We start from the raw sequence: 82,670 nt of genomic DNA, 5'->3' as shown, positions 1-82,670 counted from the left end.
CCTGCGACGTAGAGGCGGTTTCGCGCCGTGCTGTGCCAACACTACCCTGCAAGGCTTCCAGGCGTTCCGACAGCCGCGCAACCGCCTCAGCGGTTTCCACCCATGCTATTTCTCGTGCAGTAATGGGCAGCAGTTGATTTTCGATAGCACTGAGGTGAGCCGCCACTTCATCCCAAACATGTGACCGGTCAGACAGTACCTTTACCGCTTCGCACAAGGACCGCGCGGTGTCATCGGCCGCTTCGGCGGCCTCGCCGGCTCGCTTAGCGTTCTCTTCCAATGCTTGGACGGTCGATGCCAACTGCTCATCCCCGGTAAGCAGGCGTTCTGCTAGTGCGCGAAGCTCCACAAGGTCGCTTGTCAACTGCGTGGCGCGCTCACTGACGCCCCCCAACTCTTCAGCCAGGTTGGTGGCCTTCGACTGCAGTGCGTTGAGTTGCTCGGTAACAGCATCCGTCGCCGCTTCCAGGGTTTCGACGCTGCTCTCGATGGTACCGACGCGATCCGGCAAGGCGTCGAGCAGTCGATCGCGTGCCACCATGGACGCGGGGCGAAATTTGCTTAGCGCTGCCTGAGCATCGGCGTGGTCAGCAAACCCACTAAATGCGATCAAGCGTTCTACCGTTTCCCGCGGGGCCTCCGGGAAACGTTCAGCGAGTTGCATCAGAAAAAGCGGGCCAGCGTCACTAGCAGGCGGCAATTTGTCACCGGCGGGGAAATCGCTATGCAGATGATTTTTCGCCCACGCAACCCAAAAGTTGGCGAAGGTCTTCCAATCGGCTTCACTTTTCTGACCGCCTGGCGGATGCAAAAGATGACTGATGAGTCGCTTTTGCTTCGCTTTGAAATCCATGGGTGAGCCGCTGCGAAAACCGTCAATGGCGGATAGACGGTCATAACAGGACTTCCGATAGCTATGCGGTACTTCCTCAATAAACTCAGTAAGGTACTGCTGCTCGAACGCCGAGATCCGAACTCTAGCCTCCTGGCTGTAATAGTAACTCATGGTGAGACACTTTTCCCTGTAGGTTTGACCTCAAAACCGCAGGCGATAACCTCCCTGATCAGGGCACGGTAATGCGGAATGAGCGGAGGTTGTGGTTGGAGAGTGCTGAGCGCATAAACCAGCTGATCATCGTCGGCGTCAACGTGGATCAGCGCAGAGCCCTGTAGTTGTGTCATAAAACTGCGCAGTCTCAAGCGCATCGCCGGCTTGAGACTCGGCACAGCAATGCCCGAGTCCGATGAGCGTAGTGCGTTACCGTGCAAACGCAGCCGGCCGAAGCCGCCGAAATCAAGGTCGACATGACATGCAGCATCAGTCAAACCGTCGATCACAATCGCTTGTAACTCCGGTGCAAGCAGGCGTTGGTGCGAACTGTAGGGCGCTCTCAGGTCACTGGCTGCCAGTTCGTACCTGAGGCCAGTCGCGGCGCGTTCTAGGTAAACCGAGCCCGACGCCCCAGGAGGAATGGTCAGGTATTCCAGCCTCATCTGGTTGATTCTGGCCAGTGCGATACACTCCTTGCATCGAGCTTTTCCGAAAGGCACGACCAGGCGCACACCTGCAGGGTTGGTAAAAGCCACTTCAACCCCAGGCAAATCTGCCGTAGCGTCGACCTGGAGCGTCGTTGATAGATATTTCTCGATCTCGGACGTACCAGCATTGGCCACGTGAAACTGCTGACGGCTGTCAGGTATCAGGGCAAACAGTGCCGGATCTCGTTCCACGCCGGTTGACGATAACCGATTTTGCTCGCTCAGCAGCAGCATGGTGGGTCCGCTAGCGGTCTGTCCCACCGGCATTCCTCGGGCAACGACAATGATTGCGGCGGACACAATACATTCGGCGGAATTCAAACTGGAACTGCGGGCCATAAAAGGCCAGGCGATTGAAATACTTGGTGCTGACCCATTGATGGTCAAGCCCGTCAGGGATTCCAGCCATTCTGCACAGGCTGTGGAGGGTGACGTGGGGACCGTGACGAGGGCAAGATTCCAGCCTTGACGGCTATCGAATCTGTCAGGTACCAGTTCCTCTGGAAATTTCAGGTTGTCCGGAGCCTTCCACAGCAATGCGTAGCTACTCTCCTTTTTGAGCTCCTTCGCTCTGGGAAAGCCCGGTGTGCCGTTACTACCTGAGGCCGTGAACACGGCGGCCCCGAAGGTGGGTAGCCCCTCACAGGCACGCTCCACGCCATCGGCAAAATGCCGATCGGGGGAGCCCCGAAACGACACGATGCGGAAACTCTCCTGCGCCAACTCCACTGTCACGCGGCGGCCGTTCGGCATTCCGCGCATGTCGATCTCCTGAAGGACCCCATTGCCTACGTCAAGGGTGAAACTCGCCTCGCAAGGCCGACAGGGCGGTAGCGTCAGTTCCAGATACCAGGCAGCGCGGTTTTTCCCTCTTTCGATTTTTAGTCGTAACTCCATGCTGCGCATGGGCCGCGATGACAATGCAAGTCCGACTCCGTGTTGACCGTAAAGCCCGGGCACAAAATTATCGCACTGTGCCGAACCGAAGCCCGGCCAATGGGCAAAACACTTCTTCTTCTTGACCCCAGCGCGACGCAATACCTTCTCACGACAGATAGGGCACACATAACGGCCCTTGCGTGTGGCCTGCTCTGCTGACTCAACCTTATTGGTTAACGTATTGACGGCATAATCCAAGGCCTGTCCCCTCTGCGTCCCTAGTTTCCGAAAGCGTTCGCCATTGCGTTGTCTAGGTGGATCTCGGGGCGCAGCAATTGTGCTTGGCTACCAAACAAAGCAATTAGGTCCGACGACCGCCACCGCCGGTAATCGGGGACGTTGGCGCCACGCGGGATTACCCAGCGATCCAGTGCCAAACCAGCGATTTGCTTAACCGTTTGGAGGGAACGAATATCCGGCTTACCCTTTCCGGTTTGCAGGATCTTCGTCGCATTGGCTGCCAGTTGGCAGATAAAAACTTCCCGTTGGATGCCGTGACGCATCAAGTCATCCTTGAAACCTAAAGCTTTGAGGGCCGCGCGGGTAGTGCGCAGTCGCCAATTCGGTCCTTGGCCGTACCCATGATGATCTGCATAGGTGTGATCAATGTGGCGGAGATAGTCACGCAACTCCAGAAATAACCAGTCAGGGATATGGAAGTGTCCCCAGCCGCCGGTGTAGCCGATCGACTTGAGGTACTCCGTCCCATCGAGTTTCAAGCGGTTGTACACCGAGGAACGGCCCATTGAAGACGTGGTAATGACGGCCATGAGGCGTGCCTGCTTCTCCTCCTGAGAGATAATGCCTGTGGTGGCGCCGTAGGCAGTGGCAAAGTCGTTATACAGATCGCGACTGCGGAGCAAGCACGCGATCAGTTTGCCGCAGAGCAAGGTGTTGTAAGGCGGGAGCGCACCAAGGACATAAGCATCCATAATGTTGACCAGACGCGCACCTCGATCGTGCGAGTTCCAGCCGATGAACTTGTCACGTACGCCGAGGTTGAACACCGGATCACCCACGGCAATGATGCCCATCAGCTTGCCATTGGACTGGTCCCACACCAGGTAGCGCAATCGTCTGCCGAAGCCGCTGGACACCGGAACTGACCAAGAAAGCGATGCTAGCCGGAACAAGTCGCTCTGCCACGTGCCAGACGAAACCCGCTCCAATGCAGGAGAAATCTTCTTGGGAATCACCTCGGTGCCTGAGGCGAAATATTGCATCAGTTTCACACCCGCGCGGGCAACGAAGTTGCCGCTGGCGATGAGACGCTCTTCCCGTTGAGCCCCATGCAACACTCGGATTGCATCCTTGTCATTGCTAGGCGCGCGCAACGCCCCCTCATCGGTTCTGGTAAAGCCCAGCGTATGCAGGTGTTCGCGAAGTTTTCGCTTGAGGTTGGCTTCCCTCGGGTTGACACCTGAGATAATGATGTTGCCTTGTGACATCTACGGCTTCCTGCTCACTGTCATACTGCATTCAATTTCCAAAATTCATTCATTGACGCATGCGACGGCTCATACGCTATGCACCTGGAACGGGATGGCAGTGCACGCTTGGGAAAATTGGGGAAATCAGCATGTCGTGCGGGCTGAGATCCGTAATGATATGTGCAATCGTCAGCGAACCCAGACGCTGCGACGCCTGTAACCCGTGGCGAAGCGGATGAAGCTTTCACTGGGAGTACCCAGTTTCTCCACTAACCGCTGCAACATTACTTTATCTCGCGGGTATTTCCCGCAACCCTGCTCCACTACGAGGTTTTCCGGCTATTAGCGCTGCCGATGAGTCTTGGTACAGCCTATATCAACCTTTTCTTCCCTAGCATTCGTCTAGGCACTAGCCTAAAGCCTGGGGCTGGCATCGCGCCATCTTTTTGCACCTAAGCAACGCGCTTCCTGCCCAGTGGCGCACTGTCAGCTCCTACATCGATAATGCGGGATCGCTCATAGCCCTGTCCCTAGGCACAAAGCGTCGAACAGCGACCTGCTCAGTCCTCTCGGGCGGCTTACAAGGCTTCCTGTAAGCGATTGGTGTTCTTCTCCGCCTCACTGGCCCATTGCTGGGCCTTCGCCAAACTGCGCGCCGAACGATTGCCATGGCTACGTACGCCTGCAATTGCTCACGGTCTCTCCCAGCGCAAGTGGATGCTCCTCTACGCCGGCTGGACCACAATGAGCCGACCCCTAGGCATCCTTGATTTACTAGGCAGGGTTTGAGCCGTGACACCTCAATTGGGCGTGATCGTCACCACCTCCACATACCGAAAGCGTTTCCGAGCCGCCTTCACCGCCTCCTGCTCCGCCAGCAGCGTGCTCAGCGTATCGGCCTCATGCACGAGTTCTTCCGTTTTGCCTTCAAAGACATTCCCCACCCTGAGCGTGACCTTGAGCCTCGGCGTAAACGCCTTGTCGACCTTCCGTTTTTTCGCCACAGCCGCCGGCGGGACGATGATCACGTCCGGAATAGCCTCCATGGGATCGGGGATGTGCACATGCGTGGGTGCAGGCGCCTCCGCGGCGCCAAACAGGGCGCGGCGCATTTCTTCTTCAGTCAGGTCGGTCATGGCGGTCTCAATGTGTTGAATCTTCAGCGTGGCGCAGCGCCGGCGTACCTGTAGCGCCGGATAATAGACCACCTGCTTCAGGTTCGGTTGAACGGTGCTTCAGCGAGCTGCTTCCCTATTTCTTCGGTATCCAGCTTCATGCCCAATCCGCCATTTCACCCCTGCCCTTCCGCTTTCGCTGCCAGCAGCGCCTCGTGCCGGGCCTCGAGCCGCTCGTGGGCTTTCTGCAGCGGCTGCAGCTGCGCGGCCAGACTGTCGACCTGCGCCCGATACCCGGCAGCTTCCTCCTTGGCGTCCGAGCGCTGCACCCGCAGCCGCTCGACCAGGTCGCGGCTGTGGCTCAGTTCGCGGGTCAACCGCTCGGTTTCCACCCTGACGGCATCCCGCACGCGGCTGGTTTCCTGCATCAGGTGGTTGGCCGTGCCTTCGAAGATATCGGCCTGCCGGCTGACCTCGGCGCGCAGCGCGGCGTTTTCTGCCTGATGCACGGCCTGCAGGCGGGCCAGCTCGGCGGCATGGGTTTCGGCCAGCCGCTCCTGCTCGGCCCCGTGCGTGGTGTCGATCCTGGCCAGCTCGTCGCGGTGACGCTGGTCCAGCGATCGATGCTGCGCCGTCAATTCGCCCAGCTCCTGCCTTAGGGCTTCGCTCCCCGCTTGTGCGCGGTCCAGCTGCGCATGGAGGCGCTGCACCTGCTCGGTGAGCAACGCGATCTGCCGTTCCTGGTCCGCAAAGCGCCCCGTCGCCTGCTCGGCTTCTACCTGCGCCTCTGCGGCCTCGCGCTGCGCCCGCTCGGCCTGCTCCTGGTAGTGCGAGCGCTCGATCGCATAGGCGGCGGTGGCCTCGTTCAGCGCCACGTCCCACACCGCGTCCAGCGCCTGGCCCACCGCTTCGGGGATGCCTGGTCGTTTCAACCTTGCATTCAGCAGCGGCCCGGTGCGCGCCCAGAACTGCTTCACCTCGTCCCCCACCACGTTCGGTGAAGCGCTCACCCCGTGCTCCTCGAGGATTCGCGCGCGGATCGCCGTGACCGATACCTCGGCGCCGGCCTCGAGCAGCTGCCCGGCGTAGTGGCGCACCAGGTCGCGGGTTTTCGGCAGGCCGCTGCGGGCGGTGGCGGGTGTAGTCACTAAAAGTGCTCCGGGGTGAGGGGTTGAAGGGCTTTTTGAGGCGGCCGATTTTGCAGGGCCTAGCCCTTCTTTTAGGGCCAAAACGGCCCGGAATCGCAAAAATCCGGTCGATTCGGTATGATTATATCCATACTGCAAGTGATATGAAAAATATCGTAGATTTAAAAAATTCGTGATTACTTCCTATTATCACGAATTTTTTGCCCGTGACTGGTCCAGCGGGTAAGCTTGGCGGTAGCCAGGCTCGCCGCTATCCAGCGATTGGCTCTGTCCTATTTCTATGAATTCAATCGGTTAACAAGGACAAACTTGCGCTGTGGATCAAGTCGCCAATGGCCTCGCATTGCTCCGTCCACCCCGGTTGAGCCCGTCGGAGTTCAAGGCGCTGATTCGCCAGCGGGGCTGGCGCATGGCAGACGCGGCCGTGCGCTGGAACGTGCGACCTGAAACGCTGAGCCGGGTGGCGGCCGACCCTGCCCGGGAAACGCGGTGGGATGACCTGGTGCGCGCCTTGCCCCAGTTGACCCGCCGCGAGCGGGCTGCGGCTACGGCGGCGCGTCTGGCGCTCCATCCGCCGCGGCCACGGACTTGTGTCGGAGTTGCGGAGGCGGCCAGTCCGGTCATGAACTCGTCCCCGGCTGCATCGCCACCGACACCGCTGCCTTGGGCCGATGACGAAGAAGAAGATCTGGACGACTCGGCCTATGGGACCAATGGTTTCCGTTACCGGGGGTATGTAGGGGTGCGTTCGGAGCTGATTGTGGTCCGGGAGATCGGCAGCTTTGCGTCGGAGGGGGCGGTATTGGTCGTCAGCGATACCCGGCTGGGGGTGAACGCGCACGCGGAGCCCCAGGAGGAGTACTGCTGCGAATCGCCCAGCGGCCTCCTGCAGTGGCTCACCCCTGATGAAATGGATGAGTGGGTGGTCTCCACCGGCAAAACGCGGAGTACGTTCGGATGACCCAGGTGCTGACCGTGGCCGGTACCGAGCCGATCGATTTTCAGCAGACCGTTGCGCTCGAGCAGGTACAGGTACCCGAGGCGCACCGCGGCGCGAATGCCCTTCCCGACCTCATCCAGGCGCGGTCCGACATCGAGGCTGCCGCCATCTGGCTCGAGGCGACAACCGACAATCCCAAGACCCGCCGCGCCATGCGCAAGGAAGTCGAGCGTTTTATCCTCTGGGCACTGCATGTCCGCGGTAAGCAGCTCTCCCAGGTGGGTGTGATGGACGTGCGCGCGTATGTGCGCTTCCTGCAGGACCCGCAGCCGGCCGACGTGTGGGTGTCCACCGTCAAGCGGCCGCGGCAGCACCCGGAATGGCGACCCTTTGCCGGACCGTTGAGCCCCGCCTCGCAGCGGTACGCGCTGGTACAGCTGGGCAGTCTGTACAGCTGGATGGTCAAGGGCGGGTGGCTCAAGGGCAATCCGGTCGCGCTGGTGAAGAAGCCGGCGGCGCCGATCGATCCCGGCATTCAGCGCCTGTTGCCGCCCGAAGGGATTGCGCTGGCGTTCGAGGCCATCGCGGCGACCAAAAGCCCGCTCAAGCGCGCACGCGATCATTTCATGCTGAGCCTGTTCTACCTCACCGGGCTGCGAACCTTCGAGGCAACTGGGGCCGACATGCGCGCGCTGCGCCGTTCCGCCAGCGGCCAGTTATGGTTGCCCGTCCATGGCAAACGCAGCAAGCGGCGGGAGGTACCTATTCCGGAAGCGCTCTATGAGGAGCTCGGGCGGTACCGGGCCGTCTTTGGTTTGCCGACGGCAATTGCTGCAGACGAGGACACACCGCTGCTGATGGCCGCCAACAGCAAGCGCAAGCGGGCCAGCAACAGCACCGTACTGAAAGCCATGATCGACCTGATGATGCGGGCTGCGGACCTGGCCCGCGCGGGCGAGCAGCTTGAGCTGGCCGAGCGGCTGGCGGAAGCCACCACCCACTGGCTGCGGCATTCCTGTTTCAGTCACCTGGCTCAGGCCACGGGCGATCTTGTCATGGTGCGCTCCCTGGCCGGGCACGCGCGCCTGGACACGACGAGCCGCTATCTCCATGCCGAGGCAGATGAGCTCCACATGCGGGTGAGCCAAGCTTTAACGGCGCCCGCCAGTGTTTCATTGATCATCGCTGTTGCTGGCTTGCCTGAATAGATAACCCACTGGCAGTAAAGCGTGTGAATGCGGCTTTTTTCAAATCGTCATGGCCTACTGCCCCACCGCTCGCCTTCCAAAGGCATACCAAGCCCGTTCGCCTGCTTTCTGCGTGTCGGAGCGGAACACTTTTCTGGGTCAGGTAAAACCCGGTTCAGTCTTGCCCCAGCCCGCCGGGGCACAAATAAGCTGAGGTATCCACGTCCGGTAGTGGACCCGCTTATTCCGGATAAAACGTTCAAATTCTGATCATCAGATGGGGCCATAGGTGCGTCACACTTGGGCATGAACCTAATGTGTGCACCGATTTGTAACTGAAAGAAACGAGGGCTTGTAACAGGCCTATCGCCGCAGCCCCCTAATACGAGCACCACGACCGACTGGCACGCTCCATGCTTTATTAATTTACTAGTTGATTAATTATTGCCGTTGGGGTGTTACCTGCTTTTAGCAATCCCAAAATTTGCAGTTCTAGCGGGACGGCCAAGCCGTGGACAGCCTTCGTACACACCTGCAATTGGCGGCTAGATAAGCCGAATCAAGCGGTTCTCGGGAGAAAGACGATGCGTGCTTTGAGATGTGCTCAAGTGATTGCAATTTCGGTTCTCGGCACCGCGCCGATGCTAGCGCTGGCTGCCGAGACGGTGAAGATAGGGGTAATCCAGCCCCTGACCGGATCGGTGGCCTACAACGGTAAAGCCGACGTCAACGGCGCCAAGCTGGCCATGGAAAGGCGCAATGCAAAAGGCGGCGTGCTGGGTCGCCCTGTGGAGCTGGTGATCGAGGACGGTCAATGCAGCCCAGCCAACTCGGTAAACGCTGCGGAGAAACTGATCCAGAAAGACAAGGTAGCGGTACTCTCCGGTGCCTTCTGCAGTTCGGCCACTGCCGCCGTCATGCCGGTCGCGGAGAAATACAAGCTCCCTTTCCTCACAGGGGTCTCCTCCAAGGCCGACCTGACGGAAAAAGGCAACGCCTATTTCTTCCGCTCGGCCGAGACCGACGCGCTATTGGCCAATGCCTTTGCAAAGATCCTGGCCGACAACCTGAAGCTCAAGAAGGTCGCGTATATCGGGGTCAACGACGATTGGGGCCGCGGTGGTGTCGAGGAATTTTCCAAGGACCTGGCCGCTCGCGGCGTGGAAAACGTGCTTACGGAATATTTTGACCATGGCACCACGGACTTCTATACGTTGCTGGCCAAGCTTCGCACTTCCGGTGCCGATGGTGTGTTCGTCGCGGCCGAAACCCAGGATGGCGCGGTACTGGTCAAGCAGTTCAAGGAATTTGGCATTGACATGAAGGTCTTCGGCGTCGGCTCCTGGGCAACGTCGGACTTCGTCAACCTGGTGGGCGAAGCCTCCGAGGGCATCTATGCCGCCGTCCCCTATGTGGCCAGCTTGCCAGGCGAGGCAAACACGGACTTCGTCAAAACCTATCAAGCGCAATACGGACAAGCGCCCGACAAATATGCGGCCGCGGGCTACAACGCTACCAATATCCTGATGGACGCCATCGAGCGCGCCGGCTCCACGGATGCCGCCAGCATTCGAGACGCCCTCAAGGCCACCGATTACCAGGCGCCAAACGGGCGCTACCGCTTCACCGCCAACGGGCAAGCCTACGGCTTCAACGCAGCCTTGGTGCAAATCGAGGGCAAGCAGCCCAGGGTCGTGGAAATGACCGAGGTCCAGCCCCCGTCCACCCTCACCGCCCGGGGGGAATGAGCCATGGATCTGTTCCTGCAGTTTCTAGCCAACGGATTGGTGACCGGGAGCTTCTATGCACTCTCCGCCCTTGGGCTGACCCTGATCTTCGGGTTGATGCGCGTCGTGAACTTCGCTCACGGCGAGTTCTACATGCTAGGCGGGGTGCTGGGCTGGTTCGTCACGGCACGCCTGGGCCTGGATTTCTTCTCGGGCCTGTTAGTGGTAGCGGCCGTCATGGCGGCCTTTGGCTGGATGGTGGACCGCTTCCTCATTGAGCGCGTCCGCGGCCAGGGCGAGGAGCCAGGCATTCTGCTGACCATTGGCCTGTCGATCTTCCTGGCCAACTCGGCCCTGCTGCTGGCAGGGACGGCTCCCTTGAAGATCGACGGCCCCCTGTCCAACGCGCCGGTATTCCTGGGGCCCGTGGTGCTCACCAAGATGCGTATCTTTGCCGTGGCGGTCTGCGCGGCGCTGATCTTGGCGGCTCACTTGCTGATCAAGAAGACCAAGCTGGGCCGAGCCATGCGCGCCACCTTCCAGGATCCGATGGCGGCGCAACTGGCGGGCATCAAGACAGCCCATGTCTACGCGAGCACCTTCGCCCTTGGCGCGGTGCTGGCCGCCTCGGCCGGGATGCTGCTGGGTTCGATCTACTCGGCCCAGGTCGCCGTCGGTGGCGTGGTAAGCCTCAAGGCATTCGTCGTGGTGATCCTGGGCGGCATGGGGAGCTTTGCCGGCGCCATTGTCGGCGGCTTGGTGCTGGGCGTGGCCGAGGCCATGTGGGGCGGCTACGTCTCCACCGGGATGGTGGACATCATCGGCTTCGTCATCGTGATCCTGACCTTGATCTTCAAACCCTACGGCCTGTTTTCGGCCCGCGCGGAGAGAGCGTGACATGGCACTGGAACGCAATACCTTACTGATACTGGCGGCCTTGGCCGCGCTCTTCCCCCTGGTGGTCAACGATCTGTACCTCCTCCATATTGGCATCATGGTGCTGTTCTACTGCGTGCTGGCCAGCAGCCTGAACCTGACCCTTGGCTATGTGGGCGAGTTCTCCCTGGGGCACACGGCTTTTCTCGGGCTGGGGGCCTATACTGCGGCCATCCTCTCGACCACCTTCGGCTTACCCCTATGGCTTACGGTGCCGTTGGCAGGTGCGGTGGCCGCGCTCTTCGGCCTGTTGATCGGCGCGATCACCTTGCGCCTGCAAGGCCCGTATTTCGTGATCATTACCCTGGCCTTCGCCGAGGTGTTGCGCATCGTGGCCAATAACTGGGTAGGGCTGACCAATGGCCCCATGGGCATTGCCGGCATCCCGCAACCGGACCTGTTGGCGGCGGGCTCTACCCTCTTGGCCAAGCGTGTGTATTTCTACATCGCCCTGGCCATCGCTGCCCTAGCGCTCTACCTCTCCTACAGGTTCGTGTACTCCAGCGCCGGGCGCGCGGCAGTGACCGTACGCGAGAATCGCTATGTGGCGCAGTCAGTGGGCATCCGGCCCTTTGCCCATGCCCTGCGGTCCTTCGTCCTCGGCGCCTTCCTCGCCGGCCTGGCCGGCGGGTTCTATGCCCACTACATCTCCTTCGTAGGCGTCGATGTGTTCCGCTTCAGCTTCATGGCCACCATGATCATCATGGTGCTGATCGGCGGAAAAGGCACCCTCCTGGGGCCCTTGGTGGGCGCATTGGTGGTGACCCTGGCAGAAGAGTACCTGCGCGAGTTCCAGGAGCTTCGCTTGTCGATCTTCGGCCTGATCGTGATGCTGGTGGTTCTGTTTCTTCCCAAGGGGCTGATGGGCTTCCTGACCCTTCGCCGGGAGCGTCGTGTGGCTACCACCGTACCCCCACTCCCTCGCCTTTCCAAAGGAGGTGCGGCATGAGCGTGCAACCTTTCCCTGCGCCCTTGCTCTCGGTCCATGGCCTGGAAAAGACCTTCGGTGGCCTCAAGGCTGTACAGGACATCAATTTCGAGGTCAGGCCAGGCGAGATATTCGGCCTGATCGGCCCCAACGGCGCGGGCAAGACCACCTGCTTCAACCTGGTTACCGGCTTCTACACGCCCTCGGCCGGCCGGGTAATGTTCCGTGGCCACGATATCACCGGGCACAAGCCTTACGCCATCGCCCAGCGTGGCCTGGTACGCAGCTTCCAGAAGACCAGTGTGCTCAAGTCGCTGACCGTGTTCGAGAACATACTGGCCGGCCACTACCTCAGCACCCGGCAATCGCTGGCCAGCACCTTTTTCCCCGGCGCCAAGGTGCGCCAGGCCGAGCAGGCGGCGCGCGATAGCGCCGCACACATCGCCGAGACCATGGGCCTAGCCAGGCGCCTCAATACCCCGGCTAACCAATTGTCCTGCGGGGAGCTGCGGCTGCTGGAGGTGGGTGTTGCGCTGGCGGCAAAGCCGACCCTGTTGATGCTGGACGAACCGGCTGCTGGATTGAACAGCCAGGAAGCCATGACCTTTGGCGAAACCCTCAGGCAACTGCGTCAGACCCAGGTGCAGTCGATCATCATCGTCGAGCACAACATGGGGCTGGTCATGGGTATCTGCGACCGCCTGGTGGTGATGAACTTCGGGCAGAAGCTTGCCGAAGGCACGCCTGCCCAGGTGCAGGGCAATCCACAGGTCGTCGAGGCTTATCTCGGGAAGGCACGCGCATGAACCACACCACAACCCCCTTGCTACAGATCCGTGGCCTGCATGTGGCCTACGGCAAAGCCGCCGCGCTGCACGGTATCAACCTGGATGTTGCCAAAGGCGAGATCGTCGCCTTGATCGGCGCCAACGGCGCGGGCAAGAGCACGACCCTGCGCGCCATTTCCGGCCTGCTCAAGCCAACCGCGGGTTCGATCATCTGGGATGGTAAACCTGTCACTGGCTGGAGCGCGGACCGCATAGTGGGCCAGGGGATTGCCCACTGCCCTGAAGAGCGCCACATCTGGCCGGCCATGACGGTCAGGGAGAACCTGATGCTCGGCGGTTTCCTGTGCCGCTCCAACAGCGAGGTGGAGGCGCGCGTGGACAAGGCGTTCCACCGCTTCCCTCGCCTGCGCGAACGCCAGAAGCAGCTCGCCGGGACGCTCAGTGGCGGTGAACAGCAGATGCTGGCCATTGCTCGGGCGCTCATGTCCGAGCCGCGCCTGCTGTTGCTGGACGAACCCAGCCTGGGCCTGTCACCGAAGATGGCCGACGACGTGTTCGACGTGGTGCGTGAGATCAATGCCCATGGCGTGACCGTGATGGTGGTCGAGCAAAACATCTACAACGCCCTGTCAGTCGCCTCCCGGGCCTATGTGGTGGAAACCGGGCGTATCACGGCCAGTGACGAGGCCGCCAACCTGCTCAAGGACCCAGACGTGTTGAATGCCTACCTAGGCGCCTGACGGCGGGTGCTCACGTTCGACAGTTAGGCTTATGCGCGAAATTAATTAAACACGCAGTTAATAAGGAAACAGTTCATGACTCGCAAGCTTCGTATCGGTGTGATTGGCGGCGGAATCGGCGGTGTGGCCCTGGCTCGAGCATTGCACCGCCTAGGCATCGAGTTTCATCTGTTCGAGCGCGCGCAAGGGTTCGGTGAAATCGGCGCCGGCGTGCAGATGACCCCCAACGCAGTCAAGGTACTCAAGGCGCTGGGCGTGGAAGAGGGGCTGCGGCGCATTGGGTTCTTGCCCGAGGCAATGGTGGGGCGTAACTGGGAAACCGCCAGCGAGCTGTTCCGTACCCCGCTCAAGGACACCAGCATCAAGGCCTTCGGCGCCGAGTTCTTCCATGTCCACCGTGCCGACCTCCACGCGATCCTGTGTGAAGGCTTGCCGCCTGCGCAGGTAACCTTCGGCGTGCAGTGCACCGGTGTCCAGCAAGGGGAAGGTTCGGCCACCGCGACCTTCAGCGACGGCAGCACCTTCGAAGCCGACCTGATCATCGGCGCCGATGGCATCCATTCGGCCGTGCGCGGGGCGCTTTGGGGGAGCCACAAGCCCAAGTTCACCGGCCACATGTGCTGGCGCGCGCTGGTGCCGGTCGAGCAGCACCCCCTCCCCTTCGTAGGCCCGGACGCCGCCTTCTGGATGGGCCCCAAGGCGCATGTGGTGACCTACTACGTGAAAGGCGGCAAGGCGGTCAACATCGTCGCGGTCGCCGAGTCGGACGAATGGGTCAAGGAATCCTGGACCGAGCCTAGCTCCACCCAGGAGCTGGTCGACGCCTATACGGGCTGGCACAGCGATCTTATCCAGCTGTTCGAGCGAACCGACCCCTCCCAGACCTACAAGTGGGGCCTGTTCGATCATGATCCCATGGCCCGGTGGTCCAGCCCCAACGTAACCCTGCTGGGCGACGCGGCTCACCCCATGTTGCCGTTCCTGTCCCAAGGGGCGGCCATGGCCCTGGAAGACAGCTATGTGCTGGCCCAGGCCCTGGCTCACTTCAATGGCGACGTCCCCGCCGCGCTGGAAGCCTACGAGCAGGAGCGGCGCCCGCGCACCTCGCAGGTGCAGCTGCAGGCGCGCGAGCGCGGAAAGACCTACCACCTCTCTACCCCCGAAGAGCTGCGCCAGCGTGACCTGGCCTACCAGAAAGCACAGGCCCAGAACCCCAATGCCGTGGGCATCCGTGCCGAATGGATCTACGAATACGACGCCACCACCTGCCGCGAGCGCTTCGCCGCCGAGCCCGCGCTGGCCTGAGCAAGGCCTGCCGGGTCGCGGGCCCGCAACGCTCCGGCCGCCGAGACCGCTGCCGGATTACTGAACACAAGGAGAACAGCATGCAACGCCTCTACCGTATCGGCCAGATTGTGCCGAGTTCTAACACCACCATGGAAACCGAGATTCCGGCCATGCTTGGCGCACGCCAGCTGATCCGGCCCGAGCGCTTTACCTTCCATTCGAGCCGCATGCGGATGAAGCATGTGAAGAAGGAAGAGCTTGCCGCCATGGACGCGCAATCGGACCGCTGCGCCGCCGAGCTGTCCGATGCCCGCGTCGACGTGCTCGGCTACGCCTGCCTGGTGGCAATCATGAGCATGGGCCGTGGTTATCATCGAGAATCCCAGGCCCGGCTGACCCAGGTCACGCGTGACAACGATGCTGAAGCGGCGGTCATCACCAGTGCGGGCGCCCTGGTGGATGGGCTGAAGGTACTGGGCGCCAAGCGTATCGCCCTGGTGGCCCCCTACATGAAGCCGCTCACCGAACTGGTGGTCGACTACATCGAGCACGAAGGCATCGAGGTCAAGGTCTGGCACGCGCTGGAGATCGCCGACAACCTGGCCGTGGCCCGTCACGACCCGGCGAACCTGCCCGGCATCGTCGCCGAACTGGACCTGGCCGGCATCGACGTCATCGTACTGTCGGCCTGCGTGCAGATGCCTTCGCTCAGCGCGGTGGCCAAGGTGGAAGCCCAGACCGGCAAGCCCGTGGTCACTGCCGCCATCGCCACCACCTACGCCATGCTCAAGGCGCTGAACCTGGAGCCCATCGTGCCCGGCGCCGGCGCGCTGCTGTCCGGCGCCTACTGAGGAGGTACCCCATGAGTCAGTACCTGTACGGTGCCAATGTCCAAGCCAATGGGATCCGCCAGCACTACCTGCGCTACGGCGGACGCGGCCTGCCGGTCATCCTCATCCCAGGCATCACCAGCCCGGCGGTGACCTGGGGCTTCGTCGCCGAGCGCCTCGGCCGCCACTTCGATGTCTATGTGCTGGACGTGCGCGGCCGCGGCCTGTCCCAGGCGTCTCCGGAGCTGGACTATAGCCTCGACGCGCAAGCGGCAGACGTGGCCGCGCTGGCCGCGGCGCTCAAGCTGCCGCGCTTTGCCGTGGTCGGCCATTCGATGGGTGGGCGCATCGCCATCCGCATGGCCCGGCAGTTCAACCCCGACGGGCTGGACCGCCTGGTCATCGTTGACCCACCTGTCTCTGGCCCAGGCCGTCGGCCCTACCCTAGCGGGCTGGCCTGGTACACCGATTCCATCCGGCAAGCGCAAGCAGGCATGAGCGCCGACGACATGCGTGCCTTTTGCCCGACCTGGACGGAGCAGCAACTGCAGCTGCGCGCCCAGTGGCTGCATACCTGCGACCCGCGCGCCATCGAGGCGAGCTACTACGGCTTCCATGAGGACGACATCCACCAGGACCTGCCCCATCTGAGGGTACCCACCCTGTTCATGCTGGCCGGGCGCGGCGGTGTGGTACAGCCGCAGGACGTCAGGGAAATCGCCGAGCTGGCGCCCAACGCCTCGTTCGTGACCGTGGAAAACGCCGGCCACATGATCCCGTGGGACGACGAAGAGGGTTTCTACCAAGCCTTCGGCAGTTTCCTCGGCACACCTGTCTGAAAGGAGCACCACCATGGCTATCAGCGATATCGACTTGATCAACGCCTGGAAGCAGGTGCTGACGCTCTCCAGGCTCCAGGCCGGCGACATTGTCACGGTATTGACCAGCGACACCACCCATCCGCAGACCTTGCGCACCGCGATCATCGCCGCGAGCGGGCTTGGCGCACGGGTCAATCGCCTGGACCTGCCGCCGGTCAACGGAGAGAAGGCCCACAGCCGGGACAGCCTCGCCTACCTGGGCACTACTCCGCTCACCGGTAACCGCGCCGCCATCGCCGCGCTCAAGGAGAGCGACCTGGTGCTGGACCTGATGACCCTGCTGTTCTCCCCTGAACAGCACGAGGTGCTCAAGTCAGGCACCAAGATCCTCCTGGCGGTGGAACCGCCGGAAGTGCTGGCGCGCCTGGTGCCGACCGAGGCGGACCGTGCCCGGGTAGGCCGGGCCGCCGCCCAGCTCGAAGGTGCCCGGGAGATGCATGTTACCTCCAGGGTCGGTACCGACCTGCGCTGCCCCTTGGGTGAGTATCCGGCGATCAAGGAATATGGCTTCGTGGACGAGCCAGGCCGCTGGGATCACTGGCCCAGCGGCTTCATCCTCACCTGGCCCAATGAGCGGCAAGCCAACGGCCGGATCGTGCTGGACCGGGGCGACATACTGCTGCCGCAAAAATGCTATGTGAACGAGCCCATCACCTTGACCGTGGCCGATGGCTTCGTCACGTCCATCGAAGGCGGCCTGGACGCTGACTTACTCAAGGACTACATGGGTGAGTTTAACGACCCCGAAGCTTACGCCCTGTCCCATATTGGCTGGGGCCTGCAACAGCGTGCGCGTTGGTCGACGCTGTCGCTGCTGGATCGCGAGGCCACCATCGGCATGGACGCACGTGCCTTCGAAGGTAATTTCCTGTTTTCCATGGGCCCGAACAACGAGGCGGGAGGCGACCGGGTCACGGCGTGCCATATCGATATTCCCATGCGCAACTGCACCGTAGCCCTGGATGGGCAGGTGGTCGTGCAAGACGGCAAGGTGATCGGCAACCCGGCCTGATATCACCATTTACGCGGGCGGGCCTGGCGATAACGCCCACCCTGCCCGCGTCATCAACCAGAGGACACTCAGCATGCAAGCAGACCAAGCAGTGTACGAACGCCAGGGCTTTGGGGCGCGGATGGGCATCGAGGGGCAGATCGGCCTGCTTATCGTCGATTTCGTCAACGGTTTCGCGGACCCGGCGGTATTCGGCGGCGGCAATATTCCACAGGCCATCGCGGCTACGGTTCCCCTGCTGGCCGAGGCCCGTGCCCGCGGCTGGCCGGTGGCTCACAGCCGCATCGTGTTCGCCGACAACGGCAGCGACAGCAACATATTTTCCCTCAAGGTGCCCAGCATGCTTACCCTCAAGGAGCATGACCACAACAGCGCAATCGTGGCGCAACTGGAACCCGCGGAGGGTGAACTAGTGGTGCGCAAGACCGTTCCTTCGGCATTTTTCGGCACAGGGCTGGCCGCTTGGCTGACCCAGCGCGGCGTCCGCACCTTGGTGGTCGCCGGTGCGGTGACAAGCGGATGTGTGCGCGCCAGCGTAGTGGATGCCATGTCCCATGGGTTCCGCCCCGTGGTATTGAGAGACTGCGTAGGTGACCGAGCGCTGGCACCACATGAAGCAAACCTTTTCGACATGGGGCAGAAGAATGCTGAGGTTATGGATTCCGATGCCTTTATGCTCGCAATAAGCTCGTTACCGCGGCCACATTATTAGCCTGCAAAGGACCGGTTCGCCGCGATTCGAGCATCTATACGATCCTCGTCGTGGATCATTTCTTTATGTAGAAAGGCACATTAAACGTGCTGATTCCTATGAGGCAGGCTTGCCGTTATTCAATGCAAGGATGGGGTGTCTGGCATGACGGCGTCCCGGCTCAATACGGATGCTCTCATCCAAGCGCAAGGTCGGGCGGACCCTATGGCTGCACGTGCGGGTATTGGGCGTGTAGTAAGCATGTTTGATTCAGCCGCTTTTCCCCGACGCCACGTTAGCAGCGGCGAGCAAATCCAAGACACCCGGCAGGCGCATGTGAATAGAGCTGACACAGGTTTTACCCGAGTCGGTTAATATAATGTGGCATTCCTAGTAACTAACGGAACCCAATGGATAATCAAACCTTGAACGGCCGCCGGCGGGTGCCTCCGCCGCGGGTAAAACCTGTCCCAAAAAACAAGCCGGGGCGGCCCGAAGGTTCGAGCAATGTCCGCGAACAGATCATAGATGCGGCAGAGCTGATTTTCGCCGACCATGGTTACGCCGGCACCACGCTACGTGAGGTGGCGGCGTTCGCTGAGGTGACGCAGGCCCTCATCAACTATTATTTCGGTTCCAAATATGGCCTGTTTGAAGAAGTGTTTCTGCGCCGTGGCCGGATCATTTCCGAAGAGCGAGCCAGTCGACTGCAGGCGCTTAAGCAATCGGGCCCTCTGGATGCCAAGCATATTGTACATGCCTTCCTAAGCCCCACCTTAGCGCTGCGACAGACCCCAGGGGGTCGTGCCTTTATTCGCCTGCAGGCTCGCCTACACACTGAACCTCCAGAGATATCGTACAGACTGCGCAACGAGGCCTATGACACCTCTACCAAAGCTTACGTGGCGGCCTTTCTTGAAGCCCAGCCCTACCTGACCGAGCGTGAAGCCTATTGGCGGGTGACGTTCATGATCGGGGCCTATATGTATGCTTTTTCCGATACACATCGCTTGGAGCAACTTGCTGCTGGGGTATGCAACCCGGCCGATTCTGAGGAACTGCTGTCGCAAATCACCGCATTCGTTGCAGCCGGGCTACAGGCACCCAGCCCAGAGTGAGCTGTAAAAGGTGGTAAGCGTAGCTATGGCCAGTTATGGCAATGATCCACAGCATACGTAACAACCGGCGGGGGCTGATTAAGGAAGCGTTATATGAGGCGGTGGGCGTTGTAGGGTCGCATTTTGCTATTTCGGCAGTCATCTGTAGAGAGCATCCCTGCGACCAATGGCGGGACAGATGGCAAGCACAAGCGGGCAGCGACAGCACCGTACTGAAGCCGTCATCGGCTTAATGGCGTGGGCCAGGTACCGGCTTTTGCCGTGATCAGGCTGATCCGGTCATCGGCTGACAAAAGCGACTATCTGCTGGCTGCGCTATTCCCAGCATTGCCGGAGCGGATGCATTTACGTGCGAGTGAACGAAGGGTTGGCGAGCACATGCTCGCCAGATCCTACCTTGACCCTAATGCCTGAGGTCATTCCCCCCTTCATGTCTTAACCCCGCTCAACTTCGAGCTGCCCCGCCAGTAATAGGCACTATCAAACCCAATGATTTCTGCTCGCGCGTCTGCAGGCTTAGCCTAAATGCATTCTTAAAACGCAATGCGCTGCAGCTGGAGGGACCCATGAAACGCCTGACGATACTGGCTTCATTGATAGTAACCGCTACGCTGGCAGGGTGCGCGTCAAATGCGCCCGAGACCCGACCATACACGCCAGAGGAAAGTTTTCAGCTTTCCATGGAAGCTCTCAACCGGCAGGGCCTGCCAGTTGATCAGTACGTCCAGGCCCGGAACAAACTGATCCGTGCGCATAACGAGAATGCTGGCATCGCTCAGCGCGGCGGCGCCGTCTCCGTCGGTCGTGAAAGCTGAGCATCAATGCTGAGGCCATCACCGGCTGGGTTGAAGCTATAGATAAAGGTATAGCTCCAGGTGTTCCTGGCAGCAGGCAGCCGATTGAAGCATCCAGGCATCGCACTTAATAGACTCTTGATTGCCCTACCCTTCTAACCGAAGGTGCAGGAGGTTTGTCCTCCTGGCCTGGCACGCAAAGCATCAGCTGGGCCAGGAAAAAGGCGCAATCGTCCCGATGCAGCATATCCAGAAAAACCGCTTCTACCAGCAGCTGCCAACAGCAATCGTGCCATTCCTCCCGATGATGAATCGCCAAGGTCAAAATCATATCCAAGCGGCGAGCCATCTCTGGGCTAGCGCTTCCGGCCAGGCATTCCCTGCACGAATAGAAGAAGAACCTGACTCGCTGCGCATAGCGCACGCAGGGGTCATTCATCGTTGCTGAGATTCCGGCTTCTTCCTCAGCCGAGATTGCTTTCATTACTTTGTCCAGCATTGGTCTCTTCCCTGGTTACCAAATATTAGCCGGTGACAGCTGGCACATAATCTTGAGCCGACAGCCCACCCTGCACGCTTGTCAAAGCTACCCCAAAGTAATTCATAATTATTAACTGACAATTAATAACTCAGATTTGGCCGTGGATATCTGTAGTAACCGCCTAGGATTCGAAGATGATCGAAAGGAGTCGTTCCACCCGCGGCTTTCATCGTCTCTGCTTTTGGCCTCGCCATCGAGGCCTATCATAGCTAACCGGTCAAGTCGTGTGGCTTTAAGGGTCTAAGCGGTACCCCCCGTCCAGTTTGGATGCAAGGTGTTGCTTGATACTGTTGGGTTGGGATAGGGACGCGGCCACGTAAAGCGTAAAAATACCATACGGTATTAGTAATTAACAATTAATAACTAACAATTTGCTACCCTTGTTTCTCGCCTTGATGTATTCCTCAATGGATCTACTGCGGGATTTTGTGGGTGTACCTAACCCTCCCCCCTTCAACGGCAAAGCATCGACTCGCGCTTGGACGGTACAACACGCTACATCTCAGCGGATGTCCGGCGCTCCTCGGAAAGTCCATGAGGCTCTATGGGGTAATGAATAAACCTCGCCTCATTTCGACTGGCTGAGCTGCGATACGCGTTGCGAATGTTCATGCAAGCAAGCAAAGCTGAAATTAATAATTATTAAATCGTAATTACTAGGTTGCTACTGAAAGCCAGGATGCTAACCTGGCTCAAGCAGTAGGTGGGCCTTAGGTAAGTATCCTAGTAGGGCTTCGCCTAGCTGCAGGCGGCACGGTCGTAGGTGCGTGACTAGGGAGCATGCAGCGCAGAAGCCCAGATTAATAATTGTTAAAAAGCAATTAATAACAATAAATCAGACGTCTTTAGTAAAATCCTATATTGCTAATTAATAATTAGTAATGACCAACCTATAGGTGGGAGGCGGGCTAAACGCTAGGCGGGAAGGGCGTGTAAGCGGCAACGGCGTGGCTTGTCGGCAATCTCTTATGGTCAGGATTGAACGACCTAAGCGCATTCCTCTAGCTGAGTAGCGAACACCAAAAGTGGGTCCTATGGTTGGTAGGTAATTTTGCGGAAATGGCGCTCCGCTTGGCATCGGAGAGCAGGGTAAATGCAGCGTGTAGGTGAGCATGAAGCGCCGCAAAGCATTAGGCGAGACCCCGGAAGGACAGGCAGCAACCATGGCCCTCAGTCCGTCAATAGCCCCCATTGCAGGTATCTACTTGCGCCGTTGCAATCCAGACCACAGCGCCCCGAATGGTGCCTGGTGTGAAAATCTAGACGGTAGGGAAGCCCCCATACAGCCGGGCATCAACTAGATAAATCAGTGCGCTAGGAGAACGCTTGGACCGTAGACGGAGAAAAGCTTGACTTTAAATTCACAATTGTTAAATATGAATTACTAATTGTGAAGGATCCGGCTATGGGCAAGATTGTGATCGTAGGCTGCAACAAGGGCGGGGCGGGTAAGACGACCACTGCGATTAACCTGTCAGTCGCCCTTGCTTTGAAAGGGCAAGATGTATGCTTGCTTGACGCTGATCCGCAACGAAGCGCTTCAAGATGGTATGCAGAACGCGAAGCGGCAGATCTCAACCCAAAAATTACCCTTATTGAGAAAAGGGATAATATCAGTTCGACATTGCGTACCTTGGGCGAAAAATTTGACTATGTAGTCGTTGACGTCGCAGGACGAAATTCGCGAGAGCTGATTACAGGGGCTACCGTAGCCGACTTGATCATTGCCCCGCATCAATGTAGCCAGCTCGACTTGGATACTCTTGGGGAGCTACAAGAACAGGTAATCCGGGTAAGAGATCTCAATCCTGGGCTACAGGCCTATGCGTACCATTCAATGGCATCGACGAATCCTTCCGTGCGTGACACAGAAAGGAGCGAGTTTCTCGAATTCGTATCGGAGTTTCCGGAAATCAAGCCTTTGGACGCGGTGGGCTTCTACCGCAAAGCGTACAAGGATTCCATTCCTTCCGGAAAATCTGTTCTTGAGGGAGACAACGCGCAAGCAGCCAGTGAAATAAACGATCTGATGAAGGAGATCTGCCGTGGTGCTTAAGAAGCCAAGTCAGGCGGTTGCTGCGAGAAGCGCAGCAACCGCCGAAGAGGCTGATGCTTTGGCACGGTTGCTCGCTGATAAACCTTATGGTGAGAAAAAGTCAGCTTCGGAAGGGGCAAGGAAGGCGAAGCCGCTTTCAATTAGCTTACCCCCTGACCTGATCGAGCAGCTTGAGGATGCGGTGCGCAACAACAAACGCTCGGGTTCAGGCTCTCGAACGGTCAGCGCTTTAATACGGGAAGCACTGGAGCGAGCCGGCTACAAAGCTAATTAGTAATTAGTAATTATGAATTATCAATTACCAATTGAAAAGAATACGCTCCAAGGACCAGTATCCAGAGTCGTTGGAGATCAAATCAGCGGCCTACGCGCCTAAGTACCTTAGGCGTATGCCATGTCTGATTGCAGCCATGGCTGCTTTCCATCGATGCCTCGGGGCCTGAAAACGGTAAAGAAGCTGCCCTAGCGCAGCCTGGAGGTTTTCAGGTCTAGTCCACCGGCAGGGTTGCGGAAGGTCGTTGCAGTAACCGTTGCGGCGACCACCTGTTCGAACCTGCCAAGCTTAAGCCCGGTATCGCACCTTCAAGATCGACCCCGCCTACTAAGCGCTAAATACGGCATTTGTCTTACCCAAGTGTTTGCTCCGTGCGGTAGCGCTCAGGGTAAAGGATGTGTAATTCAGAGATATCACCCTCGAAAACACGGCAAAGGTTCTCCGCTAATGTCGCAGACGCACGTTGCTCACATCGCTCGATTCGAGAGAGATTGCCTGTATCGGTCCGGTCCGCCCCAACGGCAGCTAAACGATCGGAGACTTCTGTAAGGGTCCAACCCCTAGCAATTCTTGCTTTTTTTAGCGGTGTCATAGCTACAGCCTGAATGAAGGTGAGGCCGATTCTGCGATTGGCGCATAGCCAATTCAAGCAAAATTTGCGTAGATAAATTTGCGCGGAGCGCATCGGGGCCGGAAAATTCGTGCCTATGGACATAGGACAGATCATAAGAAACGCACGCAAGGCGAAAAAGCTCTCGCTAGAAGAGCTCGCCTACCGTATTGGCTCTGATTCAGGAAACCTATCAAGACTTGAACGCGGTTTGCAGGGCACCACGCCTGAAAAGCTGAAGCTCATCATGGCTGCGCTCGACATCCAGCTCACCGCGCAGCAGCAAATGGAAACAGTACTTTACTCAGACCCCAACAACGTATCAGGCGCGCGCCAGCCTGGGCGTGAGCCTCGCGAATTCCCCTTGATAAGCTGGGTTGAAGCAGGAGCGTTTACTGATACGCCTGGGAACATCGGAGAAGATCATAGGATGATTGAATCAACAGAAAATGCTGGTCGGGGAGCATACTGGCTGACCGTAAATGGCCACTCCATGACCTGCACAGGGAATCCGAGTTTTCCTGAAGGATGCCTGATTCTGGTGAAACCTGACGCAGACGTAATCAACGGCAAATACTACGTAGTCGAAATGCTGGATTCAGGCGACAAGACGTTTAAGCAATACGTGGAGGACGCGGGTTATCGATACCTGCGACCACTTAATGACAAATACAGAACCATTGAGATTGACGGTAACTGCCGCTTCATCGGGCGTGTGGTAGACGCGAAAATGTCTGGTTTGTAGCCTTTGCCTGGCTAGCAGCCAGCCTCCCCATCCCCTCATTCAACACTAAGCCCGCCTAGCGGGCTTTTTTTGGCTCCAATTTGCACTTGACGCAGAATATACTCTGCGCATAATGCAGCCTTGGTTCTGCGGATAACGCAGAATCCTGCCGGATAGACACCGGCCTTTCCAAGGCAGCGATGAGTCGGCCTCGACGGCTCAGAGGGTTGGCAACTGGCCCAGGGTGCGCAGCGTAAAGCCCCAAACGAGTTATTCGGCGGACAGACGGTCGCGGTCGAAGTCAATTATGTAGCTCCTCTCGATTCCCAGTTCTTCTGGATTGAGAGGGGTTTCCCAAATGTCCTCTAATAGGCCATTTGGGAAATCTCTCCCTCCTCGCAGCAAAGGAAAAAACCACAATGCTCACCACCAGTGCCTTTCTGGCCCTGGCTATGCAATGCGCCCCCTCGATACACCCCGCCACGCTTACCCCCATCGTCAAAACAGAATCCTCCTTCAATCCCTGGGCTATTGGAGTCGTGGGCGGAGCCTTGCCGCGTCAGCCGCAAAGCCTGGATGAAGCGGTGTTGACGGTGAAAAAGCTGGTAGGGGAGGGCGCCAACTTCAGCATCGGCCTGGGCCAGATCAACCGGCAGCATTTCGATGTCAGCCACCCCGAAACCATGTTCGAGCCTTGCACCAACCTGCGCATGACCGCGCAGCTTCTGCAGGACTGCTACACCGCCGCCGCTGAAGCCGACCCTGACCCGCAAGGGGCCTTGCGCAAGGCCATCTCCTGCTACTACAGCGGCAACCTAACACGCGGCTTCCAGGCCGAAGCCGACTTCGGCGGCAGTAGTCACGTTCAACGTGTGCTGGCCAACGCAGACATCACCGTGCCGGCCCTGGAAGGGGGTACAGCCGAGCTAGCGCCGCGCCAAAGACAGCGCGCAACCGCCGAACCCGTTACCGCCGTGCAGCCGGTGTACGAAAGCTGGGACGTGCTTCGACAGTACCCACGCTATCCGCCGCCCGCCCCGGTTTCTGCTCCACCCGCTGTTTCCGCTGTTCCCGCATCAACCCCGCAAGAAACCTCCCCGACCGTTAAGGAAGATCAATGATGACCAAGCGAAGCCTTGTCCCCAACAAAACCGAGCTGTGCATTCTGCTGGTAGCCGTGGCCTGTATGCCGGGCTTTGCCTCGGCTGACTGGCAAGAGACGTTGCAGACCTGGGGCACCAATATCCGGCTGGCCCTGTACGCCCTGGGCGGCACCCTGGGCCTGGGTTGCCTGATGTGGTCCGGCATCCAGTGGATGATTGCCCGCTCCACAGGTGACCGGTCCCACACCTTCATGGACTACCTGCAACAAGTCGGTGTCCTGGTCGTCGTCGGCGGCACCATGGTGCTGGGCGCTGCGGCCTGGCAGGTCTTCGGCACCGGCGAGCCGGCCTGACCAGGAGCGCTTATGGCCGGTAACGAAGCACTCAAGCAACTGACCTTCGAAAGCTACAACGGGATGAGCCGGCCCGCGATGTTCTGGAGCATTCCCATCATGCCGATGGTGGGGCTCCTGATGGGGGGACTGGTGTGCGGCATTGCCGCGACCACCCTGCTGTCCTGGGTGTGGGGGCTGATCGCCGCCGCGCCCTTTCTCATCGCCCTCATCGCCTTGAGGGTTGTCGGCCTCATTGATCCCCAGTACCTGCGCCGTATCCGGTTTGGGCTACGGCGCCTGAAGCTGGGCCTGAACTACGGCAAGCCGTTGTTGCTGACCCCGTTCAACCCGCAATGGAGTGAATTCTATGGCGCGCGATTTTCACAGAAGCGTTATGCCCCCCGAGGTGAAAGTGCCGCTGCTGCGGTACCCGGTTCACGAACACATGGTGACGCTGCCCGGTAATCGCCTGGTCAGCCTGATCCGGCTCAAGGGCGTGTCACACGAAACGCGCAGCAATGACGAACTCATTGGGCTGTTTCACAAGCTCAACCGCTTCTTTCTGGCCATGGGCAAGAAGGAAGGCAAAAACCTGATGCTGCAGACCTACATCACCAAGACCGGCATCGAACTGGATTCGCAGTACACGCTACCGCTGCCGGCCTTGCAGGATTTTGTGGACACCTACACCGCCCCGTTTCGGGACGGCACCTTCTACCAGGTCGGCTACAGCATCGCGCTGATTCTCAAATACCGCGAGGTAGACGAGGGCATTCAGCGCATGAGCGAGCTCCTGACGCTCAGCGAAACCATGCTGGCCGACTATGACCCGGCCATCATGGGGATCGAGGAGAACGCGCACGGCGCGCTATTTTCGCAGATGGGCCGCTACTACAGCCTGCTGTTCAACGGCCATGAAAAAGACATCCTGGTCAGCGACACCCGACTGGGTGACGCGGTGATCGACAGCGTGACTAGCTTTGCGCAGTACGACTTTATCGAGAACCGGCCCAACCGGGGCGGCCAGCGCTTCGCCACGACCTACGACCTGCGCGACTACCCCGGTTCCAGCTATCCGGGCATGTGGGACGAGGCCATCGAGCAGCAATTCGAGTTCACCCTGGTGCAGTCGTTTCTGTTCGAGGACCGCAACGCAGCCAAGGGCAAATTCAAGCGGCACATTGCGGACCTGGGCTCCGTGGAAAAGGAGTCCAAGCAATCGCTGGAGCTGGAAAACGCCATCGAGGCGATCACCCTCGGGGATAAGGCGTTCGGACGCTATTACGCCTCCCTGATCGTGTTCGGCAAGACACCGGACGCGGCTATAGAGAACGGCTCGAAAATGGCGTCGGTGTTTGCAGTTCATGACGCCACGTTCGTGCGCTCCACCATGAGCAACATCGACACCTGGTACACGCAGTTTCCCGGTGCGACCGAGGCGCTGTACCCCATGATCAAGTCCACCGAGAACCTGGCCTGCGGCTTTTCCTTGCACGCCACGCCGACCGGCAAGGCCAAGGGCAATCCTATCGGCGACGGCACCGGCCTGATGCCGTTGCTGACCGTGAACAAGGCGCTGTACCTGCTGAACCTGCACGACAGCCCGCCCGGCCAGAACAACCTGGGCGAGTTGCTGCCCGGTCACGCGGCCTTCACCGGGCAAACCGGCGTCGGCAAAACCACGGCAGAGGCCACGGTGCTGACGTTCCTCAGCCGCTTCAATCCGATGATTTTCTGCATCGACTACAACGAGTCGCTGAAAAACCTGCTGGGTGCGCTGGATACCCAGTACTACACCTTGCAGCCTGGGCACTTCACCGGCGTGAACCCGTTCCAGTTCCGCGACAGCGCAGGGCTTCGCCAGATGCTGCTCGACTTGGTGCTGGCCTGCGCCGGCGGCAAAGACAAGACCAGCGACGAGGAACAGGACGAAATCAAGGATTCGGTCGAGGCCGTCATGCAGCACAGCAACGTGGGTTACCGCGGCATGTCGCTGCTGCTGCAAAACATCACGCACCGAGGCGGCAACTGCCTGCACACGCGCCTTTCGAAGTGGTGCCGCCTGGCCGGGAGCCGGGAAGGGCAATACGCCTGGGTGCTGGACTCGCCCACCAATCGCTTCGACGCGCACAGCTACCGGCGCCTGGCCTTCGATTGCACGCAGCTGCTGAAAAAGGAGTACGCCGAGAAGCACCCCGAGGTGCTGGAGGTGTTGTTGAACGTGCTGTTCTACATGAAGCGCGAGATGCACCAGGCGCGGCCTGGCTCGTTGCTGGTCAACGTGATGGCCGAGTACTGGGTGCCGCTGTCGTTCAAAAGCACGGCGGACGCCATTCAGGAAGTGCTCCAGAGCGGCCGGATGCGCGGTGAAATCCTGATGATGGATACCCAGTACCCCGAGCAGGCCCTGAACACGCCGTATGCGCCGGCGATCATTCAGCAAGTGGTCACCCCGGTATGGCTACCCAACCAGAAAGCCCAGGCAGAGAGCTACGAGAAATTCGGCGTCACCGGCAAGGTGTTCGAGGCCGTCAAGGACATGCAGCCGCTGAGCCGGGAAATGGTAGTGCAGCAAGGCCACCAGACGGTGAAGCTGAAAATGGAGCTGACCGGCGCGCTCAAATACTGGTTGCCGCTGCTGTCCGCCACCCAAAAGAACCTGGCCGTGGCCGAGCGCGTGCGCAAGCACCTGAACACCACCGACCCCAAGGTATGGGTAGCGCCGTTCCTGGTGGCCGAGGCGGTGCGCCAGTGGCTCAACACCGAAGACCCCGCCGAGTGGATACCGGCCTTCGAGCAGGCCGAGCGGCTGTGCAAGAGCCTGAACACGCGGGACGCCGAATGCTGGATGCCCGCCTTCCAGACGGCGTGGAAAGCCGCCCAGGAACACCAACACACCGAGGCCCTGTCATGAAGAAGCATGCGATTGCCTGCGCGTTGAGCGCGGTTCTGCTGGCCAACGTAGTACCCGCCCAAGCGGTCACTGGCGTTCCCACCCTGGATGCGGTTACCGCCGCGATCCTTGAAAGTAACGCCGTGGCCCAGGCCAAGCAGGCTCTGGATGCCCTCAGCACCGCCAAGGACGGTATCCGTCAGGTCGAGCAGCAATACAACAACTACAAGAGCATCGTCACTGGCAACGACAAGCTAGGGGCCTTCCTGGATAACCCCTCCGTGAACAAGGTGTTGCCCTTGGGCGAATGGTCCGATGTTTACGACACGGCGCAGAATATTGCGAGTTTGCGTGACCGATACGGCCTGACCTCTGATAATGCCAGCGTTCAGGCCAAGTTTGATCGGATGTTGTCAGCAATGGATGCACTGGAGCGCAATTATAAGGCCACTACGGAGCGGGTCAGCAACGCCGAGCAGCTGCGCGCCAAGCTCAATGAAGTCCAAACCCCGCAGCAGAAAGAAGACCTCCAGTTGCGCTACCAGCAAGAACTGCTGGAACAGCAAAATCAGCAAATGCGATTGGCGAACATGCAAATGCTTCAACAGCAACAAGAAAAGCTTGATAGCCAAAAGCGGGCTCAGGATTTTCAAGACTATATGTTAGGTAAAACAACCGTGATACCTAATCAGGAATAGATATAGATCAGGAGTGATTATGAAAGTTAGTAAATTTATCTTGCCTTGCGTGATTGCTTTTGTATCCGGCTGCAGCGGGCCCTCCGGGAATGGATTTGAAGGTGAGTGGGTTCAGAAAAACAGCGAGAAACCATCAAAACTGTTGCTTAAAAAAGATGGTGATATCTACCACGTAGATTTTACTTATAATAGCCCTCAGCTCAATGAGTACCACACTAAAAAGATAGAAGCAAAAATTGAGTCAGATAGCGTGCTGACAATCGTAGGAGGAGGGCCATTAAGTTTCAGGCTGCAAGATGGACATATTTACTTTAAAGATGGCGACTATATCAGGGTCAACTAGATGGGTGATTAAATGGAATTCGACGTAACGCAAACTCTTTACGATGCGATTGATTCCAGCCTGCAAAGTACACTGCTATCAGATATGACAAACGTCATGCTTGGGGTGTCGGCATTGTTCGGCACCTTTTGGCTACTTCATTTCACCCTGAAAAGCATTTTTTGGCTATATCAGGGAATGACAGTAGCCTTTCAAGAGGTAGTCATTGAAATCGCCAAGGTGGCGGTCATTGCAGGGCTGGCCTGGAATGTATCCTGGTATGTTCAAACGATCGTGCCCTTTGTTACTGGTTTTCCGTCTTGGATGGGCGGTGTGTTAAGCGGCCATGAAGGAGAGCAAATAAATCAGGTTGATGCACTAGTCGGAGACTATGTTGATTCCCTTGTCAAACTAACCAAAGCTATGGATTTCGATTTGTTTTCCACTAGCTTTTCGGATGTCTATCTTGGAATCCAAGCTGTTGTAATATTCCTTGTGGCCGGTATCCCGTTTATATTGGTGGCAGTGGGAAGCCTGATTACGTTAAAGATCGTAACGACTGTCTTTCTGGCTTTGGGTCCACTATTTATAGCCTTTGCGCTTTTTAACCAGACCAGACAATGGTTTTGGGGGTGGATCTCAATATTGTCTGGTTTTATGTTAACTCAGGTTCTTTTTTCAATTGTTTTGGGATTAGAGCTGTCTTTCATAAATACAGTAATTATAAAAAACGGGGTTATTGATACCAGCCTGAAGGGTAATATATCACTACTAATTTACTTCGCCTGCTTTACTGTCTTGGCTACTGAGCTACCTGGATATGCAGCAACGGTGATGGGAGGGGCGCCAGTTTCTACCAACGGCATATTTGGTATGCTGAAAAAAGGCACTGGAATTCAGGCTGCGATGAACGGTGCTAGGGGGGCAAAAAATCTATTTGGGAAAATTAAAGGATTTGGACAAAACAACATTAGATAAAACAGCGCTCTAATCGGTCACCTCTCCCGCTTTCGCTCCACCCCTCGCTTCCACCAGGTATCCATCATGAACTTCAAACTTGCTTTGAGCGGGCTGCTTTCGGCTGTCCTGCTGACGGGCTGTGGCTCTGCACCCAAGCTTTCGGAGCCTTCGGGCGACTGGGAGGACATGCCCTTTACCCACGTACCGACCCCCCGACAGGCCGCGATTGCGGCCCCTGTGCCGCCGCCCCTGGCAGAACTGGAGCAGCCGGTGGCCAGCGCCGCGCCTGAAGCGCCGCCGCTCACCGTGCGCAAGCCCGCCAAGCGCAAACCGCGTCCGGTTGCCGCTTCGCCAGTCCCGGAGGCCCCCGCAGTAACCCCACCCAGCGATTCCAAATGCTCCGCGAACTGATCCCCGCGCAGCGCGTGTTCGAGCCCAGGTTTTAGGTGATTTTATGATGAAGCTACGCAAGTCAAAGCAGGACGTGATCGGGCAGGAGCGGCAGCTGGCCGCCCGTACCAGCCTCGATGCTGCGACCGCACAGGACATCAGCCTGGCCGAGCAGGCATACCTCCATGCGGCGCGGTATTTCGAGAAGAACATCGCCGCTGATGAGCGCGCCAAGGCCAAACGGGCCACCCGCCTGAACTATGTGTTCGGCGCGCTGGCTTTTATGTCGGTCGGTGCCGTGATCGGCCTGACCCCGCTCAAGACCGTGGAAACCTACCTGGTGCGGGTGGACAACAATTCGGGCTTCACTGACGTGGTTCAGCCCGTCAGCAAGGCCAAGGCCCCCGAGCAGATCGACGACGAATTCTGGCTGGCCAGCTATGTGCGGTTTCGGGAGAGCTACAACTTTTCCAGCAACGACGCCAATTTCAGCATGGTCAAGTTGATGTCCTACGACGCGACCTTTGCGGACTACCGCAACTTCCAGCTGTCGTCCAAGGGCTACCTGTCGGTGCTGGGCCTGAACCGCCAGATCCGCACGGACGTGACCAACATCAGCTTCCTGGACCGCAAGGACGGCAAGGGCACCGCCCAGGTGCGCATGACCAAAACTGTCCTGGACCGCAACGGTGTGCCTGATCCCCAGCTGGACCCGGCCACCTGGATCGCGACCGTCACCTACGACTACAAGAACCCGACCAAAAAGGCCGGCGATCAATGGCTGAACGCCCGAGGTTTCGGCGTGAAGGCGTACACCATGACCCAGGAAATGGGGGTGCCGCATGACAAGTAGATCGAAGGTTGCGAGCAGCGTCGCCGCCGCGCTGCTCCTGACGTGCGGCCCCTTGGCCCAGGCCGAAATCATGGGCAATGGTTCACCGCTGGATAAGCGCGTGCAGACTGCCGTGTACAGCCCCGACAACGTGTACCGCGTGCAGACCGCGATAGGTCGCACCACGCTGGTTCAGTTTCCGCCCAATGAAACCATCAATGAGGACTCCGGCTTGATGGCCTCGGGCGATCCCAGGGCCTGGGCCATTGGCCCCAACAAGGCTGGCAACCTGGTGTCGATCAAGCTCATCACGGACCTTCAGCCCGACACCAACCTGGTCATCAACACCAACCGGCATACCTATCTGCTGGAACTGAAGATGGTCAAGCGTACCGAGGACATGACCTACGCGCTGCGCTTTACCTACCCCGAAGCGCCCAAGAAGCCCGCAGCGGTGCGCCGTGACCCTGGCAACCCCTGCGCTGGCCCTGTACAGAACGGCCCTTACCAGCGTCGCTCGGACAACACCAGCCGCTCCATTGCCCCGGCAGAAGGCTGGGACAACGGGATGCTGACCTGCTTCCGCTTCAATGGCAGCGGCCCGCGCCCCGTGCTGTACCAGGTGCTGCCCGATGGCACCGAGACCCTGGCCAACACCCACAACGAGCAAAACGTGGTCGTGGTGCATGGCGTCAGCCAGCTGTTCCGGTTCCGCCTGAACAAGATGGTCGTGGAGGCTCGACCCAAGACCCCGATAGACACCGGGTACAACTTCAACGGGACCACGACCGGCGAGATTCGGGAGCTTAAACATGCAGAACAATGACGACACCCAGGCCCCGGATCATTCGCCCGGGCCAGACAGCATCGGGCCCGCCGTGCCGGACGCAGCCAGCAGCCAGGCACGCGGCGCGTTTGACGTGCGTACCCAGCGCAAGGCGGTGACAGCGGACAAGAAGCGGCTTTACCTGGGTATCGCTCTGATGGCCGTGCTGTTCCTGGTCATCGTCGCTGGTGTCTGGACCGTGGTTATCTCAAAGATGAAGCAGGGCAGCACCAAGGTGGACGAAACCCACGTCAAAAGGGACGCCACCCTGGACGTCAATCAGGGTGAAGACGACAGCATGCGGCAAGCCAAGATGGCCAAGCTGCGCGCCGAGGCTGCCGAGGAGGAACGCAAGGCCCGCGCCGAACGCGAGCGCCAGGCCCGCGAGCAGCAAGCCAAGACGAACCCGGAGCAGCCACCCCAGGCGCCGGCCGCTCAGGCCGCACCTGGAGCCAGCAACAAGGCTCAGCCACCGGTGATCACGGCCAGGCAACGCAAGCTGGACCCGGCCATGTTCGTGCAGTCGGACGAAGGCCCTGCCAATGGCGCCGTTGGCAGCTCGCAACCGTCGCAAGGCGGCGAGCAGTCGCCTCGACCGCCGTCGCTCTTGGCTGATGGTCAATCCGGCTCTGGTGGCTCGTTAGGCTCAGGCGGCCCCCTAGGCGGTGATGCGTCATCGGGGACACGCGGCAGTTTGAGCGACCTCGGCGGGACGGGCTTCGCGTCCGCCAAGGCGTACCTGGCCCCGCCGCGCAAGTACCTGGTCACGCACAACACCTACACCCGCTGCGCGCTGTACACGGAAATCATCTCGACCCATCCGGGCATGGTCGATTGCCGCCTGACCGAGCCGCTGTATTCGGCCGATGGCAGCACGGTGATCGCCGACGCCGGCGACAAGCTCACCGGCGAGCAGCGGGTACAGGTCGGTCGCGGTCAATCCAGCGTGTTCACCACCTGGACCGAAATCGAAACCCAATCCGGTGCGCGTGCCCAGATCAACAGCCTGGGCGCCGGCCCCCTGGGGGCCAGCGGCACCGAAGCGTGGATCGATCACCACTACCTCCAGCGCTACGGCGGTGCGGTGATGCTGTCGTTCATCCAGGACGCGCTCCAGGCCGCGGCCAACAGCACGCAGCAAAGCTCAAGCGGCTACACGGTGAACAACAGCGAGCAGAACGTGGAGAGCATGGCCAACAAGGCGCTGGACAGCACCATCAACATTCCAGACACCGCGCATGTCCTGCCGGGCACGGTAATCACCGTCATCGTCGCCCGCGACATCGACTTTTCGCCGGTTTTCGAGAACCGCTAAGGAGGCTGCATGACAACGCTAGTGCTACCTGACGAACCCCAAGGATTGACCGAAGACACCTTGGTTCAAGACTTCCTGGACCAGTCCGGCGTGACCGAGCGGTTGAACCGTCCAGGCACCACGGACGTGGCGATCAACCGTCCTTTTGAAATCTGGGTAGACGGCCCCAACGGCTGGACACGGGAAGACGCGCCGTGGCTCACCTATACCCTGTGTTGGAGGCTGGCCAACGCCCTGTGCGCCTTGAATTTTCGTGTTCTGTCGCCGCACACACCGATTCACACAGTCGAGCTACCGGGCGGCGAGCGCGGCCAGATCGTGATGGCCCCAGCGTGTGAAAAGGGCACGCTTTCGATGACGTTCCGTAAGCCTTCCTTGCAGCGGTTCACCCACAAGGATTACGTCAACAGTGGCCGCTACGACCGGGCCAAAGCCATCTCCGCACCCGTGAACGAGCTGCAAACCTGGCAGCGGCAGATGCAGGACGCACACGCGGTCGGTGATTGGGACCGGCTCATGGAACTGGCCGTGGCCAACCGCCAAAACATCATCGTGTTTGGCGGACCCGGTTCGGGCAAAACCACTTACGGCAAGTCGCTGATGGACCTGTTCCCCAGCGGTCGGCGGATGCTCACCATCCAAGAAATCAGCGAACTGCAACTGCCCCTTCACCCCAACCATGTGCACCTGTTTTATGGCCATGTGGTGATGCCCAAGGCGCTGGTGGCCAGTTCGCTACGGATGAAGCCTGACCACCTGTTCCTGGCTGAGCTGACCGGTGACGAGGTATGGCACTTCATCGAGATCCTGAACACCGGCACCAAGGGCACCGTGACCACCGCGCACGCCAACAGCAGCGAAGAAGGCTTTGCCCGCGTGTGCGGGCTGGTGAAGCAATCGGAGGTCGGCAAGGGCCTTGATTACGAGTACATCGAGCGCCTGGTACGCACCTCGTTTGATGTCGTGGTGTACATGGAGGGCACCTACATCGAGGAAGTGCATTACGAGCCCGAACACAAGCTGGCCTTGCTCAATGGCAAGCGCCGTCAAGTCGCCTAGGAGGCGTGTATGTGGTGGAAAGTCTCGCTGTCCATTCTGTTCCTGATGGCCGTGTGTTTTGTGATCGGCCTGTACGCCGGCGGCGCGCTGTTCCTGCACCTGAACCATATGCCGCTGGCTGGTCTGTCCTGGGACACACTCTGGCAAGCCCGGACCATCCCCTGGAATGACAAACGTGTGCTGTACCTGCCCTGGTCCTGGTGCGTCACTGCCGGCCTGACCTTCCTGCCAGCCGGCGCCGCGCTGCTGGCTGTTTTCTTCCGGCTCAAGCCCAAAACCACGCTGCACGGCGATGCGCGCTTTGCCAACAACCGCGAGCTTCGCCAGTTCGAGTACGCTGGCGAATACAAGAACACCAGCAAGTAAGGCTGGCCCATCTGACGAGTACCTGGAGGGCCAATTCATGGCCAAAGCCAAACCCATCAGCCCCTCGAATCCGCAAAAGCGGATTGAGGAATACCCGGCCTTCCTGCTGGGCAAGCACCCGACCAAGGACACTTTTCTGGCCAGCTACGGGCAACAGTTCGTGATGTTGGCTGCGCCGCCCGGCACGGGTAAAGGCGTCGGGGCCGTGATCCCCAACCTGCTGAGCTACCCCGATTCGATGGTGGTCAACGACCCCAAATTCGAAAACTGGGACATCACCTCGGGCTTTCGCGCCGCCGCTGGCCACAAGGTGTTCCGCTTTTCGCCGGAGCGCCTGGAGACGCACCGCTGGAACCCTATCAGCGCCATCAGCCGCGATCCGTTGTACCGGCTGGGGGAGATTCGTACCCTGGCCCGCGTGCTGTTCGTCTCGGACAACCCGAAGAACCAGGAGTGGTACAACAAGGCCGGCAACGTCTTTACCGCCATCCTGCTGTACCTGATGGAAACCCCGGAAATGCCCTGTTCGCTGCCCCAGGCGTATGAAATCGGTGCGCTGGGGACCGGCATCGGTGTGTGGGCTCACCAAGTGATCGAGCAGCGAAGCGGCGGGCCGAATCGGCTGAGCGTCGAAACGCTGCGCGAACTGAACGGCGTGCTGGAAGCGTCGAAGAACAAGAGCAGCGGTTGGTCTACCACCGTCGATATCGTGCGTGACGTGCTGTCGGTCTACGCCGAGAAGACCGTGGCATGGGCCGTATCGGGCGATGACATCGACTTTGCCAAGGCCCGCGAGGAGAAAACCACCATCTACTTCAGCGTGACGGAAGGTTCGTTGAAAAAATACGGGCCGCTGATGAACCTGTTTTTCACCCAGGCGATCCGGCTCAATTCCAAGGTACTGCCCGAGCAGGGTGGCCACTGTGCGGATGGCACGCTTCGGCTCAAGTATCAGCTGGCCTTGATGATGGATGAGTTCGCCATCATGGGCCGCATGGAAATCATGGAAACGGCGCCGGCACTGACGCGAGGCGCCGGCCTGCGGTTCTTCCTGATTTTCCAGGGCAAGGACCAGATCCGGGCCACCTACGGCGAGGAAGCGGCCAACGGCATCATGAAGGCGATTCACAACGAAATCGTGTTCGCCCCCGGCGACATCAAACTGGCCGAGGAGTACAGCAAGCGCCTGGGCAACACCACCGTGCGCGTACAGAACCAGTCGTTCAACAAGCGGGACATGAACAACCGGGGACAGACGGACAGCTACAGCGAGCAGGCGCGGCCCCTGATGCTGCCTCAGGAAGTGAATGAGCTGCCCTATGACAAGCAGCTGATTTTCATCCAGGGCACCAAGCAAACGGAGCCGATCAAGGTGCTGTCGCGCAAAATCTTCTTTTATGAGGAAGAGGTGTTCAAGTCACGGGCCAACATGACGCCGCCGCCGCTGCCGATCGGAGACGCGTCGAAGATCGACGCGCTGACCGTGCCGGTGCGCACGATCGAAGCCAAAGTGGCCCTGTCGGACGAGCAGCCGCTGCGCGCCGAGCAAGAGCAGCGCTGGAGCCCCAGGACAGCTGAGGCCACCGCGGCAGATTCACCCCCTGCAGAGGCCGTTGAGCACGCTGAAACGCCCCTCTGATCGACCGGCGCACCCTGCGCCTTCAGGAATTCCCTCCATGAAAACATCCGTACACGCGGCTGACCCCCCAAGTCAGGCCGAAGGCAACGCCGTGCCTGGTCGCGGCCAAAAACTGGTGTGTGCCGTCTTCGTCGCTTGCCTGCTAGGCAGTCCTCAAGCCTTCGCCGGCGACGCCTGCAAATCGGTGCTGTGCATGTTCGGCAGGTTCACCGGCAACAGCGGTGGCAGCGCGTGCAGCAGCGCCGAACGGGACTACTTCAGCATCCTGGTGAAGAAGCACGGCAACATCAAATGGAGCAAGACGGCCACGGCGCGCTTGAACTACCTCAACAGCTGCCCCGGTGCTGACCGCAGCTACACCCAACAGATCAACGCCAAGTTCGGCACCGTCCGGGGCTAAGCCCTGGCCAATACACGGAGAACACCATGCGCGTATTTATCGCGGAAAAGCCCGCGCTGGGCCAGGTCATTGCCGAAGCGCTGGGCACGGTCATCCGCAAGGATGGCTATTTCGAGTGTGGCAGCAACGACATCGTGACCTGGTGCGTCGGTCACTTGCTCGAACTGGCCCCGCCCGAGGCCCATAACCCCGCCTACAAAGCCTGGAACCTGGCCGACCTGCCGCTGAAGCTGCGCCCGGCCAAGTACCAGCCGATTGCGCGCACCCAGGCCCAGCTGAAGGTAGTCCAGCAGCTGATCGGCCGCGCCTCGGAAATCGTCCACGCCGGCGATCCGGACGACGAAGGCCAGCTCCTGGTGGACGAGGTCCTGGAGCATTTCGGCAACACCGTGCCGGTCAAACGCATCCTGATCAACGACCTCAACGCCAACGCCGCCCGCAAGGCCCTGGCGGGCCTGCGCGATAATCGCGAGTTCTTCGGCCTGTATCAAAAGGCGCTGGCCCGCAGCATTGGCGACCAGCTGTACGGCTTCAACATGACCCGCGCCTGCACCCTGGCCGGCCAGGCCAAAGGCGTCAAAGGCGTGCTGTCGGTTGGCCGCGTGCAAACCCCGATCCTGGGACTGATCGTGAACCGCTACCTGGCCAACAAGCACCACGCCAGCGCGTTTTACTACACCGTCGCGGCCAGCCTCGCTTTTGATGGCCATCGCGCCCAGGCGCGCCTGGTGGTAGCCGCAGATGCCCCGGTGGACGACAAGAACCGGATCATCGAGGAGGGTTACGCCAACCAGGTAGCCGACGCCTGCAGGCTCAAACCTACCAGCGTGATCGAGGCCCGCGTGGAGGAAAAACAGACGCCGGCACCGTTGCCGTTCGCGCTGCTGGACCTTCAGGTGTACATGAGCAAGGCCCACGGCATTGATGCCGAAAAGGCCCTGGCCCTCACCCAGTCGCTGCGTGAGAAATACAAGGCCATCACCTACAACCGCTCCGATTGCAGCTACCTGTCCAGCGACCAGTTTGCCGAAGCCCCGCAGACCCTGAGCCTGCTGCGCCAGGCCCTGCCGGACCTGGCCGGGATGTTTGCCGAGGTGAAACCCGAGCGTAAAAGCCGCGCCTTCGATGACAGCAAGGTGTCGGCCCACACCGCGATCATTCCCACGGCGGTGAAGATCAACCTGGAGCAGCTGAGCGCGGATGAACGCGCCGTGTACCTGGCCATCGTGAAACGCTACGTCGCCCAGTTCCTGCCGGAGAAGCGCTACCTGAGTGCCGAAGCGCGGTTTGATGTGGGCGGCCATACCTTCGTGGCCCGCTCCACCCAAGTGACCCACCCTGGCTGGACCGCGCAGATGGCCGAAGAGCGCGAAGACGACGAGGACGGCCAGGACGGCCAGGACGTGGACGCCGTTAGTCCATTCGATGCCCTGGCGGCACTGAAGGCCGGCGACACGGGACGCTGCGACGGCATCACGGTGGCCAAGGAGAAGACCAAGCCCCTGCCGCTGTACACGGAAGCGACGTTGCTCAAGGATCTACAGCGCGTGGCCAAGTATGTGAAAGACCCACGCATCAAGCAGCTGCTGATCGCCCGCGACCAGGGCAAGAAAGGCGAAAACGGCGGGATCGGTACGCCGGCGACCCGCGCCGCGATGCTGGCCAAGCTTCAGGAACGCGGTTTTTACGCGGTGGAGAAGAAAAAGCTGATCCCCACACCGCTGGGCCTGGAGTTCATCGCCGCGTTGCCGGCGATTGCTACCACGCCGGATATGACCGCGCTCTGGCACGAACAGCAACAGATGATCGAGGCCGGCGAGCTCACCGTAGACGCCTTCCTGGACGAGCTTGAGCGCTTCATTGCCGACCAGGTGAAAGACGTAGACCTAGGCAACGTGCAAGGCACCGCCAAGCCGGCCCCGGTCGCATTGAACGCCAAGTGCCCCATGTGCGGCACTGACCTGGCGGTGACGCCGCGTGTGATCGGCTGTCGTGGTTGCGCCTTCAAGCTGTACCCGGAGGTCAGCGGCAAGATGCTAACCCCCGGCCAGATCGAAACGCTGCTGACCAAGGGCAAGACCGGCGTGCTGAAAGGCTTTCACAGCAAGAAAACCGGCAAGTCGTTCGACGCCGCGTTGAAGCTCAACCACGAAGCCAAGCTGGAATTCGTGTTCAGCCGCTAGCCGTCCCTCACCCACCAACCACCGCGGAACTGGCCACGTCAGGTGCCGCGCTCCCGGCTCGTCGTGACGCGCTCCATGGTCGCGGCGAACGGAAGCACGGGCGAAGCGAACACTTGACGGCACCCCGACCAGAAAAGGCTTACCGAGGAGTGTGGGGTGGCTTCATCACCCCGCGCTCCCGAGGTCAACGCGGCCGTTGCGGGATGACAAGGGCAGCGCCCTTGGTGTGAAACCGTCAGCGGCCTACACATTTTTCAATCAAGCACGCCGGGCGATTGCGCCCGGTGCGATGTTCCCTATCTGAAGGATACCCAAATGAAAGTCATCGTTATCAACTACACCGGCACCGTAGGCAAAACCACCATCGCCGCCAACCTGCTTTCGCCTCGCATGGACGGCGCTCCGATCTACGCTATCGAATCGATCAACGAGACGGCTGAAAACCTGGGCTTGGACGTGGAAAAGCTGCGCGGTAACAAATTCCGCGAGCTGTTCAAACGGCTCATGTTGGAAGACCAGGCCATCATCGACGTAGGCGCTTCCAACGTCGAAGACTTCATGTCCAACCTGGAAGGCTTTGAAGAAGCCCACGAAGAAATCGACTATTACGTGGTCCCGGTCACCTCTGGCACCAAGGAGCAAAAGGAGACGGTCAGCATGATCGGCAGCCTTGCTTCCATGGGCGTTCCAGCGGACAAGATCCGCGTCGTATTCAATCGCGTTAAACGCGACGTAGAAGCCGAATTTCCGATCATCACCGCTTATTACCAGCGGGCAAGCGCGTTCAAGATGAACTATCAATGCGCGGTGTTCGAATCGGAATTGTTCGATGCCTTATCCATCAATCGAATCTCCATGCAAAGCCTCATGGAAGATGAGACGGACTATAAAGCGCTGCTTAAAAACAAAGAAGCTAGCGCGCAAGAGCGTGACAAGTGGTCCGATATGTACGGTTTGAAACTCCTGTGCAAAGGCGTTAATCGTAAGCTTGACGCAGTGTTCGCAGAATTGTTTAACCTGGAGTTTGTCAAATGAGCGAACATGAAATTATCCCGTCTACGGCGCGTGATGCTCTGATTATTGAGCTTCTAAGCGACGTAGGCCGCTTGCACGATGATGTTAAAAGCATCCCGAAAATGCTTGAAGTGTCTATGCGGGATTCGCTGGATATTGTGGCCGACGCCGTAGAGGATGCGGAGGATACCGCATTGCTTTTACAGAAAAGCACTAAGGAAATAATAGAAGCCACTGCCGCCAAAGCCGGGGTTGATGTCGCCATAGAGATGTCTACGGCCATTCACCAAAGTCTGGAGCGGGTTTTTGAGCCTGCTCTAAATCGTGCAGCCGCCAAAATCGAGAACCTGGAGAAGCGCATCGCGGGTTTATCCGGCAATGTCCGCGACACCCAGGCCACGCGGTTCAACTATATGATCCTGGCAGGATTCGTCGCGGTGAGCGTGGTCATGGTGTGCGCAATGGGCTGGCTTGCGATACAGGCACAGGATGTTAATGACACCAATAAATGGTTCTATGATGAATACATTCATCAGCGGGCCGTGATTGACAAGCTACCACCGGCCATAAAAAAACAATTTGCGCAGTAGTTACTGCGCAAAAGCTACTTCACTCAAGGCTGGGCCTTGCGATTTGCGTCGCTGATCACTTGGGCCCAGTCCGTATTCTCCACCTCAGCCCTGATTTGCTTCAGGCTTTGCCTGAAGTTTGCCTGGGGCTTGAGCGTATCGCCGCTCAGCAGGGCCGGCTTTTTGGCCGCTACGCTAGGGCTTTTTTCAGGTAGTAGGTGTTTAGCCTGTTCAGGTTGCTTACGGCTTTTACGGATTCTGTAGAGCGCCTGGTCAAAGTGGCGAAGGCTGATGGCCAGCCCCGTATCCACCAGTTTCTGGTGAATCACGGTTCTGCTTACCCCTGACCTAAGAGCATTCTCGATTACGTCATACACGTCACGAATTTGCGCGGTGTATGACCTTGCTGAGTTGTCCTGGACCAGTTCAGCCAAGGCTTCACGCCGGTTTTGGGTTTCCTGAGCCACGTTTCGTCCCTTTCTGTCCGCCGAGTGATGTAAAAGTGATGTAAACCTGTCGTATCAGAGCGTATCACTGATGCATAAAAACGCAATGCAGAGCATTTTCGATGCATTCCCGAGCAATATAGATGCACGTTTGATGTAACCACCTCTCTCAAAATCTCTGAACAGGCACGTTACCGATGTATACGGGGGCAAGCCCCCTCCTACATCGACGTGCCAAAGGGGACACCCCTTTGCAACCCCGCAGCGCGCTAGCGCTTCGCTTGTCATTCGTCGTCAGTCATCAAAGCAATCGTCATTGTTGGAGGCCCTATGGCTGAGCAGTCCAAGAAAACCCGCGTCCTTACCCTGCGCGTGACCGAGGAAGATTTTGCTGAAATCGACAAGAAGCTCAAAGCCACGGGCATGACTACATCCGAATTTCTACGCGATGTTTTCCTGAACTCCAAAGTCACGTTCAACGTCAAGCAAGCCAGGCCGGTGGATTACTACCGATTGCTGTTCTTCTATAACAAGGCCAGTAACAACATTAACCAGTTGGCTCACAGCGTGAATGCCGCCAACCGGCGCGGTTTGATTTCGGAATCCGTCTATCTCAAATGGCTTAATAAACTAGCCTCGATTGAGTCACGCTTTCTGACAGGTATCTCCAATGTTGATTAGGGCGAGTGGGTACAACACTGGCGCGCAGGAATATCTTGAAAAAGGCAATAAATCAGGTTGCGAATTAAGCCGCGATGAACTGGACCACCGAATGGTCCTGTCGGGTGACTTGGACCTGACCCGGGCGATCTATGAAAGCATTCCCGACCGTGGCCAGGACCGGTACCTAACCTTCACGCTCAGCTTTCATGAAGACATTATACCCGAGGCAACGCTTCATGCGGTAACTACCGAATTCAAGCAGTTTCTGATGTATGCCTATAAGGAGGATGAATTCAATTTCTACGCCGAAGCGCATTTGCCAAAGCTCAAATGGGTAAACGATAAGAAGACCGGCGAAGCCATCGAGCGTAAGCCTCACATCCACGTTATCGTGCCCCGGATCAACCTGCTCAGCGGCAGTGAAGCCAACCCCGTAGGCTTCTATAAAAACCACGAAAAGCATTTTGAAGCGTTTCAAGAGTACCTAAACCAGAAATACAACCTTGTTTCACCCAGGGAGCGTGTCCGAGTAGACATCAGAGACGCGGCCAGTGTGTTGTCCAGGTACAAGGGCGATGATTTCTATGGGAAGAACCGCGAGTTCAAGCAGTCCCTGGTCAAGCAGGTCATTGAAAGGAATGTCACCACCCGTGCTGACTTTTACGAACTGGCTTCTACCTACGGTGATACGCGAATTCGCAACCAGGGTAAGGACAATGAGTATCTGGCGGTAAAGCTACCGGGTGATACCAAGTACACAAACCTGAAAGAGACTATTTTCCAGGACGATTTTATCGTTCGACGCGAGTTGAAGAAGCCGCCCTTGGATAAAGCCGTCATTGCGCAGCGGTTGACGGAGTGGCCGCAACGCGCCAGGGAAATCAAGTATGTGGAAAAGGCTACGCCCTCGTTTCGTAAGCGCTATGTGGACGCTAGCCCCGAGGTAAAACAGCAATTACTTGCTGAGCGTGAACAGAAATTCTACCGAATCCATGGAGAGCACAATGACTTACAGCCCGGCAAACGGCCGCGAGATCACCAGCGAAGTGTTGTTGAAACTACGGGGCGACGCGCTGCCCAGTCTGCCGATGGCCTGCAAGACCTGTCCGTCAGCGATGTGGCAAATCACTGGCAAGCCGGATCGACCCGAAGCCGTGACGGTACGGTGTTACTGCCCAGTGATGCACACGTTCACCTGGGACAGCCGCAACCAGGAGGAAATTCTGGACTGCGATCATCTGTACGAGGAGGAGGACGAGGAGGGCGCAGCCGGCCCGCAGTTGAGCGAGGAGGAAGAAGAGGCCAGCCTGCCGCCGTTTCTCAGGCAACAGCGGGAACAACAGCGCCAGCAGGCTCAACAGGCCGGCGACGCGTCGGAGCTACCCGAAATCCACGAAATGCCCGAGTACAACGAGCTGGACGCGTAATCCCGCCCTACGCGAAGAACCCGTATCGGGTGGCAACGATTGCGGACATCGAGGAGCGCGGCCGGCGCTTATTCGAACCGCTAAAGCAGCCTGCGCAGCGTGAATTGGTGTTTTTGCGTAAGCCCTTCAAAACGCTGGCCAGCGATCCCCAAGCCGGCACGTCCATCCCTAAGGCCGTGCACGCAGGCCAAGGCGCTGGCCAGGCCCGTGCAGCCCGCAAACCTCACAAGCGCCGGATAGGCGCAACGGTGCCGCCCTATGCGAGAAACCCCCATCGCGTGGCCACGGTAAAGGACATCGAGCAGCGCGGACGGATGTTGTTCGACCCTCTCAAGCGTCCTGCAGAAAACCCGCTGGTGTTCAAACGGGCGCCCATCAAGGCCCTGACAGCCAACAAGCACGCCTCAACGGTGGCCGCGTATTTCACGCGGGAGGCGCAGCACAACCAGATTTTGCCGGCTCACCGCCACGTCATGCGCCGCATTGACCAGCAGTTCTATTCGACCCGGCGCGCCGTGTTTTCCGATGACCGCTTGACCCGCCAGGACAAGGCCCAGCTGATCTCCGTGCTGACCTTCGAGCGGTTGCGAGCGCGTGAACAGCTTCAATCCCCCCAACCCAGCACCGAGGTAGATTTTATGGGCAGTGCAGCCATACGACAGCTAATTGAGGAAGAAAAGGACGAACCGGGTTTCAAGATCAGCGGGGCCAAAGGGCCTAACCCTGAAGGCGTGCGGGACCGCGTGAAGCGCATCATGGATCGCTTCGCCAACCAGGTAGACCCGCAGGCCGCTGCGGAACGCGCCCGCGATCTGAGCGCCAAAGACCTCTATACCAAAAAGGCCAAATTCAGCCAGAACGTGCATTACCTGGACAAAGCGACCGACAAGACGTTGTTTGTGGATACCGGCAAAGCTATCTCGATGCGCCGCACGGGCATTACCGAATCGGGTGTGGCCGTGGCCCTGGAGCTGGCCAAGGAGCGCTTTGGCAGCACGTTGACGATCAACGGTACCGCTGACTTCAAGAAGCTGGTAATCGAGGCCGTGGCCAAAAATGGCCTTGATGTTCACTTCACCGACAAGGCGATGAACCAGGGCCTGGCCGCCCGCCGTGCTGAGTTGGATATTGCCAAGGACGAGCAAACCATCGAGCCCGGTGTGGACACGTCGAAGGACGTTGACCAGGCCACCGCTAAACGGGCTAATGAGCCTGGTCAGGAGCAGCCAGCGAATGCGGCCGCGCCGAAGGCCGGCGTTGGGCTAGATCCTGACGCGCAAAGCCCCAGCGAGATGGTCAGGCGCGAAGCGGCCTGGCGGCAGGCGATGCCGCTCACTGAGGCAGACGTGCGAGCCTCGGACACGGTGATGAGCCTCAGGGCTGAAGACCATGCGGTGTGGCTGATCGCAACCGACGACAAGACGCCCGAGGCCGCCGCCATGCTCGCTTCCTACATGGAAAACGACGCTTACCGCGAGACGTTCAAGGGCGCCATTGAAGCGCTGTACGCGCAGGCCAAGGGCTCGCCAGAAACCGTTCAGGCTCTGGACGCCGCGACGGAAACAGCGGTCGGGATTGTTCACCAGGTCGAAGACCGGTTGCAGGCAGTGGTGCCGGCACCGTCCGAAAGTCCCGCGAAGGCCAATTCGCAGATCATCGAGGGCGAACTGGTGGACCATGGCGCAGCGCGTTACCAGCACCAGGACGACAAGCAGATGAGCTACTTCGTCACGCTCAAGACCGACGCCGGCGAGCGTACGGTGTGGGGGGTAGGTCTGGAGCAGGCCATTGATAACATCATGGAAAACACAGACCTGGTAGTGGGTGACCAGCTGCGCCTTGTAGACCTCGGCACGCGGCCAGTCGTGGTGCAGGAAGTGGCCGAAGATGGCACGGTGAAGGAGAAGACGACCAATCGCCGCGAGTGGTCAGCACAACCCGCCATGCCAGAACGCGAAGTGGCCGACACCACACCGAAGGGCTTGGCCGTTGCAGCAGGAAGGCCGGAGCTACCAGAGCCGGAGCAGGAAGCCGGCATGGGGTCGGACTGATCAGTCCTGACTGAAGCCGCCCCAGGCGGGGCGGTTTCGACGATTCTTACCGGCAGCTACCGACCCATAGCTGCCCTCCGTCTCAGGCTGCAACCCTTATGAAGTGTTATACCCGCTGCGCTTGAGTACCTTCGTGCTGCACCTCTGGTTGAGCTACCAAAAAATACAAACACCCCACAATCAGAGCTGCACCAACCCAACCAAGCAAAGGGAGGCGCTCGCCTACGATGACGACTGCCAATACCGCAGCTACCACGGGTTCAATCAGCGATAGCGTGGTCGCAGTGCTTGCTGCAACCTTCGAAAGCCCAAGCCCGAACAGGATGTATCCCAGAAACATTGGTACCAGGATCATATAGAGACCTACCGCCGCATTGCTCCAGCTCTCCACCAAGCTGGCTCCCGTCAACAACAAAACCGGAAGAAGCATGAGGCCGCCCAGCCCGAACGTAGCACCCATGGCGGCGCTGGAAGACACACCTTTTCTCATGAGTCGATGAGCCGTCCAGGAATATAGGGCATACGTAGCGCCTGCAAGCAGGCCAAGCACAACGCCGAAGACGCTTGCTGACAGTGACACGTGAACAGCTGAGCTAGCATGTCCTTGAGCCTTGGCAATGCACAGCAGCACAGTTCCAAGTAACCCAAGGCATGCGCCGACAAGCCACCTTGCGGTGAGCTGCTTGCCATCGAACACTCGTTCGATGACCGCACTCAAGAGTGGAGCTGAGCCGATGGTAACTACCGTACCGATGGTGACGCCAGCCAGGTGCATTGAGGTGTAGAACGCCAAAGGGTAAATGGCGACTGCGATAGCCCCGATCAGCACGAAGGCCCAGTGGCTGTGCAGAAGGCTTCCGTCCCCTTTGATCTGTCGAAACGCCAAAAGCATCTGCAACAGCCCGCCAATCCCCATGGCAGCGGCACCAATGGCCAATGGACTTACGTCAGGAGCGAAGGTCGCAGCGGTGCCTGTGGTCCCCCACAGTACAGAGGCAGCCAAAACGCAGAACACGCCAAATCCGCGGCTAACAGGTAAGGCCCGTGTGCTCATCTTACTGCCTCCAATAGCGAGGCCGCGATAAGCCGAGCTTGCTGTACCCGTGCATCGTTGCCCTCCAGGCCTGCGCGGGACATTGAGCCCTCCAAAAGAAAGGATAGATGGGTTGCCGTTTGAGTAGCGGCTTCAGGACTAAGCGGCGATAACTCGGCCAGATGTTGCACCAGGAGCTGCTCAACATGCTCTTTATGGCGTCGAACTGCCTCACGTCCTACGTCGCCTGCGGGCAATTCGGCAGCAGCATTTAGCAAACCACAACCCCTGAATCCGCGTTCATAGGCAGAATTTGCATGGTCCGCGTAGGCATCAAAAATGGCCAGAACGCGTTCCTGAGCTGTCCTGGCTTCAGCCAAGCGGGCTTCATATAGTGCGAGCCACTCGGCATGCCGTGCCTCGATAAAGGCGGCCACCAGGTCAGCCTTCGATTTGAAATTGTTGTACAGGCTCATCTTCGCCACGCCAGCTTTGGCGGTAATGGCGTCAATGCCCGTCGCGGTAATGCCATCGTTGTAAAAAAGCGTCGCTGCGGCCTCAAGCAAGCGCGCTTTGGCGGCCTTCGTTTTTAAAGCTGGCAAGTGGCAACCTCCGGAATGGGTAGACTAGTCTACCTATTTCCATGGAGCGGTAAATCAGATTTGCTTTCAATGGCCGCTGAGGGTCGAAAGCGGCCCCCTTTCACCTCTAGCCGGATCCTGCTCTGTAAGGTTTAAGCTTACAAAAAATGGTTGCTAGGTGTAATGGATAACCTTACACTCCAGACATGATAAAAAGCTTCCGACATAAAGGCATCAAGGCCCTATATCTGACCGGCAACGCCAAAGGCGTTAGAGCCGATCACGTCGCTCGGTTGCGGCGGATTCTGGCTTCGCTGGATGTGGCCAAGGTGGCTGATGACATGGACGAACCAGGAATGCGCCTGCATCCGCTCAAAGGCGAGCTTGCAGGTTTCTGGTCGGTGAGCGTGTCGGGTAACTGGCGGGTGATATTCCGCTTTATCGATACTGATGTAGAACTGGTGGATTACCTGGACTACCACTGACAGGAGAACGTTAGATGACCATGCACAACCCTCCCCATCCAGGCGAGGCGCTACGCGAAGACGTACTGCCTGAAATGAAGCTGTCCGTCACAGCGCTGGCCAAGCACCTAGGATATTCTAGGGGGCAATTGTCCACGATCCTTAATGGTCGAGCCGCGATCACTGCTGACCTGGCTTGGCGCCTGGAGCTGGCCGGCTTGGGCAAGGCCCATATGTGGCTTGCTCGGCAATCGGCCTACGATTTATGGCAGGCGCAGCATAAAGACGTGCCTGCAATCGCTCGATTGCACGCGGCCTAGCAAGCGGCTCCTACGTGCCGACTAAACCTACACTTGTTCGCTTAGGCCACCTATGCCCCGTGGCGAGCGCAAAGGCTGATGCAGACAATCATAGCGAAGCGACTGAAACTTATGTAAGTTACGTAACTTATTCGGTTGAGGTTGAGTGCTCCTATGATTCTTCTACTAGGCGGTGAAAAGGGGGGTAGCGGTAAAAGCTGTCTTGCTCAAAACCTTGCCGTATGGCTGCAAGCCCGAGGTGGCGATGTCCTTCTTCTCGATGCAGATCCTCAAGGCACTACCGCAGACTGGGCAGCTGAGCGCTCTGCTCAGGGAGATTTGCCGGCAATCCCAGTCGTGCAGGCCCACGGTAATATCAGGCAAACGCTAGCGGACCTACGAGGTCGATACAGGCAAATTGTGGTCGATGCTGGAGGGTCGGACTCTGAAGCATTGCGTTCGGCTATGACTGTCGCGACGCACATGCTGATTCCGTTCCGACCAAAGCGGCGTGACTTGAAGACCTTACCCAAGGTGGACAATCTAGCCCGGTTAGCCACAGCCGTGAATCCTGTGCTGACGATCCGCGCCGTGATCACGCAATGCCCCGCATTGCCTAGCCAAGTGCAGCGAATTCTTGATGCCAAGGAGGCATGCCGGTCCTTTGGCATTCTGCCCTTGGATGCGATCACTACAGCCCGTAACGTCTACGACGATGCCGATGAAGACGGTTGCTCCGTTCTTGAAAGCGGCAATGACCCGCGAGCCAAGGAAGAAATCGAAACGTTGGCCACCGAGCTCTGGGGGAGCAGATCATGGGCTTGAAGGATTTGGTTCGTAAGCCTGAGCAGGCGGTTCCGCCGACCGAAGCCAACGAGGAAGCCGCGCTGGCATTCATTGCAGCTGCGCCTCTCAGCGCAACGCCCAAGGCGAAGCGCAAGCGTCGAAAAGCGCCTACTTTCGTGCGCACAACGTTCTCGCTGTCCAAAGATATCAATCTGAAGATCGATAAGCTTTCGATGCTGCCGCGTGAGTTCAAGGCAACCCGTTCAGACGTGATACGTGCCGCAATCATCGCGCTTCGGAAGCTAAGCAAGGCTGAAATAATTGCCTTATTAGAAGACGCTTCTCAGGCTGAACCCCGCGCCAACCGGGAGCCAGACGGCGAAAGCGAATAAGTTACATAAGTTATGTAACTTACATAACTTACGTAACGAATTGAAGTGAATCCTAGGCGCCACGGGGGCTTCAGACGTTCTAGCTTGCTATGCATAGCAAAGAAAATGTGGCTTAGTGCCGACGCGTTTTCGTTGCAGAGAAATTTCTGTGGTGATAGTGTTCACGCACTTTGCGTTCCCGAACGCTGTACGCCGGTGCTTGCGCAGCCGTTTAGAGGCCGACGTGAACCAGATAGAAAGAGATTTTGAGTGAGATAACCAAATCGTAGAAACCAAAAAGCCCCGGTTGGCGCCGGGGCTTTTTGGAAAATCCTGAACAGGCCTGTTTGAGATCGGGTACCTGTCCAGCACACATAACGTGAGCCAATTATGGCGATCACCACGGCTTCGTGCAAGCCCCAAAAAGTGATCCTAAGTGGCTCACCGCTGAATGGCGGACTTATGGAAAAGATTCCTCCGCAGGCTGTGCCGTACCCCGGCTTTAGCCTGTACACCGAGCGACACCCAGACCTGAATAGCTTCACCGCAGCGCATGGCCCGAGAGCCCCAGGCGGTGAAGCATGAGCCACCTCAAGGCCGTCAGGCTCGCCCCCTCTGACCCTCATTCCGCGTTGCGTCGCCCCGGCCGGCCGATGCCTGCCCGCTATGCCGCGCCGCGTCACCTCACCGAACAGCAGCTGAAAAACCCCCTGATCCGTAGCGCCTATGAGCGGCTGAGCAACATGGTCAGCTACCGCGGCCGCTACCTGCGCCGCCTGGACGGCGTTCACGGTGATCGCCGCACCCGCCGTGAGAAATTCTGCGCGATCGAGCGGGTGGCCGAGCAGCTGCTGGTGCGCCTGGACCTGGCCACCAGTGTGCTGGGCTACATCGATCCGCAGAACGGGCGCTTTGTGCTCAATACGCAGCGCGGCATTGCCGAAGATGCCGGCATTTCCGCGCCGGCGCTGTGCCGTTTGCTGAAGACCCTGGACGATGCCGGCTATGTGTACCGTCGCATCGAGCGCGTGCGCCTGGACGAAAGGGACGACAACGGGCTGCACCTGGTGCGCACCCGTGTTCTGGTGCGCTTCACCAAGCTGTTCTGGAAAGACCTGGGTCTGGCCTACGTCTACGAGCGCGTGCAGAAGTCGGCCAAGAAGCGCCGTGACGCCGCGCTGCGCGACATCGGGCAACAGCGCATGGCCGAGTTGGAACGCCACTCCCTGGAGCTCCAGCGCCGTGAGGTGTCCCGGGAGCGCTGGCAGGCGAAGGAAGCGCGCGAGGCCGGCGTAGAGCGCCCACGCAAGGCGCCCGTCCAGCCTCAACCCGAGACGCGAGGTAACACGGCCGTCAAGGCCGCGAACAAGGTCCAGAGCGCGATGGACAAGCTCTTTGCGTCGGTGGCCAACAAAGCCAAATAACCCCCCTGTTCTGCCCAAAATCCGTATCCGCTCACGCGGAGGCGTTGTCACGCCTGCGATTTAGTGCGTTTTTAACCGAGGTTTCCAGCGGGTATCGCCCGGCCAGGCAACTGCCCTAATCCCTCCGATTTTGCCCCCGAATCGCCCGCCCCGGGAGCGTTCAGCGCGGCGGCTTGTGGAGGCTTTGAAATAAATGGAATTTTATACCCTCTTCAGTTACCCGTCCCGGAAAAACAGGGAATTACGAGGTGTGGAGCCCCCCCTCGTAAAGCATAATGCCCACGCATTTCGTGCCGATGGCACGGCGTGGACAGGTGAACTTCAGTCCCGACTAAAGCCTGTCTAGGCGGCCCAGGGCGGTCCCCGCCCTGCCCTGGCCTGCGGCCACCCTACGGGCGCCAAGACCCGGATAAATCGCCCCAGCCAGGCCTCGCCTGGCTGCGCCTCAACCGGGCGCGCGTGCGCGCAGGCTTTCAGAGCAGGCAGCGTTTGAACGTCCGCACGGTGCCTTCGGTGAAGGCATGCGTTTTGAGCCCCCGGCCTGACCGGATGATGATGCTGACGCGGCAATCGTCACGGCGGCGGTACGCGGCTTTTTTTCAACGTGACAAGGCGTGTGGCTCTGGCTACAGTAGGTGCATTAAACGCACCTTTGAACTGTGATGACCGTGATTGCGACCTACCCTAAAGGCGACCTGCGCCGAATGCTCGCGGTCCTCGCCGCCATCGAGGCAACGCCCGACGCGACCCTGGTCAAGGTCGCAGCCAGGACCGGCCTCGATAAAAAGACCGTGACGCACCTGGCCGCCCAGGCGAGCGAGCAGGCCGGCGTAACCCTCACCAAAACCGGCCCGATCTACACCCTGGACGACTGGGGACCGGTGTTCAACCCGGCCGGCGCGCACCAGGCGTTGGCGGGCGCGCTGAAGGCCCCGGATACCCGGACGTCTACCGGTGGCCCCGACCCTGCTACGCCGGCCATGGGCCGGCAAACGGGGGGCAATGACCTGTGGTCAACGGTATGGCCGTGTGAATTGATCCTGCCGCTGGGGCACGGCTGGGTGGCCTGTAGCGACGCCCTGCCCTGGAATGACTATCAGGGAGAGCTCGAATACATCGTCTACAGCCCCGCGTATGGCGGTGACTTGCACCGGTGCACGTTCAGCTTGAGCGGAGCGCGCTGGTACGACGAACGCCAGGCACTGGGCATCAGCGGGGTGACCCACTGGCGCCTGACCCGCCGCGATGAGCCCCGCGACAGCACTTTGGATGGCCCGCCCCCGACGGTGACGCAAGTGGATGGCGAGCGCCTGGCCCTGCTGCACCAGTGGTGGGAGTGGTATCGCCACCATACTGGCATTGAGGAGGCCTAATGTCTCAGGGATGGCTTGTAAGCCGCGCTGCCGCCGGCGTGCCGTGGTACGCGTTCTCGTAGATCGCGGCGCTGTTGCCGGCGGCTTCACGGGCCATGGCGGCGACAAGCCGGTCCTTTAGCCGCTTCACTTCGGTTTCAAGCTCACCGATCCGGGCCTGCTGGTGTTTGAGCCGCTGCTGGTCGCTGTCGTGCTGGGTCACCAGCTGGGCGATCCGGCGCCGGCCATTGGCGAGTTCGCGGCACGCCTCGTCCAGCTCATGATTGAGCAACGTGCAGTGGTGTTTCCACGCGGCGAGCATGGACGGGATACCCAGGGAGAACGCGTCCTGGTCGGGCGCGGGCAGTGAGTTTGAAGGCTGTGCGTCCATGGCGGCTGTCCGGTTATAGTGTATGAATATACAGTATAACCCTAAGCGCGTGGTTGGGAATGGGCCTGCTGTCGCCATCCTGGAGAACGGCGCGCGCAATCGCTATCCGCCGCGAAGCCCTGCGTTTTGAAACCGAAGGCGCTACCTGATCATTTCGTCGCTGTAAACGACCCTGGCGTCCATCCTTGGCCTAACGTTAGGGGCTGACGCTAAGGAGGATACAGATGAAAGCGGCTAACGAAGTCTGGACCCTGGCCCGCCCCTTGCGTGCCTTCTGGATCGGGGAAGATGCGGTGTATGCCGCGTTTGATGCGCAGGGTGCCTTGCAGCTGGCCAACGCCGAATACGGTTATGTGCGTTTCAGTTTGGAGGACGTGATTCCCTGCGACAGCACGGCGCTACAAGGTCCGGCGTATTCGGCGGCCGGTCCGCGGCTGGGCACCCTCTGGCAGCAGCTGGCCCTGATGCCGGGACCGGGTTACCTCTGTGCGAGGCGGCCATGATGGGTAGCTACGTAGGGCCATCCTAATTATTCCCAAGTAAGTCTAATTGGCTAGACCGCTGGTGTGATGCCGCTGAGCAAATAGGGAATTTAGAGTGATGGTATTTCTCATTCATTACAAAATTGTAATTTTTCGATCATTTTTAGGTTATTAATACAAGCTTATTATAGGGAATGCATGAATGTGGATTGCTCCTGCGGTTCTCACGTGCGGCCTATTCACCTTTCTGCTCCTTTGGTTGGAGGTGAATTTTTTAGCGCTCATCGAGCGCTTTTTTTATTTCTGGATTGTCATTTTCAAGCAACCCTCTCGTTAGGAAGCGTTTTGGATAATACCTCCAACTTGAAACGAGGCACCTCCAGAATGAAACCTAAAAACATGATTTTGACAGTGGTGATGGCTTTGCTCGCTCCCGTCGCATTGGCGAAAGCTAACCCTAAAGCACTGGACCTGGAAATTGAGAAACAAAACCAGAAATCCTTGGAAGCCTATTCCCAGCAAACGGGTAAACCCGTACCAGAGGTAGTGGATTACCGTTACGGTATGAAGCTGGATGTAGCAAAACTGATCTACACTTCCCGCCCTGTAATATATTGCGGAGTCGTCAGTAAAATCATGAGCTTTGAGGACTCGCAAGGGGAGCCTCAATCGGTTCGGTACCGCGACCAAGGTGAATGCCGCACCAGGCATTAAGGTTGGTTTTTGCACTCGGACTTTTGAGCTTTAGTGAATGTAGAATTATATCGAACATTTCAGAATTGTAATTCTACGATCACCTTGCCGTTATCCTATTCCGTTGAAGATGGTGGTACCGCTTTGCGGTAAACAATAAATGGAGCGCGCTATAACGTTGCCCAGCCTTATTATCCAGGTACTGCCAAGGAATCAGGAGCAGATGATGTACAAAATCCCAATTTTCAGCCTGAGCGCATTGTGCGCCGTGCTGGCTTGCCAGGCCAATGCCGAGGATGCCGTTGAAGCCAAAGAAGGCTTTATCCAGGGCAGTAGCTTGAACATACTTAATCGCAATTTCTATATAAACCGGGATTACCGTAAGGGGCAGTCCGATGCGTCCGGCGACAGCTACTCCGAGGCCTGGGCCCAGGCAGCCATCGCCCGCTTCGAATCCGGCTTTACCGCCGGCACAGTAGGCTTTGGTTTTGATGCCTTCGCCATGGTGGGTTTGAAGCTCGATAGCGGTAAAGGCCGCTATGGCCCGGGCGGTAGTATCAATGTAATGCCCGTCAATGATGACGGACGGGCAGATGATGAATATGTCAAAGCGGGTGGAGCTCTCAAAGCCCGGCTATTTGATACCGTTATCAACGTCGGAGACGTCTCCCCCTACACGCCGGTTCTGGCCGCCGGTGATTCCCGGTTGCTGCCTGAAAGCTTTAAAGGGTTTACCGTTACCAACACCAGTATCGACAAGCTGACACTGATGGGCGGCCGGGTCCACGCCATGAGCCAGCCACAGGACACAAGTCTTAACGAGAATTTTGCGACCTTTTACGCAGGGCCAGTCGATTCGCCCTGGGCTGGATATGTAGGGGGAAATTACGAGCTGAATAAAAACCTCACGCTGGGTTTATACACCGGTCGCCTCAAGGACGCCTGGGACCAGCATTACTTTGGCGTCAACTACAGCTACCCCATAAACGACAACCTTGCGCTGTTCGCGGACTTTAACTATTACAATGCTACCGATGAAGGAAAGCGCTTGCTGGGTGAATTCAGCAACAATATCTTCAGTGGTCGTATTGGCGCTACTTATGGCCCTCATACCCTGGCGTTTTCAGCGCAGAAGAACAACGGGAGCGATGACTTCGATTATCTTCGGCAATCGGACTCCATATACCTTAACAACTCTATCCAATACAGCGATTTCAACTCGCCGAAAGAAAAATCCTGGATGGTCAGCTACCAAATTGACATGGGCCATTTTGGCGTGCCCGGTTTGACGCTCATGACGCGTTACGCCCAAGGGCGTGATGCCGACTATTCAGGGGCAAACGATGTGTACATGCGTCGCGATGGTGATGGCAATCCGCTCTCTGACCAGAAGCGTTGGGAACGTAACCTCGAGGCGAAGTACGTCGTACGCAGTGGTACGCTCAAGGATGCCTCGTTCCGTCTGCGTCAGGCGACCACCCGTGCCACCGCATTTGAATCGGATCTGGATGAAATCCGCCTGATTGTAGAATACCCGCTTTCCGTGCTCTGACCCCCCTAGGACAGCAGGCGCCCAGCTTGCTGTTCTCTCTGCCGTCCTCCCCTCTCTGTCCCCTGCCGCTGACGTGAAATCGTAGGAACCCTCGCAGTGAGGCGTTACCCAACGTTCGTATTCCTATTATCGATTCAAGGAGGCACCGATGGGTGCAGGCCATTCGCACAGCCATGGCGATGTTCGCGAAGGACATCAGAAAAAACTGGTTATTGCCTTGGCAATGACCACAGGCATCATGCTGGCTGAAGTCATCGGTGCATGGGTGACAGGAAGCCTTGCACTGCTTTCCGATGCCGCACACATGTTTACGGATGCGGCAGCACTGGCCTTGTCATTAGTGGCCTTGCAAATTGCCAAACGACCCGCTGATCGCCGGCGGACTTACGGGTACGCCCGCCTGGAAATATTGGCCTCAACGTTCAACGCTATGCTCTTGTTCCTGGTGGCCATGTACATCTTGTACGAGGCGTGGCAGCGGTTCTTCCTGCCGGCGGAAATTGCCACCAATGTCATGCTTTGGATTGCCGTTGCTGGCCTGCTGGTAAACCTTGCGTCCATGCGCTTGCTGGCCTCCGCCAGCGGTGAAAGCCTCAACGTGAAGGGGGCGTATCTGGAGGTCTGGGCCGATATGCTCGGCTCGCTAGGGGTCATTGTTGCGGCGTTGGTCATCCGTTTCACAGGCTGGACCTGGGTAGATACGCTGGTGGCTGTCGGTATCGGCCTTTGGGTCCTGCCGCGTACAGTGCAGTTGCTGCGAGAAAGCCTGAATATCTTGTTGGAAGGCGTTCCGGATGGGGTCAATCTTGCCGAAGTGGAAGCCACTATTCTCCAGATCGGCGGCGTAGAGGCCGTGCATGACCTACATGTATGGGCCGTCAGCAGTGGTCACAATCTCCTGACCGCGCATGTGGTGATCAAGTCAGAAGTGGCGGACCCAGACGTTGTACTGGCGGCTGTGATCGAGGCTGTCAGCCATGCCCATCACATCGGTCATTGCACCATTCAGGTCGAACGCGGCGATTTCCACCGGCAGGGCCCCGGTCTCCCGGAGCACTGACAGCGTCTGGATCACTCCTCGTCGCGGCGATGCGCCCACTGATAGAGCGCTGGCAGCACCAGTAGGGTAAGCGCCGTCGACGAAAGGATTCCGCCGATGACGACCGTGGCCAGGGGCCGTTGGACTTCAGCACCGGTCCCCGTGGCCAGGGCCATTGGGACGAAGCCCAGCGAGGCCACTAATGCGGTCATCAGCACAGGCCGCAAGCGCGTTAATGCGCCTTCACGGATTGCCTCTGTTAAAGGCCGACCTTCTTCGCGCAGGTTGCGAATAAAGGCGATCATCACCAGGCCATTGAGTACCGCCACTCCAGACAGGGCAATGAAGCCCACCCCAGCGGAAATGGACAGGGGAATGTCCCGAAGCCATAGGGCTACCACGCCGCCGGTGAGTGCAAAGGGGATGCCAGTGAATACGAGCATTCCGTCTTTGAGGTTGTTGAACATCATAAAGAGCAGCGTGAACACCAGCAGCAGGGCGACAGGTACAACGATCTGCAGCCGCTGAGCGGCGGATTGCAGCTGTTCAAATTGCCCGCCCCAGTCGATCCAGTAACCTGCAGGCACCTTCACGCCTGACTCGATGGCCTGCGCGGCTGCGCTCACGAACGAACCCAAGTCGCGGCCGCGCACGTTGGCTGTGACTATCACCAGCCGCTTGCCATTCTCACGGCTGATCTGGTTAGGCCCCATCACCAGCTCTACCGATGCTACCTGCGACAATGTGATGAAGCTGACACGTGATGGTTCGATGCCCGTCTGGGTTGGCAATGGGATCAGTAGTTGCGACAGCGTGGAAACGTCAGTGCGGAGCTCCTCAGGCAGGCGTACGGTGATATCGAAGCGGCGGTCACCTTCGTACAGCGTGCCGGCCTGTCTTCCGCCTACGGCGATGGAGATGGCATCCTGTACCGTGCCAATGTTCAGACCGAACCGCGCCGCTTTCTCCCGATCCACGTTGATGGTCAGTACGGGCAAGCCTGAGGTTTGCTCCACTTTGACTTCCGAGGCCCCTTCCACCTTTTGCAGGGTGGCGGCGATCTGATTGGCGGTTTGGTTCAGGACTGCCATATCATCACCGAACACCTTCACCCCGACGTCACTACGCACCCCGGAGATCAGCTCGTTGAAGCGCAATTGGATGGGCTGGGACATCTCGTAGTTGCTCCCTGGCACCAGTGCTGCGGCAGCTTCGATTTCCTGGACCAGTGTTTCGCGGCTTTTCTCAGGGTTGGGCCATTGATCGGTGGGCCTGAGCATGACATACGCATCCGAGATATTCGGCGGCATCGGGTCAGATGCGATTTCTGCCGTACCGGTGCGGGCAAATACCCGTTCCACCTCCGGAACATGTTGAAGGATCGAACTCTCTATCCGCTGCTGAATGTCCAACGACTGCGTCAGGCTCGTACCTGGTACCCGGATCGCCTGCAACGAAAAGTCGCCCTCACTGAGGCTGGGAATGAATTCGCTGCCCATCCGGCTTGCCACCACTCCAGAAAGCAGGATTAGCGTCACTGCGCCGCTGAAGGTGATGTTGCGATGGGCCAGTACCCAGTCCAGTGCCGGCGCGTAACGCAGCCGTGCGGTGCGCATCACCCGACCTTCTTCCTCCTTGACCCTGCCCGTTACGAACATCGCCACGGCCGCCGGCACAAAAGTGACCGACAACAGCATTGCGCCCAGCAATGCAATGACCACCGTCAATGCCATGGGGTGGAACATTTTACCTTCGACGCCAGTAAGGGCGAAGATGGGCAAGTACACGACCATGATGATCAACTGCCCAAAGATCAGGGCACGGCGCGCCTCCCTGGATGCCGCGAACACTTCATGGAAGCGCTCGGTGCGCGTGAGCTTGCGACCATGCCTGTGCTGCGCGTGGGCCAGTCGGCGAATGGCGTTCTCCACGATTACCACCGCGCCGTCGACAATGATGCCAAAATCCAAGGCGCCCAGGCTCATCAGGTTCGCACTGACCTTGTTGCCGAGCATCCCGGTGAACGTGAACAACATGGCCAGTGGAATCACCATGGCGGTGATCAGGGCCGCGCGGATATTGCCCAGGAACAGGAAGAGAATCACGATTACGAGGATTGCCCCCTCGATAAGGTTCTTCTTCACGGTGCCGATGGCTTTTTCCACCAGCGTGGTGCGGTCGTAGACCGTGACGGCTTTCACCCCGGCCGGTAAGGTCTTGTTGATATCTGCAAGCTTTGCGGCGACCGCTTTGGAAACCGTGCGGCTGTTCTCGCCCACAAGCATGAACACCGTACCCAGCACCACTTCCCGGCCGTTCTCGGTGGCGGCTCCCGAGCGCAATTCCTGCCCGATTCCCACCTCAGCAAGCTGGCTTACCCGGATAGGGCTGCCCTGCACGGTGGTGACGACGATATTGGCAATATCGTTGATAGTGCTGACCTGTCCTGGCGCACGTACCAGCAGTTGCTCGCCATTACGCTCGATGTACCCCGCCCCGACGTTGCCGTTGTTGCGTTCCAAAGCAAGGATCAGGTCCTCCAGGGTCAGCTGATAGGCCGCCAGTTTTCGTGGGTCTGGCGAAACCTGGTATTGCTTCGCAAATCCACCGATCGTGTTGATCTCCGCCACACCCGGGACATTGCGTAACTGCGGCTTGATGATCCAGTCTTGAATCACGCGCAGGTCGGTAGGGGTATAAGGCTTCCCTTCTGCGTTGAGTGCGCCATCCTCGGCTTCCACCGTCCAAAGGAAAATTTCCCCGAGCCCGGTGGAGATGGGCCCCATCACGGCCTCGATATCCTCGGGCAATTGCTCTTTGGCGCTTTGGAGCCGTTCACTGACCAGTTGCCGAGCGAAATACAGGTCGGTGCCCTCTTCGAAGATCACCGTGACCTGTGAAAGGCCTGAGCGCGACAGCGAGCGGGTTTGCTGCAAGCCTGGCAGCCCCGCCATAGCGGTCTCGACCGGGAAGGTAATGCGCTGCTCGGTTTCCAGCGGCGTGAAGCCGGGTGCGGCTGCGTTGATTTGCACCTGGACGTTGGTGATGTCCGGTACAGCGTCGATCGGCAGCTTTTGGTAGCTGGCAATGCCGAGGCCGGCCATGATCAGTACGCAAATCATCACCACGATGCGCTGTTCGATAGCAAACTGAATCAGTTTTTCAAACATGGAACACTCTCAGCGCGCGTCAGTGGGAATGTTCGGCGCTGGCTTTGCCCAGCTCCGACTTGAGGATGAAGCTGCCATTTGCGGCCACGTGCTCGCCGGCTTCCAGGCCTTTGAGCACTTCAAGGTAACCGCCATCGCGACGGCCGATGTCGACGGTACGGGCCGTGAAGCCTTCATCGGTCCGTACGAACAGGGTTGGCCGGTCTTCTACGCTTTGCAGCGCAGCTTCTGGCACGCTGACGGGGGCAGTGGCTTCCTGCGCAGCCACAAGAACATTCACAAACAGGCCAGGACGCCAAGCGCCTTGCGGGTTGGTCAGGGTCACACGTACTTGAGCGGCGCGGTTCTGTTCCCCCAAAAGGCTGCCCACGTAACCCACCTTGCCTTGCACCTGCGTTTGCAGATCGGGTGCATCGACTGTCACTTCTCGCCCTAAGATGACTTTTTCCAGCTCGGACGGTGGAACGTTAAACGTGGCCCATACCTGCGTTAAGTCGCTCAGGACGAAGGCTGTGGTAGTGCTGTCGACCCGTTCACCCTGACCCAGGTGTTTTTCCACGATCACGCCGTCGAATGGCGCTCGCAGTTCATAGCGGTTGCCGCCGGCAGTGGCAGTGTTTCCACCCAATGCACTGACCTTCTGCTTGGCATTGGCCACCTCAATCTCGGCCTCCTGGTACGCCTGTCGGGCTTGCAGGTAATCCTGTTCAGGAGAAATCTTCTCTTCCCACAGGGCTTTTTCCCGGCTTAAGGTGATGCGCGCTAGCTCCAGACGCTTGCTTGCTGCATTCAAATCACTCCGTTGCTGGGAGATATCCTGGCTTGCGATCACTGCCAGTACCTGCCCCTTGCGGACGGTTTCGCCTAGGTTGGTATTGACCTTTTCAACGAAGCCTGCAAGTTGCGGCACAATGTGACTGGTGCGGTCTTCGTCAAAGCGAATTTCACCGGGAAAGCTCACCGAGGTCCGCATGGGGCGGGCGGCGGCCATCACGACCTCTATTCCAGCGGCATTGATCTGGTCCGCAGTGAGTTTCAAGGCACCTTCTTCTTCGTGTCCGCCCTCCTCGGCGTGTTCGCCTTGTGCATGTTCCGCCTCGTCTTCGCCATGGCTTTCCGCTGCACCGTGTGCTTCCGGCGATATGGGTTGCGCCGAGCTTTCCCGGGCAAAGGACGGCCCAACCGAACTCACGGCGCCCCCGATGACGGCAAGCAACGCCAGTACGCCCAGTACCAGGGCGGCGTGGTTTTTTCTGTTCATTAAAGCTCCGAAGCCCCGGCATCAGCGAGGCGGCAGATAGTCAGTGGGAAATGGGAATGTCTGCCGAAGCGGGGCTCAACGCGGCCACGTCACCCAGCAACCGCTCCAGGGATGCCCGGCCCTCCGTAGCGGTGGCCAAGGCATCGAGGTACTGGGTGCGTGCTCCAATCAGCGTGCGCTGAGCATCGAGCACTTCGAGATAGCCGAATTTTCCTAACTCGAACCCCCGGGTAGCCGCATCAACGGCCTGCCGGGCAGCGGGCAAAACGTCCCGTTCGAAACCTTGTATCTGCACTGCCGCAGTGCTCCATTGGTCGAGCGCGGTCGCTGCTTCGCTGCGCAAACTCAACTCGGCCGCGACACGCAGGTCACGCGACTGGTCTGCTCGACGTGAGGCGGACAAGACATTGCCCTGATTGCGGTCAAACAGTGGTAATGGCACCGAAACGCCTATGACATTCACGCGCTCACGCTCGACCGCTTGGTACTGGCTACCCAGGCTTAGCGTGACGTCGGGTATCCGCTTACGCTGCTCCAGGCTCAAAGCGGCGTCGGCTTGGTCCATTCGCGTCTGCGCCAGTTGCAACTCGGTACTGCGCCCAAGCATCGCCTGCAGCGCGATGGAGGCAGGAGGAAGGCCCGGTGACGGCGAGGTATTGGCTGGCAATGCAGTAACCTCGCCCTCCGCAAGGCCTAATATGCGCGACAGGGCGCGGTATTGATTAGCGCGTTCCGTTTGCGCACGCTTGACGCCAAGGGCGGTTTCCACAAGTTGAACCTGCGCACGCGTAGCTTCCACCGGTGATGCTTTGCCAGCACGTACCCGCCCTTGAGCGACCTCAACCCCTCTGCGCGCGAGCGCCTGAGCTTCTTTGGCTAAGGCCAGTGCCGTATCTGCACGTAACGCCCCGAACCAAGCCCGGGTGACATCGGCTCGCAGCAGATCAGCCTGGCGCGACAGCGCCAGGTCCGCAGCGGATTGGCCAAAACGCGCGGTATCTATGCGTGCACCACGTTTACCACCAAGCTCAAGGGTCTGGCTTAGCGTGATGGTTTCGGTGCGGGTAGCGCGCCGGGTGTCCTCGGTCTCCCAAGACAGCACCGGATTGGGAATCAGCCCAGCTTGCACACGCTCGCCTTCGGCTATACCGATTTCGCGCTGGGCTGCGGCAAGGTCCGGATTATTGGAAAAAGCGGTTTTTACCGCTTCGGACAGCGAAGCGGGGGCGGCCAGGCTTATTGGGCTGAACGGCAGTAGGGCTGCCAAAAGCGCCCAGCGAAAGCGCGGGAATCGGGACATTGAGCAGAAAGCGAAAGCGCTGCTATGGCTGAGCACAACAAGACCTCTGTACAAGTTTGGAAATAGCCAGACCTCATCAGCCCGAACTGTGGCGAAGGCAATTTAGAAAACAGTGGTTATCAAAGGCGTTGCGGCAGCATTACAATTTCGTTATCTAACTAGTTCTCATGAGTATTCGGCTATATTTATTCTGGTAATGCGAATTGGACACTTTTTGAAACAATTATTGATGAAGGCGAGGCGGCCGCTGCCTGCAATCGGCATGAAAATGTGCTGGAAATCGCTGATTTTAAAAAACAAACCTTGACCCTGAAGCGGCTACAGACTTTATGCTAAGGGCTATTGCTGGGTGAAAGCTCGATTAAAAGTTGTACGTTATTTTGGAAATTGGCTATGAAGATTTTGGTTGTAGAGGATGAACAAAAGACTGCCGAATACATGCACCAGGGATTAAGTGAAAGTGGGTATGTGGTCGATATTGCCGGTACGGGTGTAGATGGCTTGTACCTCGCGCGAAGTCAAAACTACGATTTGATTATATTGGACGTAAACCTTCCCGAGATGGGCGGGTGGCAGGTACTGGAAGAGTTCCGGAAAACGCACGATACCCGGGTCATGATGGTGACTGCGCGTGGACGCCTTGGCGAAAAGGTAAGGGGGCTGGAGAGCGGTGCCGACGATTACCTGGTCAAGCCTTTCGAGTTTCCGGAGCTATTGGCGCGGGTGCGCACGTTGCTTCGCCGAAGCGAGAAAACCAGCACGCCCGATGTGGTGACGGTGGCTGATCTTGAGCTGGATCAAGGGCGGCATCGTGCCTTTCGCGGTGGCAAGCGCATTGATTTGACCACCAAGGAATTTGCCCTTCTTCACCTGCTCATGCGCCACAGTGGCGAGGTGATGACGCGGTCGCAAATTATCTCGATGGTGTGGGATATGAATTTTGACTGTGACACCAATGTGGTCGAGGTGTCCATTCGGCGCTTGCGGGCAAAGATAGACGACCCCTTCGAGAAAAAACTGATCCATACGTTGCGAGGTGTTGGCTATGTATTGGAGCTGCGCGAATGACACCACGACGGCTATCCACGCGATTGGGGTTGAGCGTGGGGGCTCTGAGTGCCTTTGTCGTGATCGCCATGGTTATCCTGGCCTGGTTCGAGATCAGCCATCAGCTCGACCTTCGCGCTCGGGAAAGCTTGGCAGAGAAGCTCCAACAGATTCAGCACACGCTTCAGGAAACCGCTGCAACCAAAGCCGACATCGTTTTGCACTCACATAACCTTCGCGATCAAGTCGCGGGTCATGACTATGTAGCATTGATGATCGACGAAACCGCTACCGATGGTAAGCGGCTACTCAGTGTTGGTTCGACCGCAGGCCAAGCGCTGCCTCTGGCGGAGCTTAATAGCGACCAGAGCTACCACAGTCTGGTGTCGCCTGAAGGCTATGAAATGCTGGTGGTATCCAAAGAGGTCAATCTGCGTGGAGGTCAATCCGTCAAAGTATTTCTGGTATTAGAGCGCAAGGATGACGCGCTTCTGGTGAATGCGTACCTCAAATCGGCGCTGCTGGTCTTACCGCTTATCCTGATAATGGTGGGAGGGTTTGGCTGGTGGCTCGTTCGGCGGGGTCTGAAGCCGTTGATGGCTTTTCGCGAAGTCAGCCAAAGCGTTTCCGCCCGGGAGCTCTCTTTAAGGATGCAGACGCAAGGGTTGCCGGAAGAACTTGAAGGGCTTGCCCAGGCTATCAACGTCATGCTGGATCGGCTGGATGCCGAGGTCAGCCAGATGGCCCACTTCTGCGATGATCTGGCGCATGAGTTACGTACGCCCATAAACAATCTGATGGGGAAGGCGCAGGTCACCCTTTCGCGGGAGCGTTCACCCGAAAGCTACAAGCAGGCTTTGGAAAGCTGTACGGAAGAACTGGAGCGTTTGTCACAGATGGTTTCGCAAATGCTGTTCCTCGCCAGTGTTTCGCAACCTTCCTCATTACAGCTCACAACAATCAGGTTACATGAGGAGGCAGGTCGTATTGCAGAAATGTTCCTCCATGTGGCGGAAGACAAGTCTGTCTCATTGACCCTTCACGGGGAAGCGGAGGTCCAGGGCGACCGGCTCATGGTGCAGAGGGCAATATCCAATTTGCTTTCCAATGCGATACGCCACAGTCCGCACGGTGAAGTGGTATCCATAGACATTACCCAGGATGCGGAGGCCACCCGGTTGGCGGTTGCTAATAAAGGCGCCGGGATCGAAGCGGAACATATTCCTCACATTTTCAAACGCTTTTATCGTGTGCACTCAAGCCGCTCGCGTAAGCAGGGGGGCACTGGGCTAGGACTTGCTATTGTCCGCAGTATCATGAACCTACACGGGGGAGAAGTGAGCGCCTGCAGTGCACCGGGCGTATGTACGACGTTTACATTGCAGTTTAGGGCGAATACACGTTAACGAGGCCACCTTACAGATTTCCGGGCCGATCCGACGGGTGGTGGCGCCAGGCGTGCATGCCCCTGTCAACGTAGGCAAGTGCTCTAATGTTTTTGAACTGGTTCTTTTCAGAGATGCGGCTATGAAATTCAAAGATCTTGTTAGCGCTGGACCACGTGTAGCATTACTCACGGTGCTGTTTACCGCGTCAATCGCACAGGCCAGTACTGCTCAGTTGATTGATGTGTACAGGGATCCCAATTGTGGCTGCTGCTCCAAGTGGATTGCTTACCTCCGGGACAATGGCTTCACGGTAAATGACCATTTAGAGGAAAACATGAGCGCTGTGAAGGCCAAGCTTGGCGTGCCTGAAAAGCTTATGTCGTGCCACACAGGCGTAACGGAGGGGAAATTTATCGAAGGGCACGTACCGGTACAGCAAATTGCAGAACTTGCCAGTCGGACCGACCTCGTCGGTGTTGCCGCCCCAGGCATGCCGATGGGCTCGCCCGGCATGGAAGCGGGTGAGCGCAAAAGTGCCTACCAGGTCCTCGGATTAAAAAAGTCGGGTGAGCAGGAGGTAGTAGCTGATTACCCCGCGCGTTGATTGCCTCCAGCACATCGCTGACCTACCGCTGCGCGTGGCTTCCTTGCACTCGCGGCGCGGTACCTTTTTCACATCAGTGCAGTGCGAGACAGGTAATCTTCGATTTTGCTTGACCCTGTAGCTACTACAGGCTGTTGAATGGCCTTATTTCCTTGTTAGCAGGCGCCTTATGAGCCAAGAAAATAAGCCTTCGTCGACGCTGCGTCCCGTTCCTGAGCAGGACAAATGTTGTGGTGCGAATTCCAAGCGCGATTCCCTGGTGAAGCTGCCGGCTAAAAGCTCCTTCGTGCATCTCCATGACCCTGTCGGTGCAGCTCCTACCGGTCCGTGCTGCCCGGCTGAGGGCAGCACGTTAGAGCGGGCGTGCACCGACGATTCAAGTCACGGCCACGGTCAGTGCACAGACGACCATGACCATGACCATGACGATGCACATGGGACCGCCGGGGCGGATACCTGCTGTTCCCAGGGAGCGCACGCAGCGGAAGCGATCGTCCCACGTTCCGTGACTCCAGGCCCTGAAGGGACTACTCAGGTCCGGTACCGCATCGACAAGATGGACTGCCCGACAGAAGAGCGGCTGATTCGTAATCGGCTGGAGCCGATGCCCGGCATCGCCCGGCTCGATTTCAATCTACTGAGTCGCGAGTTGACCGTGCATCATCGGCTGGATGATCCGCAAGCGATTGTCAGCGCTTTGGTTGCGCTGGACATGGGCCCTACCCTTATCGAGGCTGGAGCCCCGCCAATAGCTGCCCCGCCGGCGCTGACGAAGAGATTGAAAGGGCTGCTGGCTGTCAGCGGCGTCGCGGCTGTGGCCGCTGAAGCCATCGCCTGGACAACGGGGCAGGAAGGCTCATGGCCCGTGATGGGTTTGGCTGCTGTGTCCATTCTTGCCGCCGGTGTGCCTACCCTCAGGAAGGGATGGATCGCGGTGAAGAATTTCACCCTGAACATCTACTTCTTGATGTCTTTGGCTGTCCTGGGCTCCGTCGTGATTGGTAAATGGCCGGAAGCCGCGATGGTGGTTTTCCTGTTCGCCATTGCCGAAGCCATCGAAGCACTGTCGCTTGAGCGAGCGCGTAACGCGATCAAATCATTGACCGCATTGGCCCCAGAGACTGCGGAAGTCATGGGCGAAGGGGGCTGGAAAGAGCAGCTTGTCGGAGCTGTCGCGCTTGGCAGCCGCATCCGTGTTCGCACTGGATCACGGGTGCCATTGGATGCGACGGTGGAGTCTGGTCGTGCAGCCCTCGACCAAGCCCCTATTACCGGTGAAAGCCTCCCCGTGGACAAGGTGGTTGGCGATCCGCTTTATGCGGGCAGTATCGTGACCGACGGCATCGTTGAGGCTACGGTCACCGCAGTAGCAGGCCAAAGCACCCTTGCCCGGATCGCTGCCGCGATCCAGGACGCACAGTCCCAGCGGGCACCTACGCAGAGATTTGTGGATCAGTTCGCGCGTTACTACACACCGGCGGTCGTGTTGGTAGCGTTCTTGGTCGCTGTTTTAGGGCCGTTGCTGCTGGGGGGCACCTGGGGGGGGTGGCTGTATGAGGCCCTTGTCCTGCTGGTCATTGCTTGCCCTTGTGCCCTGGTCGTCTCCACGCCTATCACCGTGGTAAGTGGCCTTGCCGCAGCTGCCCGCTCCGGCATCCTGATCAAGGGGGGGGTGTACCTTGAAAGCGGTCGGCTGCTGAAAGTGGTTGCCTTGGACAAGACCGGCACGTTGACCCAGGGCAAGCCTGTTTTAACGGACGCGGAAACCTTCAGTGACCTGCCGATCGAAAAGGCCACGTTGATCGCGGCCAGTCTGGACGAACAGAGTACTCACCCCGTAGCGAAAGCACTGGTCAATGGGTGGAAGACCCAGCAACCTGGCGTTTCGACCCTGCTTGTCAGCGACTTCAGTGTGCTGAATGGACGAGGCGTGAAAGGCTTCATTGATGGCCAACTGTGGCACCTGGGTAATCACCGATTGGTTGAAGAACTGGGAGTGTGCTCTCCGGCGCTCGAGGCCAGGCTTTCACGGCTCGAAAATGCGGGCAAAACGGTCATCGTGCTGTGTGGTGCTGAAGGTCCCGCTGCAATATTCGGGGTCGCGGATACCGTTCGACCCGAGAGCTTCGAAGCTGTCGCTGCGCTGAAGGCGTTGAACGTTGTCCCGGTGATGCTGACGGGTGACAACCCCGCGACGGCGAAGTCGATCGCTGATCAGTTAGGTGTTACCGATGCACGCGGAAATCTCATGCCAGAGGACAAGCAGACCGCAGTCGCTGAGCTCAAACGTCGATATGGCCACATTGGGATGGTCGGGGACGGTGTGAACGACGCCCCTGCTTTGGCGCAGTCCGATATCGGTTTCGCCATGGGAGCCGCTGGGACAGCCACGGCCCTTGAAACCGCGGATGTCGCAATCATGGATGATGACCCACGCAAGATCGCTGATTTCATTCGGCTTAGTCGTCGCTCCGCTTCCATTTTGAAGCAAAACATCACGCTGGCATTGGGGATAAAAGTTGTCTTTCTAGCACTGGCTCTGTCGGGCATCGCCACCTTATGGATGGCAGTCTTCGCCGACATGGGAGCGAGCCTGCTCGTCGTGTTCAATGGTCTGCGGCTCTTGCGTCGGTGACACGACAGCTGCGGTTTAGACAGCGTATTCGCTGAAGGAGAGAACCATGCAGTGCCCTGTTTGCAAAGACGTATCGTTGGTCATGACAGACCGTCAGAATGTTGAGATAGACTACTGCCCTCAATGCCGGGGCGTCTGGCTTGACCGGGGGGAGCTCGACAAGATCATCGAGCGTAGTCAGCAGCTGGAGGCTCGTTTTCTGCCACAAAGCGCAGCGTCATCAAGGCAAGACGCGCCCCTATCAGAACCGGGGTATGCGCATTCGCCTGCTGCTCAACCTGGCAATAAGCATGGCTGTTCTGATCCGCAGCCCAGTCAGGGGGGCGGATGGCGGGACAGCTACCAGAGCGGTCACCAGAATCAGCACGGACATCAAAGCCAAGGCAAGCATGAAGGGCAGCAGCCTTATCGCAAGAAGTCCTTTTTACAGGAGCTTTTCGACTAAGTTTTGCTCAGGTACACGGATCACCGCTCAGCTGACAGGCTCCATTGGCTGATTCCAATGTGTCACCTGTTAACGCCAATGCCGTAATCAAGGGCCTAAGGTCGAGGTGACCCGGGCCGCCGGCACGACCTCTTGCGTCGGTGATGCCTTCTGCCAAGCCGGCCACGTTGGTAGCCTGAATGTGCCGCCAGGCATCCAGTACAAGCTGACAGCCCCTGACCTGGATAAGGCCCGCGCTATAACTGAATAGTAGTCGCTATGGTAGCTGCCATAGCAGCTGCTGCGCTCATTATACGATGGACTATCATATCGACTGATGACCCCGTATACGTGGTATTAAGATCTCAAGATAATTAAGCCATATTCGCGGCACGAGAACATTGGCTAAAGCCTGAAGATATGGAAGACTTCCCATTTAGTGTGATGCTAGACTCTTGGAAAAGAAGCTCACTCCCTTAGCATTCCTGGCGATTTAATTAATGACCCTGTCCCCCGACCAGATAAATATCCTCTCTGAGTACATGAATGATCCGAACGTACTGTATCCACAGCGCGTCAGGTATTTTTTCTACACGTGCAAAGAACAAATCTCAGGTCGACACACTGTTAACACAGTCAAGCTATTGGACCGGGTCTTGACCGTGCTCTCCTTCAAAATCAGGAGTGGCACGAAAGCTTTAAAGGGGTCCTGGCCCAAGCCGTTGAGCTTAATCTGCTTCATAACAGCGACTACGAGATATTCCTGTCTCATTTAAATCGCTGTACTCCAGGTAGCAAAGACCGGCCCCCTACCCGGCAGTATCGCCGGATTGGTCAGCAGCGTAGCTGTTGAACCCATTGCAAGCGTGACGGCGGCACGCGGTCACGTACGGCCTCAACCTGCGCTTATTGAAGATATTCGCTACGGGGCACTACAGGTCTGGGGTGATCTGAAACTGGTCGTGCCGGATAAAGCACCATGGCTTCTTTGGGTGGGCCCCTGATCGACGTAGCGGTGAATTTGGCTCACCACGAAATGGAGTGGTTCACCGTGTATACGCCTGGACTTATAATCAAGTTGGCAGGGCATTTTCCTGTCCCTATACTGAAACCCTCCTGAAGTCCAGTGGATAGCAAAAAATGTCACGTCTTGCCGAATACCGCGCGTTAGAACAAAAGCTGGCCGCTCAGCTTGCTGAGCTCGAGAGCATGAAGAATGATGAAGGTTTGCAGCGTGAAGTTGAATTTGAGCAAAAATTGCGGGAATTGCTAGGCGAGTATAATTTTAGCCTGAAGCACATTATTGCGATTCTCGACCCGCAAGCGTTTCAGCGTGCTCCGGCTCAGACTAAAGCGTTCACCCGCAAAGCACGCCAAGTGAAGCGTTACCGGCACCCGGAATCCGGTGAAATCGTTGAGACCAAAGGGGGCAATCATAAAACACTCAAGGCGTGGAAAACCGAGTACGGTTCGGAAGCCGTCGAAGCATGGTTGCAATAACGTGCTTTGAATTAGGTTCTCCATAACCAGCAACACGAGTTGCTCTGGTTTGGTAAGGCACCTGGCTGGAGCATCACCGGCCAGGCCATCACCTTGAATGTTGTACTGTCGATGTGTGCCTGACCTATGCCCGCGGCCTTACCAAAGCAGGCACGAGTCTGATATAGAAGAGCTCAGCTATCAACTCCATCAGTGTTTGCGTGATGATCGCTGCTGCCGCAAGCGTTCGAATATTTTCCGGCAGCGCCAACGCCAGAGGCAGCACTACCAGCGAGTTCCTGGTAGCGCTACTAAATACCACTGACCTGGCACTTGAGGCGCCCAGCCCAAATGCTTTAGCCACCACGGCGCCTACCACGGGGGCCAGCAGCATGAAGCCCAGATACACCGGGATTACCGGAAGAAGGCTGTTGAAGTCACGCACCACATAAGCGATCTGGGAACCGATGACTGCTATCAGTACCGCCACCATGGCAGGAACAGGCATCCACGCCCAAGCAGTGTTCCAGCTCGCCACGACGCTGGATTTTCTCACCAGCGCGGCGGTGATCACTGCGAGAATCAAGGGCAGCACAATCAACACCAGGAAGGCCTCCGCAAAGGGCCCAACGGTGATGACAACCTCGCTGCTTTCTCCAATCATGACGGCCAGATACACTGGTAGGAGTAGTAGCTGGAGCAGTAGCAAGATTGGCGTCGCTGCGAGCGTTAACTTCGAATCTCCCTTACCTATGTGCGTGAACACCACAACGTAATCAATGCATGGAGTGAGCAGCACCAGCAGCGCGCCGACCCTGATTACAGGGTGATCGGCCAAGCCCTGACTCAAGCTCCAGACCAGCAAGGGTATGACCACGAAATTGGCAGTGAGCAACGTTGCCATAAAGCGTCTGTCACCCAGCCCGTTGCGCAATTCCAGGAACGGAATTTGTAAAAACATTGCGTACATCAACGCTGCGATAGACGGTGTAACCCAAGCGCTCAGGCTCTGTGATGCTACAGGCGCCAGTAAGCCGCCCATGGCGGCGGCAATGACCGCCAAGAAGTAGATAGGAATCTGGTTCTGCTCAAGCGTTTCTTTTTGCACACTATGCCCTTACGACGGAGATCAATGGCCGACCGGGCAGGTAATAGCTGCTAGCTATTAAGAATTCAAGGGCATTTATCAGCAGGACGGCGGGAGAAACCTCTGTCGAAGTTCGGATTGCCCTGTTGGGAGTCGCCGGGGAGGACTGTGGGCTTCTCCGAAGGTTAACAGGTCGTGGACCGCGAAGCCCATCAATAGGATTTCATGCTCAAAGCGATCTAAAAAAGGTACCGTTCCGGTTTTCAATCAGGGACGACCTACAGTGGCTTTGAGCATTCGTACGGCGGTAGCAACAGACGCGGCCGCCATCCAGCGTATTTACGCGCCGGTGGTTCTGGACACGGCGATTTCCTTTGAAGAGGTCCCTCCGACCGTCGAGGAAATGGCCCAGCGGATAGTGACCACGCTTCAGACCTACCCCTACCTGGTAGCCGAGGAGGACGGGGTCATCAAGGGATACGCGTACGCCAGCCAACACCGCGCTCGCCCAGCCTACCGCTGGGCCGTGGACGTGACGGTGTACATCGCCGAATCGGCGCGCCGTCAGGGCATCGGCCGGCAACTCTATGAAACGTTGCTGCCCCTGCTTGAGCAGCAGCGGTTTCGGGCCGCTTACGCCGGCATTGCGCAGCCCAATGAGGGCAGCGTTGGGCTGCACGAAACGCTGGGCTTCGTGCACATCGGTACCTACCCGGAAGTGGGCTTCAAGCTCGGCAAATGGCACGACGTGGGCTACTGGCGGCGCGGGCTGTGCCTGTTGACCCCACCGTTGGAGCCGGTGCTGTTCCCTGAGCTGGAGGGTAGTCCCCGGTAGGCCGCCCCGGCACACCTGGGCCGTCAGACCTGCGTCGGTTCGAAAGCCCGTAACCGGGCGAACGCCACCACTGCGCCCAGGCCCAAAAGGCCGGCCAGAATCCCGATCAGCCCGCGCGGGCCCAGTTGCTCCAGGAGGTACGCACAGACCAGCGGCGCCGCTGCCTGGGCGATCAGCACCGGGCGCGCGATCAACCCCAGGTGGCTGCCCAGTTTGGCGCTGCCCAGCAGGGTCAGCGGCACGGTGCCCCTGGCAATCGTCATGATCCCATTGCCCCCACCGAAGGCGACGACGGCGAGCAGGGACAGCGTCACCAGGCCCGGCCCCAGGCCCAGCAGGCCGGCGATACAGGCCAGCATCCCTAACCGCGCGATCCAGACCGGGTGCGCCTGGCGACCAAAGACATATTCGAGCACTCGGGCGACTACCTGCGAAGGCCCCATCAGCGCGCCGAGCGTTACCGCCAAGGCTGCCGGGATACCCTGGCCCTGCAGGATGACTAGCAGGTTGACCGCCAGGGCCGACATCACGAAAGCATGCAGGGTGAACAGCACCGCGATCCAGGCTAATTGGGGACCGGCTTGCGCGTCGGTGGCATGGGTCGCGGTGGCCGCGGCCGGTGGTCTTGGCGCCGGCGACGGCACCGTGAACAGGTGAAGCGGCAGGCCGACCAGCAGGTGGATAATGGCCAGCACCCGGCAGGTGGCCGGCCACCCCTGGTTCGCTTCCATGGCCGCGAGGAAAGGCCAGGCCACCGTACTGGCGAAGCCGGCGATCAGGGTCAGGCCGGTTATCGAGGACCTGGCCCGTGAACCCATCAGGCGTCCCAGGGTGGCAAACCCCGCGTCATACAGCCCGGCGGCCATGCCCAGCCCGAGCACGGTCCAGGCGGCATAGTAGGCGATCAAACCGCAGGCAAACGACAGGGCCGTCAGCCCCAGGGCCAGCAAGACCGCGCTGCTGGCCAGCACCCACTTGCCCCCGAATCTATCAATGGTCCGGCCCACCAGCGGTGCGCACACGCCAGCCACCAGCAGGGCCCAGGACAGGGCCCCCACCACCGCAGGCACCGAGGCGCTCAGCGAATGGGCCACCGGCACCGCCAATACAGCTGGCAGGTAAAAGGTCGAGCCCCACGCCAGGATCTGGTTGCAGCCCAGTGCCCCTATCAAGGTTGCGTGACGGCGTCTTGACAGGGACAGGGCAGGCATCAGTCGGCCCCGGTAAGGTCGTGCTGCACCTGCCTGACCACGTCCCGAGCGGTCCGGGTCACCCCGATCAAGGTCGCGGAGGCGAGCCCTGTCCAGTCGCCATAGCCCACCAGCCACAGAGCGGGTAGCGCTACGCTCCGGTTTTCGGCCACCGCGATCTTGCCGTCCGGGCCCACGATCCCCAGGCTGGCCAGGTGGTCGAGCGCCGGGGAGAAGCCGGTGCACCAGATGACCGAATCTACCGGCGTCTCCTCACCCGAGGGCCAGACCACGCCGGTTGAGGTGAACCGGGTGAAGGGCCGTACCGCGTGCAGCACTCCGCGTTCGCGGGCGTCCTTGACCGGCGGCACCATCACGATGTCGCCCAGCCCGCCGGTGAGCGGCGGCGGTTCCTGGCCCGCTTGCTGGGCTTTCAACCGCGCGGTGGCTCGCTCAAACAGCACACGGCCATCGACCTCATCGGGCAGGTAATTGGGCGGCGCCTGCGTTACCCAGGTCGCCTGGGCGACCTTCGACACTTCCGCGTAAATCTGGGCACCCGAGTTGCCCCCACCGACGACCAGCACGGTCTTTCCTTCGAACGCACGCGGTTCAACGTAGTGCGCCGAGTGCAGCTGCTGGCCTTCGAACAGCGCTTGCCCTGGATAGGCCGGGATGACCGGGCGGCTCCAGGTGCCGGTGGCACTGATGACGGCCTTGGCGTCCCAGACACGGTCCTGTGAAACGACCCGCAATCCCCCCGCGATCTTTTCCACCCGGGTCACCCGCGTGGAATGCAGGAGGGGAAAGGCGTACCGCTGCTCATAGCGGGTCAGGTAGTCAATCACCTCGTCGCGCCCCGGCGTCCCCTCGGGCACGGCGGGCATCGGCCAGCCGGCAATCGAGCTCCAGGCCGCAGGGGAAAACAGCCGCAGCGACGCCCACCCATGACGCCAGGCCCCACCGGGGCCCGGCTCGGCATCGAGCACCACATAGGACAGACCGGTGCGCTTCAAAAAATAGGCCACGGTGAGGCCCGATTGGCCACCGCCAATGACCACCACGTCCACGGTTTTGGCTTGATCCACGCTACCCCTCCCCGTTCACCGCCCCTGGCCTTGCCTGCTTCGCTTCAGACCCGGCGGCCGTGTTCATCGATGACCACCTCGCCGTCTTCCTTGACGAAGCGGCCACGTTGCGGCTGCGGCAGCAGGTCCAGAACCGCTTCGGAAGGCCGGCACAGACGGGTGCCCAGAGGGCTGACCACGATCGGGCGATTGATCAGGAGGGGATGCTCGAGCATGGCCTCGATGAGCTGTTCATCGGTCAAGGCCGGATCGTCCAGCCCCAGTTCCTCGTAAGGGGTGCCCTTGATCCGCAGCAGCGGTCGCGCGCCGGTCCCCATCGCCTCGATCAGCCCGACCAGGGTTGCGCGATCCGGCGGGGTCTTGAGGTATTCGATCACGGTGGGCTCTTCGCCGCTGTTGCGGATCAGCGCCAAGGTATTGCGGGAGGTGCCGCATTGCGGGTTGTGGTAGATGGTGACCTGGCTCATGGGATGGACCTCGCAGTAAACACGCGTTAAATGGAGCGCTGGTTGACGCGCTTGGAGAGCGCTTCAGCGGACTCCTTGCGTTCGGAGTAGCGGTCCACCAGGTAATCCTGGCGATCACGCAGCAGCAGCGTGAACTTCATCAGCTCCTCCATCACGTCCACCAGGCGGTCGTAATAGGAGGAGGGTTTCATCCGGCCGGCCTCATCAAACTCGGTGAAGGCTTTGGCCACCGAAGACTGGTTGGGGATGGTGAACATGCGCATCCACCGGCCCAACACGCGCAGCTGGTTGACCACGTTGAACGACTGCGAGCCGCCGCACACCTGCATCACGGCCAGGGTCTTTCCCTGGGTCGGCCGCACTGCGCCGAGGGTCAGTGGTACCCAGTCGATCTGCGCCTTGAACACCGCGCTCATCGCGCCGTGCCGTTCAGGCGAGCACCACACCTGCCCTTCCGACCACTGCATCAGTTCGCGCAGCTCCTGCACCTTCGAGTGGGAGTCGGGGGCATCGTCCGGCAGCGGCAGGCCGGAGGGATCGAAGATGCGGGTTTCGGCGCCGAATTCTTCCAGCAGGCGTGCCGCCTCCTGAGTCACCAGGCGGCTGAACGAGCGTTCCCGCGTCGAGCCGTACAGGAGCAGAATCCGGGGCTTGTGCCGCGACGGGGTGGCCGGTGTCAGCTGCTCCAGCGTGGGGAGGTCGAGCAGGTCTGCCTGCACGTTGGGTAAGGTATCTTGCATGGCATTCTCCTAAGGCTGCGTCCTGCGGGCACAGCCCTGGTTGATCTTCAAAGCGTTCCGATACGGCCCAGCTCGGCTTTCAACTGCTCCTCGCTCAGCGTTGCGAAGGGCAGCGCCAGGAAGGCGCGCACGCGTTCCTGGATCTTGGCCAGGGTGGTGGCGAATGCCGCGTCGATGTCAGCCTCCGAGCCGGTGGCTTCCGAGGGATCGGCCAGGCCCCAATGCGCTTTCAAGGCGGGGCCGAAGAAGAGGGGACAGGCTTCGCCAGCGGCCCGGTCACAGACGGTGATCACGATGTCCGGAGGCGCGCTTTCAAAGGCGTCCGACGCCTTGCTGCTCAAGCCGGCCGTAGGAATGCCGGCAGCTTCCAGTGTGTGCAGCGCGCGCGGGTTGACCCGACCGCTGGGAAAACTGCCCGAACTGACCGCTTCGAAGCCGTCCGGGGCCAGGTGGTTGAACACCGCTTCGGAGAGGATGCTGCGGCAGCTGTTGTGGGTGCACATGAACAGGACTTTCATCAGAGGATTCCTTGATTCAGAAACTCAGGCGCAAGGCCAAAGCACAGAGGGTGGCGACGAGGATGGGCAGGGTCAGCACGATCCCGGTCTTGAAGTAGTAACCCCAGCTGATGGTGATCCCCCGCTTGGCCAGCACGTGCAGCCACAACAGCGTGGCCAGGCTGCCAATCGGCGTGATCTTCGGGCCCAGGTCGCAGCCGATGATGTTGGCGTACACCATGGCCTGCTGGACCACGCCATCGACCTCGGCGGCATGGATGGACAAGGCGCCGACCAGCACCGTGGGCATGTTGTTCATGATCGAGGACAGGAAGGCAGTCAGCAGCCCGGTGCCCAGCGACGCGCCCCAGAGGCCGTAGCCGGCAAAGACGTTGAGCAGGTGCGCGATGTAGTCGGTCAGGCCCGCGTTTTTCAGGCCGTAGATCACCAGGTACATGCCCAGGGAGAAAATCACCACCTGCCAGGGTGCGCCCTTGAGCACCTTGCCGGTGTTGATCGCATGACCCCGGGCCGCGATCACATACAACACGAAGGCGCACACCGCTGCGATGGCACTGATCGGCACGCCCAGCGGCTCGATCACGAAGAAGCCGATCAGCAGCACCGCCAAGACCCACCAGCCGGCCATGAACGTTGGTCGGTCGCGGATCGCCTCATCAGGGTGATGCAGCTGCGCCAGGTCGTAGGTATTGGGCAACTCCTTGCGGAAGAACCACAGCAGCATCAGCAAGGTCGCCGCCACGCTCACCAGGTTCACCGGGACCATGATCGAGGCGTACTCGCTGAAACCGATGTTGAAGTAGTCCGCCGAGACGATGTTAACCAGGTTGGACACCACCAACGGTAAGCTCGCCGTGTCCGCGATAAAGCCGGCCGCCATGACAAAGGCCAGGGTAGCGGCCGGGGAAAAGCGCAACGCCAAGAGCATCGCGATGACGATCGGGGTAAGGATCAACGCGGCGCCGTCATTGGCAAACAGGGCCGATACCGCGGCGCCCAGCAGAATGATGAACGCAAACAACTTGCGTGTGCTGCCGCCTCCCCAGCGCGCGACATGCAACGCGGCCCATTCGAAAAAGCCGGCCTCATCCAGCAGCAGGCTGATGATGATGACCGCGATGAAGGTCGCGGTAGCATTCCAGACGATGTGCCACACCTGGGGGATGTCGCCCACGCTGACCACACCGGTCAGCAAGGCCAGCACGGCGCCAAAGGTTGCGCTCCAGCCTACACCCAGCCCCCTGGGTTGCCAGATGACGAGCACGATAGTGGCTATAAAGATCAGTACGGCAGTCAGCATTTCGGTCACTCGGTTGGGACGTGATTCAGCTGCACACGGCCTGATTGACGGGACGGTCGTTCATGCCGCACAGGCGTTTGGCCTCGGTTTCCAGCCATTGCTGATTGGCGTCCACCACGTCCTTGAGCACGGCGGTGACCCACGCGGGCAACTCAGGGTGCAGGCGGTAGTACACCCACTGGCCTTGGCGGCGGTCCATCAGCAAGCCGGCCGAGCGCAGCAGGGCCAAGTGACGGGAAATCTTCGGCTGGTTCAGGTCGAGCGCGGCGGTGAGCTCACAGACACACAACTCGCCCTGGCTCACGATCAGCAAGGTGATTTTGGTACGGGTATCGTCGGCAAGACATTTGAATAACGCCGTCGGGGTCATGGCGGTTAGGGCAGACATGACAGGCTCCATCACATATGGGAATTCAAATATACGCATTGTCAGATATATGAGATAGCGAATATTTGAGCGATCTGACAGAAACAAAAAACCGCCCTAAAAGGCGGTTTCGTTCCAGCGGGGGTAGTTGCTCTTTGGGTCAGCTACCGTAATGGATAAGGTAATTACGCTGTAGACGACACGGCTCGATACTCAACAGTGAGGTGGCCGACTTCGTGGACAGACTTCAACCGTTCACGGATGCTATCCGCGTCCATGGTGGATTCACCAAGCACGCTGACAATGGCGGCATGAGCCTCTGGGCCAACGCGCCAGACATGCAGATCGGTAATTTTGGCATCACCGGGCTGTTCAACCAGCTCGCGGATTTCTGCCGCAACGTGCTGGTCCGTCTCATCCAGTAGAACACTGGCGGTCGCCCTCATCAGGCTCCATGCCCACCGTGCGATCACAATGGCTCCGACGACACCCATGGCCGGGTCAAGCCAGACCCACCCGAGGTAGCGCCCAGCCAGTAGGGCGGCGATGGCCAGGACAGACGTTAGGGCATCGGCGATGACGTGTACGTAGGCAGACCTAAGGTTGTTGTCAGTGCCTTGGTGGGCCTTGTGATGAGCGTGGTCATGGTCGTGGTGGTGGTCATGGTCATTACCATGGTGGTGACCGTGCCCCAGCAACACCGCGCTGAGGACGTTCACGGCCAGGCCCACAATGGCGATGAGGGTGGCGGTTCCAAATTGAACATCCGCAGGCTGGAGCAAGCGAATCACGGACTCTATGCCTACCCCCAAGGCGACCAGCCCCAAAATCAGGGCCGAGGCAAAGCCTCCCAAATCACCCACCTTGCCCGTGCCAAAGCTATAGCGCGCGCTGGATGCATGGCGCTTGGCATACGCGTATGCGCCGGCAGTGATACCCAGGGCGCCGGCATGGGTTGCCATATGAAACCCATCCGCGAGCAGGGCCATGGAGCCGGTGATGTACCCGGCTGCAATCTCTCCGATCATCATGACGACGGTGAGCATCACGACCCAGAGGGTGCGTTTTGCATTTTCATCGTGTGTTGATCCGAGGAAGACGTGCTCGTGTGTAAATCGGGTACTGCTGTTCATATTCAGGCCTGCGTTCATCACTTGGAGTAGCGCCGAATGGCTTCTAAGAGTTCCTCGACGCCTTTATTGCGTTCCTGCTCACTCAGTGCAGGGTTCGCCACGTGCTCCCTGGCGTGATCCTCAATGATTTCGTCCATCAGCCCATTGATGGCCCCGCGGGTGGCGGCCACCAAATGAAGGGTCTTTGCACAGTCATGATCGGCTTCCAGTGCCCTTTCAATGGCTTGAATCTGTCCCGCGATCCGTTTGACGCGCTTGAGTAAATCGTCTTTGTTTGATGCCAAGTGACCCATACCATACCCCCCTTACCTATATAAAGAATGACATACGTGCATTTTCCGGCGCAAGGGGGACAGGCGCAGCATTCACTACTGCGCGTTCAGTGTTGAAGGGCCGCTTGCGGGTAGTTACGCCTGAGGCCAAGGAACAGGGTTACCGCCCTATGGCATTGCTTACGATCGGGCTATGACCCGGCTGCAGGTAGTGCTTTGCGCAGGTGACACAGCCAGGGTTTTCCACGATGGAGTCGCATAAGTCTTTATGTCGCTATCCGAAGGGAGGATCGCACCACACCATCATGAGCTGTCGTGCGTGGCTATTCGTCACACCGCGGACAAGTGCTCATAAAGGATGGTCGACCCAACCGCCATCAGCACTACACCCCCGATGATCTCAGCTCGTTTACCCACGACCGTTCCCAGCACGCGGCCCAGCATCATGCCGACCGTGACCATCACCGTCGTGGCCACACCGATAGCCGAGGCGGCAACCAGGACGTTCACATTGACGAAGGCCAAGCCAACCCCGACGGCTAAGGCGTCAATACTCGTGGCAACGGCCGTCGCGGCCAGGATGAAAAACGAGTGCTGGTTGGGCTTCTCTTCCTCGGCTTCCTCGTGCTTGAGGCCGTTGTAGATCATGTGCACGCCCAGCGCCAACAGGAGGAAGAAGGCGATCCAGTGGTCCCAGTTTTCAACGTATTGGGCAGCGGCTTGCCCGATGACCCAACCTACCAGGGGGGTGATCGATTCAATCACGCCAAAGATAAGGCCGGTGCGCAGCGCTTCGGCAAAGCGTGGTTTATGGAGGCTTGCGCCCTTGCCAATGGCCGCTGCGAAAGCGTCCGTGGACATCGCCAGGGCAAGGAACAGAAGGGAAATGGGGCTCACGGTTAACGTCCAGTCGGGCTTTGAGTCAACGACACAACCACACGCCCGACTTCAGGCATGGATGCATCGTCGGTCTCGCCAACCAGAGGGTGTTCGTGCCACGGCATGCTGCCGAGAATGTTGACACGAACGCTCTAGATCAGGTCTAGAGCAGGCTACTCCCCAACAAGGGGCGCCACTATAGCGGCGTGAATGTAAAAAAAGCATCAATAGGATCTGCCGGTTACCCATCACCCGATGGCGCGCGCGGACCTCAAGCCCAACCTTACAGAAACGTAATTAAACTCTAGAAACCCCTACCACCAGGCTGAGTCGGACCTCATGTGCCTTGGAAAAAGGCCTTGGATGTAAACGCGAGAATCGACCGTCAACCTCGGAGATAACTCATGAACGGTGGTTATGATGATTGCATTGAAGAATGCCTGCGCTGCGCCCTGGCCTGTGAACGCTGCGCTTCAGCCTGCTTGCAAGAGCAGGATGTTCAAATGATGGCTAACTGCATAAAATTGGACAGGGACTGCGCCGATATGTGCAAGCTTGCGGCGAGCCTGATGGCGCGCCAGAGCCCCCTAGCGAAGGAACTCTGTGCCCTTTGCGCGAAGGCCTGCAAAGCTTGTGGTGAGGAGTGCGGCAAGCATGGCGCTGACCATTGCCAGAATTGCGCCAAGGCCTGCCACGCCTGCGCCCAGGCCTGCGAGGCCATGGCGGCTTGAGTTCCGGTCCCGGCAAGGAGCATAAAGACCACGGAAGGGTTGCCGAGCCGACAGCGCGCGCCAGCATTACGGGCGATCAGGACGTAGAGCGTCAGGATGAAGGCTGTTCTGTCACCACAGGCTTGCATCAATAGTCGGCGCGGCAGCAGTTCTATGGCGCGGTACTGCTATCGCGACCGGCAAATCGTAGGCACAAAAAAACCGCCTTAGGAGGGCGGTTTTTGCCTCGAAGCCGGTCAGTCTTGCGCATTGGGTGGATACACAAATCTGGTAAATGCGTATGAGTTCCAAGCCACCACCTCGACCTTGATTCATTCCTGTAAGGAGAGTCGAGGAAGCCGCTTGGTGTCAAAGCCGAGTGATTTTTTTATGCATTTCAGCCGCTCTGCTCGCGCTGACCCGCTAAAAAAATCACCATGCTGCGAAAAACCAGTCATCGTCAGTGTTTGCCCAGCCAGGATTTTAGTTCCGCAATACTTTTGCTTTGCTCTTGTATATTTTTTTCAGCCATCTGTTTAATAGCAGGATCTTGAGTATTTTTAAGCACAATCCTGGACATGTCGATGGCGCCTTGATGATGTTCGACCATCATCTGAGCCCAGCTTTTCGACGGGTCAGGCGCCATACTACTCATCATCCCTTTGTTCATCTTCTCCATCGCTTGCTTGTATTCTGTGGACGCACCTCCACCCGTCGTGGCCGAAGCCATATTGACAGCACCGCCTTTCTCATTAAAAGCAGCATGGGAATCGTTGTTGTCAGCGAACGACAAAGTAACTGAACTTAAGAAAAGAATACTTGTAAGAGCGACACCGCTTAGATGCTTGTTAAGCATAGTAGACCTCTTAATGAGCGTTATTCGATTGATTTCGGCAGTAAGAATATCCGACGTCTTCCGAAGGGTAGCTAAGAAAAGGGCACTGGTAGGGTTTGCCACGATTACATTTCTGTAAGGTTTACGCGAAAAAAAGCGCAGCCGTTGAAGCTGACCATTTCATCTCAGTGGGCCAAGCGCTGGTTATAGCTGTCCATACTGTAATCTTCCCCTCAGCTGCCTGAAAGGTACAGGCCCTTAGTATTGCCTCAGCGCCAAACGCGCTCCACCTGAACGGGCTAGCCCTTACCGGGTACCTTGAACTGAGGATTTACCTATGAATGCTGTCAAAATTCTTCTCGTTACCCTCGCGCTGGGCGCATCTTCCTTGGCACTTGCCGAAGGCGGGAGTGAGCGGGTATCTGCTCGCATGGCCGAAGCCCGTGAGACGGCCATGACCGCCCATAACGCTAAAGCCGCTTCGCAGGAGGCTCCGGAAGTGGCGCAAGAAGGGCCAGAAGCGAAGCCAAAGCACTGCTAACCGCTCTGGCAAGCTTACAGAAATGTAATCGCTGTGTTGGTTAGGCTGTGCCACTCTTTGAGACGAATTCGTTCAAGTATTGTTTTCAAGCGCAACCGCAGTAGATTTTCCAACTATCAGGCAGATATATGCAATCGAAAACGTCGAGACGCACTTTCGTCAAGGGCCTGACGGCCATGGGGGTTCTAGGTGGCCTGGGTCTCTGGCGAAACCCGTCGTGGGCGCTTTCAGGGCCTGGTCAACTGAACACGCTTACCGGCACTGATTTTGATCTTTCAATCGGTGAGATGCCTGTAAACATCACCGGCAAACCGCGTACGGCAATGGTTATTAACGGTGGGCTTCCGGGGCCCCTATTGCGCTGGAAAGAAGGCGATACTGTAACCCTTAGGGTGCGCAACAAGCTGCGCGATCACACATCGATCCATTGGCACGGTATTATTTTGCCCCCCAATATGGACGGTGTACCAGGACTAAGCTTCGCCGGCATCGAGCCGGACGGGATGTACGTTTATAAAATCCACGTCAAGCAGAATGGCACTTACTGGTACCACAGCCATTCCGGTTTCCAAGAGCAAGCCGGGGTTTATGGGCCATTGGTGATTGAAGCCAAGGATCCCGAGCCTTTTACGTATGATCGCGACTATGTGGTGATGCTGACTGATTGGACTGACGAAGACCCCGCTTCGTTGATGCGAAAGCTGAAAAAACAATCGGATTACTACAATTATAACAAGCGCACAGTTGGCGATTTTATCGAGGATGTCCACAAGCAAGGCTGGTCAGCGACCGTGGCTGACCGAAAAATGTGGGCTGAAATGAAGATGAACCCCACTGACCTGGCCGATGTGAGCGGGGCTACCTACACCTATCTCCTGAATGGCCACGCGCCGAACACGAACTGGACGGGCGTTTTCCGCCCGGGTGAAAAGATTCGGCTTCGCTTCATTAATGGCTCCTCCATGACGTATTTCGACATGCGTATCCCTGGCCTGAAAATGACGGTGGTCGCCTCGGATGGGCAATACGTAAAGCCAGTCACCGTTGACGAGCTGCGCATCGCGGTTGCCGAGACCTATGACGTCATTGTTGAGCCTACCGAGCAGGCTTACACCTTGTTTGCTCAGTCGATGGACCGTACTGGTTTCGCACGCGGCACCCTGGCGGTTCGTGAAGGCCTCGTAGCGCCCGTACCGTCGCTTGATCC

General features: G+C 58.7%; 84 protein-coding genes and 1 riboswitch (1 of these 85 cut by a window edge). Of the genes, 58 read left to right on the top strand and 26 right to left on the bottom strand.

All coding sequences use genetic code 11. From position 1 onward, the window contains the following. From BN1188_RS00740 to BN1188_RS00720, 5 genes are all read right to left on the bottom strand, one after another. The coding region (locus BN1188_RS00740) for a hypothetical protein (RefSeq protein WP_040259248.1) at positions 1 to 1,006 on the bottom strand (1,006 nt) is incomplete at its 3' end. Then, positions 1,003 to 2,676 (bottom strand): competence protein CoiA family protein, encoded by a 1,674-nt coding sequence (locus tag BN1188_RS00735; protein ID WP_148485228.1) that lies wholly within the window; start codon positions 2,674 to 2,676, stop codon positions 1,003 to 1,005. The genes BN1188_RS00735 and BN1188_RS00740, both read right to left, overlap by 4 nt. A gap of 20 nt (positions 2,677 to 2,696) precedes the next feature. Beyond that, entirely contained in the window at positions 2,697 to 3,926 is a 1,230-nt protein-coding gene (locus BN1188_RS00730; RefSeq protein ID WP_040259246.1) for a Druantia anti-phage system protein DruA, read from the bottom strand. A 782-nt stretch (positions 3,927 to 4,708) separates the two neighbouring features. Then, a complete protein-coding gene (locus tag BN1188_RS00725; protein ID WP_040259245.1) occupies positions 4,709 to 5,044 on the bottom strand; it encodes a hypothetical protein in 336 nt (111 codons plus the stop codon). A 155-nt stretch (positions 5,045 to 5,199) separates the two neighbouring features. Next, a complete protein-coding gene (locus BN1188_RS00720; RefSeq protein WP_052469096.1) occupies positions 5,200 to 6,171 on the bottom strand; it encodes a DNA-binding protein in 972 nt (323 codons plus the stop codon). Positions 6,172 to 6,487: 316 nt separating this feature from the next. On the opposite strand from BN1188_RS00720, the gene BN1188_RS00715 reads away from it, so the two are divergent. The 14 genes from BN1188_RS00715 (at position 6,488) to BN1188_RS00650 (ending at position 20,051) form a co-directional block, all read left to right on the top strand. Beyond that, positions 6,488 to 7,132, top strand: coding sequence for a hypothetical protein (locus BN1188_RS00715; RefSeq protein ID WP_052469095.1), 645 nt, complete (start codon positions 6,488 to 6,490; stop codon positions 7,130 to 7,132). Beyond that, positions 7,129 to 8,319 (top strand): tyrosine-type recombinase/integrase, encoded by a 1,191-nt coding sequence (locus BN1188_RS00710; protein ID WP_052469094.1) that lies wholly within the window; start codon positions 7,129 to 7,131, stop codon positions 8,317 to 8,319. Before BN1188_RS00715 ends, BN1188_RS00710 begins: the two co-directional genes overlap by 4 nt. Positions 8,320 to 8,906: 587 nt before the next feature. Then, positions 8,907 to 10,046, top strand: a complete 1,140-nt coding sequence (locus tag BN1188_RS00705) for an ABC transporter substrate-binding protein (RefSeq protein WP_198293219.1) — start codon at positions 8,907 to 8,909, stop codon at positions 10,044 to 10,046. A gap of 3 nt (positions 10,047 to 10,049) precedes the next feature. Then, complete coding sequence (locus BN1188_RS00700; protein WP_040259244.1) at positions 10,050 to 10,922, top strand: branched-chain amino acid ABC transporter permease; 873 nt, start codon at positions 10,050 to 10,052, stop codon at positions 10,920 to 10,922. A 1-nt stretch (position 10,923) separates the two neighbouring features. Continuing rightward, a complete protein-coding gene (locus BN1188_RS00695; protein ID WP_052469092.1) occupies positions 10,924 to 11,910 on the top strand; it encodes a branched-chain amino acid ABC transporter permease in 987 nt (328 codons plus the stop codon). Continuing rightward, the gene (locus BN1188_RS00690) at positions 11,907 to 12,695 is read left to right on the top strand and encodes an ABC transporter ATP-binding protein (protein ID WP_040259243.1); all 789 of its coding nucleotides are present in this window, start codon (positions 11,907 to 11,909) and stop codon (positions 12,693 to 12,695) included. Before BN1188_RS00695 ends, BN1188_RS00690 begins: the two co-directional genes overlap by 4 nt. After that, entirely contained in the window at positions 12,692 to 13,417 is a 726-nt protein-coding gene (locus BN1188_RS00685; RefSeq protein ID WP_040259242.1) for an ABC transporter ATP-binding protein, read from the top strand. The genes BN1188_RS00690 and BN1188_RS00685 overlap by 4 nt, the downstream gene beginning before the upstream one ends. A gap of 75 nt (positions 13,418 to 13,492) precedes the next feature. Beyond that, positions 13,493 to 14,722: an FAD-dependent monooxygenase gene (locus tag BN1188_RS00680; RefSeq protein ID WP_040259241.1), complete on the top strand. Its 1,230-nt coding sequence runs from the start codon at positions 13,493 to 13,495 to the stop codon at positions 14,720 to 14,722. 80 nt (positions 14,723 to 14,802) lie between these two features. Next, the gene (locus BN1188_RS00675) at positions 14,803 to 15,555 is read left to right on the top strand and encodes a maleate cis-trans isomerase family protein (protein WP_040259240.1); all 753 of its coding nucleotides are present in this window, start codon (positions 14,803 to 14,805) and stop codon (positions 15,553 to 15,555) included. Between the two features lie 11 nt (positions 15,556 to 15,566). Beyond that, a complete protein-coding gene (locus BN1188_RS00670; protein ID WP_040259239.1) occupies positions 15,567 to 16,373 on the top strand; it encodes an alpha/beta fold hydrolase in 807 nt (268 codons plus the stop codon). Between the two features lie 13 nt (positions 16,374 to 16,386). Continuing rightward, the gene (locus tag BN1188_RS00665) at positions 16,387 to 17,427 is read left to right on the top strand and encodes a 2,5-dihydroxypyridine 5,6-dioxygenase NicX family protein (RefSeq protein ID WP_040259238.1); all 1,041 of its coding nucleotides are present in this window, start codon (positions 16,387 to 16,389) and stop codon (positions 17,425 to 17,427) included. A 73-nt stretch (positions 17,428 to 17,500) separates the two neighbouring features. Then, positions 17,501 to 18,139, top strand: coding sequence for an N-carbamoylsarcosine amidohydrolase (locus BN1188_RS00660; protein ID WP_040259237.1), 639 nt, complete (start codon positions 17,501 to 17,503; stop codon positions 18,137 to 18,139). A 389-nt stretch (positions 18,140 to 18,528) separates the two neighbouring features. Further along, entirely contained in the window at positions 18,529 to 19,236 is a 708-nt protein-coding gene (locus tag BN1188_RS00655; protein WP_052469091.1) for a TetR/AcrR family transcriptional regulator, read from the top strand. 566 nt (positions 19,237 to 19,802) lie between these two features. Continuing rightward, positions 19,803 to 20,051, top strand: coding sequence for a hypothetical protein (locus BN1188_RS00650; RefSeq protein ID WP_040259236.1), 249 nt, complete (start codon positions 19,803 to 19,805; stop codon positions 20,049 to 20,051). Positions 20,052 to 20,157: 106 nt separating this feature from the next. On the opposite strand, the gene BN1188_RS00645 is transcribed toward BN1188_RS00650, so the two are convergent. Beyond that, a complete protein-coding gene (locus BN1188_RS00645) occupies positions 20,158 to 20,529 on the bottom strand; it encodes a hypothetical protein (RefSeq protein WP_040259235.1) in 372 nt (123 codons plus the stop codon). A gap of 1,447 nt (positions 20,530 to 21,976) precedes the next feature. Between BN1188_RS00645 and BN1188_RS00640 the strand changes: the two genes are divergently transcribed. The 21 genes from BN1188_RS00640 to BN1188_RS00535 all read left to right on the top strand — a co-directional run bounded on the left by BN1188_RS00640 (position 21,977) and on the right by BN1188_RS00535 (position 41,160). Then, complete coding sequence (locus BN1188_RS00640; protein WP_040259234.1) at positions 21,977 to 22,627, top strand: AAA family ATPase; 651 nt, start codon at positions 21,977 to 21,979, stop codon at positions 22,625 to 22,627. Beyond that, entirely contained in the window at positions 22,617 to 22,901 is a 285-nt protein-coding gene (locus tag BN1188_RS00635) for a ribbon-helix-helix domain-containing protein (RefSeq protein ID WP_084596111.1), read from the top strand. The genes BN1188_RS00640 and BN1188_RS00635 overlap by 11 nt, the downstream gene beginning before the upstream one ends. Positions 22,902 to 23,608: 707 nt before the next feature. Next, the gene (locus BN1188_RS00625; protein ID WP_040259233.1) at positions 23,609 to 24,256 is read left to right on the top strand and encodes a helix-turn-helix domain-containing protein; all 648 of its coding nucleotides are present in this window, start codon (positions 23,609 to 23,611) and stop codon (positions 24,254 to 24,256) included. A 398-nt stretch (positions 24,257 to 24,654) separates the two neighbouring features. Continuing rightward, on the top strand, positions 24,655 to 25,356 hold the full coding sequence (locus tag BN1188_RS00620) for a lytic transglycosylase domain-containing protein (protein ID WP_040259232.1): 702 nt from the start codon (positions 24,655 to 24,657) through the stop codon (positions 25,354 to 25,356). Beyond that, positions 25,353 to 25,691 carry a conjugal transfer protein gene (locus tag BN1188_RS00615; protein ID WP_232430878.1) on the top strand — a complete coding sequence of 113 codons (339 nt, stop codon included), beginning with the start codon at positions 25,353 to 25,355 and terminating at the stop codon, positions 25,689 to 25,691. Before BN1188_RS00620 ends, BN1188_RS00615 begins: the two co-directional genes overlap by 4 nt. Before the next feature lie 12 nt (positions 25,692 to 25,703). Further along, entirely contained in the window at positions 25,704 to 26,138 is a 435-nt protein-coding gene (locus BN1188_RS00610) for a VirB3 family type IV secretion system protein (RefSeq protein WP_040259230.1), read from the top strand. Further along, positions 26,119 to 28,587, top strand: a complete 2,469-nt coding sequence (locus BN1188_RS00605) for a VirB4 family type IV secretion system protein (protein ID WP_040259229.1) — start codon at positions 26,119 to 26,121, stop codon at positions 28,585 to 28,587. Before BN1188_RS00610 ends, BN1188_RS00605 begins: the two co-directional genes overlap by 20 nt. After that, on the top strand, positions 28,584 to 29,264 hold the full coding sequence (gene virB5 / locus BN1188_RS00600; RefSeq protein WP_040259228.1) for a P-type DNA transfer protein VirB5: 681 nt from the start codon (positions 28,584 to 28,586) through the stop codon (positions 29,262 to 29,264). The genes BN1188_RS00605 and virB5 overlap by 4 nt, the downstream gene beginning before the upstream one ends. A gap of 19 nt (positions 29,265 to 29,283) precedes the next feature. After that, complete coding sequence (locus BN1188_RS00595; protein WP_040259227.1) at positions 29,284 to 29,607, top strand: hypothetical protein; 324 nt, start codon at positions 29,284 to 29,286, stop codon at positions 29,605 to 29,607. A 12-nt stretch (positions 29,608 to 29,619) separates the two neighbouring features. Beyond that, positions 29,620 to 30,564, top strand: a complete 945-nt coding sequence (locus BN1188_RS00590) for a TrbL/VirB6 family protein (RefSeq protein ID WP_040259226.1) — start codon at positions 29,620 to 29,622, stop codon at positions 30,562 to 30,564. Between the two features lie 66 nt (positions 30,565 to 30,630). Then, positions 30,631 to 30,957, top strand: coding sequence for a hypothetical protein (locus BN1188_RS00585; protein ID WP_040259225.1), 327 nt, complete (start codon positions 30,631 to 30,633; stop codon positions 30,955 to 30,957). A gap of 43 nt (positions 30,958 to 31,000) precedes the next feature. Then, positions 31,001 to 31,789, top strand: a complete 789-nt coding sequence (locus BN1188_RS00580; RefSeq protein ID WP_084596109.1) for a VirB8 family type IV secretion system protein — start codon at positions 31,001 to 31,003, stop codon at positions 31,787 to 31,789. Next, positions 31,779 to 32,594, top strand: a complete 816-nt coding sequence (locus tag BN1188_RS00575; RefSeq protein ID WP_040259224.1) for a TrbG/VirB9 family P-type conjugative transfer protein — start codon at positions 31,779 to 31,781, stop codon at positions 32,592 to 32,594. The genes BN1188_RS00580 and BN1188_RS00575 overlap by 11 nt, the downstream gene beginning before the upstream one ends. Beyond that, positions 32,581 to 33,909, top strand: coding sequence for a TrbI/VirB10 family protein (locus BN1188_RS00570; protein WP_040259223.1), 1,329 nt, complete (start codon positions 32,581 to 32,583; stop codon positions 33,907 to 33,909). The genes BN1188_RS00575 and BN1188_RS00570 overlap by 14 nt, the downstream gene beginning before the upstream one ends. A 9-nt stretch (positions 33,910 to 33,918) precedes the next feature. Next, positions 33,919 to 34,968: a P-type DNA transfer ATPase VirB11 gene (gene virB11 / locus BN1188_RS00565; RefSeq protein ID WP_040259222.1), complete on the top strand. Its 1,050-nt coding sequence runs from the start codon at positions 33,919 to 33,921 to the stop codon at positions 34,966 to 34,968. Between the two features lie 9 nt (positions 34,969 to 34,977). Continuing rightward, positions 34,978 to 35,334, top strand: coding sequence for a hypothetical protein (locus BN1188_RS00560; RefSeq protein ID WP_040259221.1), 357 nt, complete (start codon positions 34,978 to 34,980; stop codon positions 35,332 to 35,334). A 37-nt stretch (positions 35,335 to 35,371) separates the two neighbouring features. Further along, positions 35,372 to 36,973: a type IV secretory system conjugative DNA transfer family protein gene (locus BN1188_RS00555; protein WP_040259220.1), complete on the top strand. Its 1,602-nt coding sequence runs from the start codon at positions 35,372 to 35,374 to the stop codon at positions 36,971 to 36,973. 37 nt (positions 36,974 to 37,010) lie between these two features. Further along, positions 37,011 to 37,373: a TrbM/KikA/MpfK family conjugal transfer protein gene (locus tag BN1188_RS00550; protein ID WP_040259219.1), complete on the top strand. Its 363-nt coding sequence runs from the start codon at positions 37,011 to 37,013 to the stop codon at positions 37,371 to 37,373. 26 nt (positions 37,374 to 37,399) lie between these two features. Beyond that, the gene (locus BN1188_RS00545) at positions 37,400 to 39,556 is read left to right on the top strand and encodes a type IA DNA topoisomerase (protein ID WP_040259218.1); all 2,157 of its coding nucleotides are present in this window, start codon (positions 37,400 to 37,402) and stop codon (positions 39,554 to 39,556) included. Positions 39,557 to 39,871: 315 nt separating this feature from the next. Beyond that, positions 39,872 to 40,591: a StbB family protein gene (stbB, locus tag BN1188_RS00540; protein WP_040259217.1), complete on the top strand. Its 720-nt coding sequence runs from the start codon at positions 39,872 to 39,874 to the stop codon at positions 40,589 to 40,591. Beyond that, positions 40,588 to 41,160, top strand: coding sequence for a hypothetical protein (locus BN1188_RS00535; RefSeq protein WP_040259216.1), 573 nt, complete (start codon positions 40,588 to 40,590; stop codon positions 41,158 to 41,160). The genes stbB and BN1188_RS00535 overlap by 4 nt, the downstream gene beginning before the upstream one ends. A gap of 23 nt (positions 41,161 to 41,183) precedes the next feature. Here BN1188_RS00535 and BN1188_RS00530 read toward each other — a convergent pair whose 3' ends face one another. Next, positions 41,184 to 41,606 (bottom strand): hypothetical protein, encoded by a 423-nt coding sequence (locus BN1188_RS00530; RefSeq protein WP_040259215.1) that lies wholly within the window; start codon positions 41,604 to 41,606, stop codon positions 41,184 to 41,186. Between the two features lie 309 nt (positions 41,607 to 41,915). On the opposite strand from BN1188_RS00530, the gene BN1188_RS00525 reads away from it, so the two are divergent. Further along, positions 41,916 to 42,266, top strand: a complete 351-nt coding sequence (locus BN1188_RS00525; RefSeq protein WP_040259214.1) for a plasmid mobilization protein — start codon at positions 41,916 to 41,918, stop codon at positions 42,264 to 42,266. Between the two features lie 166 nt (positions 42,267 to 42,432). Here BN1188_RS00525 and BN1188_RS21815 read toward each other — a convergent pair whose 3' ends face one another. Then, a complete protein-coding gene (locus tag BN1188_RS21815; RefSeq protein WP_148485227.1) occupies positions 42,433 to 42,726 on the bottom strand; it encodes a hypothetical protein in 294 nt (97 codons plus the stop codon). Between the two features lie 526 nt (positions 42,727 to 43,252). Here BN1188_RS21815 and BN1188_RS21810 point away from each other — a divergent pair. Both BN1188_RS21810 and BN1188_RS21805 read left to right on the top strand, forming a co-directional pair. Next, positions 43,253 to 43,675 carry a hypothetical protein gene (locus BN1188_RS21810; RefSeq protein ID WP_040259212.1) on the top strand — a complete coding sequence of 141 codons (423 nt, stop codon included), beginning with the start codon at positions 43,253 to 43,255 and terminating at the stop codon, positions 43,673 to 43,675. 314 nt (positions 43,676 to 43,989) lie between these two features. Further along, positions 43,990 to 45,726, top strand: coding sequence for an LPD7 domain-containing protein (locus BN1188_RS21805; RefSeq protein ID WP_040259266.1), 1,737 nt, complete (start codon positions 43,990 to 43,992; stop codon positions 45,724 to 45,726). Positions 45,727 to 45,832: 106 nt separating this feature from the next. Here the strand turns inward: BN1188_RS21805 and BN1188_RS00505 are convergent, their stop codons facing one another. Beyond that, positions 45,833 to 46,780, bottom strand: coding sequence for a DMT family transporter (locus tag BN1188_RS00505; protein ID WP_052469090.1), 948 nt, complete (start codon positions 46,778 to 46,780; stop codon positions 45,833 to 45,835). Next, positions 46,777 to 47,361 (bottom strand): TetR/AcrR family transcriptional regulator, encoded by a 585-nt coding sequence (locus BN1188_RS00500; RefSeq protein WP_040259211.1) that lies wholly within the window; start codon positions 47,359 to 47,361, stop codon positions 46,777 to 46,779. Before BN1188_RS00500 ends, BN1188_RS00505 begins: the two co-directional genes overlap by 4 nt. Positions 47,362 to 47,546: 185 nt before the next feature. On the opposite strand from BN1188_RS00500, the gene BN1188_RS00495 reads away from it, so the two are divergent. The 6 genes from BN1188_RS00495 to BN1188_RS21790 all read left to right on the top strand — a co-directional run bounded on the left by BN1188_RS00495 (position 47,547) and on the right by BN1188_RS21790 (position 52,057). Further along, positions 47,547 to 47,825, top strand: coding sequence for a type II toxin-antitoxin system RelE/ParE family toxin (locus BN1188_RS00495; RefSeq protein ID WP_040259210.1), 279 nt, complete (start codon positions 47,547 to 47,549; stop codon positions 47,823 to 47,825). A 14-nt stretch (positions 47,826 to 47,839) separates the two neighbouring features. After that, on the top strand, positions 47,840 to 48,124 hold the full coding sequence (locus BN1188_RS00490; RefSeq protein WP_040259209.1) for a HigA family addiction module antitoxin: 285 nt from the start codon (positions 47,840 to 47,842) through the stop codon (positions 48,122 to 48,124). A 153-nt stretch (positions 48,125 to 48,277) separates the two neighbouring features. Beyond that, the gene (locus tag BN1188_RS22155; RefSeq protein ID WP_040259208.1) at positions 48,278 to 48,928 is read left to right on the top strand and encodes an AAA family ATPase; all 651 of its coding nucleotides are present in this window, start codon (positions 48,278 to 48,280) and stop codon (positions 48,926 to 48,928) included. After that, on the top strand, positions 48,919 to 49,281 hold the full coding sequence (locus BN1188_RS00480) for a hypothetical protein (protein ID WP_052469089.1): 363 nt from the start codon (positions 48,919 to 48,921) through the stop codon (positions 49,279 to 49,281). The genes BN1188_RS22155 and BN1188_RS00480 overlap by 10 nt, the downstream gene beginning before the upstream one ends. A gap of 632 nt (positions 49,282 to 49,913) precedes the next feature. Continuing rightward, positions 49,914 to 50,684, top strand: coding sequence for a MarR family transcriptional regulator (locus BN1188_RS00475; RefSeq protein WP_040259263.1), 771 nt, complete (start codon positions 49,914 to 49,916; stop codon positions 50,682 to 50,684). Between the two features lie 662 nt (positions 50,685 to 51,346). After that, entirely contained in the window at positions 51,347 to 52,057 is a 711-nt protein-coding gene (locus tag BN1188_RS21790) for a hypothetical protein (RefSeq protein ID WP_232430877.1), read from the top strand. Between the two features lie 4 nt (positions 52,058 to 52,061). Here BN1188_RS21790 and BN1188_RS00465 read toward each other — a convergent pair whose 3' ends face one another. Continuing rightward, positions 52,062 to 52,427 (bottom strand): hypothetical protein, encoded by a 366-nt coding sequence (locus tag BN1188_RS00465; protein ID WP_040259207.1) that lies wholly within the window; start codon positions 52,425 to 52,427, stop codon positions 52,062 to 52,064. A 224-nt stretch (positions 52,428 to 52,651) separates the two neighbouring features. Between BN1188_RS00465 and BN1188_RS00460 the strand changes: the two genes are divergently transcribed. From BN1188_RS00460 to BN1188_RS00445, 4 genes are all read left to right on the top strand, one after another. Further along, the gene (locus tag BN1188_RS00460; RefSeq protein WP_040259206.1) at positions 52,652 to 52,930 is read left to right on the top strand and encodes a hypothetical protein; all 279 of its coding nucleotides are present in this window, start codon (positions 52,652 to 52,654) and stop codon (positions 52,928 to 52,930) included. Positions 52,931 to 53,293: 363 nt separating this feature from the next. Next, positions 53,294 to 53,623: a DUF2790 domain-containing protein gene (locus BN1188_RS21455; RefSeq protein WP_088776173.1), complete on the top strand. Its 330-nt coding sequence runs from the start codon at positions 53,294 to 53,296 to the stop codon at positions 53,621 to 53,623. A gap of 205 nt (positions 53,624 to 53,828) precedes the next feature. Further along, complete coding sequence (locus BN1188_RS00450) at positions 53,829 to 55,154, top strand: OprD family porin (protein WP_040259205.1); 1,326 nt, start codon at positions 53,829 to 53,831, stop codon at positions 55,152 to 55,154. A gap of 148 nt (positions 55,155 to 55,302) precedes the next feature. Beyond that, positions 55,303 to 56,214, top strand: a complete 912-nt coding sequence (locus BN1188_RS00445) for a cation diffusion facilitator family transporter (protein WP_040259204.1) — start codon at positions 55,303 to 55,305, stop codon at positions 56,212 to 56,214. Between the two features lie 11 nt (positions 56,215 to 56,225). On the opposite strand, the gene BN1188_RS00440 is transcribed toward BN1188_RS00445, so the two are convergent. From BN1188_RS00440 to BN1188_RS00430, 3 genes are read right to left on the bottom strand one after another with little or no spacing between them, the layout of a single operon-like run. Next, complete coding sequence (locus BN1188_RS00440; protein WP_040259203.1) at positions 56,226 to 59,363, bottom strand: efflux RND transporter permease subunit; 3,138 nt, start codon at positions 59,361 to 59,363, stop codon at positions 56,226 to 56,228. 19 nt (positions 59,364 to 59,382) lie between these two features. After that, positions 59,383 to 60,624 carry an efflux RND transporter periplasmic adaptor subunit gene (locus tag BN1188_RS00435; protein WP_040259202.1) on the bottom strand — a complete coding sequence of 414 codons (1,242 nt, stop codon included), beginning with the start codon at positions 60,622 to 60,624 and terminating at the stop codon, positions 59,383 to 59,385. 40 nt (positions 60,625 to 60,664) lie between these two features. Continuing rightward, entirely contained in the window at positions 60,665 to 61,924 is a 1,260-nt protein-coding gene (locus BN1188_RS00430; protein WP_040259260.1) for a TolC family protein, read from the bottom strand. A 393-nt stretch (positions 61,925 to 62,317) separates the two neighbouring features. Between BN1188_RS00430 and BN1188_RS00425 the strand changes: the two genes are divergently transcribed. The 6 genes from BN1188_RS00425 to BN1188_RS00395 all read left to right on the top strand — a co-directional run bounded on the left by BN1188_RS00425 (position 62,318) and on the right by BN1188_RS00395 (position 69,522). After that, on the top strand, positions 62,318 to 62,992 hold the full coding sequence (locus tag BN1188_RS00425; RefSeq protein WP_040259201.1) for a heavy metal response regulator transcription factor: 675 nt from the start codon (positions 62,318 to 62,320) through the stop codon (positions 62,990 to 62,992). Next, a complete protein-coding gene (locus BN1188_RS00420) occupies positions 62,989 to 64,377 on the top strand; it encodes a heavy metal sensor histidine kinase (RefSeq protein ID WP_040259200.1) in 1,389 nt (462 codons plus the stop codon). Before BN1188_RS00425 ends, BN1188_RS00420 begins: the two co-directional genes overlap by 4 nt. Positions 64,378 to 64,498: 121 nt before the next feature. Further along, positions 64,499 to 64,963 (top strand): DUF411 domain-containing protein, encoded by a 465-nt coding sequence (locus tag BN1188_RS00415; RefSeq protein WP_040259199.1) that lies wholly within the window; start codon positions 64,499 to 64,501, stop codon positions 64,961 to 64,963. Between the two features lie 169 nt (positions 64,964 to 65,132). After that, positions 65,133 to 67,598, top strand: coding sequence for a heavy metal translocating P-type ATPase (locus BN1188_RS00410; RefSeq protein WP_232430876.1), 2,466 nt, complete (start codon positions 65,133 to 65,135; stop codon positions 67,596 to 67,598). A gap of 46 nt (positions 67,599 to 67,644) precedes the next feature. Further along, on the top strand, positions 67,645 to 68,043 hold the full coding sequence (locus tag BN1188_RS00405; protein WP_040259198.1) for a TFIIB-type zinc ribbon-containing protein: 399 nt from the start codon (positions 67,645 to 67,647) through the stop codon (positions 68,041 to 68,043). Between the two features lie 1,119 nt (positions 68,044 to 69,162). Then, positions 69,163 to 69,522 carry a histone-like nucleoid-structuring protein, MvaT/MvaU family gene (locus tag BN1188_RS00395; RefSeq protein WP_040259196.1) on the top strand — a complete coding sequence of 120 codons (360 nt, stop codon included), beginning with the start codon at positions 69,163 to 69,165 and terminating at the stop codon, positions 69,520 to 69,522. Between the two features lie 124 nt (positions 69,523 to 69,646). Here BN1188_RS00395 and BN1188_RS00390 read toward each other — a convergent pair whose 3' ends face one another. Next, the gene (locus BN1188_RS00390) at positions 69,647 to 70,609 is read right to left on the bottom strand and encodes an arsenic resistance protein (protein ID WP_040259195.1); all 963 of its coding nucleotides are present in this window, start codon (positions 70,607 to 70,609) and stop codon (positions 69,647 to 69,649) included. 262 nt (positions 70,610 to 70,871) lie between these two features. On the opposite strand from BN1188_RS00390, the gene BN1188_RS00385 reads away from it, so the two are divergent. Further along, positions 70,872 to 71,423 carry an arsinothricin resistance N-acetyltransferase ArsN1 family B gene (locus BN1188_RS00385; RefSeq protein ID WP_040259194.1) on the top strand — a complete coding sequence of 184 codons (552 nt, stop codon included), beginning with the start codon at positions 70,872 to 70,874 and terminating at the stop codon, positions 71,421 to 71,423. Positions 71,424 to 71,446: 23 nt separating this feature from the next. Here the strand turns inward: BN1188_RS00385 and BN1188_RS00380 are convergent, their stop codons facing one another. The 10 genes from BN1188_RS00380 to mntP all read right to left on the bottom strand — a co-directional run bounded on the left by BN1188_RS00380 (position 71,447) and on the right by mntP (position 79,395). Further along, entirely contained in the window at positions 71,447 to 72,634 is a 1,188-nt protein-coding gene (locus BN1188_RS00380) for an MFS transporter (RefSeq protein ID WP_040259193.1), read from the bottom strand. Continuing rightward, a complete protein-coding gene (locus BN1188_RS00375) occupies positions 72,634 to 73,701 on the bottom strand; it encodes an ArsO family NAD(P)H-dependent flavin-containing monooxygenase (protein ID WP_040259192.1) in 1,068 nt (355 codons plus the stop codon). The genes BN1188_RS00380 and BN1188_RS00375 overlap by 1 nt, the downstream gene beginning before the upstream one ends. A 44-nt stretch (positions 73,702 to 73,745) precedes the next feature. Beyond that, positions 73,746 to 74,168, bottom strand: coding sequence for an arsenate reductase (glutaredoxin) (gene arsC / locus BN1188_RS00370; RefSeq protein ID WP_040259191.1), 423 nt, complete (start codon positions 74,166 to 74,168; stop codon positions 73,746 to 73,748). A 26-nt stretch (positions 74,169 to 74,194) separates the two neighbouring features. After that, a complete protein-coding gene (gene arsH / locus BN1188_RS00365) occupies positions 74,195 to 74,908 on the bottom strand; it encodes an arsenical resistance protein ArsH (protein WP_040259190.1) in 714 nt (237 codons plus the stop codon). A gap of 47 nt (positions 74,909 to 74,955) precedes the next feature. Next, entirely contained in the window at positions 74,956 to 75,426 is a 471-nt protein-coding gene (locus BN1188_RS00360) for an arsenate reductase ArsC (protein ID WP_040259189.1), read from the bottom strand. A 16-nt stretch (positions 75,427 to 75,442) separates the two neighbouring features. Next, entirely contained in the window at positions 75,443 to 76,726 is a 1,284-nt protein-coding gene (locus BN1188_RS00355; protein WP_040259188.1) for an arsenic transporter, read from the bottom strand. 25 nt (positions 76,727 to 76,751) lie between these two features. After that, a complete protein-coding gene (locus BN1188_RS00350) occupies positions 76,752 to 77,096 on the bottom strand; it encodes a metalloregulator ArsR/SmtB family transcription factor (protein ID WP_040259258.1) in 345 nt (114 codons plus the stop codon). 182 nt (positions 77,097 to 77,278) lie between these two features. After that, positions 77,279 to 78,226, bottom strand: coding sequence for a CDF family Co(II)/Ni(II) efflux transporter DmeF (gene dmeF / locus BN1188_RS00345; protein ID WP_040259257.1), 948 nt, complete (start codon positions 78,224 to 78,226; stop codon positions 77,279 to 77,281). Positions 78,227 to 78,243: 17 nt separating this feature from the next. Next, positions 78,244 to 78,519, bottom strand: coding sequence for a metal/formaldehyde-sensitive transcriptional repressor (locus BN1188_RS00340; protein WP_040259187.1), 276 nt, complete (start codon positions 78,517 to 78,519; stop codon positions 78,244 to 78,246). 309 nt (positions 78,520 to 78,828) lie between these two features. Then, entirely contained in the window at positions 78,829 to 79,395 is a 567-nt protein-coding gene (mntP, locus tag BN1188_RS00335; protein ID WP_040259186.1) for a manganese efflux pump MntP, read from the bottom strand. Positions 79,396 to 79,402: 7 nt separating this feature from the next. After that, a riboswitch (yybP-ykoY riboswitch) is annotated at positions 79,403 to 79,568 on the bottom strand. A 213-nt stretch (positions 79,569 to 79,781) separates the two neighbouring features. Here mntP and BN1188_RS00330 point away from each other — a divergent pair. Next, the gene (locus BN1188_RS00330) at positions 79,782 to 80,108 is read left to right on the top strand and encodes a four-helix bundle copper-binding protein (protein ID WP_084596107.1); all 327 of its coding nucleotides are present in this window, start codon (positions 79,782 to 79,784) and stop codon (positions 80,106 to 80,108) included. A 439-nt stretch (positions 80,109 to 80,547) separates the two neighbouring features. Here BN1188_RS00330 and BN1188_RS00325 read toward each other — a convergent pair whose 3' ends face one another. Beyond that, complete coding sequence (locus BN1188_RS00325; RefSeq protein ID WP_040259184.1) at positions 80,548 to 80,943, bottom strand: DUF305 domain-containing protein; 396 nt, start codon at positions 80,941 to 80,943, stop codon at positions 80,548 to 80,550. Positions 80,944 to 81,259: 316 nt separating this feature from the next. Between BN1188_RS00325 and BN1188_RS00320 the strand changes: the two genes are divergently transcribed. Next, complete coding sequence (locus BN1188_RS00320) at positions 81,260 to 81,463, top strand: co-regulatory protein PtrA N-terminal domain-containing protein (protein ID WP_040259183.1); 204 nt, start codon at positions 81,260 to 81,262, stop codon at positions 81,461 to 81,463. Between the two features lie 128 nt (positions 81,464 to 81,591). Beyond that, on the top strand, positions 81,592 to 82,670 hold the 5' portion of the coding sequence (locus BN1188_RS00315) for a copper resistance system multicopper oxidase (RefSeq protein WP_040259182.1). Its footprint extends 802 nt past the window's final position; only the first 1,079 of its 1,881 coding nucleotides appear in the window; the start codon lies at positions 81,592 to 81,594; its stop codon lies off the right edge, out of view.

This window comes from Pseudomonas massiliensis (genome assembly GCF_000826105.1).
GTDB lineage: Bacteria > Pseudomonadota > Gammaproteobacteria > Pseudomonadales > Pseudomonadaceae > Aquipseudomonas > Aquipseudomonas massiliensis.
This window is presented reverse-complemented; position numbering and strand designations above follow the sequence as displayed.

What these genes read in the sequence shown, in the direction of transcription:
- BN1188_RS00730 (WP_040259246.1), bottom strand. Translation starts at nt 3,926, where the DNA reads ATGTCACAAGGCAACATCATTATCTCAGGTGTCAACCCGAGGGAAGCC.
- BN1188_RS00725 (WP_040259245.1), bottom strand. Translation starts at nt 5,044, where the DNA reads ATGACCGACCTGACTGAAGAAGAAATGCGCCGCGCCCTGTTTGGCGCC.
- BN1188_RS00710 (WP_052469094.1), top strand. Translation starts at nt 7,129, where the DNA reads ATGACCCAGGTGCTGACCGTGGCCGGTACCGAGCCGATCGATTTTCAG.
- BN1188_RS00700 (WP_040259244.1), top strand. Translation starts at nt 10,050, where the DNA reads ATGGATCTGTTCCTGCAGTTTCTAGCCAACGGATTGGTGACCGGGAGC.
- BN1188_RS00695 (WP_052469092.1), top strand. Translation starts at nt 10,924, where the DNA reads ATGGCACTGGAACGCAATACCTTACTGATACTGGCGGCCTTGGCCGCG.
- BN1188_RS00690 (WP_040259243.1), top strand. Translation starts at nt 11,907, where the DNA reads ATGAGCGTGCAACCTTTCCCTGCGCCCTTGCTCTCGGTCCATGGCCTG.
- BN1188_RS00685 (WP_040259242.1), top strand. Translation starts at nt 12,692, where the DNA reads ATGAACCACACCACAACCCCCTTGCTACAGATCCGTGGCCTGCATGTG.
- BN1188_RS00680 (WP_040259241.1), top strand. Translation starts at nt 13,493, where the DNA reads ATGACTCGCAAGCTTCGTATCGGTGTGATTGGCGGCGGAATCGGCGGT.
- BN1188_RS00675 (WP_040259240.1), top strand. Translation starts at nt 14,803, where the DNA reads ATGCAACGCCTCTACCGTATCGGCCAGATTGTGCCGAGTTCTAACACC.
- BN1188_RS00670 (WP_040259239.1), top strand. Translation starts at nt 15,567, where the DNA reads ATGAGTCAGTACCTGTACGGTGCCAATGTCCAAGCCAATGGGATCCGC.
- BN1188_RS00665 (WP_040259238.1), top strand. Translation starts at nt 16,387, where the DNA reads ATGGCTATCAGCGATATCGACTTGATCAACGCCTGGAAGCAGGTGCTG.
- BN1188_RS00660 (WP_040259237.1), top strand. Translation starts at nt 17,501, where the DNA reads ATGCAAGCAGACCAAGCAGTGTACGAACGCCAGGGCTTTGGGGCGCGG.
- BN1188_RS00655 (WP_052469091.1), top strand. Translation starts at nt 18,529, where the DNA reads ATGGATAATCAAACCTTGAACGGCCGCCGGCGGGTGCCTCCGCCGCGG.
- BN1188_RS00650 (WP_040259236.1), top strand. Translation starts at nt 19,803, where the DNA reads ATGAAACGCCTGACGATACTGGCTTCATTGATAGTAACCGCTACGCTG.
- BN1188_RS00645 (WP_040259235.1), bottom strand. Translation starts at nt 20,529, where the DNA reads ATGCTGGACAAAGTAATGAAAGCAATCTCGGCTGAGGAAGAAGCCGGA.
- BN1188_RS00640 (WP_040259234.1), top strand. Translation starts at nt 21,977, where the DNA reads ATGGGCAAGATTGTGATCGTAGGCTGCAACAAGGGCGGGGCGGGTAAG.
- BN1188_RS00625 (WP_040259233.1), top strand. Translation starts at nt 23,609, where the DNA reads ATGGACATAGGACAGATCATAAGAAACGCACGCAAGGCGAAAAAGCTC.
- BN1188_RS00620 (WP_040259232.1), top strand. Translation starts at nt 24,655, where the DNA reads ATGCTCACCACCAGTGCCTTTCTGGCCCTGGCTATGCAATGCGCCCCC.
- BN1188_RS00615 (WP_232430878.1), top strand. Translation starts at nt 25,353, where the DNA reads ATGATGACCAAGCGAAGCCTTGTCCCCAACAAAACCGAGCTGTGCATT.
- BN1188_RS00610 (WP_040259230.1), top strand. Translation starts at nt 25,704, where the DNA reads ATGGCCGGTAACGAAGCACTCAAGCAACTGACCTTCGAAAGCTACAAC.
- BN1188_RS00605 (WP_040259229.1), top strand. Translation starts at nt 26,119, where the DNA reads ATGGTGACGCTGCCCGGTAATCGCCTGGTCAGCCTGATCCGGCTCAAG.
- virB5 (WP_040259228.1), top strand. Translation starts at nt 28,584, where the DNA reads ATGAAGAAGCATGCGATTGCCTGCGCGTTGAGCGCGGTTCTGCTGGCC.
- BN1188_RS00595 (WP_040259227.1), top strand. Translation starts at nt 29,284, where the DNA reads ATGAAAGTTAGTAAATTTATCTTGCCTTGCGTGATTGCTTTTGTATCC.
- BN1188_RS00590 (WP_040259226.1), top strand. Translation starts at nt 29,620, where the DNA reads ATGGAATTCGACGTAACGCAAACTCTTTACGATGCGATTGATTCCAGC.
- BN1188_RS00585 (WP_040259225.1), top strand. Translation starts at nt 30,631, where the DNA reads ATGAACTTCAAACTTGCTTTGAGCGGGCTGCTTTCGGCTGTCCTGCTG.
- BN1188_RS00580 (WP_084596109.1), top strand. Translation starts at nt 31,001, where the DNA reads ATGATGAAGCTACGCAAGTCAAAGCAGGACGTGATCGGGCAGGAGCGG.
- BN1188_RS00575 (WP_040259224.1), top strand. Translation starts at nt 31,779, where the DNA reads ATGACAAGTAGATCGAAGGTTGCGAGCAGCGTCGCCGCCGCGCTGCTC.
- BN1188_RS00570 (WP_040259223.1), top strand. Translation starts at nt 32,581, where the DNA reads ATGCAGAACAATGACGACACCCAGGCCCCGGATCATTCGCCCGGGCCA.
- virB11 (WP_040259222.1), top strand. Translation starts at nt 33,919, where the DNA reads ATGACAACGCTAGTGCTACCTGACGAACCCCAAGGATTGACCGAAGAC.
- BN1188_RS00560 (WP_040259221.1), top strand. Translation starts at nt 34,978, where the DNA reads ATGTGGTGGAAAGTCTCGCTGTCCATTCTGTTCCTGATGGCCGTGTGT.
- BN1188_RS00555 (WP_040259220.1), top strand. Translation starts at nt 35,372, where the DNA reads ATGGCCAAAGCCAAACCCATCAGCCCCTCGAATCCGCAAAAGCGGATT.
- BN1188_RS00550 (WP_040259219.1), top strand. Translation starts at nt 37,011, where the DNA reads ATGAAAACATCCGTACACGCGGCTGACCCCCCAAGTCAGGCCGAAGGC.
- BN1188_RS00545 (WP_040259218.1), top strand. Translation starts at nt 37,400, where the DNA reads ATGCGCGTATTTATCGCGGAAAAGCCCGCGCTGGGCCAGGTCATTGCC.
- stbB (WP_040259217.1), top strand. Translation starts at nt 39,872, where the DNA reads ATGAAAGTCATCGTTATCAACTACACCGGCACCGTAGGCAAAACCACC.
- BN1188_RS00535 (WP_040259216.1), top strand. Translation starts at nt 40,588, where the DNA reads ATGAGCGAACATGAAATTATCCCGTCTACGGCGCGTGATGCTCTGATT.
- BN1188_RS00525 (WP_040259214.1), top strand. Translation starts at nt 41,916, where the DNA reads ATGGCTGAGCAGTCCAAGAAAACCCGCGTCCTTACCCTGCGCGTGACC.
- BN1188_RS21810 (WP_040259212.1), top strand. Translation starts at nt 43,253, where the DNA reads ATGACTTACAGCCCGGCAAACGGCCGCGAGATCACCAGCGAAGTGTTG.
- BN1188_RS21805 (WP_040259266.1), top strand. Translation starts at nt 43,990, where the DNA reads ATGTTGTTCGACCCTCTCAAGCGTCCTGCAGAAAACCCGCTGGTGTTC.
- BN1188_RS00505 (WP_052469090.1), bottom strand. Translation starts at nt 46,780, where the DNA reads ATGAGCACACGGGCCTTACCTGTTAGCCGCGGATTTGGCGTGTTCTGC.
- BN1188_RS00495 (WP_040259210.1), top strand. Translation starts at nt 47,547, where the DNA reads ATGATAAAAAGCTTCCGACATAAAGGCATCAAGGCCCTATATCTGACC.
- BN1188_RS00490 (WP_040259209.1), top strand. Translation starts at nt 47,840, where the DNA reads ATGACCATGCACAACCCTCCCCATCCAGGCGAGGCGCTACGCGAAGAC.
- BN1188_RS22155 (WP_040259208.1), top strand. Translation starts at nt 48,278, where the DNA reads ATGATTCTTCTACTAGGCGGTGAAAAGGGGGGTAGCGGTAAAAGCTGT.
- BN1188_RS00480 (WP_052469089.1), top strand. Translation starts at nt 48,919, where the DNA reads ATGGGCTTGAAGGATTTGGTTCGTAAGCCTGAGCAGGCGGTTCCGCCG.
- BN1188_RS00475 (WP_040259263.1), top strand. Translation starts at nt 49,914, where the DNA reads ATGCCTGCCCGCTATGCCGCGCCGCGTCACCTCACCGAACAGCAGCTG.
- BN1188_RS21790 (WP_232430877.1), top strand. Translation starts at nt 51,347, where the DNA reads ATGACCGTGATTGCGACCTACCCTAAAGGCGACCTGCGCCGAATGCTC.
- BN1188_RS00465 (WP_040259207.1), bottom strand. Translation starts at nt 52,427, where the DNA reads ATGGACGCACAGCCTTCAAACTCACTGCCCGCGCCCGACCAGGACGCG.
- BN1188_RS00460 (WP_040259206.1), top strand. Translation starts at nt 52,652, where the DNA reads ATGAAAGCGGCTAACGAAGTCTGGACCCTGGCCCGCCCCTTGCGTGCC.
- BN1188_RS21455 (WP_088776173.1), top strand. Translation starts at nt 53,294, where the DNA reads ATGAAACCTAAAAACATGATTTTGACAGTGGTGATGGCTTTGCTCGCT.
- BN1188_RS00450 (WP_040259205.1), top strand. Translation starts at nt 53,829, where the DNA reads ATGTACAAAATCCCAATTTTCAGCCTGAGCGCATTGTGCGCCGTGCTG.
- BN1188_RS00445 (WP_040259204.1), top strand. Translation starts at nt 55,303, where the DNA reads ATGGGTGCAGGCCATTCGCACAGCCATGGCGATGTTCGCGAAGGACAT.
- BN1188_RS00440 (WP_040259203.1), bottom strand. Translation starts at nt 59,363, where the DNA reads ATGTTTGAAAAACTGATTCAGTTTGCTATCGAACAGCGCATCGTGGTG.
- BN1188_RS00435 (WP_040259202.1), bottom strand. Translation starts at nt 60,624, where the DNA reads ATGAACAGAAAAAACCACGCCGCCCTGGTACTGGGCGTACTGGCGTTG.
- BN1188_RS00430 (WP_040259260.1), bottom strand. Translation starts at nt 61,924, where the DNA reads ATGTCCCGATTCCCGCGCTTTCGCTGGGCGCTTTTGGCAGCCCTACTG.
- BN1188_RS00425 (WP_040259201.1), top strand. Translation starts at nt 62,318, where the DNA reads ATGAAGATTTTGGTTGTAGAGGATGAACAAAAGACTGCCGAATACATG.
- BN1188_RS00420 (WP_040259200.1), top strand. Translation starts at nt 62,989, where the DNA reads ATGACACCACGACGGCTATCCACGCGATTGGGGTTGAGCGTGGGGGCT.
- BN1188_RS00415 (WP_040259199.1), top strand. Translation starts at nt 64,499, where the DNA reads ATGAAATTCAAAGATCTTGTTAGCGCTGGACCACGTGTAGCATTACTC.
- BN1188_RS00410 (WP_232430876.1), top strand. Translation starts at nt 65,133, where the DNA reads ATGAGCCAAGAAAATAAGCCTTCGTCGACGCTGCGTCCCGTTCCTGAG.
- BN1188_RS00405 (WP_040259198.1), top strand. Translation starts at nt 67,645, where the DNA reads ATGCAGTGCCCTGTTTGCAAAGACGTATCGTTGGTCATGACAGACCGT.
- BN1188_RS00395 (WP_040259196.1), top strand. Translation starts at nt 69,163, where the DNA reads ATGTCACGTCTTGCCGAATACCGCGCGTTAGAACAAAAGCTGGCCGCT.
- BN1188_RS00380 (WP_040259193.1), bottom strand. Translation starts at nt 72,634, where the DNA reads ATGCCTGCCCTGTCCCTGTCAAGACGCCGTCACGCAACCTTGATAGGG.
- arsC (WP_040259191.1), bottom strand. Translation starts at nt 74,168, where the DNA reads ATGAGCCAGGTCACCATCTACCACAACCCGCAATGCGGCACCTCCCGC.
- arsH (WP_040259190.1), bottom strand. Translation starts at nt 74,908, where the DNA reads ATGCAAGATACCTTACCCAACGTGCAGGCAGACCTGCTCGACCTCCCC.
- BN1188_RS00360 (WP_040259189.1), bottom strand. Translation starts at nt 75,426, where the DNA reads ATGAAAGTCCTGTTCATGTGCACCCACAACAGCTGCCGCAGCATCCTC.
- BN1188_RS00355 (WP_040259188.1), bottom strand. Translation starts at nt 76,726, where the DNA reads ATGCTGACTGCCGTACTGATCTTTATAGCCACTATCGTGCTCGTCATC.
- BN1188_RS00350 (WP_040259258.1), bottom strand. Translation starts at nt 77,096, where the DNA reads ATGACCCCGACGGCGTTATTCAAATGTCTTGCCGACGATACCCGTACC.
- dmeF (WP_040259257.1), bottom strand. Translation starts at nt 78,226, where the DNA reads ATGAACAGCAGTACCCGATTTACACACGAGCACGTCTTCCTCGGATCA.
- BN1188_RS00340 (WP_040259187.1), bottom strand. Translation starts at nt 78,519, where the DNA reads ATGGGTCACTTGGCATCAAACAAAGACGATTTACTCAAGCGCGTCAAA.
- BN1188_RS00330 (WP_084596107.1), top strand. Translation starts at nt 79,782, where the DNA reads ATGAACGGTGGTTATGATGATTGCATTGAAGAATGCCTGCGCTGCGCC.
- BN1188_RS00325 (WP_040259184.1), bottom strand. Translation starts at nt 80,943, where the DNA reads ATGCTTAACAAGCATCTAAGCGGTGTCGCTCTTACAAGTATTCTTTTC.
- BN1188_RS00320 (WP_040259183.1), top strand. Translation starts at nt 81,260, where the DNA reads ATGAATGCTGTCAAAATTCTTCTCGTTACCCTCGCGCTGGGCGCATCT.